This is a genomic window from Mycobacterium szulgai, from assembly GCF_002116635.1.
Lineage (GTDB): Bacteria > Actinomycetota > Actinomycetes > Mycobacteriales > Mycobacteriaceae > Mycobacterium > Mycobacterium szulgai.
Map to the genome: position 1 here is coordinate 57,672 of NZ_LQPW01000176.1, position 108,094 is coordinate 165,765.

Consider the following 108,094-nt stretch of genomic DNA (forward strand, 5'->3'; position numbering starts at 1 on the left):
CGCGTCCCGCTTTATGAGCTCGTCCGGTGCGGGCTCGAGGTGCCGCGAACACCCCCCGCTCCGCCCCGCGAGTGACCCCGCGCGAAAAATTTTCCGGCCGAATCGCAAATCGATTGCGCGCCGCGCTCGGCACGCGGGCCGGCCCAGACTGACAGCAACATCACATTTCATGCATTACCAGCGCGCACCGAACCGCAGGCACATGCGGAAACGCCGTTTCCAGCCGCGAATTCGCACCGGAAAAACCCGCCGAATCAGGGCCGGAAGGCGGCTTGCGCGCCGCTCTCGAGGAGAGCCGAGGCTCGAAGTTGTGGTTGACTACACGAGCACTGCGGCGTTCTGCGCCTGCAGTCTGACCCAGTTCGGGACGCGCCCACACCCAAGGATGCGCCTACAACGATGAGGATGAGGAAGCAAGGATGAAGCTTGTTGACAGGTTGCGTGGCGCCGTAACGGCTATGCCGCGACGACTCATGGTGGGTGCCGTTGGCGCGGCCCTGCTGTCGGGTCTGATCGGAGTCGTCGGCGGCTCGGCGACCGCGGGAGCGTTCTCGCGGCCGGGCCTGCCAGTGGAGTACCTGCAGGTGCCCTCCGCGGCGATGGGCCGCGACATCAAGATCCAGTTCCAGAGCGGTGGAGCCAACTCGCCCGCCGTGTACCTGCTCGACGGCCTGCGTGCGCAGGACGACTTCAACGGTTGGGACATCAACACCCCGGCCTTCGAGTGGTACTACCAGTCGGGTCTGTCGGTCGTTATGCCGGTTGGCGGCCAGTCCAGCTTCTACACCGACTGGTACCAGCCCGCCTGCGGCAAGGCCGGTTGCCAGACCTACAAGTGGGAGACGTTCCTGACCAGCGAGCTGCCCGCGTGGCTGAACGCCAACAAGAGCGTCAAGCCCACCGGCAGCGCCGCGATCGGTCTGTCGATGGCCGCTTCGTCCGCACTGACCCTGGCGATCTACCACCCCGCGCAGTTCGTTTACGTGGGTGCGATGTCGGGTCTGCTCGACCCGTCCCAGGCGATGGGCCCCTCGCTGATCGGCTTGGCGATGGGTGACGCGGGTGGCTTCAAGGCTTCCGACATGTGGGGCCCCTCGAGCGACCCGGCCTGGGCGCGCAACGACCCGTCGCTGCATATCCCGGAGCTGGTGTCGAACAACACCCGCCTGTGGGTATACTGCGGTAACGGCAAGCCGTCCGACCTGGGTGGCAACAACCTGCCCGCCAAGTTCCTCGAAGGCTTCGTGCGGACCAGCAACATCAAGTTCCAGGACGCCTACAACGCCGCCGGCGGTCACAACGCCGTGTTCAACTTCCCGGACAGCGGAACGCACAGCTGGGAGTACTGGGGCGCACAGCTCAACGCGATGAAGCCTGACCTTCAGCACGTGCTGGGTGCCACCCCGAACACCGGCAACGGCAACGGCAACGGCAACGGGACCACCCAAGGCACCTAGAGTCCTCTAGGCGTCGAAAAGTATCGACTAGCGGCGGCGACCCATTCGGGTCGCCGCCGTTAGCCGTTATCTCCCCTTTATCCGATCGCGCGGGGTGTGGTTAGCTACCTTGCGGGCCGGGCGCTGTGCGCACACAACACGAGCACGTCACATGGAGGTGGACATGAGGGGTCTGTCGGTGCTGCTACGGCTGCTCTGCGTTGCCGTACTGTCAATCGCTTTGGGTGGTGTGACGGCCACTGCCGCGAGCCCCGCAAAAGCCGCTCCGTACGAGACCCTGATGGTGCCCTCGGCGGCCATGGGCCGCGACATCCCGGTGGCATTCCTGGCCGGCGGCCCGCACGCGGTGTACCTGCTGGACGCCTTCGACGCCGCCCCAGACGTCAGCAACTGGGTCACCGCGGGCAATGCGATGAACACGCTGGCCGGCAAAGGCATCTCGGTAGCGGCACCCGCCGGTGGGGCCTACAGCATGTACACCAACTGGGAGCAGGACGGCAGCAAGCAGTGGGACACCTTCTTGTCTGCCGAGCTGCCCGACTGGCTGGCCGCGAACAAGGGCTTGGCGCCCGGCGGGCACGGAGCCGTAGGCGCGTCTCAAGGCGGTTATGCCGCGATGGCGCTGGCCGCCTTCCACCCCGACCGATTCGGCTTCGCCGGTTCGCTGTCGGGATTCCTGTATCCGTCCAACACCACCACCAACGGTGCGATCCTGGCCGGCCTGCAGCAATTCGGCGGTGTGGATGGCAACGGAATGTGGGGTGCCCCACAGCTGGGCCGCTGGAAGTGGCATGACCCGTGGGTGCACGCCGCGTTGCTGGCGCAGAACAACACCCGGGTGTGGGTGTGGAGCCCGACCAACCCCGGCGCCAGCAATCCCGCCGCAATGATCGGCCAGGCCGCCGAGGCGATGGGCAACAGCCGCATGTTCTACCAGCAGTATCGCAGCGTGGGCGGGCATAACGGCCACTTCGACTTCCCGGGCGGCGGCGACAACGGCTGGGGCTCCTGGTCGGCCCAGCTGGGCGCGATGTCCGGCGACATCGTCGGCGCGATTCGCTAGCCGGCCGGCGCCCATAGTTAGATCCACCCGGGTTGCGCGACCGGACGGCCTGTTCCGGCGAGCCGGTACCGTGTAGGCAGTGCAGCAGCAGAGGGCGGTGTGGCCACGTGCTCGCACCCAACCGACTCTGTTAGCAGGAGACCATGGCGAAGAACACCCGGCGTAGGCGACGCCAACGGATCCTCGCCTGGGTGGCTGCCGGTTCCATGGCGTTGGTCGTGGCGCTGGTCATCGTGGCGGTGGTGATGATGTTGCGCCGCAACGAAGTCCCGCCCAGCGCGGTCCCGCCCGGCGTCTTGACGCCCGGCCCCACCACTTCTCACCCGCACAAGCCGCGCCCCGCCTTCCAGTCCGCGTCGTGCCCAGACGTGCAGTTGATCGCGGTTCCGGGAACCTGGGAATCGTCGCCCACCGATAACCCGCTCAAACCGGTGGAATTTCCAAGGGCATTGCTGCTCAACGTGACCGGGCCGATTTCCCAGCGGTTCCCCGCATCGCGAGTGCAGACGTACACGGTTCCCTACACCGCGCAGTTCCACAATCCGCTCAGCGCCGACAACCAGATGTCGTACAACGACAGCCGCGCCGAAGGTACCCGCGCAATGGTCCAGGCCATGACGGACATGAACAACAAATGCCCGTTGACGAGCTACGTGATCGTCGGTTTCTCGCAGGGCGCGGTGATCGCCGGTGATGTCGCCAGCGACATCGGCAACGGCCGTGGACCCGTTGATGACGATCTGGTGCTCGGTGTGACATTGATCGCCGACGGCCGCCGCCAGATCGATGTGGGCAACGACGTCCCGCCCAGCCCGGCGGGTGAGGGTGCCGAGATCACGCTGCACGAGGTGCCGGTGCTGGCCGGGCTCGGCTTGACCATGACCGGGCCGCGGCCGGGTGGTTTCGGCGCCCTGGATGGCAAGACCGACGAGATCTGCGCGGAGGGCGACTTGATCTGCGCCGCCCCGAAAGAGGCGTTCAGCCCGGCTAATCTGCCGACCACGCTGAACACCCTGGCCGGTGGTGCCGGCCAGCCGATCCACGCGATGTACGGCACACCGGATTTCTGGAACTCCGACGGCCAGCCGGCGACTGTTTGGACGCTGAACTGGGCGCACGGGCTGATCGAAAACGCGCCCCATCCTAAACATGGGTAGACCCACCGTTTAGTGCTGCCTTAGAAAGCGCGATCAGCGGTACCTTGTGATTTGGTCTGCCGCGCACTGGCCCTTAACATTAAGAGAAACTTAAGAGCATGCGGTTGATCCGACCGGGTCGAAGCATGTCGAGAAGCGGACACAGACGAGCGCATGGACGCGTCGGTCGGTGCCGGTTCGTGCGTAGATCGAACGTTTGGCTTAGCCGGCACGACGTGTGTGCCGACAACGAAGTGTCGTAACAGGAGAGGTCGGAATGGCGTATCACAACCCGTTCATCTTGAACGGAAAGATCAGGTTCCCGGATAACACCAACCTGGTCCGACACGTCGAAAAGTGGGCGAAGGTTCGCGGCAACCAGCTGGCCTACCGCTTCCTGGACTACTCCACCGAACGCGACGGTGTCGAACGCGACATCATGTGGTCGGAGTTCTCGGCGCGCAACCGCGCCGTCGGCGCCCGTTTGCAGCAGGTCACCCAGCCCGGTGACCGCATCGCCATCCTGTGCCCGCAGAATTTGGACTACCTTGTCTCGTTCTTCGGCGCGCTGTACTCCGGCCGGATCGCGGTGCCGCTGTTCGACCCCGCCGAGCCGGGTCACGTCGGTCGCCTGCACGCGGTGCTCGACGACTGCACCCCGTCGACCATCCTGACCACCACCGACTCCGCCGAAGGCGTCCGCAAGTTCATTCGCGCCCGGTCGGCCAAAGAACGGCCCCGCGTCATCGCCGTCGACGCGGTGCCCACCGAGGTCGCTTCCACCTGGGAGCAGCCCGAAGCCGACGAGACCACCACGGCTTACCTGCAGTACACCTCCGGCTCCACCCGAGTGCCGTCCGGCGTCCAGATCACGCACCTCAACCTGCCCACCAACGTGGTGCAGGTGCTCAATGCCCTGGAAGGGCAGGAAGGCGACCGCGGGGTCAGCTGGCTGCCGTTCTTCCACGACATGGGCCTGATTACCGCGCTGTGCGCCCCGGTGGTCGGGGGCAGCTTCACCTTCATGACCCCGGCGGCGTTCGTGCGTCGGCCGGGCCGCTGGATCCGCGAACTCGCGCGCAAGCCGGGGGAGACCGGCGGCACGTTCTCGGCAGCGCCGAACTTCGCGTTCGAACACGCGGCGGTGCGCGGCCTGCCCCGCGACGACGAGCCCGAACTGGACCTCAGCAACGTCAAGGGGATCCTCAACGGCAGCGAGCCGGTATCGCCGGCGTCGATGCGCAAGTTCTTCAAGGCCTTCGAGCCGTACGGCTTCCCGGAGACCGCGGTCAAGCCGTCCTACGGCTTGGCCGAGGCGACGCTGTTCGTCTCGACCACGCCGATGGACGAGAAGCCGACGGTCATCCACGTCGACCGCGACGAGCTGAACAAGCAGCGCTTCGTCGAGGTCGCCCCCGATGCGCCGAACGCGGTCGCGCAGGTTTCGGCGGGCAAAGTGGGCGTCGACGAGTGGGCGGCCATCGTCGACGTCGACACGGCCAGCGAGCTGCCCGACGGTCAGATCGGCGAGATCTGGCTGCACGGCAAAAACCTCGGCATCGGCTACTGGGGCAAGGACGAAGAGACCACCGAAACGTTTAAGAACATTCTCAAGTCGCGGGTTCCCGAATCGCACGCCGAGGGAGCCGCCGACGACGCGCTGTGGGTGCGCACCGGCGACTACGGCACCTACTTCAACGGACACCTCTATATCGCGGGCCGGATCAAGGACCTGGTCATCATCGACGGCCGCAACCACTACCCGCAGGACCTCGAGTACACCGCGCAGGAGTCGAACAAGGCCTTGCGGGTGGGCTACGTGGCCGCCTTCTCGGTTCCGGCCAACCAGCTGCCCCAGAAAGTGTTCGACGACCCGCACGCCGGGCTGAAGTTCGACGCCGAGGACACCTCCGAGCAGTTGGTGATCGTCGCCGAGCGCGCCGCCGGTGCGCACAAGCTGGACTACCAGCCCATCGCCGACGACATCCGGGCGGCCATCGCCGTCGGGCACGGAGTGACCGTGCGTGATCTGCTGCTGGTCTCGGCCGGCACGATTCCCCGTACCTCGAGCGGCAAGATCGGGCGCCGCGCCTGCCGGACGGCCTACCTCGACGGCAGCCTGCGCAGCGGCGTCGGTTCCCCGACGGTCTTCGCCACCGAATCCTGAGTTAGGCACCTATGACTGAGATGGACGAATCGCAGGAGAAGCACCCGGCCAGCCAAACGGACATGACCGTTCCCGAGATGCGCCGGTGGCTGCGCGAATGGGTGGGCAGGGCGGTCGGAAAATCACCCGACGAGATCGACGAGTCGGTGCCGATGGTGGAGCTGGGCCTGGCCTCGCGTGATGCGGTGGCGATGGCCGCCGACATCGAAGACATGACCGGTGTGACGCTGTCGGTGGCCGTGGCGTTCCAGCATCCGACCATCGAGTCGCTGGCAACGCGGATCATCGAAGGCGAGCCCGAAACCGCCGATGACGGCATCGACGTCGTCGACTGGTCGCGGCCCGGTCCCGCCGAGCGGGTCGACATCGCGATCGTGGGTCTGTCCACCCGGTTGCCCGGGGACATGAACAGTCCCGAGGAGACCTGGCAGGCGCTGCTGGAAGGCCGCGACGCGATCACCGATCTGCCCGAGGGCCGCTGGTCGGAATTCCTCGAAGAGCCGCGGATCGCCGAGCGCGTGGCCAACGCGCGCACCCGCGGCGGCTACCTGAAGGACATCAAGGGCTTCGACTCCGAGTTCTTCGCGGTGGCCAAGACCGAAGCCGACAACATCGACCCGCAGCAGCGGATGGCGCTGGAGCTGACCTGGGAGGCGCTCGAACACGCCCGCATCCCGGCATCGAGCCTGCGTGGCGAGTCCGTCGGTGTGTACGTCGGCAGCTCCACCAACGACTACAGCTTCCTGGCGGTGTCCGACCCGACCGTCGCACACCCGTACGCCATCACCGGCACCAGCAGCTCGATCATCGCCAACCGGGTGTCGTACTTCTACGACTTCCGCGGGCCGTCCGTCACCATCGACACCGCATGCTCGAGTTCGCTGGTGGCGGTGCATCAGGGTGTGCAGGCGCTGCGTAACGGGGAAGCCGACGTGGTGGTCGCCGGCGGGGTGAACGCGCTGATCACCCCGATGGTGACCATCGGTTTCGACGAGATCGGCGCGGTGCTCGCACCGGACGGCCGGATCAAGTCGTTCTCCTCCGACGCCGACGGCTACACCCGCTCCGAGGGCGGCGGCATGCTGGTGCTCAAGCGGGTCGACGACGCCCGCCGCGACGGCGACCAGATCCTGGCCGTCATCGCCGGCAGCGCGGTCAACCACGACGGCCGGTCCAACGGCCTGATCGCACCTAACCAGGACGCGCAGGCAGACGTCCTGCGCCGGGCCTACAAGGACGCCGGCATCGACCCGCGCAACGTCGACTACATCGAGGCGCACGGCACCGGCACCATCCTGGGTGACCCGATCGAGGCCGAGGCGCTGGGCCGGGTAGTCGGCCGCGGGCGTCCCGCCGATCGGCCGGCACTGCTGGGCGCGGTGAAAACCAATGTCGGCCACCTGGAGTCGGCCGCGGGCGCGGCCAGCATGGCCAAGGTGGTGCTGGCGTTGCAGCACGACAAGCTGCCGCCATCGATCAACTTCGCCGGACCGAGCCCATACATCGACTTCGACGCGATGCGGCTGAAGTTCACCGACACCGCGACCGACTGGCCGCGCTACGGCGGCTACGCCCTGGCCGGGGTGTCCAGCTTCGGCTTCGGCGGCGCCAACGCGCACGTGGTGGTGCGCGAGGTCCTGCCTCGCGACGTCATCGAACGGGAGCCCGAGGTGCAGGCGCCTGTTGTGCCCGTCGTCTCCGCTGGCGAAGACGTGCTCGAAGGTGAAAGTCACGCGTTGCGGTTCGACGAATACGGCGAGATCATCACCGACGAGGCCCCGTCCGCATCGGAAGAAGAAGAGTACGAGCTGCCGGGCATCACCGAAGAGGCGCTGGCGCTCAAGGCGGCCGCGCTCGAAGAGCTTGCGGCCCAAGAAGGTTCGGCACCGGTGATCCCGTTGGCGGTGTCGGCGTTTTTGACCTCGCGCAAGAAGGCCGCGGCCGCCGAGCTGGCGGACTGGATGGAGTCGCCGGAGGGTCAGGCGGCGTCGCTGGAGTCGATCGGACGCGCATTGTCGCGACGCAACCACGGCCGCTCCCGCGCGGTGGTGCTGGCCCACGACCACGAGGAGGCTGTCAAGGGCCTGCGCGCGATCGCCGAGGGCAAGCAGCGGCCGGGCGTGTTCAGCGCCGACGGGCCGGTGACAAACGGCCCGGTGTGGGTGCTCGCCGGGTTCGGCGCGCAGCACCGCAAGATGGGCAAGAGCCTGTATCTGCGCGATCCTGTTTTCGCCGAGTGGATAGAGAAGGTCGACGCCCTGGTCCAGGACGAGCTGGGCTACTCGGTGCTCGAGCTGATCCTGGACGACTCGCAGGACTACGGCATCGAAACCACCCAGGTCACCATCTTCGCGATCCAGATCGCACTGGGCGAGCTGCTCAAGCACCACGGTGCCAAGCCGGCCGCGGTGGTCGGCCAGTCACTGGGCGAGGCCGCGTCGGCCTACTTCGCCGGCGGCTTGTCACTGCGCGACGCCACCCGGACGATCTGCTCGCGCTCGCATCTGATGGGTGAGGGCGAGGCGATGCTGTTCGGCGAATACATCCGGCTGATGGCGTTGGTGGAGTATTCCGCCGACGAGATCAAGACGGTGTTCTCCGACTTCCCCGACCTGGAAGTGTGCGTGTACGCCGCACCCACGCAGACCGTGATCGGCGGGCCGCCCGAGCAGGTGGACGCGATCATCGAGCGCGCGGAATCGGAGGGCAAGTTCGCCCGCAAGTTCCAGACCAAGGGCGCCAGCCACACCCAGCAGATGGACCCGCTGCTCGGTGAGCTGGCCGCGGAGCTGCAGGGCATCAAGCCGATGAGCCCGACGGCCGGCATCTATTCCACGGTGCACGAGGGCAGCTACATCAAGCCCGGCGCCGACCCGATCCACGATGTCGACTACTGGAAGAAGGGTCTGCGGCACAGCGTCTACTTCACCCACGGCATCCGTAACGCCGTCGACAGCGGGCACACCACGTTCCTGGAACTGGCGCCAAACCCGGTGGCGCTGATGCAGGTGGGGCTGACCACCGCTTCGGCCGGCTTGCACGATGCCCAGCTGATCCCGACGCTGGCGCGTAAGCAGGACGAGGTCGAGTCGATGGTCTCGACCATGGCGCAGCTGTATGTCTACGGTCACGACCTGGACATGCGCACGCTGTTCACCCGCGCCGCCGGTCCCGAGGACTACGCGGACATTCCACCGACCCGGTTCAAGCGCAAGGAGCACTGGCTGCCGGCGCACTTCTCCGGCGACGCATCGATGGTGATGCCCGGCAACCACGTCGCGCTGCCCGACGGCCGGCACGTGTGGGAGTTCGCGCCGCGCGACGCTGCGGACCTGGCCGCGCTGGTGAAATCGGCTGCGGCGCAAGTGCTGCCGGACGCCCGACTGACGGCATCCGAGCAACGCGCGGTGCCCGGTGAGGGTGCCCGGTTGGTGACCACGCTGACCCGGCACCCCGGCGGCGCCTCGGTTCAGGTGCACGCCCGCATCGACGAGTCGTTCACCTTGGTCTACGACGCACTGGTGGCGCGGGCCGGCGTGGAGTCGGTATTGCCGACGGCGGTGGGCGCCGGTACGGCGATTGCAGCTGCGGCCGAATCGGTTGCGGCGCAAGCTCCGGTCGAAGAACCCGAAGCCGAAACTCTCACCGACAGCCTGACCAACCGCTATCTGGGGTCCGACGTGGGCCGCTGGTCGCCGGATTCCGGTGAGACCATCGCCGAGCGGCTGGGCACCATCGTGGCGGCGGCCATGGGATATGAGCCCGAGGACCTGCCCTGGGAGGTGCCGCTGATCGAGCTGGGCCTGGACTCGCTGATGGCGGTGCGGATCAAGAACCGCGTCGAGTACGACTTCGACTTGCCGCCCATTCAGCTGCAGGCCGTGCGCGACGCCAACCTCTACAACGTGGAGAAGCTGATCGAGTACGCGATCGAGCACCGCGACGAGGTCCAGCAGCTGCACGACTACCAGAAGACGCAGACGGCCGAGGAGATCGCCAAGGCGCAGGCCGAAATGATCAGCGGCGCGACGCCTTCCACGCTGACCGCCCCGGCGCCGGATCCGCTGGGGGCACCTCCCGCTCGCGGGGGAGCCGAGCCGCAGACCCAAGCCGCGCCTGAGTCGGACGTCCCGCTACCCCCGCCGCCGACGGATCCGTCGGGTCCGTCAGGAAACGGCGCCAAGCCGAACCTCGCTCCGGATTTGAAGGGGGCCGCCGACGCGCTCAGCTCCGAAGCGGTGGCCAAGGCGCTCAACTCCGACGTGCCGCCACGTGACGCCGCCGAGCGGGTCACCTTCGCCACCTGGGCGGTCGTCACCGGCAAGTCGGCAGGCGGCATCTTCAACCCGCTGCCCAAGCTGGACGAGGACAAGGCGGCCAAGATGGCGCAGCGGCTTTCCGAGCGCGCCGAGGGTCCGATCACCACTGAGGACGTGCTGAGCTCGTCGAATATCGAGGAGTTGGCCGACAAGGTACGCGCCTACCTCGAGGCCGGGACGATCGATGGCTTCGTGCGCACTTTGCGGGCGCGTCCCGAGGGCAGCTCGAAAACACCGGTGTTCGTGTTCCATCCGGCGGGCGGTTCGACGGTGGTGTACGAGCCGCTGCTCAACCGGTTGCCGGCGGACACGCCGATGTACGGCTTCGAACGAGTCGAGGGGTCGATCGAAGAGCGTGCGGCGGCCTATGTGCCCAAGCTGGTCGAGATGCAGGGCGACGGGCCCTACATTCTGGTCGGCTGGTCGCTGGGCGGGGTGCTGGCCTACGCCTGCGCGATTGGGCTGAAGGAACTGGGCAAAGACGTGCAGTTCGTCGGTCTGATCGACGCGGTGCGCGCCGGCGAAGAGATCCCGCAGACCAAGGAGGAGATCCGCAAGCGCTGGGACCGCTACGCCAAGTTCGCCGAGAAAACGTTCAACGTCACGATCCCGGAGATCCCCTACGAACATCTCGAGCAACTCGACGACGAAGGTCAGGTCCGGTTCGTTCTGGACGCCGTCAGCCAAAGCGGTGTGCAGATCCCGGCCGGGATCATCGAACACCAGCGCACGTCCTACCTGGACAACCGCGCGATCGATACCGCCGAGATCCGGCCTTTCGATGGGCACGTCACGCTCTACATGGCCGATCGCTACCATGACGACGCGATCATGTTCGAGCCGCGGTACGCCGTTCGGCAACCCGACGGCGGCTGGGGCGAGTACGTCGCCGAACTCGAGGTCGTGCCGATCGGTGGCGAGCACATTCAGGCCATCGACGAGCCGATCATCGCCAAGGTGGGCGAACACATGAGCCGCGCGCTGGACGCCATCGACAGCCAGACGAGTGAGGTAGGCAAGTAGTGACTGAGGCAGCTTCGGGGCCGGTTCTGCACACGACAGCCGAGAAGCTGGCTGAGCTACACACTCGCCTCGAGCTGGCCAAGGAGCCGGGCGGAGAGAAGGCGGCCGCCAAGCGCGACAAGAAGGGCATTCCCAGTGCGCGCGCCCGCGTGCACGCGCTGGTCGACCCGGGCACCTTCTTCGAGATCGGCGCGCTGTGCAAGACCCCGGGTGACCCCAACGCGCTGTACGGCGACGGCGTGGTCACCGGGCATGCCCTGATCGACGGGCGCCCGGTCGGTGTGTTCTCGCACGACCAGACGGTGTTCCAGGGCACTGTCGGCGAGATGTTCGGCCGCAAGGTCGCCCGGCTGATGGAGTGGTGCGCGATGGTCGGCTGCCCGATCGTCGGCATCCAGGACTCCGGCGGAGCCCGCATCCAGGATGCGGTCACCTCGCTGGCGTGGTACGCCGAGCTGGGCCAACGTCACGAGGCGTTGTCCGGAGTGGTGCCGCAGATCTCGCTCATCTTCGGCAAATGTGCCGGCGGAGCGGTCTATTCGCCGATCCAGGACGACCTGCTCGTCTCGGTGCGCGACCAGGGCTACTTCTTCGTCACCGGACCCGACGTGATCCGGGAGGTCACCGGCGAGGACGTCACCCTCGACGAGCTCGGCGGCTCCGACGCGCAGGCCCGCTACGGCAACATCCACCAGGTGGTGAATTCCGAAGCCGAGGCTTTCCAGTACGTACGTGACTTCCTGTCCTTCCTGCCGTCCAACTGCTTCGGCAAGCCGCCGGTCGTCAATCCCGGACTGGAACCCGAGATCACCCCGACCGACCTCGAACTGGACTCGATCGTGCCGGACTCCGACAACGCGGCCTACGACATGCACGAGATCCTGCTGCGGATTTTCGACGACGGCGATTTCCTCGACGTCGCCGCGCAGCACGGACCGGCCATCATCACCGGCTACGCGCGGGTCGACGGGCGCCCGGTGGGCGTGATCGCCAATCAGCCCATGCACATGTCCGGCGCCATCGACAACGAGGCCTCCGACAAGGCGGCGCGCTTCATCAGGTTCTGCGATTCGTTCCAGATCCCGCTGGTGTTCGTGGTGGATACACCCGGCTTCCTGCCCGGTGCCGAGGAGGAGAAGCGGGGGATCATCAAGCGCGGCGGCCGGTTCCTGTACTCGGTGGTGGAAGCCGACGTACCCAAGGTGACGATCACGATCCGCAAGTCCTACGGCGGGGCGTATGCGGTGATGGGCTCACGGCAGCTGACCGCCGACTTCAATTTCGCCTGGCCCACCGCGCGCATCGCGGTGATCGGTGCCGAGGGGGCCGCGCAGCTGTTGATGAAGCGGTTCCCGGACCCGACGACGCCCGAGGCGCAGCAGATCAAGAAGGACTTCATCGAGGGTTACAACCTCAACATGGCGATTCCGTGGATCGCCGCCGAGCGCGGGTTCATCGATGCGGTGGTCGACCCACACCAAACCCGGCTGTTGCTGCGCAAGTCGATGCACCTGCTGAGGGACAAGCAAATGTGGACGCGCTTGGCGCGCAAGCATGGGTTGATCCCGGTCTAAAAAGTACCGCGAGCACTGCTCGCGGTCTACCGGCGCTATCGGGAGATCCCTGTCGAGCCGCGAACCACCAAAGCACCGAGCAGTCGCTCCATCTCGTCCTAATATGGACGGCAAGGAGATCGGCGGCGGCGGGTGGAGCCGCCGATGGCATATACGGCGGCGGTGGTGGCGGCGGCAGCGGCCTCGGCACAAATCCCCTCACCGGCGAAACTGGCAATGGCAGCAACGGCGGTACTGGCACCGTCCTCGACGGAGCGGGCGATCTCGGCAGTATCGGCGGTGGTGGCGCCGACAATCCGACCCCGTCCGGCCGTCCCGGTCCCCTCGGCAATGGGACCGATCTCGGCGGCGGGGCGGGCGGCTGGGGCTGAGCTGGCTTGCCGCCAAGGTCAGGGTCCCGGCGTAAAGGCCCCGTCGGCCAGCTCGTCGAAACGTTGGAGTGCTTCCTCGGAGTCGGCGTCGATTCCACGCAGCGGGCCGCGGTCGGCGAGATAGCGCTGCGCATACAGCCGGGCGACCAGCGCCTTGCGATCACTGCTGCGGGTTGCGCCCTCCCAGGCCGCCTGCTCGGTAAGCAGCGCACCGGCGTAGACGTCGCCCATGAACTGCGCCAGCGGGAACAGCCGCGCCTCTGCGGTGTCGCGGTCGAGTTTGGACCACGCGGTTATCGCCGCGTCGAGATCCTCGATGCGCTCGGCCACCAGCCGCGTCGTCTGATCGTCGTCGGACACCGACACCGCGTCGCGCAGCCGCGCCAGCAGCGTCTCGTGGGCGCGTGATTGCTCAATGCCCCGCCGCACGTCCAGGCACAGGATGTTGTCCGGGCCCTCCCAGATGGTGTTCACCTGCGCATCGCGCAAAAGCCTTGCCACCGGCCAGGTTTCGATGTAGCCGTTGCCGCCGTGGATCTCGATCGCGTCGGAGGCCGCGGTGATGCCGAGCCGGCACACCTTGAGCTTGGTCACCGGCACTGCGATGCGTTGCCGCATGCTTCTAGGCTGGCGGTGGTTGGTGGCGCCGGTGCCGTCGAACACCAGCGCCTGGGCGGCCTCGACGTCGACGATCAGCTCCGCCAGCTTGCGGCGCATCAGCGGCTTGTCGATCAGCGCCCCGCCGAACGCCCGCCGCTGCCTGGCGTAACACAGCGACTCGACCAACGCCCGGCGCGCATTACCGAGCGCGAACAGCGCGATACCCAGCCGGGCTGCGTTGGTGAGCTCCATCATGCGGCCCAGGCCCTTGCCGTCGGACGGTCCGGCTTGAACGTCAGCGGTCCCTGGCTCGCCGGACAGCAGGAAAGCTTCGGCGTCAACGAATTCGACCTCGCCGGAGGCGACTGAGCGGGTGCCGAGCTTGTCCTTGAGGCGACGGACGCGCACCCCATTGCGGGAGCCGTCGCGGCGGGTGCGCAACACCAGAAAATTGGCGATCCCGCGGCTCGAATCCGGCGCGCCCTCGGGTTTGGCCATTACGACGAAGGCCTCGCCGGCGCAGTTGGATGCGAACCATTTGAAGCCGTTCAGCAGCCACGCTTCGCCTGCGCGCCGAGCCGTTGTCTCCAGCGCGGCCAGGTCCGAGCCGCCGGTGCGTTCGGTCAATAGCTGCGCCGTCTCGCCGGCCCACTCCCCAGAGTCGAACTTGGCCAGCACGTGGTCGCGCACGTCGGCCGGCGCATAGGCGGCCACCAGCGACTGGACCATGCCGCCGCCGGTGCCCAGCGCGCAACCCATCCCGATGTCGGCCTGGTTGAGCAGGTAGTTGGACGCGAACATCGCCAGTGTGGATCGGTAACCCGCGCTGCGGGCCGCCTCGCGCAGTTCTCGCTGGGCAGCCAGGACCGCGCGCTTGGATTGGCTGAACGACTCCGGCATGACGACCCGGCTGATGTCGTGACCCCACCGGTCGTAGCGTTCCAGCCGGGGCGGGTTGCGGTCAGTCTCGTCGGCCCAGCGGGAAACCGGGCCGCCCATCAGCTCACCGATGCGGATCAACTCGGGTTCGACCAGCGCCAGCTCGTCGGGCGATAAGTAGTAGGCCATCGTGAGCTGCAGAGTGGGATCGGTGCGGTACCAATTGAGACCCGTTGCCCCGCCGTAGTTTTCGGTGCGGTAGCGCTCCGACTTCTCCGGTGTGGAGAAGGGTAGCCGGTCGACGGCCTCGGAGTCGTATTCGCTCATGCCGCGACCGTATTACAAATACGGCTACACGGGCGCGACAAACTCGGACGTGTAGAACTCGGCCGGATCCTGGGAATGCTCGTTCGGACGCTCGATAATGACCCAGACGCCCGTTGTGCCCTGCTGAATGGTGTCTTGAATGGTCACGCTTCCTCTGCCGGACCCGTCAATATCAAGGCCGGTGAAGGCGGTGCCCGGGGATCCGGGGCCACAGCCACTCGACGACGGTCGGGGCGCCTGGATGAGCCCGACGTCGAAGTGCATGCCCGGATCGGCGCTGTTCACCAGATTCACCTCTGCGACCACGGCGGACCCTGACCTGTGAATGATTGCCGAGCCGGTGCCCAGCGGCGGCTGGGGAACCATGGGTGCATAGTTGGTGCGGCTGAAATCGCATTGCCGCATGGCCGAACGCAACGCGACGATGGTGCCGCCGCTTGAACCGGGCGAAGCCGCGGCGAAATTTGCGCCGAGCATCGCCGAGGAAGTTGTCAGAGTGATTGCCGCCGCGGATACCCCTAAGCGTGTCAGAGCGCGCATTTGACCCACCATCTTTTACCTATTGGGTTAGCCCCGACCGACTTGAGTAATTGACGAAATTCGGAAATTTAAACCTGGCGGTCGGGCAATTGGCGCGGTTCAGCTGCGCGCGGCCGAGCGGGCCGGCGGCAGCCCGAAGTAGTCGGCCAGCGCATTGCCCACGGCGGCAGCGCCAAATGCGGTGGGATGCAAGGCAACTGCGGGCGCCCGCACCTCATAGCCCTCGGTGTACCGTTGCGCCGGCGGTGCGCACATATCGTGGCCCGTCGACATCGGCCTGGTGTCGAAGTAGTCGACCCCCTCGGCGGCCGCGACTTGGCGTTGGCGTTCGTCGAGCTCGTTCAACTTGGCCTGCAGGTAGTCGGAGTCACGGGCGAGTACCGGCTGCGCGGGAAAACATCCCCCGGGCCGGATGAGGGTCCCGTAACCAACCAGCACGATTCGGGCGCGGGGCGCTTTGGCGCGGACCTGGTCGATCATCGAGGCCCAGACCGGCACCTCGGCGGCGATCTGGGCGGATATGCGGTCGACGTCGCCGACGACGAATTGGGTGGTGCAGGGCTTGGCGTTGGCCGACTTGACTTCGCAGGCCGCTGCGTCCGAGGCCAGGCCGACATCGTTGGCGCCGATGGTGATCGTGATGAGATCGGTGGTGGGGCCGACGGCGTCGAGTTGGCGGTCGATCAAGCCGGTGCGGGTCTGCTGTTGGCGGCTGATGATGTCCAGGGTGTGCGCGCCGCTGCAGGTGGCGTCGACGAACCGAATCGGCTTGAGTCGTGCTGCCAGCACCGACGGATAGTTGTTGGTCGACTTGTGACACCCCTGGGGCGGGGCTTGCTCCGGTACGCCGGGTGCGGCGGCGACCGAGTCACCCATCGCTACATAGTTCAGCCGCGCGGCCCGTCCGGGCCCGGACGCCGGCGCGGCGCAGGCGAGCGCCACCGCACTCACCAGCGATGCGATAGCGGCCTGCTTCCAAACCATCCATCTAGTGTCCAGGTCGGTATGACAACCTTGCTGGGTGGTCGGCGAATCCGGAATATCGCGACGTCAATTGGGTGTGTCCGCGGCTGCTTTGGCGATCGGCCTGACCGCTTGTGGTTCAAGGGCGGGCAAGACCGGGTCCGCAGCCGATGCGGCCGATACCGAAGTCACGGCGGAGACGTTGGGCTACACCGTCAACGTCAACAAGGCCGGTGGCGGCCCCGGATACCTCTTCTTCGTCTCCGGTACCACGGCGGCCAATCCCGGCAACACCGCGCGGCCTGCCGTGCTGGTGATCGCCGACCGGGCCGGAAAAGTGGTGTGGCAACGGCAATTGCCAACCGGCCAGACCGCCGGCAACCTTCGGGTCCAAAGCTATCAAGGCAAACCGGTGCTCACCTGGTACCAGGGCCTCAAACAGGGCGGCCACGGCCTGGGCGTCAGCTACCTGGCCGACGCCCACTACAACGTGATCGCCACCCTGACGCCCGGCGGGGATCTGTCGTCGGACATCCACGAATTCCGGCTCACTCCGGCGGGGCACGCACTGGTGACGTCTTACCAGGAGGTGACGACCGACCTGACGGCCATCGGCGGACCCCGCGACGGCAAGATCTACAACTGCATCGCTTCGGTGCTGGACGTGGCCTCGGGCAGGACGCTGTTCCAATGGGACGCGCTCAGCCACGTGCCGATCACTGATTCGCCGGCCATCTACACCGCCGGGCAAACGCTGGATCCCTACCACATGAACTCGATCGCGCTGGATCCCGCGGGAAATCTGGTGATCAGCATGCGGGCGATGTCGACAGTGTTCAATGTCGATCCGCGCAGCGGTGCCGTCAATTGGCAACTGGGCGGCCGGCATTCGACGTTTGCCCTGGGTGCCGGTGTTGAGTTCGCCTACCAGCACGACGCCGAGATGCCCGAAGCCAACACGCTCACCTTGTTCGACAATCACTTCGAAGGCAACGACGGACAAACGAGCGGCGGCCCGGTGCCGACCAGCCTGAAATGGATCAACCTGGATTTCGCCGGCCGCCGGGCCAACTTGGTCCGGGCGCAGACCCATCCCGACAAGCTGAGCACCGGCGCCATGGGCAACCTGCAACAGTTGCCCGGCGGCAATACCTTCTCCGGTTGGGGGACCGCCGGACACATCGCCGAGTTCACCCCGGCCGGCGACATGGTCTACGACGCCACCCTTACCGGCGGCACCTATCGCGCCTTCCTCAATGAGTGGACCGGTGATCCCGTCGAACCACCTACCCTGAACTTCACCGACAATACCGCCCACGCGGTGTGGAACGGCGCCACCGAGGTGCGGCGGTGGCGGTTGCTCAATGGATCCGAAAGTCGCTCCATGACAACGCTTTCCACCGTCGAGTGGTCGGGTTACGACACTGCGATCCCGGTGCCTGCGGGCAAAGGCGGCTACTACCAGCTGCAGGCGCTGGACGCCGGCGGTGGCGTCATCGCCCAATCGGTGCCCGTCCCGCGCTGAGTGCGGGCTCGAGCACGCTACCCTACGGCCCGATTCGGATCTTGCCCGGCGACCACAATCCGCTGCGGGTCGCGGTACCCAATTCCAGTTGTGCCGGGGGCGCGTCGACCAGGGTGTCGAACTTGCGCAGTGATCCCCAGTCGCGGGCCCAGTCGCGCGACAGATAGGTGGCCATCACGTGGGCGCGTAACAGCAGGTCGGTGATTCCGAGCAGGCCGCCGTTGGTGCCGTCCTCCCAGGTGTCGGTGTCCAACTTCTTCGCGTTGTAGTCCGGCGTGATGCGGAACTTCGGTATCTCGGTGACGCCGTTGACGTGCAGCATCGGCTGCTGACACGGGAAGGCCAGCCCAACCGCCCAGTCCAGCAGGACCGGCTGCGTCGAGCCGACGTACTCCTGCAGCGACCGCAGCTCCGGCACCCGCGGCGGGGTCACCGCGATCCAGTCCTCCGGCGTCAGCGACAGGTCCTCGGCCACCACCCGGACGGCGACGGCGTCGGCGGGAATCCGGTCGCGGGCAAAGCGCAGGTTGCGCCACGCCTTGGGTTGCTCGCCGTACAGGTCGTCAGGCACCAGCCTGCCGCCCGGTACGAAATCCCCAGCGGGACCGGGCTTTCCGTATTCCAGCACCACGGTCTGGCCGGCGGTGTAGTGGTGCAGCACGCTGTTGCCGGCGATCTTGCCCGCCGCGGTGATGACCACCAGCGGATGCCCGTCGTCGGCCTTGGGCAGCAGATACCATGCCGAGGCGAGCCTGCTCTGCTGCTGCGCGCCGGTGGCATAGGTGCCCGCCAACGGCACCCGGGCCGGATCAAGCTGGTAGGGCAGCGGCACCGTGGAGCCGTTGATGCCTGGCGTCTTCAGCTTGGTGGGCGCGTCCCAGTCGTAGTCGGTGCCGGGCTGGTTGGGCTTCATCACCATCGCCTCGGCGACGGTGTGTTCCGGCACGCCGTCGGGGGTGAAGCCGACGGGGTTGACACCACCCAAGGGGCCCAGTGGCCCGTAATCGCCGGGTACCGGCGTCATGAAGCCCGCGTTGGGGTCCGGCTCGACGAGCACGTCGTCGGCCAGACCGCAACCGCCGGTGAATGCCCGCAGGTTGGACCAGCCGTTGGAGTAGGTGGGGTACTGCCGGACGATCCCGATTCCCATCGAGGCGACGAACACCAGCGCCATGAAGCCGGCTGCCAGAGACACCGGCGCTGTGGTCAAAGCTCGGGTCAGCCGGCCCTCGCCGCTGCCGCGGGGCGCAAAGTGCAACCAGGCCGCATACAAAGCCGCGAGCCCGAACAGAATGAAAAAGATTGTGCTGACCGTGATTCCGGCGATCTTGGGCATTGTGCTGTTGAAGGGCACGCCGTAGCTGGAGACATACCACCAGCCGTTGGTGGTGGCGAAACACAACGCCAGCATGAAGAACACCGCCGCCAAAAACGCCATCCGGTTGCGCGACCAGCGCAGCACCGATGGCGATACCAATACCGTCGTCAGCGCGGCCATCGCGGCCCCCACTGCGGCGAACAGCCCGAAGTGGTGCACCCACTTGGTGGGGGTGAACATCAAGAAGAACATGGTGCCGAAGATGACGCCGGCCAGCCGCCAGGCCGGCCCGCGGGCCACACCACGAATTCGCTTGCGCCGCAACATGATGAAGACGGCGGTGAACAGGCACAGCGCGGTGATCAGGAAGCCGAACCGGCGCGAGAGCGAGCCGTCGACGGTCGGCAGGATGAGGTAGTAGTAGCGCAGGTTCTCGGTGTACCAGGCCTGGCTGGGCCCGATCTTGCTGCGAACCCTGGTGGCCTCCAACACCGTTGACAGGGTCTGGTCGGCGAACACCACGGTCAGGATGATGGTGCCGGCGGCCAGCATCGGCGACAGCAGCGGCAGCGTGCCGACCAGCCGACGGCGTTTGGCCAGGATTCGCAGGATCGGTCGGCCACCGGCCACCAGCGCGGCCACCGCGATCAGGCCGGTGGGTTGCACGCCCAACGTGAAAGCCGCGGTGATGATGGCCAGCGCCGCCGGTGTGAGCCGGCTGTACCGCATGGACCGCTCGATCAGCACGTAGGTCACCAGCGAGCCGAGCGCGATGATGCCCTCCGGGCGCAGCCCGTTGTCGAACGGCATCCACGCGGTCAGTAGCACCATGGCCGCCGCCCAGTTGGCCGGTTTGCTGGCCGCCACCGCCGGGCCCAGCCGAGGCAATACTTCGCGCGAGAGCAGCAGCCAGCACACGAGCCCGGCGAACAGGTCCGGCAGCCGCATCCAGATGCTGGCGTCGCTGACGTGCGTCATCAGCGCGAGCAGGTTGTAGTACCAGCCGAACGGGTCTTCGGGGCTGCCGAACCAGCGGAAATAGTTGGACATGTAGCCCGCGTGGTCGGCTACGCGCGCCATGCCCAGGATGTAGCCGTCGTCGGAGGAGTTGGCGCCCATCACGTGCCAGAGCAGGAACGCGAATATCACCACGCCGTCCAGCAGAGTGAACGTACGCCAGTTAGCTGGCAGCAGCCGACGCATCCGGCGGCCGTCGAGCTGGTCGAGGCGCCACAGCGCGGCCAGCGCGACGACGGTGGCCACGATCGCTCCGACGATCGCCAACAGTTTCAGCGTTGTCGGCGTGGTGGAGAAGCGGGTGTCGATGGTCGCGGAGAGCTTCAGCCCGGGCGGCGCGGGTCCGGTCAGGTCGGTGAAGACTCCGACGATCTGCGGGCGCAGGTTCGGGTCTGGGAAGCCGCTGCGCAGCGGCGCACCCCGCGGATCGTTCAGCCCGACGAAGTGGGCGAAGGTGCCGGCGTGTGTGGAGGTGATGTCGATGTTTGAACATCCCGGCCCGTTTGCGCCGCCGACCACCAGATCGCGTGGCACCGACAGGATCACCACATTGCGGTCGGTGACGTCGACGCGCTGCTTGCTGACCACGACGAACAACGCCTGCAGGTTGGCGTCTTTGCCCTGCTTGGGCGCGGTGCCCAGAATTACCCCGCCGTCGGCGGGCATGCCGCGCACCATCTCGCACGGCACGGTGGCGGTGAAGTCGACCGGTGTCAGCGAAATCAACGGCGCCGTAACACTATTCAGCTGGCCCTGCTGCGGCCAGTTGAGCATCGCGGTGGTCTGTACGACGGGCAACAGCGGTGTCGCGACCGACAGCACAAAGCCGATCAAGCCGGCGATCGTGGCCACCCAGCGCGTCACTCGCACGTCGCGGGTCGCCTCGGTCTTGAGTGCGTCGGTCGTGACGGTCATGGCAGAGCCCTAATCGGTCCCTGCCGGCTCCAGCCGTGCACCGTGATCACGCCTTCCTGGATGACGGCCTCGGGCGCCTGATTGGGCGGCACCAGCGGGTAGTACTGCTCCACCGTTCCCCAGTCGCGGTACCAGTCGCCGCGCAGATAGGTAGCGATCGTCGAGGTGCGCAGCAACGCCTGGGTGAACATGAACGGTCCGCCGGTGGAGGCGGACTCCCACAGGTTCGACGACACCGCGGTCTGCTTGTGGTCGGGCATGATGCGGAACTGCGGAAGTTCGGCGACGCCAAGGTGTTCGGAGAACGGCCGTTGGCAGGGGAAGTTGGCGGCGGTCGCGATGTCCATCAACACCGGGGTTTGCGACCCGATCAGCTGCTGCAGCGTTTGCAGCACCGGCACTCGCGGCGGGGTGAACGCGAACCACTGCTCGGGGCTCAGGTTCGGGTCATAAGCGACGATGCGAGCCACATCGGCCTCCGGCGGGGCCCAGTTCAAGGGGAAGCGCAAGTTGCGCCACGCGGGTTGCGGCCCGAGGTCGATCGGGAAGACCTCGCCGAGCGGGGCGATGCTGCCGTCGGGCTTGCTTACGCCCCACTGCAGTTTCAGTGACTGGCCGTAGACGAAGTCGCCGTCTTCCTTGTATGACCAGATCGCCCCGGCAGCGGCGACGGCCACGATCGGCCGGTCGGGGGATCGCGGCGGCAACTGGTACCAGGCCGAAGTGGCCCGCGCGGCCAGCGTGTTCTCGCCGTAGCTGCCCATCACCGGGGTGCGCGCGGGATCCAGCCCGAACGGCAGCGCCGCGTGCGACCCGTTCACTCCGACCGGCCCTTTGCCGCCGGCGGTGCCCGCGGAGTCGGTGATGGCGGCGTTGGGTTTGTTGGGTGACGCGTCGGAATTGACCACGCCGGGCTTGCTCACCACCGGGTCGGATTTCAGGTCGTCGCCGACGCCTTCGGGTTTGAAGCCGAGCGGGTTGATGCCGCCGAGCGGGCCCCCGGGACCGAAGGTCTGGCCCGGGACCGGTTGCAGCATGCCGGCATTGGGGTCGGGTTCGGCCAGCACGTCGTCTGCCATGGCGCAGCTGGTGGGCGAAAGCCCGGATTCCAGCGCAGCCAGGTTGGCCTTGGCGGTGGTGTAGAGCGGGTAGCGGAACACCGCACCCTTGGCCATCGAACCGACTTCGCCCAGCACCATGATCACCGCGACCACGAGCAGCGGTGTGGAAGCCAGGACGCGGTTGCGCCGGTTGTCCTTGACCTCGGTGTGGCCGGCGTAGTCCATCCGGAAGTGGTACCAAGCTGCCAGCAATCCGGTCACGATCGACAGCATCAGGAACATCGTGGTCACCGGGTGGCTGGCGATGACCGGCTGGATGTCATACCACGGCACGCCGTAGTTGCCGACGTAGAACCACCCGTTGATCCCCGAGGTGGCCCAGGCCAGCACGAACAGCAGTGCGGTGACGTACAGCGCCAGATTGCGTCGGCTGTGCAGACCGATCCGGGCGACGGTGAACGCGGTGACGGCGCCCAGGGCACCGGCCAGCCCGGCGAAGGCGCCGAACTGAATCGCCCACTTGGTGGGGGTGAACGTCAACAGCAGCAGACCCAGCGCCGTGGTGCCGATCAGCCGCCAGGCCGGACCGCTGGCCAGCCCTGCAACCCCGCCCCGCCGCAGCAGCACGAAAAGCACCCCGAACATGCAGAGCAGCAGCACCAGCACGGCGAAGCGGCGGGCCATCGATCCGTCCGCATTGCTTTCGACGGTCAGGAAGTAATAGCGCAGGAAGTCCTGGTACCACGCGATCGTGGGCCCGACCTTGTATTTGATGCGCGCCGACTCGGCCACCGTGGCCAGCGTCTGGCTGCGGAAGACCACCACGGTGATCAACGCCAACGCGGCGGCCAGGACGGCCAGCGGTGCCAGTAAGCCGTCGGTGGCCCGCCGGCGCCGGATGATCTGGGCGATGGCCCGCGCCCCGGTCAGCAGCGCGGCGACGGCGATCAAACCTTGGGGTGCCAGCGTCGCAGTAAGCGTCGCGACGATGATGGCGACCGCCGCCGGAGCCAGCATGCCCTGCGCGATCGCCCGTTCCACCAGCATCCAGGTCACCAGCACGCCCAGGGCGATCAGCGGCTCGGGCCGCAAGCCGTTGTTGAACGGCAGCCAGGCCGCCACGAACACCGCCCCTGCGGTCAGCACCGACACCCGGTTGCCCGCCAGCCCGCCCTTGCCGGGGCCCAGCCGGCGCAGCACGCAGTGGCTGATCAGCAGCCAGCACGCGATCCCGGCCAGCGTGGCCGGTAGCCGCATCCACACGCCGGCGGTGCTGATCGAGGCCATCCGCGACAACACCGAGAAGTACCAATCGAAGGGCGCCTCGGTGGTCCCGAAGTAGCGGTAGTAGTTGGCGATGTAGCCGGCCTTCGGCGCCACCCGGGCGATGGTGAGGTTGTAGCCGTCGTCGGACGAGATCGCGCCGATCACGTGCCAGAGCAGCAGCATCGCGATCACCCCGGCGTCGGTAAGCCACGTGGCAAAGCCCACCCGTCTCAGCCAGGCCCCCAGACCAACACGCCAGGACGTCCGCCCCCGGCTGAGCCGGTCCAAGACGGCCAGGGCGACGATGGCGGTCAGGACCGCCAGCGTGCCCAGAATCATCGCGGTCTTCTTGACCAGGGTGGGCGCGGTGATGAAGCGGGTGTCGATGTCGATGCGGGCGGACAGCCCGGGTTGTGCGGGCACCTTGAGGTCGGTGAAGATCCCACCGATTTGCGGCTTCTTCTCCGGAGCCAGAGTGCCCCGGGCGCCGGGAATGCCGACGAAGTCCGCCCCCGCGCCCCCGGCGTCGGCCCACATGTGCAGCACACTGCAGCCGCGGGCGACCGCCGCCCGGGGCGCCACCGCGGCCACGGTGTCGCGGAAGGCGACGACAATCGTGTCTTTGTCGGCGCGGACGAACAGCCCGTGCTTGCCGGTGTCCACCCCGCCGGACGGCAGCGTGGACAGCACCAGGCCGCCATCGGCGGGCAGGGTCGCCATGGCCGAGCAGGGGATGGAGATGTCCAGCGCGCGCGGCGCCCCGGAGACCAGCGGAGCGGTGATCTGGCTGACGTTGGTGCCTGGCCCGGTAGTGCCCTGCGGCCACAGGATTGTCGCCGTGGTCTGCCGCACCGAGAGCAGCGGAACCAAGACGCACAGCAGCAGGCCGGCAATTCCTGAGACGACGGCTACCAACCGGGCGATCCGGTGGGATCGCTCATTACCGTCGTGGGGCACGAGGGTCGATGGTAGGCGACGCGGCTGTCGGCTTCTCGGATGCCGGGCCGCGCAGCGCTATCCCGCGAACGGCGGACGGGCCATGACGGTGGGCCGAAACCCGTAGCGAGGCCCGCTACCTGCCGTGCCCGCACCCGCACCGGACAACGGCATGCCACCCAACAAATTTCCCGCCGCAGCGGTGTCGGGGGCCTCGACGATCTGGTCGATCTGTCGTAGCGCCCCGGGTACAGCGGCGGGCGCCGGTGCCGAGGGGGCCCATGTCGGAGGTACCGACAGCTTGCCGATGGAGTTCGCGCTGGCCAGACTCGCCGCGACCGGTCCACCGCCGCCCAGCGCCCCCGCCGCGCTGGCGGCTGCCGGTGCGGCCCCGGCAGCGGCTCCGGCAACCGCTTCGGCGGCCTGCGGGCCGATCATGCCCAATGCCCGCGCCGAGCCAATCAGGCTGTTGCCGATACCGATGCCGAAATACGGCAGGCCGGTGGTGTTGTAGATCAGCTGCGACACCGGCACGTACCAGGTCAGGAACGCCTGCAGCCAACTCGGTATCGAGGACGCCCCTGCCGCATTGAACACTGACGAGATCGGCGTGGAAAGACCTTGCAACGCGCTGGGCAGCGCCGAGAGCAATTGCACCAGCGCGGTACCGGCAGCGGTGCCCGCGGCCTGGGTGACCGCGGCGGCCTGGCCGGCCGCGCCCGCCGGATTGGTGGTCTGTGGCGGCGGGGCGAATGGCGTGACCGCCGCGGCGCTGGCCGATGACCCGGCGTAGGCGTACATCGTCATGGCGGCCTGCGCCCACATCTCGCCGTACTGGGTTTGATTTGCCGCGATCGCGGGGGCGTTAAGGCCCAGCAGATTGGTCGAAACCAGCGAGGAGAGCTGGGCGCGATTGGCCGCGATAACCGGCGGGGGCACCATCGACGAGAACGCGGTCTCGAAGGCCGCCGCGGCCGCGGTTGCCTGTTTGGCCGCCTGCTGAGCCTGGTTCGCCGTCGCGCTCAGCCAGGCCACATAGGGAATCACCGCAGTGGCCATGGCCGCCGCGGCCGGGCCGAGCCACTCCTCGCCGCTGAGCGTCTTGATCACCGCGTCATACCCGGCAGCGGTCGCACCCAATTCGGTGGCCAGCCCGTTCCACGCCGACGCGGCGGCCATCATCGGCGCCGAGCCCGGACCGGCATACATGCGCGCGGCATTGACCTCCGGCGGAAGCGCTCCGAAATCCATTCGCTGACAACCCCTTACGACTATCCGGCAGCTACCGGGCGGTGCACGACCGTGGGACTGAAACCTTGCCGGCGCTGGCCGAAGTTGGTGGTGCGCCCGCGGCCGCTCACCGGCAGGCCGCGCAGCAGGCTCGCCGTTGTGCCCGTCGCCGCGGGACGAACAAAGCTGACCGGCGATGCCGCGGCGGCCACCGGGGGCGCGGACGGACTGGCCGGCGCCGGCGTCCACGTCGGCGGCACCGACAGGCGACCTACGCTGGCGGCCGCGCCGAACGTCGCCGACACTTCGATGGCAGCGCCATGCGCCAGTACCGGCGCGAGGGACCCGGCCCCAGCCTGCGCCACACCGTCCGCCGTCGCCAGCGTTGCGCCACTCGGCGCCACGATCAACATCTGCGCTATCTGTTCGATGTTCAGGGTGAAACCGGCCCCGTCGTAGATGAATCCTTCGGCAGTGGCCAACGAGGCGAGCAGCACGGCCCATTCGGTCGGCGAAAGGCCGGTGGCAGCCGCGAGTGCCGTCGCACCGACTAGGCCGGCGATAGTGGGTGGCGGCGTGAACGGCGTCAGCGCAGCGGCCATCGCCGCCGACTCCGCGTAACCGAACATGGCGGCGGCGTCCTGGGCCCACATCTCGGCGTAGTGAAATTCGGCGGCGGCGATCGCGCCTGCGTTCTGGCCGAAGAGGTTGGTCGCGATGAGCATCAGCAGCAAAGCGCGATTGGCCGCGATCGCCGGCGGCGGCAATGTCATCGCGAAGGCCGTTTCGTAAGCCACCGCGGCGGCTCGTGCCTGTGTGCTTGCCGTCTCGGCCTGTACGGCGGTGGTGCTCAACCAGGCCACATAAGGTGCGACGGCGGCGACCATGACGGCGGATGCAGGTCCGATCCACGCCGAGCTGGTGAGCTCCGAGATCACCGAGCCGTAGCCGGAGGCAGCAAACGCCAGGTCAGAGGCCAGCTCGTCCCAGGCGGACGCGGCGGCCAGCATCGGTCCCGAGCCGGGGCCGGCGTACATACGACCGGAGTTGATCTCAGGGGGCAAGGCCCCGAAATCCATCAGCATCGATTGTTAGTCCGCCTCAGGTAGTTGTTAGCCGCACCGACGTTTCAGACAAAGTTGCTGGCTGTGAGGCTAAAGTGCACATCGCCTTTGCGCTGAGCGAGAGACAAACGTCGATCGGGTCGATGGATGGCCGCGTGGAGGGCGCCGCGATGTCGGCCCCACATCACTTGGTGATTGCTCGGCGTGCGTGCCCATACGTGCTTTCACCTGCGCAGATGGTTCCGCCAGCCGCCAGGCGAGAGCAGCCGCCGCCATTCCGTCGGTATCCGGATGGTGCCCGCGTGGCGCAACCGAGACTTGCATTTCACACAAAAAATCAGGGCGAGCAAAAGATGTCTATCGCAATAGTCGCTTATGCATACACTCGCCATGCGGAGCGTTTGCTCGTGGGCTGCCGCCGTGCCGACACGACCAGTTCGCGGACTGGCCGCGCCGAGGGTGGGGCCGGGCTACTCTGCCATGAATGACGAGGACCGCGGTTTTGGCCGGTGCAAGCGGCGCCGTGGGCGGCGAGGTGCTTCGGGCGCTGCTCAAAGACCCTGACTGGGGACGGGTTCATTCATTGGTGCGCCGCCCGAGCGGGACCGAGGACCCGAAGTTGAGCGAGCACGTCGTCAACTTCGATGATCTCGACGCGCAGGGCGACTTGTTCGCCGACGCCGATGTTTTCTGCTGTCTGGGCACTACGGCCTCGCAGGCGGGTTCGAAGGAGGCGTTCCGCAGGGTCGACTACGGCTACGTCGTCAAGCTTGCCGAGCTGGCCGCCGACGCCAAGGCACGGCAGTTCCTGCTGGTGTCCGGCATCGGTACCAGCCCGAAATCGCCCTTCTACTACAGCCGGGTCAAAGCCGAGGCGGAGCAGGCGGTTTCGGCGTTGCCGCTGCCTGCGGTCCAGATCTTCCGGCCATCGCTGCTGCTGGCGTCCCGCCCGGACAACAGGCCCGCCGAAGACGCGTTCAAGAAGCTGACACCGCTGGCCAACCTGCTGCTGATCGGCCCGCTGGCCCGCTACCGTCCGGTCGCCACCGCTGAGGTTGCGCGCCACCTGATCGAGGTGGCCAAGGCGCAGAATCCCGGCGTGCACGTCCACTATTCGCACACCTGATCGACGCGATGAACAACGTAGACCTCCGCTTCGGCGTACTCGGGCCATTGCAGCTGGTTTCCAACGGCACCCCGGTTCCCTTGGGTCCTGCCAAGCAGCGGGCGGTGCTGGCCGTGCTGGCGATCAACCGCAACCGCCCGGTATCCGTCGATGCGCTGACGAACGCGGTGTGGGATGACGACCCGGTGCCGGCCGCCCGCACCAGCATCCAGTCGCACATCTCCAATCTGCGCCGGCTGCTGCGCACCACCGGAGTCGACCCCAACCAGGTGCTGGCGAGCGCACCGCCGGGCTACCAACTGAACATCCCCGACGCCGACTGCGACATCGGCCGCTTTCTCACCGAGAAAAGAGCCGGTGCCGCGGCCGCCGCGGCCGGGCGGTTCGAGGATGCCAGCAACCATCTGTCTGCCGCGCTGGCGCAGTGGCGCGGGCCGGTACTCGACGATCTGCGCGGGTACGCGTTTGTCGAGGCGTTCGCCACCTCGCTGGCCGAAGACAAGGTCGCCGCACACACCGCCCGCGCCGAAGCCGAAATCGCTTGTGGGCGGGCCGAAGCGGTGATCGCCGAGCTCGAGGCGCTGACCGCCGAACACCCGTTTCGGGAACCGCTGTGGGCGCAGCTGATCACCGCGTACTACGTCACCGAACGCCAGTCCGATGCGCTGGGTGCCTATCGGCGGCTTAAGACGGCGTTGGTGGAGGGGCTCGGCATCGACCCCGGTCCGACGCTCACTGCATTGCATGAGCGCATCCTGCGTCAGGAGCCCGTCGGCGGTCAGCGCGCCGCTCTGAAAACGCACCGGCGCGCTGCTTTCCGGGAGGACGAACAGCCGGCCGGGGCCCCGGCATCGGTTGTTGCGCAGCTGCGCGACAAGGCGGGACGGCGCCATCCGTTGCTGGGGGCCACCACCCGGATCGGCCGTTCGACCGATAACGACGTCGTCATCGACGACACCGACGTCAGTCGTCACCACGCCGTAATCCTCGATACGGGAACAGGTTTCATGATCACCGATCTACGCTCGACCAACGGTGTCGAGGTGCGCGGGCAGGCGATCCAGGGCAGCGCCCGGCTTACCGATGGCGACCACATCTGTATCTGTGGGCACGAGTTCACCTTCGAGGTCCGCCGCGGCTGAATCCCGCGCAAGAATTCTGCAAGAATCTCGCGACTGACGGGCAAGGGGCGCGCCGCAAGCTAACGGCGTCTCCCGAACGGGAGCTACCCATGCCGAACGTCAGGACCACTCATGAGCCCAATGACGAGACTTGCGGGCATCCCTGCCCCGCCCATAGTGCCGCTGCCAACGGCGGCCTATCTCCTTATCGCTCTGGGGCTGGCGAGTCTGCGGCTGGTCGACAGTAGCGAAAGGAATCAACTATGAACACCATCAACCGGATCCTCGCCGGCGCGGTGTTGTCCGGCGGCGTCGCGGTCGCTGGGTGGGGCCTGGCCGCCGCAACCGCGCACGCCACCCCCGCCCCGATGGTGTGCCAGGACGGCGGCACGGTACCTAGTCCGACAAACAGCTGCACCTATCAGTGGTGCCCTGGTTCGCCGGTAATGCGGCACATGCCCGACTGGGACAGAAGTGTCTGTCACCCTTGGTATTTCGATCCGAACAGTCCGGTAACCGACTCCACGATCATCGAGGGATTTCCGCCGCCGCGTCCGCCGTCGCCGCCGTGCATACCCTTTATCAACTGCCTGCCGGGTCTGTAGAAAGCTCTAACCCCGGCGCAGTGGTGCAGGATTCCACAACCCACTTCGGGTCACCGTTCCCAGTTCCAGGCGGACCGGTTGCGCGTCGGGGTAGTAGGGCGTTAAGCGCTGCAACGCGCCCCAGTCCCGGAACCAGTCACCTTTGAGGTAGCTGGCCACCGTCGTTGCGTGCACCAGCAGTTCGGTCACACCCAGCGGGCCACCGCCGTTGTTGTCCATCACCGGTGAGTTGGCCTCGGCGCCGAACCGGTCTGGCAGGATGCGCCACTTCGGGGTTTCGTCGACGCCGTTTTGATGGCCGAACGGTCGCTGGCACGGGAACGCCAGACCCACCAGCCAGTCCAGGAACACCGGATCCGTCGAGCCCACCACGTCTTGTAGCGTGCGCAGCTGCGGAATCCGGGGCGGGGTTAGCGCAATCCAGTGCTGGGGTGCCAGGTCGTTGTCGTCGGCGACCAGGCGAACCTGGGTCGCGGTGCTGGGGATGGCCGACAGCGGCGCGCGCAGGTTGCGCCAGGCCGGGACGGCGCCGACATCGGCGAATCCCATTGAGCCACTGTGGTGTCCGGCGGCGGCTTCCTCGTCGGTGGCCCACTGCACCTGGACCTCGCGCGGGTCGAACCGTCCGGCGGCCGATACCACCAGCAGCGGCGTCTTGGCGCGCTGATCCTTCGGCGGCAGCCGGTACCAGCCCGACCGCAGCATGGCGGGAACCTGGATGCCGGCCCGCCAGCTGCCCAGCACGGGCGTGCGGCCCGGATCGAGGTTGAACGGCAGCCGCGCCCGCGAACCGTTGATCCCGGCCGCGACGGTGGTGCCGCCCTCGGTGCCCGCTTCGGTGCCGGTGATCATGCCGTCGTCGTTGACGAAACTGCGGTCCCCTGGGCGTTCCATCACCGGGTCGGCGGAGACGTCGGCGGGAATACCGTTGGGCGTGAACGCTTCTGAGAGGCCCGCGCCCAGCGCGTCTGCCACTGAAGCGCTCACCGGCGGCAGCATCCCGTCGTTGGGGTCGAGTTCCACCAAGACGTCCTCGGCCAGGCCGCAGGTCTTACCGGTGAGCGCTTGCAGGTTGGACCGGCCCACCGTCCACGCCGGATACTGCGAGGTCATCGCCAGCGTCAGCGATACGACCTCGAAGGTGACCAGTAGCCACGTCGCAATTGCCAACGGAGACTGGACAATTCCGGCCAGCCGGGTCCCAAACCGAGTTCTCGGCGGTCCGTCCTGGGTGGCGATGAAGTGGAACCACGCCGCCAGCAGCAGTACCAGCACGGTCAGCGCCAGCAGCACGGTGGTAAAGCCGAAGCGCCACTGCGGGAACGAATTCGACCACGGCACACCGAAACTGGAGACATACCACCAGCCGTTGACGCTGGCGAAGGAGAGCGCCACCAAGAACAACACCACGGCGGCGAACATTGTTCGGTTGCGCCGCGAGCGCATGGCCGTGGCGGTCACCGCTACCGCGGCCAGTGCACCCAGTGATCCGGCCAGCCCGGCGAACACGCCGAAGTGGTGTGTCCACTTGGTGGGGGTGAACATCATCGCCAGGAACGAGATGATGGTGATCCCGACGATGCGACGGCTCGGTCCGGCGGCCGTGCCCGGAATTCGGCCCTTGCGCAACGACATCGCCACCGTGATGGCCAGCGCGAGAATCAATGCCAGCACCGCGAAGCGCCGGGCCACCGAACCGTCGGGGCTGGCCATGAACAGTCGCTCGTAGCGGATGTGCTCGTCGAACCAGCTCAGGCTGGGGCCCAGCGCGCGCTTGAGGGCGGTCGCCTGCATCTCGCCGGCCAGGGTCTGATCGCGGAAGATCAGGATGACGGTGACCGTCGTGGCCGCCACGATGGGCGCCAATAGCGCCAGCGCGCCGAACTGTTTGGACCGACGGTGCACGATGGTGCGCAACGGTCCGATCGCCACCAGCAGCGCCCCGATCGAGGCGATACCGGTCGGCCCGGAGAACAGCGTCAGAGCGCCGATGATGCAGGCGGTCGCCACCGGCAGCAGCCGGTTGGTGGCGACCGCCCGCTCCACCGAGCACCAGGTCAGCAGGATTCCCAGGGCGATGATCGGTTCGGGGCGCAGGCCGTTGTCCAGCGGCAACCAGACCGCCAGAAACATTCCGGCAGCCGTCCACGCCGCGGCCCGGCTCTGCTTGACGGCATGACCCAGCCGCGGGATGACTTCGCGGCTGATCGCCCACCAACAGGTCAGTGCCATCAACAGAGTGGGCAGCCGCATCCAGATGCTGGCGGTGCTGACATGCGCCCACAGCGCCAGCAGGTCGTAGTACCAGCCGAACGGAGCCTCGGGCGTGCCCAGCCAGCGGTAGTAATTCGCCATGTACCCGGCATGTTCGGACACCCGGGCCATGGTCAGGATGTAGCCGTCGTCAGAGGTGTTGGCGCCGACGAAATGCCACCACACCAGCACCGCGATCACCAGCGCGTCCAGCCCGCCGACCGACCACCAGCGCGCGGGCAGGAAGCGCCGGTGCCGGGTGCCGTCGGCAGTATCCAGGAGGTGCAGGGCGATCAGAGCGCCGGCGGTCAGCACCAGCCCCAGGATCATCGCCGCCATCTTCAGCGGGGTGGGGCTGCTGCTGTAGCGGGTATCGACGGTCGCCGAAAAGCTCAGGCCCGGCGGTACCGGTCCCGACAGGTCGGTGAAGATGCCGACGATCTGCGGGCGGAAGTCGTAGCCGCCCTTTTCACCACGCAGCGGCTCACCCGGATGCTCGGTGTTGGGTCCCTGCTTGAGCCCGACGAACTCGGCGACGACCTTGTCGGCGTGCGCGGTGAACGTCAAGCGTTGGCAGGCCGGACCGAGCACCTGGCTCAGGGGGGCGCTGACCACCGGGACGTTGCGCACGATCAGCACCAGGTCGTCGTTGGCGCGCTGCAGCAGCAGACCGCGGTCGATGGCCTTGGGGGCCTGCTTGGGCACAGTCGATAGCAGCACCGTCTTGTTGGTGTTCTCCGGTCCGGCCAGTCCGGCCGCGGCCTGACACGGCACGCTGATGTTCAGATCGGTGGCGACATAGCTGATCAGCGGCGCTTCGACGCTGCTGAAGGTGCCGTTCTGCGGCCAGTTCAGTTGGGCGGTGGTCTGCTTGACCGGCAGCAGGGGAGTGGCCAGCGCCAGCACCGTGCCCAGCAGACCGGCGACGACGGCGACGTACCGAGCGATCCGGTAATTTGCTCCCGCGTCGCTCACGGAGGTAGATGGTAATTGCTTGGCGGCAACCGGCGAGGTTTCGGTAGCCATCAGGCGCCCGCCACCGGCTTGCGGACGGCCAGTACGAACGGGCCGATGGTTTCCACGGCGAACCGCGGATCGGCGAACAGCGCCGACTTGAGGTCCACGGTGTAGCGCCGGACGTTGGGCTGGTTGGGGTAGACGTCTTCGGCCAGTCGCAACGTGTACGTATTGCCCGCGCCGCGGCGCATCAGGAAGACCGTCGGCGCCGGCCAGGGCAGCTGGTCCAGCGCGTGTACCAGCTCGTCAGCCGTCTTGAGCTTGGACCAGCTCTCGATCCGTGCGGCGCGTTGGTCGAATTGGGCCAGCGGGTTGGCGTAGTGCGACGTCAAGCCCTGAAAGCCCCAGTAGGGGTAGTAGGACAGGAAGCTGTAGTCGGCGGTCAGGACGACGGTCTGGTCGCGCGGTTTGCCGGTGACGCGCTGGATGGCCTGGTCGATGGCCGCGTAGTACTTCTCGCTGCTGGGTGGCCGGCGGTCGCCCCGCTGGCCGTTGCCGTCGGTGTCGGTATAGGCGATGGTCAGGTCGGGGCGCAGCACGTCGGGGATGTCCTGGCTGAACGCGATGGCGCCGGTGAGGCCGATCGCGGCGGCTACCGGAAGGGCGGCGCGGCTGCGCTTGGACAGTGCCTGCGCGGCCTCGACGAAGCCGAACGCGCCGGCGGCCACCAGCAGCACGCTCAGCGTCGGCTGCAGCCGGAAGGACAGCAGCGTGGTGCGCGCCAGCGTGGTCAACATCGACAGCAGCGACCACAGATAGATCGCCAGCACGGCGACGGCCAGACCGCCGGCCCTGACCGAGCTGCGTGCCCTGATGACCAGCCACAGTGTGCCGAGCATGCAGATCGCACCGAGCAGCGAGAACTGCAGCATGGGGAAGGTCAGTTCGGCGCCGTCGGCGGGCAGGTAGTGCTGGGCGCTGCCGCTGTCGCTGACCGGGTTGGTCGCTGCCTTGAGCAGGTAGGGGAGCCAGGTGGTGGCTCCGATGGCCGCCGAGATGACCGCGATGACGGCCAGCCTGCGCAGGGGATCGAGCGCCGCCTTCTTGTCGTGGCGCCACCGCGATGCGGCCAGCGAAAACGCCATGAGCGTGATGGTGAACGCGCTGTAGGCCAGTAGCAGCGTGTACCAGGTGGCCGCGAAGCCCAGGAAAATCCCGGCGCCCACGACCGCGGCCCATCCTCGCCTCGTCGTCGCCACGAGCGTGAAGCCAGCTTCGCGCTCGGCCTCGAGTGTGCAGCCAGCTTCACGTTCGCGGGCGCCGGCGCGTAGCCCCGACCACGTCAGCACCAGCATTGGAGGCAGCAGCACGGTAATCATCGCGGCGTAGGGCTCCGGTGAGCTGTAGGCCAGCGTCACCGCCGCGGTGGCGATAGTGACCAGCAGGGCGTACTCGAAGCGGATCAGTCGCCACCACAGCACCAGCGCGACGGCCACCGCGATGGTGATCGAGGTGATCGCCCACGGCTTGAACATCTCCCAGGCCGGCGTCCCGGTGAGGGCCGCCGCGCGCCCGCCGATCCAGAACCAGCCCGGCGGATAGAACGGCGGCAGCCCGAGGTAGGTCATGTCCTGCAGGGCCGCGCTGTCGGTGAGCCGGGTCAGGTATTCGGTGCGGAACTGCTGGTCGACTGAGATCCCGAACAGATAGAGCTTGGTGGCACCCAGCGGCATGCCCAGCGTCACCACGGTGAAGGCGGATACGAACACCAGCCCGCCGAGCTGGGCTAACGCCAGGAATCGCCCGCGCCGCCATGCCCACCCGGTCGCCACCAGCCCGGCCAGGCAACCGACCTGGCCGACGGTGGTCAACGCGTGCAGCTGGTTCGACGACGGAAAGGCCGGCCACTGCACTTGGGCGATGGCGACCAGGGCGACCACCGCGACCACGACGGCCACCAGGACCGCCACGACCATCTGGCCGAGCGTGGCCAGTGCATTGCGCATGCTCAGATTGGCAGCTTGCGGAAGATGGTCCGCGGGATGTGCCGCAACACCATCATCACGTAGCGGAACGCTGCTGGCGCCCAAACCAATTCCTTACCTTTTGCGGCCGCGGTCACCGCGAGGTTGGCGACGTACTCCTTGTCGACGGTCAGCGGGGCTTCCTTGATGTGCGCGCTCATCCGGGTTCGCACCTGGCCCGGCCGGATCACCAGCACGCGAACGCCATACTCGCGCAACGCCTCTGAGAGCCCGAGGTAAAAACCGTCCAGGCCGGCCTTGGTGGAGCCGTAGACGAAGTTCGACCGGCGCACCCGTTCACCGGCTACCGTGCTCATCGCGATGATCTGGCCGAAGCCTTGCGCGCGCATCTTCTCGCCGAGCAGAACCCCCACCGAAACCGCTGCGGTGTAATTGATTTCGGCGATCTGCACGGCCTTGTACTGGTTCTGCCACAACTCCTCGGCATCGCCGAGCAACCCGAACGCCACGATCGCGACATCCACGTCGCCGCCGTTGAAGCATTCGTCGATGACCTTCGGATGAGTGTCAGTCTGCAGCGCGTCGAAGTCGACCACCTCCACCGAGCGCGCGCCGGCGGCTTTCATCGCAGCGACCGCGTCGTCGCGGCCCGGGTCTTCGGGCATGCAGGCCAGCACTATTCGGGCCGGGGCGTCGCGCAGGTAGCGCGCGCAGATGGCCAGCCCGATCTCGGAGGTGCCGCCGAGCAGCAGCACCGTCTGGGGATTTCCAACCGCGTCAAGCACCATCTACAGCAGCTCCAAACGTCGGGCCATGTCAGAGGCGAACACCCGCAAAGGATCGACCTTGCGGCGCAGCGCGATCCATTCGTCGATACGCGGATACATGGCGTGGAAGGTTTCGGCGGTTGTGCGGGAATCTTTTGCGGTGTAGAGCCGGCCGCCGAATTCCATTACCCGCCGGTCGAGTTCGCTGACGAACTTGCCCAGCCCGGCTTTGATCGGGAAGTCGACGCAGATGTTCCAGCCCGGGATCGGGAAGCTCAGCGGGGCCTGGTTGCCCGGGCCGAACAACTTGAACACGTTGAGAAACGTGTAGTGGCCACTGGATTGGATGTCGGTGATGATGCGCTTGAACTCGTCGACCGCTTCGGGCGGAATGACGAACTGGTACTGCAGGAAGCCCGACGAACCGTAGGCGCGGTTCCACTCGCCGAACATGTCCAGCGGGTGGTAGAACTGCGTCAGGTTCTGGATCTTGCCGCGATACGTGCCGGATTTGCGGTACCAGAGTTCGCCGATGGGCCCGAAGGTGTATTTGTTGGCCAGCCCGTTGGGAAACACGTCGGGAAACGTGAACAGTTGCGGCGCATCGAATTTCAGTGGATTGCGGCGCAGCTTCTCGGGGAGCTGGTCCAGGGTGGCCAGCGAGCCGCGGGACACCGCCGCGCGGCCCAGCTTCGGCGGCGGGCTGATCGCGTCGAACCAGGCCGACGAGTAGGTGTAGTTGGCCTCGCTGCCATCGCTGTGCAGCGCGATGGTTTCGTCCAGGCTCGCGGTGACGTCGCCGTCGGCAATGAAATACGCCGTCTCGGTGGCCGTCATTTCGATGGTGGCCCGCAGGATGATGCCGGTCAGGCCGTTACCGCCGACGGTGGCCCAGAACAGTTCGGCGTCCTCGCCGGCGGGCTGCAAATGCCGGACCTCGCCGTTGGCGGTCAGTAGGTCGATGCTGCGGACGTGGTTGCCGAAGCTGCCCGCGCTGTGATGGTTCTTGCCGTGGATATCGCACGCGATGGCGCCGCCCACCGTGACTTGCCGGGTGCCCGGCAGTACCGGAACCCACAGCCCGAAGGGCAGCGCCGCCTTCATCAGCTGATCGAGGTTCACCCCGGCGTCGACGTCGGCCAGCTTGGTCTCGGCGCTGATGGAGTGGATGCGCGATAGCGGGGTCATGTCGATGACCAGGCCGCCGCCGTTCTGCGCGTTGTCGCCGTAGGAACGGCCCAGCCCGCGGGCAATGACGCCCCGGCCGCCTGCGTCAGCCACGCGCGCTACTGCTTTGGCGATCACCTCTGGATCCGGGGTGCGCAGCACCTCGGCCACCGAGGGCGCGGTGCGTCCCCACCCGGTCAGCCGGGTGGGGGTGGTGGGAAGGTCGGCGCTCGACATCGTCAAAGAGGGTACCGCCTGTTCTGCCGACGGCGCTGACGGCGCTCAGTGTGCAGCCACGGCTTCCAGTGAGCGCTCAGGGCGCAAATCCGGCTGATTTTGCGCCCAGGACGCACACGCAATGGCAAATCCGACGCGGTCTGGCCCCGTCAGCGGCCCCGTTAGCGGACCCGGAAGATCACCGTGCGCTGCACGATGAAATTGATCACCGTCGCGGTGCCCTGCGCGATCACGAACGCGACGGGTACCGCCCATGTGCGGTAGTGCAGCAGTGCCAGAGACAGATGGTTGAGTCCGACCTGCACGGCGAAGGTGATCGCGTAAAGCACCATGACCGCGACAAACCGGCGGGTGCTCGGTGCGGCCTGAAAGGTCCAGCGCCGGTTGATCAGGTATGCGGTGATGGTGCCGGCGATGAAGCTCAGCGATTTAGCCAGGTCAACCTGCAGGCCCACGGCCTTATAGAGCAGCACGTAGAGGCCGAAGTCGACGATCGCCGAAAAACCACCGGTGACGATGAAGCGCCACGCCTGCGTCGTCAGGCTCAACGGCTGCGACGGCGCTGCCTCCGGTAGTGGGTTGGCCATCGGGGGAGTTTAGCGGGCCGCATGGCTGGGCTAGCTGGGCAACTTCACCGAGAGTAGCTCGACCTGGTTGGGGCCCTGCGGGGTGGAGTAGGTCACGGTGTCGCCCGGTTGACGTCCCGCCAGGGCTTGCCCCAAGGGACTGCGCGCGGTCAACGTCTCGGCCTCGTGGCCCACCGGCGTCTCTTCGACGATGGAGATCACGTGCATCGTGACGACTTCACCGTCGGCAAACCGCAAGGTGACTTCGGTGCCGCCGGGCAGCGCCTCGGATCCGCTGGTGGGCGCGGGGCCACCCTTCAACCGCCGGTCGAGTTCGTTGATCCGGTCGGCGAGGACGACCAATTCGTCGGCGCGCTGGATGGCTTCGGCCGCGTCGCCGTGGTCGCCGACCATGCCGCGATCGTTTTTGACCTCAGTCTCGAGGCGGTCGTAGCGTTGCCGCAGCCGGTCGAGTTCGGCTGCGAGGTGTTCGCGCGCCGCTGCCGCCAGGTCCGTTGATTGGGCTTCCTCGCTCACGTCCGCCGACCTTTCGCCGCAGAGTTGCCTGTGTTCGTGGCCTATCAGTGATACACCACAAAAAGGCAGACGTCACCGGTATTCGTAAAGCGTTTGCGGAGCTATGCGCCGTCCTTCGGGATTCCGACGACCGGCGCGATCTCTTCTTCGTCGTAGTGGGCGACGCCGTTGCGCAGTGTGTCGAAAATCGCCAGTCCCTGAGATACCAGCCCGCTGGCCACCTGGCCCAGGCCGTCGGCGCCGTTGAGCACGGTGAGGTTTGCACTGGAAAGCCCCAGCGCCGCCTTCTCCACGATGTCGGGCAGCTGGTCGATGAGCATCCGGTCCAGGGCCACCCGATTGTGGGAGGCGGCCGCCTCAGCTTGAATCTTCATCTTCTCCGCGTCGGCGACGGCCAGGATCCGGACCCGTTCGGCCTCGGCCTCGGCGGGCTTGACCACTTCGGCGACCAGTTCCTGCTGGCGCAGTTCGGCGGCACGCTCGGCCAATTCGGTGCGCATCGCCAAGACCTCGCGCTGGGCCTGGGCTTCGGCCAGCGGCCCGGCCTGGGCGGCCTGAGCCTGCGCCTTATCGACTTCGGCCTTGTATTGCGCCTTGACGATCGCGGTTTGGCGGGCGAATTCGGCCTGCTTGCGCTGTGACTCCTGCTCGGCCTCCGCGGCTGCCTGGTTGGCCTGCGCCTGAGCGATCTGAGCCTGCTGCTGGATGGCCGCGTTGTGCGGTGCCGACATCGCATTGATGTAGCCCAGCCCGTCGTCGTCGATGGACTGGATCTGCAGGGCGTCGACGGACAGGCCGATCCGGGCCATCTCCTCCTTGGAACCGTCGAGCACCTCGGTGGCCAGCTTCTGACGTTCCCGGATGATCTGCTCGACGGTCATCGAGCCGATGATCGAACGCAGGTGGCCGGCGAAGATGCGGCCGGTCAGCACCGACATCTGGTCCTGCTCGGACAGGAATCGCTGGGCCGCGGCGGTGATGCTTTCGGTGTCGTTGCCCACCTTGAAGGCGATGACCGCGCGGACGTTGAGGGTGATGCCCTGCTGGGTGACGCACTTCTCGGCGACCTCGGCCTCACACATGGCCAGCGTCAGGAACGCGGCCTTGCGGAAGAAGGGGATGACGAAGGCGCCGTGGCCGGTGACGACCCGGAAGGGGGCGTTCCCCTTTGCTTTGCCGCCCGAGATGAGCATCGCCTCGTCGGGGGCGGGCACTCTATAACCGAGCATTGTCAAACTCCTTGCTGTTTCATGGTTTTCAAGGGATTTCGAGCCAAGGCTCGACGACGACGGTCCGTGGGCTGGAGGCTTCGACTACCAGCACCTTGGTGCCTTTCGGCAGCGGTTCGTCGGACCGTGCCAGGAAGGCCTCTTTGGATCCGCGCACGCTGAGCAGCACCTCGCCGGCACCGTGGCGGCCGCGGGTCGCCACGATCAACGTCCCCACGCAACCGATCAGCGAGACGTCAGTCACGTTGGCATACTGCTCCCTCGACGGGGCAACCGTCGAGTCCAGGGTCTTCAGCGGTCAATCCGCCGGTTCGGCGGTCAGGGTGATCACGTTGTTGCGGTTCTCCCGTGCCTCGATCCGCGATACCCAGACCCGGCCGTGGGTCGCGTTACCGACGATGCGGTCGACGGTGTCGAATACCCATGCCGCCGACCCCTCCATCCCGGTGCATTCCATGATCCGCAGATCGATGACGCCCTGGTCGGCCAGGAGCTCGAACAGGTCGCGCTGGGGGTCGTCGGCGGCGATCAGTGTGGTGTGGTCGAATTGCCGCCGCAGTGCCGCCCGCACGTCTTTGAGGGTACGGGTATCCAGCACCAGACCGGTGCCGGGATCCGGTTCGGCGCAGGCGAACTCGATCTCGAAGGTGCGCTCGTAGCCGTGCAGGAAGAACCGCTTGCCCTGACGGGACCACGAGCGATGACAGCAGGGCAGATCGCCGAAGCGCTTACGGAGATGAAACCGCGCCGTGCGGCCGATGGGGGCGTCGGGGCGGTGCATGGTAGCGATCTGCACCGCTTCGGCCAAGGCCATATCAGTCATTTCCGAACTTTCCCTTTCCGAGTTCTTTCCTTGCCAGCGTGAGGAATTCGCGTTGCTCGGTAGCGCTGTGGCGCAGCGAGCCGTGGAAGGCCAGGGTGGTTTTGGGCCCAGCGAAGCCGCCTCGGCCCGCCGCGCAGGTGTAGTCGCCCTCCACCAGCACGCCTAGCCCGCGTGCCCTGAGTTGGTGGTGCAACCACAGGCCTATCCGGGTGGTCATCCGTTGCTGATCCTGAATGCCGCCCGAACACGCCTCCACGATCCGGGCTAATTCTGTTGGCCCTAAGAGATTTTCACCGTGCAGATACCCGATGTGCACGACGCCGTTGTAGGGCAGCAGATGATGCTCGCACAGAGACTGGAACGCGACCTCAGGGACCACTACGAGGTCGGGGTCAGCGACGGCGGGTTCGTTGAGTGGGAAGTGCAGCAGGGATCCGCCGGCGAACGCGGAGAGGTCCGCTCGTATTGAGGCTGTTTGTGGCACGGCCTAAGCCTCTTGGCGACGCCTTGGCGGATTCTCAAAGGATTCTTGGCGGATCCTCAAAGCCACGGCTTTCGGGCTCCAAGAATTCGCCGAGTTTCCGAACAGGCCGCCGTCCGAGCCTCTTTACATGGGCATTCGCAAGCTTGGCGGCACAGCGCGCACGGCGGTCCGCAACGCCGGTTTGGCGGCCTTCGCCGCCGCACTTGCCGTGGGTCTGGCGACGGGATTGGCCCACGCGGCCGCACGATCGCATGACGACGCCACCAGGGCGAGGATGTACGGGGACCCGGCCGCCGCCGCCCCGTACTGGGCTCAACAATCGCTCGACGACTGCGGGCTGATGGCAGCCGCCGACGTGATCGGCCAGCTGACCCAGCGAGTGGTCTCCGAGCAGGAGATCATCGCCGTCGCGCACCGGATGCCCAGCCGGGTGCACCGCGGGCCGGTGTACACGCCGCCCACAGACGTCAACGACGTCAACCACACCGGCCAGGGCATCGAGCCTGCGGACCTGCCGGTGCTGCTGGCGCGCTACGGCATCAGTGCCGCGCTGGTCAACGGCGGCGGCCTGGATGCGCTCGAGGACTACCTAGCCGGCGGACACAAGGTGATCGCGGGCGTGAACGCCGAGCTCATCTGGGGCATCCCGGTCGAGACCAAGGACAACACCGGCAACCCGGCCGCCGACCACGCCGTCGTCGTCACCGGTGTGGACACCGCGAGCGGCAAAGTGCATCTGAACGACAGCGCAGTCCCGCAGGGCAGGGACGAGACGATAGCGATCGAACTCTTCGCAAAATCGTGGGCCACCAGCGGCCGCGCCATGATCGTCACCGCAGCGACGGCCTAGGCCCGCACCCTCGCGAGCCACCAATACCTGCCATCTTTTACTGAAGCAGCGCGCGAGCGCTGCTGCGGCGCAACTTGCCCGATGTGGTCTTGGGCAGGCTGCCGGGTGCGAGCAACCGCACCTCGCGCGGTGCGTGCCCGACGTGCGTGCTGACCCGCGCGGCGATGTCGCGGCGGAGCTGGGTGCGTGCCTGCTCGTCGTAGCGGTCGTAGACCTCGGCGAGCACCGCGAAGCCCTCGCGATCGGCATCCACCCGCAGGGCCACCACACACCCCTTGCGCACGCCTTCGACGCCGGCGGCGGCCCGCTCGATGTCGTGCGGGTAGAGGTTCCGCCCGGCCAGCACGATGAGATCCTTGCTGCGGCCGCAGATGTAGAGCCGCCCCTGTTCGTCCAGGTAGCCAAGGTCACCGGTGTCGAACCAACCGTCCTGCCCGGCCAGCGCCACGACGCCGGCGACCGTGCGGTAACTGCCGGCGACCGATGGTCCGCGCAGTTCGATGGTGCCGATTTCCCTGTGGCCCAGCACGTTGCGGTCCTTGGTGATACGCACCTCGGTGCCGCTGACGGGCAGTCCGACGCAGACGATGTGTTGTACATCCTGGGCTTGGGAGATGGCGGGTTCGGCACGGTGGGCCACCGTCAGCCGCCGGCGGGACACACGGTCGACTACAGCAGGCGCCAGGAAGGAGCCGGCCGTCACCGTCAACGTCGCTTCAGCCAATCCGTAGAACGGTGTGGGCACGCCGGGTCGCATGCCGAACCGCGCTCCCACAGTGGCGAAGTGCTCGAGGTCGCGGTGATCGATGGGTTCGGCGCCGTTGATCGCCACCCGCAGCGATGACAGGTCGATCGCGCGCGGATCGGCGCGCTCGAGTACCCGGGCGAGCACCGAGTAGCCGAAATTGGGACCGCCGGTCACTGTCGCCCGGAACTTGCTGATCATCTCGGCCCACACGATCGGCCGCCGCAGGAACTCATCGGTCCGGATCACGACCGCCTCGAGGCCCAATCGCATTGGTACACAGACAAACCCAACCATGCCCATGTCGTGGCAGAGTGGCAGCCAGCTGACGGTCACGCTGCGCCCGGCCACGAGGTCCACCGCCAGCCGGGTCGATTCGATGTTCGCGGCCAGGTTGCCGTGGCTGATCTCCACCGCCTTCGGGATTCCGGTTGAGCCCGAGGTGAGCTGGCGCATCGCGATGTCGCCGTCGTCGGTGGGCTCCAGCGCAAGGGGGCCGTCGCCGCGCAACGAGTCCACGGTGCATACCGTCAACCCCGCCTCGGTCAGCGCCGTTATCGCCATACCGAACGGCTCGCCCACGACGACGACGGATGCCCCGAGCATGCGCACCGCGCGCACCGTGTCGGAAACCCAGACCGCCAGATCAATACGCGGCGTCGGGTGTTGCAGCATGGTCAGTGCGGTGCCGCGAATCCACAGCGCCTGGGCCAGCGGTGCCACGTCGGATGCGTCCCCGGCCAACACCGCGACGGCGTCACCTCGGCCAATGCCGCTGGCGGCCAGGGCATTCGACATGCCGGCGGCGGTTCGGTGCACCTCGCTCCAGGTCATCCGCTTCGGCTCGGCGACGGGGCCGAAGTTCAGGCCGTGCGGCGTGGCCGCCGCGACGGCGACGATCTCGCGAATCAGGCTGCTCAACAGGCGGGTTCCTTTTGTCCGAGTGCATCGTCGGCGATGTCGGCGATCGCGGTTACCACGTCGGGATTGGCTCGCTGGAACAGAAAATGGCCGCCGTCGAAGAGCCGGACCGGTTGCGGCGCAATCGAGTAGTCCGCCCAGGCGGCCAACGCATCGACCGGCACCAACGGGTCGTGGTAGGCGCCCAAGATATGCAGCGGACAGGGCAGGGGCGAGCCGGACCGGCGATAGGACTGACAGATCCTCAGGTCGTCACGGATGGCCGGCATCAATGCCACCAGCCACTCCGGCTGTGACAGCAGACCGACCGGCAGTCCGCCGAAGCTGGCGAGCTCCAGAGCGAGGTCGTAATCGTCGATAGTGTCGAGATCGTAGGGGTTTTCGATCAGGTGGGGTGCGCAGGCGGCCGCCGCCACCACCGCCTCGGGCCGCCGCAGCCCCAGCGAAATCCGCTCTTGTGCAACCAGATACGCAAGCAACGCCCCCATGCTGTGGCCGAGCAGCACATGAGGAGCGCACAACAGGTCGCCAAGTTCGGCGGCGAGCGACCGGGCACACATCACCGCATCGACAAAGCGGGCCTCCTCGCGCCGGATACCCCGGCCCGGAAGCTCCACGGTGGTCACGTTGACGCCGGCACCGGCCGCCAACAGATCTCGGCGCAGCAGATTGAACGACATAGCGCCGCCCCCCGCGTACGGGAAACACACCAGCTCGATGGCGCTCACCTGAGGCCACCGGCCACACCGAGACGTTCCACCATCAAGTCGACCAAAGAGCCCACACTGTCAACGCTCGACGGCAGGTCTGCAACGCTTTTCAGCGCCAGTTGCGGATACTGGCGGCGTACCTGCTCGAAGAGACGTAGTTGCAGCAGCGAGTCGTACCCCAGATCCTCGCTGAGCCGGCTCGACCGCGTTATCTCGTCCACCGGGTAGCCGCCAACCCGCGCGATCAAGACGAGTACTTCGCCCGCCAGATCGGAGGGCGCCGTGCGCGCGTCAGCGGCGGGTTCTCTGCTCGATTCCGCCGGCGGCGCGGCGGCTTCGGTAAACCAGAATCGATTGGTGGCATCGAAGGTGTAGGGCGCGATGTGCTCCAGCGGATGCAGTGTCCGGCCGTAAACCTGTGACAAGTCAGGCGAATACCCGTCACGCATCAGCACCGCCGCGACCTCCAATAGCTCCGATCCAGTGGAGTCAGGACCGGTGCACAGCCGCAGCGAACGGGTCTGTGGCGGCAATCCACATCGGCGAGCCAAGCTGAGCAGGGTTGTGCGTGGGCCGGCCTCGGCGACGTAAGAGGTCCGCATCGCGCGCGTGGCGGCATCGAGCGCATCGGCGAACCGTATCGGCGAACAGATCTGTCGCGCCCAATACTCGGCATCCATGTCAGCCCCATCGACCTGTGTGCCGGTAACCGTCGAAAAGATGGGAAAGGCGGCCGCCTTCGGTGCCAGACCCGAGATCGCACGCCGGAAATCGGCGACAATGGGCCGCATCGACGGCGAGTGAAAAGCATGCGACACCGCAAGCTGCTGCACCCGTCCGCCACCGCGGCGGATGTCGGCACTGAGCGTGGCCAGCGATGCGGCCGGCCCGGAGATGACCACCGCGCGGGGGCCATTCACGGCAGCGATCGCACAGTCCGGGTCCGTGTCAACCAGCGGCTGCGCCTGCTCTAGCGGCACATCGACGGCGATCATGGCGCCGCCGGGATCCAGTGACCCCATCAGCTCGCCGCGAGTGGCCACCACCGCGGCGGCATCCGCTACCGAGAGGACACCGGCCAGCACCGCGACGGTGATCTCACCGATGCTGTGACCGATGCCGAACGCCGGGCGAAGTCCGTTATTCAGCAACGCTTTTCCCAATGAATAGCCGACTGCGAACAGTGCGGGCTGCGCGAGTCGGGTGTCATCGAGGCCGGGCTGCTCACCCAGTATCGTGGCCAACAGCTTCGTGGGCAGATGCCGATCGAGCACGGCGCACACCGATTCAAGTTGTTCCCGATAGGCCGGATGACTGTTGTAGAGCGATCGGGTCATGCCCGCATACTGGGTGCCCTGGCCCGAACAAAAGAGGCCGACGTCGGCCTCTCCCTTGCGAATCGGGGCCGACGAAACCAGTTCGGAGCCAGCGCCGTTGAGGTACCGTTTCAGGCTGGCCACCAAGCCGTCCCGATCACCATGGGCAACCAATCGGTGCCGATGCGACCGGTTGACCACGTTGGTGGTATGACACCAGGAGCCGATTCGCTGGCCATCGAGGTCACGCAGCGCGCACTGGTAAGTCTCGGCGTTGCGGCGCAACGCCCGTTCGTTCGGAGCCGAGAGCGTCAGGACGCCCAGGTCGCCGTTGCGCGCCGGCAGCGCAACAGGTGCCGACTCCAGCACGACATGAGCGTTACCGCCGCCGAGACCGAATGAGCTCACCGCACCCAGCGCGCCTTCGGGGGACAGGTCACCGGCGCCCTGCGCGAGCGTCAGACCCTGGGATTCCAGCCGTAGGCCCGGATTGGCTTGTCCGGCAACAATAGTGGGTGGCAGCACCCGATGATGCAGCGACAGGCACGCCTTGATGAACGACGCTATACCCGCGGCTCCCTCGGTGTGGCCGATGTTTCCCTTCACCGAGCCCAGCAGGCACGGCGCACCGGTCCGCGACCGGTGCAGATCGCCGAGTGCGTTGGCTTCGATCATGTCGCCGAGAACCGTTCCGGTGCCATGTGCTTCGACGAAATCCAACTGATCCGCGTCGACGTCGGCCAGGCGCAATGTGCGGCGCATCAATTCCGCTTGAGATCGGCGATTCGGGGCGGTGACGCCGTTACTGCGGCCATCGTGGTTGACCGCTGAGGCCTTCACCACCGCGTAGATCGGCTGGCCCGCGGCAATCGCGTCGTCGACCCGCCGCAGCACAACTGCCGCCACGCCCTCACCCCGGCCGATGCCATCGGCGTGCTGGCAGAACGGTTTACAACGTCCGTCCGGCGCCGATAATCCGGCTTGGGTATAGAACACCGAAAGCGCGGGAGTGAGCACCAGATTCGCCCCGCCGGCGATGGCGATGTCGACGTCGCGCGCACGCAACGCCGAACAGGCCTGATGCAGCGCGGTCAGCGACGATGAGCAGGCGGTGTCGATCGCCATGCTCGGACCGGTCAGGTTCAGGTGATAGGAGATTCGGTTGGCCAACATGAAATAGCCGCTGCCCGAACCGTGCAACGGGGTCAGCCGCGGGTAGTCGTACATCTGCCGACTGCCCCACTCGCCGGACATCACGCCGACGAATACGCCGGTTGGCGTGCCGGCGAGCGACTTCGGGTCGATGCCTGCGTCTTGGAGGGCTCGCCAGGACGCCTGGAGCAACAATCGCTGCTGCGGGTCCAGCACCCAGGCCTCGATTGGAGCGATGCCGAAGAATTCGTTGTCGAATGCGTCGACGTCGTCGAGGAAGTGGGCGCGGCGGGTATTCATCGAGCCGGCGACTCCGTCGGGATGGTAATAGCTGTCCACATCCCAGCGCTGCGTGGGTATTTCGGTGTCGGTGACCACGCCGTCCAGCAAGAGGCGCCAGAACGCGTCCTTATCCTGCGCGCCCGGGAACCGGCAGTCCATGCCGACTACGGCGATCGGCGTCATCAGCCGCCCTGCCCGCCAGCCAGATGCTCCGCGATCGCGTTGATGGTCGGGTAATCCCACACGATGGTCGTCTCAACCTCCAAGCCATGTTCGCACTGCAGGTCCGCGCACAGCGACAGGCTCATGGCAGAGTCAATGCCGCAGTCGGCCAACGGAAGATCGGCGTCGACCGCCGCGGGCGACACATTGAGGTATGCGGCGACCTTGCCGACGAGCCAGTCCGCCAACTCGGAGACGTCAGTGCTGATCATCGAGTTCACACCGCTGTCAGATGCGCGAAACCCGTGGAGAACCGCCCGCTTTCGGGAACGCCGCACAGGATCCGGTCGCCTTCTTTGACTCGCCCCGAGTGATACAGCTCCTCGAGCATGATCATGATCGATGCGGCCCCGGTGTTGCCCTTGTAGGTCAGGTTGGTGAACCACTTGCTCTGCTCGATGTTCAAGCCGATGCGCTCGAGGGCGTCGGCCGAGCGCTGGTGGAAGTACATCGATGAATAGTGGGGAAGCAGGTAGTCGATGTCTTCGCCCTTGAAGTCGTACTTCGCCATCAGCTTCACCAGCGGTTTCTCGAGCGTGTAGCGCACGATGTTCTTGTTCACCATCCGCACGTCCTGTTGGATAGCGAACACACCCTCCTCGATGCACTCGGTCGGCGTCAGCTGCGGCCAACCGGTCGTCCGCCCGTCGTCACCGACCTTGAGGCCGCGGTGCATGCACACCGGCATTTCGCCTGCGTAAGAGAAGGTTTCGATCCAGTCCACCCGAAAACTCAGTCGATCGGCGGCGGGCTCGGATGCCAGCCACATCGCGCCGGCGCCATCGGAGAGCATCCACCGCAAGAAGTCCTTCTCGAAGGCGATCGCCAAACCGATCTCCGGATCGACGGTTCTATGCGCTACCTCCACCGAGAACGTATTGGCAGCAATCAGCGGCGACAATAGGTCCGAGCCGCTGGCAACCGCATTGTCGTAACGGCCGCTTGCCACGCTTAGCCAGGCGTATTCCCAAGCCGTCAGTCCGCTGAGACAGATCCCGGCGGTGGTCACCGCCGGGATCTCGGTGATACCCAGCAGACCTTGCGTCATCAGGGCGTGACCGGGCATCAGCTGGTCGGGTGTGGAGGTGCCGCAGAACAGGGACTGCATATCGTCGACGTCGACCCCGTCGTGGTCGAGATTGCGGATGGCCTCGGCCGTCAGTTCGGCATTCGAATGCGTAAATTCATGTGTCACAGGGTCGATGGCGTAGTAGCGGGTATGTATGCCGTTGCTGTCCAGAATCCGGTTGCGCAGCGGCGACGGGCTGCCCCCGACGTACCCGAGCACCTGCTCCATCGAGTCGTTGTCGACCGGATTGTTGGGCATCGCCGCCGCGCATGCGGTGATGTAGACGTCTCTCACGGTGTCGTTTCCTCTCGTCGGCTGCGCGGTTAGAAGGTGTCGCCGGGTTGGCCGGCAGTGCCGCGGGTGCCTTGGCTGCCCTCGGCGCCACTGACGCCGATGCCCACTGCTCCTGGGGAGCTGAACAGGAGACCACCGGGCCCCGCGCTGCCCCCGTTACCCGCGGCACCTGCCGCGCCGCCCATGCCGCCGGCACCGGCGGCTCCGGCGTCGCCGGGCCCGTGCAGATGTGTGCCCCTGCTGTCGGTCATCCCGCCATTCCCGCCGTGGCCGCCCATACCCCCGCTGCCGCCGTCGCCCCCCAGACCGCCGGCGCCACCGTTACCGCCGATGCCGCTCAACAGTCCGGCCGCGCCGGCCTGCCCACCGGCGCCTCCGGCGCCACCCGCACCGCCGGCGCCGCCGGCGCCACCGGCCCCGCCGCTACCGCCATCGCCGACCGTCGCAGGCTCAAATGGTGGTGGCGGGTCTTGCCCGCTGTTGCTGGTGCCGACATAACCAGTGCCGCCGTTACCACCCGTGCCGCCCATCCCGCCGGTGTCGCCGGCACCGCCGTGGCCGCCCATCCCCCCGGCGCCGCCGTTGCCGCCGTTGCCGACCAGCCATCCGCCGTGCCCGCCGTTGCCCCCGCTCGCGCCTACCCCGCCGTTGCCGCCGACGGCGCCGGTGCCGCCGGCGCCTCCGGCGCCGCCGTTGCCGCCGCGCGCATTGGCGGCGATGAGTGTGTCGGAGGCGGTGGCGTCGCCGCCGATACCGCCGACACCGCCGGCGCCGCCCTGATCGCCGCCGCTTGCTCCCGCACCACCATTGCCTCCGGTGGCCGAGAGCGCTCCGGAGGCGTTGTTGACCAACACCGAAGCGTGGCCGCCGTTGCCGCCGCTGCCCCCGGTGCCGCCCGGACCCGTCGCACCGCCGTCCCCGCCATCGCCGCCCGTCGCCGAGACAGAGGTGGAGCCGGACGTGCCGCTCGCGAAGGCGGAGTCGCCGTTGCCGCCCGTGCCGCCGGTAGCACCGGGGCCCCCGGTCGTGCCCTGGGCGCCGGTGCTGCCATGCACCGCCACGGTGCCGCTGCCGCTGTCCTGGCCGGAGACGAATCCGCCGACGGCTCCCTGCTCAGGCGGGGAGCCGGTGTACTGCGCATTCACCCCGTTAGCGCCGGCCAGAGCCGCGCCCCCTTGACCGCCGTCGCCACCGTTGCCGAACAGCACGGCGTTGCCGCCGTGGCCTCCGGCCCCGGGGTCGCCGCCGTTGACCCCGGCCAGCGCGACCCCGCCGGCGCCACCCGCGCCGCCGTTGCCGTACAGCATCCCGCCGCTGCCGCCGGCGCCTCCGGCGGCGCCCGCTCCGCCGCCGCCGCCCGCCCCTCCGTGCCCGAACAGACCCGCGCTGCCGCCGGCGCCGCCGGCTTGACCGGCTGCCGTGCTGGCCCCGCCCGCTCCGCCGTTGCCGTACAACAGACCACCGGCGCGGCCGGCCTGCCCCACGCCGTCGACGGCGCCGCCGGCAGCGCCGTCACCGATCAGCGGCCGTCCCAGCAAAGCTTCGGTCGGAGCATTGACGGCAGTGAGCAAGGCCTGCAACGGATTGGCGCTGGCTGCCTCAGCCCAGGCATACGAACCGGCGCTGGTGCTCAGCAGCTGGATAAACCTCTGGTGAAACGCCTCTACTTGGCTGCTCAGCGCTCGATACTCCTGGGCGTACCCGGCAAATAGCGACGCGAGTGCCGTCGACACCTCATCGGCGCCGGCGGCAACCAAAGCGGTGGTGGGAGCAAATGCCGCGGTGTTGGCTGCACGCACCGCCGCGCCTACGCTCGCGATGTCTGTGGCCGCCGCGGCCAGTTGTTCGGGCGCAGCCATCACGAACGACATCGCGCCTGCCTCTCGCGGGGTGAAGCAACTGGTCTGTCGCCTGGAACGCGCGTACGCCGGCGACTAACAGACTGTAGCGGAGCGTCCGCTCCGGCGTCGAGGTTTTGCCCGATGTCAGCCGAATTCCAGCAGCGCATAGGCGCCGCGGAACGGCTTGATCGGAGGGCAGCGCCAGAACGCCGGGAACAGGGTTCCGAAGAACCAGCCACGTCCCCTGGGTATCGGCACATCGTGGACCGCCCGGACGCCGGGAACGGTGCTCGTCAGATGCGCCAGTTGCCGCACCGACAGACTGAACGGCATCGGGGGAACCCGGTAGTGCTTGGACGAGCGCATGCCTCTGGGCGCCAGCTTCTTCACGATGGTCGGCGGCACGTCGAAGAACATCTGCCCGCCGGGAAACCGCCGCGCGCACTCGCCGATGAGTCCCAGCGCCTCGTGCGGTTGCAGGTACATCAGCAATCCCTCGGCGGTGATGAATACGCCGTTGGTGCTGTCGATCTTGTCCATCCAGCTGTAGTCCAGCGCCGACTGCGCAAGTTCGGTGCTGCGCGGGGAGGGCGGCAGCAGGCGCCGCCGTAGTTCGATCACAGGTGGCAGATCAATTGATACCCACCGGAATTGGGCATCCGGCAGGGCGGTGTTCAGCCGCCAGAAGCTGGTTTGGAAGCCCTCGGCCAGGGCGACGACGGTGGCGTTGGGATGGCTGGCGAGGTACCTGATGGCGCACCGGTCGACAGCCAGGGACCGCAACGCCATCTCCTGGCCCTTACGGCCGAACTTTGCGAAATCGAAGTCAATGGATGCGACGAGCTTGATCGCCATCGGGTCGTCGATGATCGCATCTGGTAGTCCGGCTTGGTAGGCCCGGCCGTTCAGGGTTAGCAGGGCGGTTTCGGAGACACCGGTCAGCAGGGCGGCGTCGATCTTTTCGTGAGCTGGTTCGTGAGTTGGCACCGCCGGTTCCTCCGCCCACTAGACCCAGTACGGCACCCGGGCGCGGTATTGGCGCATGGCGAACGCCGCCATCACCCAGCCGACGACCGTCAGCACCACCACCACCGCCCAGTGCCGCAGCTCCTGGGGGGCGCCCAGCAACGGCGCCCGCACGATGTCGAGGTAGTGCAGCAGCGGGTTCAGTTCGACGATCTTCGACCAGCGCCCGGCGCCCTGCTGCTGCAGCGTGGTGTCGTTCCAAATGATCGGCGTCATGAAGAAGAGCAGCTGCACCACCGAGTTCAGCAGCGGCCCGATGTCGCGGTAACGGGTGGCCAGGATGCCGAAACACAGTGACACCCAGATGCAGTTGAGCATGATCAGCGCCAGCGCAGGCAGTACCGACAGGTCGGCCCACGACCACGGCTTGGGAAAGATGATCGCGATGACGACGTAGATCACGATGTTGTGGGCGAACAAGATCATCTGCCGCCACACCAGCCGGTAGACGTGCACGCTCAACGGCGTCGGGAGTTGCTTGATCAGGCCCTCGTTGTGGACGAAGACGTCCGCGCCTTCCAGGATGGAAGCGTTGATCAGGTTCCAGATGATCAGCCCGAGCGTGACGTAGGGCAGGTGCTCCGACAGTTCGAGGTGAAAGAGCTTGGAGTACAGACCGCCCATCGCCACGGCCGTCGTCCCGGTCGCGATGGTGATCCAGAACGGCCCCAGCACCGAGCGCCGGTAGCGTTGCTTGATGTCCTGCCAACCCAGGTGCAGCCACAGCTCGTGGCGACGGAACCCGGCTACGAGGTCGCCGCGGGCGCGGGCAAAGGTTTTGGATTGAGCAGCCGCGTCAACGAACGTCATGGCGAACCTCCTGGGCGTCCGAACTTCTCGCGACGTCCCAAGCGGCGCAACCGAAACCACTCGAGGAGGCCCTTGGGGTCGCGGCGAGTCACGAGGAAGAACCAGCCGAACCGCAGCCACTCCTGGGGCAGCAGTTTGCGCATGCCCGGCTGGGATAGCAGGTAGCCACGGTTGCGGTAGGTGAAGAACCGCTTGCCGGCGTCTTCGGGGTACTGGGTGTGCATGCGTCCGCCCAGGATCGGCTTGAACTCGTCAGATCCGCAGGGGTGTAGATAAACCGCGTCCAGGCAGGTGCCGAACCGCAGGCCGGACCGGACCAGCCGGCGGTGCATCTCCACCTCGTCGCCGCGGATGAACAGCCGGGTGTCCGGGATGCCGATCACCTCCAGCGCGGACGCCGCAAACAGCGCCCCGTTGAACAAGGAGGCGATCCCGGGTAGCAGGTCCTGTCCGGGCTCGGTGCGCAATTCGCTTGTGCGCCTGCGCCATACCAGACCGCGGCGCAGCGGAAAGGCCAGCCGCTCCGGATCGTCCATGTTGCACACCATCGGTGACACCTCGGCCAGCCCGTGCTTCTTGGCGCACGCCAGCAGGGTCGCAAGCACGCGGGTGTCTTGTGCGCGCCCGTCGTCGTCGGCAAGCCACACCCAGTCGGCGCCGTGCGCCAGCGCGAGCAGGATGCCGAGCGCGAAACCTCCTGCGCCGCCCAGGTTTCGGCGCGAATTGAGATAGATCGACGGGATATCTTGTGCGGCAACAACATAGTGCACCCGGCTGTCGCCGGAATCGTCATTGTCGATGACGATGACCTTTTCCGGCGGCACGGTTTGGGTGGTCAGCATCTCCAGCGATCGGGCGAGTTCCTCGGGGCGCCGGTGGGTGACCACGACGGCGATGACGGCGTCGCTCACCGGCGCTCATCGGAGGACGCCTGCGTCTCGGCAAGCACTTCGCGCACATGCCGGGCGGCGTCCTCGCCCTCATAGGCCCGCACCACGTCTTCGATGCCGCCGGTGAGCCTGATCACGCCATGGTCTATCCACATCGCCGTCTTGCACAGCCGGGCCAGGAATTCGTTGGAATGGCTTGCGAACACCAGGATTCCGGAACGTTCGACCAGGCTTTGCAGCCGCGACTGGGCCTTCTTCAGGAAGTCGGCGTCCACCGCGCCGATGCCTTCGTCGAGCAACAGGATCTCGGGGTCGATGCTGGTGACCACGCCCATCGCCAGCCGGACCCGCATGCCGGTGGAATAGGTGCGTAGCGGCATCGACAGGTATTCGCCCAACTCGGTGAACTCGGCGATCTCATCCACCTTGGCCATCATCTGTTTGCGGGTCTGACCCAAGAACAGGCCCCTGATGATGATGTTCTCGTAGCCGGAGATCTCGGGGTCCATGCCGATGCCCAGATCGAAGACCGGTGCCACCCGGCCGGTGACCTTGGCCGAGCCGCGGGTGGGCTCGTAGATACCCGAAAGTAGGCGCAGCAGAGTCGATTTCCCGGCCCCGTTGTGCCCCACCAGACCCACCCGGTCGCCCAGGTTCAGTTCCATGGTGATGTCGCGCAGCGCCTCGATGACGATGACGTTGGAGTTGTTGCGCCCGATCGTGCCACCGGCCTTGCCCAGGACGGCCTTCTTCAGCGAACGCGATTTCGCGTCGAAGATGGGAAATTCCACCCACGCCTCGCGGGTGACGATGTGCGGGCCGGTCGACACGGCTTTAGAGGTACTGTCCGGTGCCGTGGGGGCCGCCATGACCCGACTTGCCGATCCCCGGCGGCAGCGCCCCCTGCCGCATCTGCTCGAGCTGTGCGCGCGCGGCCATCTGCTGAGCGAACAGTGCCGTCTGAATACCGTGGAACAGTCCTTCCAGCCACCCGACCAATTGCGCCTGGGCTATGCGCAACTCGGCATCCGAGGGTGCGGAGTCCTCATTGAACGGCAGGGTCAGCCGGTCGAGCTCCTCACGCAATTCCGGTGCCAGGCCGTCTTCGAGTTCCCGGATGCTGGTGGCGTGGATATCGCGCAGCCGGGTGCGGCTGGCCTCGTCCAGCGGTGCCGCGCGGACCTCCTCGAGCAGTTGCTTGATCATGGTGCCGATCCGCATCACCTTGGCGGGCTGTTCGACGAGATCGGTCAGCGACCGCTCGTCGGAATCGTCGTCAGCGACCGCCATTACCCGCGGATCGATGCCGCCGATGATCTCGATGCCGTCATCTGAATCGTCGCTGCCGGTACTCAACCCAGTCACCATCCTCTTGCGTGCCTCTTAGCGGCGTGTCGTTGCGCCATTCCCGCGATATTCGAAAATCCGGGCGCCGCCGTTGTCGTAAATCATCGTCCAGTAGGGCGATTTCTCCAGAGAGACTAGCCCGTCGGGGACAGCGAACCCGCGAACCGTGGGGGTGCTGGTCAGGATGTAGCGGATGTTGAGCGCCTTGATCGACTCGACGACTCGTGGATCGCTGTCGCCTTTGCGGGCGTAGGCCCAGAAGATGAAACGGTGGTAGCCCGGGCCGGCCTGGACGGGGTAGTCGTAGTGCGTCCAGAGCGGATGTAGACCGGCCACCGCATACATCCAGGACGTGCCGTCGGTATTGGCGTTGCCGATCATGGTGTCGCGTGCCCCGGGTAGTTTCGCCAGGTACGCCATGGCTTTGAGGTCGAGGTCGTTGACCATCACCTGGTCGTACTTGTCGCCGAACAGAAATCGGTGCCGTGGGAAGTAATGCCAGTTACTGACCAGCGTGCAAACCAGCAGCAGCACCGCGGTAGCCGACGCCCAGAAGCGCGCCGGCATGGGTCTGAAACGGCCGGTAAGCACCTTCGTCACACCAACCACGAACACCACGATCGCGAACAGGCCCAGCCCAGCCCCGGCGGCCAACAGCAGGGTGGTGGCCGCGGCGATGCGTCGCGGGTCCTTGTAGAAGAACTCGCCGAAGCCGCCGGCCACCACGCCGATCGGACCGCCCAGTGGCGTGCCGGCGTCGACGTTCATCACGATCAGCAGCAGCCACACCGCCAGCGGCCACCAGATCTTCTTGACCAGCAGAATGAGCCCGCCAACGACGGCCAGCGCGGTCATCGCGTACTGGACCGGGAAATCGTTGAGGTGCCGGGAATGCTGGAAGACCGCGTCGAACAGGCCGCGCCGCTTGCTGAGGTAGGTGGGAAACGCATGCCCGGCGATGATGTCTTCCTGCTGGGTCACGCTGAGGAACTGCGGCAACAGAATCAGCCCGGCAAGCAGGGCGACACCGGCGAGGGTGAGCAGGTCGGAAAGTCGGTTGCGGACCGGACGCCACAGCACCTCCAGCGCCCACCACGCCGACGTCAGCATCACCACGATCATGCCGCCGGTGATGTGCACCGAGAACACCCCGACCAGCGCCAGCACCGCTATCGGGATGCGATCGCGGTGCTGCAGGGTCGAGGTCAGCAACGCCATGGTCGGCACGGCGACTCCGTAGGCCGCCAGATTGGGCATCGCGGCGGTGTCGAACTCGACATAGGGCACCGCGGTGAACGACGCCGACAGTGCCGCCGCGGTGGCCGCCGCGCCGGCGGTGCGCCACTCGGTGGTGTGGGAACGCAAGACGCGCCAGGTGAGCACTGCGGCGCTGACGGGAAACAACCAGATCGCGGCGGCCAGCGAGGTGAGGGTGTATCCGGTGGTCGCCGCGGCACCGGTCAGCTGGCACAGCACCGCGGCCAGCGCGTGAAACACCGACGGGTAGTAGAGCAACGCATGGGTCTCCACATTGCGCAGCTCACCCATGTGGGTCGACGACGCCTGGCCGGTGTCGAGGATCCAGCGCACCTCGTTGGCGTGCCAGACCGCGTCCCAGGTGCTGGGGACGGATTGCCAGTGTGGGATGCCGCTGAAGGCCGCCCAGCCGATGAGCACGACGCCGAGCAGTACCCCGGCAGCCACGGTCAATCCGGCCCAGGGGCTGACGGCGCGTGCCTCGGCTGCGGTGTCGCGAGAGCGGGAGAGTAATAGCTGCAAACCCGTTGCTATTAAGCAAACGATGGCGAGGGCGGCCAGCGCCGTCCACCCGTTCCAGGGGATGCCGAGCGCACCGTAGGGGATGATCGCCAAGGCCACGACGCCATAGGTCAGCGGAGGTCCCGCTGCGATGGCGATCGGCCAACTCACCTGCGCGATTCGCGCGACGATGGCTCCCGGTGCGATCAGCAAAATCAATGCGATCAGCGTTCCGAACAACAAGCTCACTCGACTAGTATGGCTGGCCGGGTGTCCTGGCTCGCGAAGCCCAAGTGGCTGGAGCGTCTGGCATAGCCTGGGGCACCCGCTACAACCGCCCTACAACCGCCCTACAACTGTCCTGTAACTGTCACCAAATTTGCGGAAATAGCGAGAGCCCTAAGGTGGCTGGCATGGCCTACGACGTCGCCCGGGTGCGAGGACTGCACCCGTCGCTGGGTGACGGATGGGTGCACTTCGATGCGCCGGCGGGCATGCTGATTCCGGATTCGGTCGCCACCACCGTGTCGACCGCCTTCCGACGGTCGGGCGCCAGCACGGTCGGTGCGCATCCGTCGGCGCGGCGCAGCGCGGCGGTGCTGGACGCGGCCCGCGAGGCGGTCGCCGATATGGTCAACGCCGACCCCCGTGGCGTAGTGCTGGGCGCCGATCGTGCGGTGTTGCTCGCGTCGTTGGCCGAAGCGTCTTCCTCGCGTGCCGGCCTGGGGTACGAGGTGATCGTCAGCCGCCTCGACGACGAGGCCAACATCGCCCCGTGGCTGCGCGCGGCGCACCGCTACGGCGCCAAGGTCAAGTGGGCCGAGGTCGACATCGAGACCGGTGACCTGCCGACCTGGCAATGGGAAAGTCTGATCAGCAAGTCGACCCGGCTGGTTGCCGTCGCGTCCGCATCGGGAACGCTGGGCGCGGTCACCGATCTGCGGGCGATGACCAAGCTCGTCCACGACGTGGGCGGGCTGGTGGTGGTCGATCATTCCGCCGCCGCGCCCTACCGGCTGATCGACATCAAAGAAACCGACGCCGACGTCGTGACGGTGAACGCGGTCGGGTGGGGCGGACCGCCCATCGGGGCGATGGTGTTCCGCGATCCCACACTGATGAATTCCTTTGCCTCGGTCTCGACGAACCCCTATGCCACCGGGCCGGCGCGCCTCGAGGTTGGCGTGCACCAGTTCGGTCTGCTGGCCGGAGTGGTCGCCAGTATCGAATACCTTGCGTCACTGGATGAGTCGGCGCGCGGCACCCGCCGCGAACGGCTGTCGGTGTCGATGCACTCCGCCACGGCGTATTTGAACCGGATCTTCGACTATCTGATGGCGTCGCTGCGGTCATTGCCGTTGGTGATTCTGCTCGGCCGGCCCGAGGCGCGTATCCCGGTGGTCAGCTTTGCCGTTCACGAGGTGCCCGCCGACCGGGTGGTACAGCGGTTGGCGGACAACGGAATTCTGGCCATTGCCAACGCCAGCTCACGGGTGCTCGATGTGCTGGGCGTCAACGACATCGGCGGAGCGGTGACCGTCGGGCTGGCGCATTATTCGACGATGGCCGAAGTCGATCAACTGGTGCGCGCGCTCGCGTCACTCGGCTAGACGGTAAGCAGGATCTTTCCGAAGCTGTTGCCCGACAACATAATTCGGTGCGCTTCTGACGCTTCTTGGATGGGTAGCCGGGTTCCGATAACCGGGCGTACCCGGTCGGCGGCGATCATCGGCCATACCGAGGCCGTAACCGCTTGGGTGATAGCGGTTTTGCTGTTCGGGCCGCTCACCGGCCGGGCTCTCAGCGTGGTGCCGATAACCCGCGCTCGTTTGGCCATCAGCTTGCCCAGATTCAGCTCGGCCTTCACCCCACCCTGCATGCCGATGATGACCAGTTGCCCGTCGCTGGCCAGCGCGTCGATGTTGCGGTCCAGATAGGCCGCTCCCATGATGTCGAGGATCACGTCGGCCCCGGCGCCGTCGGTCTCCTCCTTCAGCCGGGCGACGAAGTCCTCGTCCCGGTAGGAGATGGTGATCTGGGCACCGAGCTGGCGGCAGAGTTCCAGTTTCTCCGGTGATCCGGCGGTGACAGCCACCCGGGCGCCGAGTGCGCGCGCCACCTGAATCGCGTGACTGCCGATGCCGCTGGCCCCGCCGTGGATCAGCAGGAGCTGGCCCGGCGCCAGGTGCGCGGTCATCACCAGGTTCGACCACACGGTGCACGCCACTTCGGGTAGGGCCGCGGAGTCGAGCAGGTGGACCGTCGGCGGAACCGGCATCACCTGACCGACCGGGACTGCGACGTATTCGGCGTAGCCGCCCCCGGCCAGTAAGGCGCAAACCTCTTGTCCCGCAGCCCATTCCGTGACGCCAGGGCCCACGTCAGCGACGATGCCGCTGACCTCCATGCCGATGATTTCGCTGGCGCCCGGCGGGGGCGGATACTTGCCGGCGGCTTGCAGCACGTCGGCTCGGTTGACGCCGGCGGCGGCCACCTTGACGAGTACCTCGCCGGACCCGGCGGCGACGTCGGGGACTTCCTGCCAGACCAGCTTTTCGGGGGATTCGGCGACGATGGCGCGCATGATCGCCACGCTAGCCGAGCAAGACCGTCACCGCCGGACATCCACCAGACATCAACAATTCACCATGCATACATTATGTGTAATTTATAGTCCGTTGCGTGTGCAATTGGTGTCGCTGGTGACGCGGCGAATGCTCCTTCAGTGTCGGCTTTTTTCATCGCATCCGCCCTTGGCGGGTGGTCGGTTGTGACTGTGCCAATCTGGGTCGCCTCCCCGCCGGAGGTGCATTCAGCGTTGTTGAATGCCGGTCCCGGGCCAGGATCTCTGTTGGCGGGCGCGGCGGCGTGGACGGCGCTGAGTGCCGAATGCACTGCGGCGGCCGAAGAACTCACAGCTGTGCTCGCCGGCGTGCAGGCCGGGGTATGGCAGGGATTTAGCTCAGACAGCTATGCGGCTGCGCATCTGCCGTATGTGGCGTGGTTGGCCCAGACCAGTGCCGACAATGCGCAGATCGCCGCACAGCATGAGGCGGCGGCAGCAGCCTACGAAGGCGCGCTGGCGGCGATGCCCACCTTTGGAGAGTTAGCCGCTAACCATCTCGTTCATGGTGTGCTGGTGGCGACGAATTTCTTCGGGATCAACACGATCCCTATCGCGCTCAATGAGATTGACTATGGGCGAATGTGGATTCAGGCCGCGACCGCGATGAGTATTTACGAGACGGCCGCGGGTGCGGCGGTGGCGTCGGTGCCGCCGGCCACGCCGGCGCCCCGGTTGGTCAAGCCCGGCGTCGACCGGGCCGGTTACACCGCGGCCGAGATCGGCGTCCTCGCCGAGGCCGGCCACTCAGCAGCCCTCGGCATTGACTGGATCCTGCTGGAGCACTTGCTGTTCATATGGAACGTGTGGTCGGTGTTCGTTGACGCCGACACGTGGGGACTGCACGAGTCGGTGATGTTCGTGGTGCATCCCATTTTCGAGCTGGTCAACAAGATCAGTGCCCTTATCGATGATCCGTTCGGCACGCTGACTCAATGGAGTCCGGCGGTGTATGCCTTCGGCCTCAAGCTCTTTCAGCAATGGCCGATGTTGGGAGCTGCTTTGGTAGATCCAGTCGCTACGCTGAACTCGTTGCCATTCCCCTTGCCGGAGAACGTTGTTGACGCCGTCAGCTCCGCGGCGAGTGTGGGCATTCCGTCGGTGGCCGACCTTGTTCCGGCGGTAGCGACGCCGGCTAACCATGCTCCCGCAGTGATGGGGTTCGCCGGCAATGCCGGCAACGAAATCGTGGCGCAGCCGCGTGGGTTGACCACGGTGCGCGCCGGGGAATTCGGCGGTAGTCTCCCAGTGCCGATGTTGCCGACCCCGTGGTAATTGCCGGCCTTCGGGCCGCTTGTCACGTTGGCCACAGTGGCTTCTGCCGGGTAGAGGGTGTCATGTCCGAGAGAGGCTGCTGTGGCGGATGTGATCGTCGCGATGCCGGTGGTGCGACTCGCCCAGCCTGGCCCGCTACCCTTATCGGCGGTGGCGTGGCAGAGCGGCCTAATGCACTCGCCTTGAAAGCGAGAGACGGCTAAAACCGTCCGGGGGTTCAAATCCCTCCGCCACCGCTTTTCCCGCCCCGCTGCAACCGGCATTCTCCCGCGCTCGCGGCCCGATCTAGAGGGTGGGCGCGTACCGCAACACCGCGCAGATGCCGTCGGCCGGAGCGATCCGCTCGTCGGTACGCACCAGCGCCGCCCCGACCGATATCGCAAACAGCGGTAACGCCTCGTCGGCGCGCAAGGTCTTAGCGGGAGCGGCGCCCTGTTCGGAGAGCACGTCGGCGTTGGGGGCGACGGTGGTCAGGTCCTCGTCGGCGACCACGGTGGCATCCCCGATATCGCCGACGATCAAAGTGTCGACCGCGCCCTGGCGCAGCGCCGAACAAACCGCACCCAAACCCTCTGCGGCCCGCCCGCTTTGGCGGCCGATCTCAGCGCCGAAGCGCCCCGCTGCGTCGTCGATCGCGCTGAGACGGCGCCGCTGGAACCACATTTCGATGGCCTGCTGCACTTCGGTGAAGTCGTGCCCGCTGTGTCGTGCACCCACCTGCAGCGGCACCGCCTTGACCAGCACCCGTTCCGGCAGCTCGGCCAGCAGATCCGACCGTGACCGCACCTCGCCCACCACGAAGACCGCGTCGGCCCCGTTTTCGTCGACCAGTTCGGCGACGCGCTCGGCGACGGCGCGGACGTTCTTGCGGCCCGCCTCCTCGCTACGCGGTTGCGGGTCGCCGTAGCCGGCGGTCTCGGCTCCGGACGCCTTGTGTACGGGATAGCCGCCGCCGTCGACGGTTTCGGTGCGGAAGGTGCCATCGATATGGACGGTGATGTCGGCGCCGGTGTGGTCGACCACCACCAGCAGGTAATGGGGCGTCTCGAAGCCGTGCTCAACGATCGGGACGATGTAGGGCAGCTCGGAGACCCGTACCACCGTCGTCGCGGTGGGCCGCAGCAAGTGCTCATTGACCACCACGCCGTCGGCGCCGGCGACCACGGCACGCCCGCTCCAGCCGATCGGCGGCCGCAAATCCAGCACGGCACGCTCGATCTCGGCGGTCACCGAATCGTTGACCCCCTCGCGCTCGAGTTGCTCGCGTAGTGCCCGCCATTTGAGGTCGAGCTGCTCGGCGGCGTCATGTGTGTTGTGTGAGTCCTCGAAGTACACCGACACGAAGGGTCCAGGCGTCTCCAACAAATCGCGGAAGCGTTCGGAATCCATGGCCAATTGGGTTCCCACCCAAGCGAGGCACAAACGCCGTCAAAGTCGTGGGAACGCGTCGGTGATGGTGTTCATCAAGGCGCCGTGACGCCCAGCGTCGGGGTCGCGGCCGGGCTTGCCGCTGCTGATCAATCCCGCTGACAGGCCGCGTTCGGGGTCGGCCCACACCGCGATATTGACCAGCCCCAGATGGCCGAACGCGGCCGGGGCGTTGCGCCCGAACGGGCCGTATTTGGTCGAGCCCAGCATGAATCCCGTGCCCCACCGAAGTGGGACCAGCCCGGTCGCCAGATCCGGACGCAACCGCCGGGCTTCCTTGACCGCGCCGCGCACCGTCTCGGGGCTCATCACTCGCACCCCGTCGAGCTCACCGCCGCGGCGCAGGATCTCCATGAAACGGGACAGCTCGTTCGCGTTCGACACCGTGTTGGACGACGGGATCACCGTCGTCAGATAGAGCCGCTTGTTCGTGTACGGGATGATCTCGTGCATGGTTCCGGTGATGGCCCGGCGGAAGATCGCGGCGATCACCGGCGGCAGCGGACGGCCGGTCGCGTGGCTGGGCGCAACTAGCGGGACGTCTTCCGGGGCCACGCCGTAATTGGTCCACCGGAAGCCCAGCGGGTCCAGGATCTCGGTGGCCAGGATCTCCCGAATCTCCTTGCCGGTGGCCGCGTAGACGAGTTCGCGAACCAGCGGGCCCCAGGTCAGCGCATGGTAGATGTGCACCAGACCCGGTCGATACAGCGGCCGAAGCTCGCCGAGCTTCTGTTGGGCGTACTCGTGGTCATCGGCGCGCATCACATCCGGGCGCGGCCCGGTGGGAATCGGGACGCCGGCGCTATGGGTCATCACGTGCCGGATGGTGGTGCGGTGTTTGCCGTGGCTGGTGTAGCAGGGTATGTACTCGCATACCCGATCGTCGAGCGAGAAGACGCCTCGCTCGACCAGCATGTGGATGACGGTTGCGGTGATGGCCTTGGCCGCCGAGTAGGCGCAGAAGGGTGTGTCGGTGGTGACCGGAATCTTCTCCGCATCGGGCTCGTCGGTCGGGCCGTTGCCCCAGCCGTGTCCGATCGCGCGGTTGAGCACCACCCGCCCGTTCTGCCGGATGCACAACTGGATCGCCGGGTGCATGCCGGCCTGATACCAGTGCCGCGCGGCCTGCCAGATCCGTTCGACGGCGGCGCTGTCGATGCCGGAGTGGTCCTCGTCGCCGATCGCCGTCACGGCATCCAGGTCGGCCGGCACACGGATCTTGCCGTCGGGGGTCATAGTGGCCACCGGGCTCACTCTCCGGTGAATTGCGGCGGGCGCTTGGCAAAGGTCGCCGAGATGCCCTCGGTCAGGTCCTTGGACGGCAAGAACGCCGCATTCCAGGCGGCGACATAGCGCAGGTTCTCCGACACCGCCGACGTGCGCTGCTGGTCGAGTACGTCCTTGACGCCGTACACCGCCAGCGGTGGGTTGGCGGCGATTTCGGCGGCGGTGGCGTGCGCGGCGGCCAAGGTAGCCTCGGCGTCCGCATAGACGTCGTTGACCAAGCCGATCTTCTCGGCCCGGGCCGCGTCGATGTCCTTACCTGTCAACGCCAATTCCCGCAGGTGCCCGTCGTTCAAGATCAGCGGCAGGCGAGCCAGGCTGCCCATGTCGGCGACGATGGCCAGTTTGACTTCGCGCACCGAGAACTTGGCGTCGGCGCTGGCATAGCGGATGTCGACCGCCGAGATCAGGTCGACGGCGCCGCCGATGCACCAGCCCTGCACCGCCGCTATGGTCGGGGTGCGGCAGTCAGCGACGGCGTTGATCGCCTTCTGCATTCGCAGCACCTCGGCATGGAACTCGGTGCGCGGGCGGGCTAGCGCGCCCTCGGCCATCAGCGGGGCGAACGTGCCGCCCATCGCGGGTACGTCCAGCCCGTAGCTGAAGTTCTTGCCCGATCCGGTGATAACGATGGCCCGGACCTCGCGATCGGCGTCGAGCGCCGAGAACACTCCCGGCAGTTCCGACCAGAAGGCGGGCCCCATCGCGTTGCCCTTGCCCGGTCCGATCAACGTCACCTGCGCGACCTGGTCTTTGGTCTCGACGGTGACGGATTCGTATGTTTCGCCCATATCGAGACCGTAGCGTGAACCGTAGCGTGGCGAATATGCCGCCAGATTTGCGACCCGGACCAGATTCCCCGCCGACCGACGAGCTGCAAAGTGCCGAGGCCTGTCTAGGGGTATTGCAGCAAGTCCTGCACATCGTCGCCGGCGACGACAAGACCAAGCAGACGCCGTGCTCGGAGTACAACGTCAAGGAGCTGACCGGGCATCTGCTGAGTTCGATAACGGCGCTGGGCGGCATGGTCGGCGCGGAATTCTCCGTGCGCGACGACACCGACTCGGTAGAGAGCCTGGTGATCGCCACGGCGCGGCCGGCTTTGGATGCCTGGCACCGGCACGGTCTAGAGGGCGAGGTGTCATTGGGTGCCGGCTCGATGCCCGCCAGGGTCGCCGTTTCGGTGTTTTCGATCGAGTTCCTCGTCCACGCGTGGGATTACGCGGTGGCAGTGGGACATGACATCAACACCCCGGATTCGCTGAGTGAATACGTGCTGGCTCTGGCGCACACGATCATCAAGCCGCACGAGCGCGCGGCGGCCGGTTTCGATGCCCCGATCGACATGTCCGACAACGCCGGTCCGCTGGACCGGTTGGTCGCGTTCACCGGCCGCAACCCCGGTGACGCCTACAGCCGCCGCCCTTCGCCACGAACGTGAAGCTGGCCGCACGGCGAACGCCGAACGTGAGGCTGGCTTCACGTTCGACGCTCGGTCGACTCGCGTCCTCTCTCAGATCCAGGCGCGGGCGAACCGCAGCAGGGCGTCGTTTTCTTCCGGTGCGGCGGTGACGGTGACCCGGACCCCGTCGGTGCCGTAGGGGCGGACGATGATGCGGGCGTTGGCCGCCTGCTCGACGAAATCGTGGGTGCGCGGCCCCAGCGGCAGCCAGACGAAGTTGGCCTGTGACGGCGGCAGCGTGAAACCTGCGGCTCGCAGCGCCGCACCGACACGGTCGCGCTCGGCGACTACCGCGTCGGTGCGGGCCAGTAGCTCGTCGGCGGCCTCCAGGGACGCGATGGCCGCGGCCTGGGAGATGCTCGTGGCGGTGAAGGGCACGTAGACCTTGTCCAGCGCGACGATCACCTCGGGGTGGCCGATCGCATAGCCCACCCGCAGGCCCGCCAGCCCGTACGCCTTGGAGAACGTTCGCATCGCCACCACATTGCTGTGGCTGCGGACCAGGCCCAGGGTGTCGGGCACCATGCCGTCGCGAACGTACTCGACGTAGGCCTCGTCGACAACGATCAGTACGTGCGGCGGCACCGCTTCGACGAATCGGGTGAGGGCGTCGGGATCAACGACGGTCGACGTCGGATTGTTGGGATTGCACACGAAGATCAGCCGGGTGCGGTCGGTGACCGCGGCCAGCATCGCGTACAGGTCGAAGGTGTGGTCGGTCAACGGCACCCTGACCGGGATGGCGCCGGCGACCTGGACCTGCGGCGGGTACAGCTCGAAGCTGCGCCACCCGAAGATCACCTCGTCACCCGCCGAGGCCGTGATTTGCACCAGCTGCTGGCACAGGCTGACCGAACCGCAACCGACGGCGATGTTCTCGGGCGCGAAGCCCACATGCTTTGCCAACGCGGCCTTGAGTTGGACGCATCCGTTGTCGGGGTACCGGTTGATCACATCGGTAGCGCGTTCGATGGCCGCGCGAACGCTGGGCAGTGGGCCGAACACTGTTTCATTGCTGGCCAGTTTGATTGCGCCGGGCACGGTCTTACCGGGAACGTAAACTGGCAGCCCGGCCAACTCGGGCCGCAGGCGGGCAGTCACTTCGACAGCATATGTCGCGGCTGTGTACGCTATGCCTCCGGCGGCTGCTGCGGGATTCCGGAGTCCGGTACCCTCAGAAAGTCCACGGGAGGCGTGCCAGAGCGGCCGAATGGGGCTCACTGCTAATGAGTTGTCCCCCTCAAAGGGGACCGGAGGTTCAAATCCTCTCGCCTCCGCCACGTGATACCTGCTAGACAACTGAAGACCGGCGCCCGTAGCTCAACGGATAGAGCATCTGACTACGGATCAGAAGGTTAGGGGTTCGAATCCCTTCGGGCGCGCCATGTTGCGATCCGCAACCTGATATCGCGTGCGCTAGCGCGTTTGCGGATTGGGTATGCCCGCCTCTGGCGGCAAGCCAAAAGCCCCCGTCACATCGGTGTCCAGTCATCCCACCGCTTGCCGAAGTCGACCGGCACCTGGGAGAACAGCGCACTGCCGATGATCTCGCGGAAGTGATCCTGCCAGCCCCACCAGCCGCTGATCTGAAAGTCGTGCTGATACCAGCTGAGCTTGTAGTCGATGGGTACGGATTCGCCCTTGTTCTCCGGCGCAAACACCGCGATCGCCAGCAGGCCAAGCGCCGCCGCCGCGGGCAGCTGGATCTTTCCGTCCCGCCAGATGCTCACCTTTTCGTCGCGAGAGCCATGGCGGGTCAGCTCGAATCCCTTGGGTAGCTCGTCCTCATGGCCGTGGCCATAGCGGTAAATGCCCCACAAGACATCGGCAATGTCGGGCCGGCCGTCGGGCAGATCCGATTTCACCGCAATCGGGAAGCGGGTGGTCTCGAAGTCGACGCCCGGCGCCGCCATCACGTGAAAAATGTCGAGCGCATCTCGGATCGTGCGCCGGAACCGCGTCGCGATTCCTTGCTGTGGATACCGCTTCTTGGCGGTGCCGTTGACGGCGTCGCACGCATGAATAAGCGCTGCGTCCCAATCCTGTCTCGCCCAGTGGTCGAGTGATTGCCTGACGGAATTTCCCACGGTCACACCCAGAGGCTAACGATGGGGGACGGCGATCCCGTAGAGCGGTGCGCTTCGACTGAGAGTGTGTCGCCGCCGCCTCGGCGACGGCTCATCAGTCGCCGTCCCGGCGCAGATGTACGAGATAATCGCAAATCAAATGCCGGGGCCGGCCGGCAAAGGCATCTCAATGCACTTGACGGGGCCTGTATTTCTCCGCATCGCACCGCCCGCGCATCCTTCCGGCGAGCCATTTCCCAAGCCGTCGGCAGTCTCGGCCGAATTCGCAGGCATATGGGACCTGCGCTGCCGGCCCGCAGTGGTTGAGCACGCAGTATGCCGCACCTGGGGGCCGGGCAATGCCGTGTCAAAGCAATTGACACAGCAGGCAATGTGATTTGTAAAACACATTTACACAGCCAAGATCACTTATAACGAACGTATAACAGACTGCAATGAGTTTTTCCAATATTGGGGTTCTGCGAATAACATTCTGTTCTCTCCCCCGGATACCGCAATGAGCAAAGGTAGTGCCATGTCATATTTGTTTACACAGCCGCAGGCGTTGATGATGGCGGCGTCGGATTTGGCCGGTATCGGGTCGACCATCAATACCGCGACCGTGGCGGCGGCAATGCCTACGACAGGCGTGCTCGCCGCCGGCGCCGACGAAATTTCGGCCGCCATGGCGGCGATATTCGGGGCGCACGGGCAGCGGTATCAGGCGATGAGTGAGCAGGCGGCGGCCCTGCACAGCCAGATAGTGCAAAACCTGAATGCGGCCGGGGGAGCTTATGCCAGCGCCGAAGCCGCCAACGTTTCGCCGCTGCAGGCCCTCGAACAGGGAATTAACGGGTCCGCGCGGGCGGTGCTGGGTCGGCCGCTGTTCGGCAACGGTGCCGACGGCGCACCAGGAACCGGGCAGGCCGGCGGCGACGGCGGCCTGTTGTACGGCAGCGGCGGCAGAGGTGGTTCCGGCGGCCTCGGGCAAGCCGGCGGCAAAGGAGGTGCCGCGGGAATGTGGGGTAACGGCGGAGCCGGTGGTCTCGGTGGATCCGGCGCCGCCGGGGGCAATGGCGGCGCAGGCGGTTGGCTGCGCGGCAATGGTGGGGCGGGTGGCACCGGCGGGTTCAACGGTGGCAGCGGCGGTAACGGAGGCAACGCCGGACTGTGGGGAACCGGCGGTGCGGGCGGCAGCGGCGGTGGCGGCGTCACCGGTTCCAACGGCGTCAACGCGCTGGGGAATTACACGAAATCGCCCCTGCTCGACGGCAGTCCGGGTCAACCAGGCGCATTCAACGATCCCGGCGGCCCGGGGACCGACGGCCTGCCCGGAGCTGCCAACCAGGCGGGCGGCAACGGCGGTTCCGGAGGTGCGGGCAATCCGGCTGGCGGCCGCGGCGGCAACGGTGGCACCGGCGGCTTCGGAGCGCCCGGCGGCAACGGCGGCAATGGGGGAGATGTCCTCGGCGCCCCCTACACGCCGGGCGGTGCCGGAGGCGACGGCGGCGCCGGAGGTGCGGGTGCACCCGGTGGCAACGGGGGCAATGGCGGCCTGAACAACTATGCCAACATCCCCAACTACAACCCCCTGCTCGAAGGCCCCGCCGGTAAGGGTGGCAATGGAGGTGACGCCGCCGGACCGCTCAGCGCGGGGGGTAGCGGCACCGCGGGTGGTCACGGCGGCGCGGGCGGCCGCGGCGGGATGCTGTTCGGCGATGGCGGCGCAGGTGGAGTCGGCGGGATCGGCGGCATCGGGGGCATTGGTGCCGCTGGCGGCGCCGGCGGGGCCGGGGGCAACGGTTCCAACACGGTCAATCTCTTCAGCGGTCTCGGTGGCACCGGCGGTGACGGCGGCGCCGGCGCATCCGGCGGCGCAGGGGGAGTCGGCGGTGACGGCGGCGCGGGTGGTGGGGCCGGATTGTTCGGTCATGCGGGTGCCGCCGGCGCCGGCGGCCTCGGCGGTGTCGGTGGTGGCGGCGGCGCCGGTGGCGCGGCCGGTGCCGGTGGCTGGGGCGCGAACGGTCAGGGCCCGTCCGGCAATATCGGTGTAGCAGGCGGCAAGGGCGCCGACGGCGCCAACGGGCTCGCCGGTTAGAGCTGCTTCTCGATCAGGTTCAGCGCGCGCTCGAACAAGTGCACCGTGGCAGCGTGCAGTTGGTCACCGACTTCCTTCTCGGCCTTGCCCGCACAGGCCCTGGCCAGGGTTCCCTCGATGACGATGCCGAGCTTGAAACAGGCCAGCACCGTGTACCAGGTGATGTGCGACAAGTCGCGGGTGGTGTTCTGCGCGTACCGCTGCAAGAGATCGTCTGTGCTGGCCAAACCACTCTGTCCACCCAGCGCGTGGCTGAACACGCTGGATCCATCCGGCTGCCGCCAGGTGGCCAGCAGCCAGCCGAGGTCCAACAGCGGGTCGCCGATCGTGCACATCTCCCAGTCGACGATCGCCACGACTTCGGGTCCGGTGCGGGAGAACATCACGTTGGCCGCGTGGTAGTCGCCGTGCATGATCCCGGGTGTCCAGGCGGTGGGCCGGTGGCTCTCGAGCCAGCTGGACACCTCGTCGATGCCCGGAATCTCTGGCCCCGGGTAGCCCTCGTACTCCTGATAGGAGTCGAGCTCTGAAAGCCAGCGTGGCACTTGGCGTTCCAGGAACCCTTCCGGCTTACCGAAATCGGCCAGACCGACGGCCACGTGGTTGACGGCACCCAGCTTGGCCAAGGCATCAGCCATCGACAACCCCATGCCGAACCGCACCTTGGCATCGCCGGCGTGCAGCGGCGGCAGCCCTTCGCCGGCGTTGAACCCGTCGATCGGCTCCATCAAATAGAAGACGGCATCGCCCAGCACCCCCGGATCGTCACAGGTGGCGATCAGCCGCGGGTGTGGTACATCGGAGCCGGCCAGGGCGGCTAACACCCTGGTTTCGCGCAGTATCACGGTGTTGCTGCGCGGCCGCAGGTGCCGCGGTCCGCGGCGCAGTACATAGGTGCGCCCGGCCCGGGTGAATCGCAGCATGACGTTCTGCGTTCCACCGGTGACCGTGGCGACGTCCTCCAGCGGCCCTTCGCCCAGTCCCTGGTCGGACATCCACTTCGCGACGGGCGCCAAATCCACGAGCATCAGCCCTTGGCGTGTGGTGTGTATCGGACCGTCTGGGCCCAGATCGCGCCGTCGCGGAAGACGAAGGTGTCCACGCCGTCGTCAACCCGGTTGACCGCCGAATCGGCGGCCCATTCGAGCAGCAACACATCGCCGTCGAAAATCTGGGACTTCAAGTTCCAGGCCGCGTTTGGCAGATCCTCGAGCAACTTGACGAATACGCTGCGAACGCCGTCCTTGCCCCGCACCGCGCCCGCCGACGTGATGATGACGGAGTCGTCGGTGTAGTCGGCGACGATCTCGTCGAGGTCGCCCGCGGCCAGCGCCTTGCCGTGGTGGGCGAACACTTCCTGCGGCGTGCGTGTCATGGTGCTCCCTTGCGACCTGTCGACCCCTCGACCGTACTGCTGGAACAATAGTTGGCGAACCTGACTGCCCGGCTGGGGAGGACTGTCGATGGCGCGCACTGACGACGACTCTTGGGACATCACTCAGAGCGTGGGGGCCACCGCGCTCGGTGTGGCCGCAGCACGTGCCGCTGAGACCGAGAGCGAGAACCCGCTTATCAGCGATCCGTTCGCGCGAGTGTTCGTGGACGCCGCCGGCGCTGGGATGTGGAGTATCTACGCAGACCCGAAGCTGCTCGCCCAGGCGGGCGAACTCGATCCGGAGATAAAAGCACGGGCACAGCTGCTGATCGACTTCATGGCCACACGCACGGCATTCTTCGACGAGTACTTCCTCAACGCGGCCGACACGGGTGTGCGTCAGGTGGTGATCCTGGCTTCCGGCCTGGACTCGCGCGCGTGGCGATTGCCGTGGCCCGACGGCACGGTCGTCTACGAGCTGGACCAACCTAAGGTGCTCGAATTCAAGAACGCGACATTGCGCCGGCACGGTGCGAAACCGACGTCGCAATTGGTGAACATTCCGATAGACCTCCGGCAGGACTGGCCAAAGGCGTTGCAGGAAGCCGGGTTTGACGCGTCTGCGCCCACCGCATGGTCGGCCGAGGGGTTGGTGCGGTACCTGCCGGCGCAGGCGCAGGACCTGTTGTTCGAGCGGGTTCATGCGCTCAGCGCAACCGGCAGCTGGCTGGCTTCCAATGTGCCGGCCGACGGCTTCATCGACCCCGAGCTAGTGCAACGCCAGCGGGAAGAGATGCAGCGGATGCGCGCGGTGACCGCACAGCTGGTGGAAACCGAAATGCCGGCCGTCGAAGACCTTTGGTACGCCGAGGAGCGCACCGCCCTTCCGGACTGGCTTGACGAGCGCGGCTGGGAGGCCTCGGCCGCGACCTTCGCGGAGTTGATGGCCCGTTATGAGCGCGCCATACCGACCGGCACTGAGGATTCAATGCCGCCAACGCTTTTCGTATCCGCCCGCCGCCAGGTTGACGTACGGTAACGCTGGCGTCAATTCAACGGTCTCTTCAAATCTGAACAGGGGGCAACGGTGTCGTATCTGGTGGCGGCTCCGGAGCTGCTTGCTGTGGCAGCAGCGGATCTGGCTGGTGTGGGTTCGGCACTGCGTTCGGCCAATTTGCTGGCCGCGACACCCACCACAGCGCTGTTGGCGGCTGGGGCAGACGATGTGTCGGAGGCCGTCGTCTCGCTGTTTGCCGGCCACGCACAGGACTACCAAGCACTCAGCACCCGCGTTGCGGCGTTTCACGAGCAATTCGTGCAGGCGCTCTCGGGTGCAGGCAATCTGTATGCCAGTGCGGAAGCGGCTAGCGTGTCGCCGCTGCAGGACCTGCTCGGCGTGGTCAACGCCCCGACGCAGCTTTTGCTGGGACGCCCGCTGATCGGTAACGGCGCAAACGGTACGGCGCAGAATCCGAACGGCGGCGCCGGCGGCCTCTTGTACGGCAATGGCGGCGACGGCTTTTCGCAGACCACCGCCAACGTCGTCGGCGGAGCGGGTGGCGCGGCAGGGCTGATCGGTAACGGTGGGGCCGGTGGCGCGGGTGGCGCGAACGCCGCCGGCGGTGCCGGCGGACACGGGGGCTGGTGGTACGGCAACGGCGGTGCCGGTGGCACCGGCGGGGCCGGCATCACGGGGCCGATCGGGACTACGGGCTCAAACGGCGGAGCCGGCGGCGCCGGCGGCGCGGCCGGATTGTGGGGCTCCGGCGGTACCGGCGGAGCCGGCGGGTCGGGCGGTGCGTCCGGCGGAACCGGATTTACCCCCAAGTTCGAGCCCGTAATCGGGATAAACGGAGGTAGTGGCGGTGACGGCGGCAGCGGCGGCGCCGGTGGCTTGCTGTACGGCAATGCCGGTGCCGGCGGCCACGGCGGGACCGGCGGCGATGGAAACTGGGCTGGAATCGGGTTCGGCGGCGGCACCGGCGGTGCCGGTGGCGCCGGTGGCGCCGCGGGATTATTCGGTAGCGGTGGTTCCGGTGGGGCAGGCGGGGCCGGCGGCGCCACCGGAGGGTTCAGCGCCGGAGATGGCGGGATAGGAGGCGCCGGCGGACGCGGCGGCTGGCTGGTGGGCGACGGCGGCGCCGGCGGCCACGGCGGTGCCGGTGCCGCCGGAGGCTACGTCAACAACTCCGCGACCCCCGGAGGCTTCCATGGTGGCGCCGGTGGCGCCGGCGGTGCTGGTGGCGCCGCAGGTCTAATCGGTAAGGGCGGGGCGGGTGCCGCCGGCGGGGCAGGTGGCCTCGCCGGCTTCACGGACAGCGATCCTGACCCCGCCGTCGAATCTTTTGTCGGCATCGCCGGCGCGGGCGGCGATGGCGGCGGCGGCGGTCACGGCGGATGGCTCTACGGCGCTGCGGGACTCGGCGGCGCCGGCGGCGCGGGCGGCGACGGCAGACTCGTCACCAGCAGCGGCAACGTGTATTACGGCCTTTTAGCGGGCGCGGGGGGCGCGGGCGGCGCGGGCGGTAGCGCTGGGTTCTTTGGGAGCGGCGCGGCCGGCGGGGCCGGCGGCGACGGTGGTTTGAGCGGTGATGGGCTCGGCGGCAATGCGGGCGCAGGTGGTCGCGGCGGCAATGGCGGATCGCTCATCGGCGACGGCGGGACCGGTGGCCACGGTGGTGTCGGTGGTCGCGCCGTTGCCGACCTCGATGACCACTTCGGCAGCGGCGCTAACGGCGGCGCCGGTGGCGCCGGCGGCGCCAGCGGGTGGCTCTATGGCAACGGCGGCGCCGGTGGCGCCGGAGGTGCCGGCGGCTCCTCCTTCACCGAAGGCGGCGGCGGCGCCGCCGGCGCATCCGGCGGCGCCGGAGGCAATGGCGGGGCCGGCGGGGCATCTCGGTTGATCGGCAACGGCGGTGCCGGCGGTGCCGGGGCGCTCGGCGGAGCGGCCGCGCCGGGGCCGGGCAGCATCGGGCCAAATGGGCAAAACGGCACCGGCGGCGCCGGCGGGGTGTTGTTCGGTAATTCCGGAGCGACGGGATAGTCAACCCGCGCTGACGTATTTCAGCTCGACGTCCCGAGGTTCTCCACGTCGTCTTTGATCGCGGCTATGGCGTCGACGGGCGTGAGGTTGCGTCCCTGGCTGTCCTTGCCGAGTTGGGGCCAGCCGGTGCCGTCGGGCCCGCGCAACTGGTCCCAGATTTCGCGGACCTTGGTCAGCAATTCGGTTTGTTCCTCGTCAGTGAGCGCCATCAGCGGTCCTCCGTTAGTTGTGATGCCGCATGCGGCGGCAAATTGTTGCGCGGTGAGTCCGTCGGCGGAATTCATGTCGCACCGGCCGAACGGTGGGGCGCCCTGCGGGAGATTCGGGCTGTAACCCTGGCCGTCGGTGTATTGGTGTGCGACTTGGCCGGGGAGGTTTGGATTGTTCCCGTAACCCGCCGCGATGACGCGCAGGCCCGGCGGGCGCACCCGCCACATATTGAAGAAGTCATAAGCGTTGGCATAACCGATGATTCGTGCGGCGGAGCCGGCGTAATCGGCCAGATTCCAATACACCTGATTGATCCAGCTGGATCCGTCGCCCGGAGGATTGCCGCCGGATTCGACGTCGAGCATCAGTGCGACTCGCGGATGTAAGCCGCCTTCGGAGTCGATCATCGAACGCACGGTATCGGCGTTGGCCAACCAATTCGGGCGGACGTAGGTGTAAACGATTCCGAATGTCAAACGTCCGCTATCCAATGCCGAGCGCATCCAGGCGTAGTTGCGGGCAAAGTTGTGGTCACGATACGTGCCGTCGCAAACCCGAATAGAAAGCACCTGATAGGGATATGAGTTATCCACGGGCACTTGATATTCGGACACGTCTGCGAACAATGTGTCAACCACGGTGCTCAATCCCCCTTCACCGCAATGCTTATCGCCCATGCTACATAGCGCGGACAGTCGGTAATGTTGCCGCTGTGCCGAATCGAAAGGCAGACCGGCCCGCCCGTGTCGCCGACGTGCATCAGATCGCCGAGTCGATGCCGCACGTCAAGCGCCTTGAGGGGCCGAAGGGCAACTCTATCTACCAGGTGGGCGGGAAGTCGTTCGTGTTCTTTCGCACCCCCCAGCCCGACGCCGCCGATCCGGTGACCGGCGAACGCTACACCGACGTGATCATGCTGTGGGTGGAGTCGGAAAGCGACAAGCTGGCCTTGACCCAAGACCCCGCGTTGCCGTTTTTCACCACCGCCCACTTCGACGGCCACCCGTCGGTGCTGGTGCAGGCGCGCCGGCTGGCCGAGATCACCGTGACGGAATTGACCGAGCTCGTGCAAGACGCGTGGCTGTCGCGAGCATCGAAGCGGCGGGCCGACGTGTGGCTGGCCGGCCAACAGTCCTAGACAGGGACAAAACGCATTCAAAACGGTGTTCCCGTACCGGTGCGGGGTACCACTGGAAAATGTTTAGACATAGGTACAACGGGTATCTACGCAGCTACGGGAATTAGTCGGACACAACGGAGGTCACGATGCGCGGTAGCGGAATTCTCGGAGCCATTGTGCTGATCTGGCTGCTCATCGGAGTGTTCGCGGCATGGCAGCGTGGTTACTTCAAAGGTGAGCAAACAAGTTGCGCCTCAGCAGGAACCGTTGCTGTGACGGTGATTGCCGGCCCCCTTAACTACATGGGCGTCAACCCGAAAGTAAAGGACTGCCGTTTGCCGCAACCAAGCGCAATGCAAATTGACGTTATCCCGTCTATGTGAAGGAAGTCGCCATGATTGTCGTCGGTGCCATCTTATTGATCCTCGGATTTGTGTTCGGCATACATTTGTTGAGCGTTCTCGGTGTCATATTGCTTGTCATCGGCGCCGTGATGTGGGCCATGGGGTCCATGGGCCGCCCGGTCGCGGGCCGGCGGTACTGGTACTAGCCATCGGCACCCTCACAGCCCGGACATAGCTAAGGCATAGCGTCGGCCTAGACGGTCGCGGATACTGGAACACGTGACGGCCCCTCGAACCTCGGTTGAGCGGGTCGTCATGTGTCGTGCGGACGGCCAACCGGTCACCGTTCTGGTTGTCGACGACGAACCCGTTCTGGCCGAGATGGTGTCGATGGCATTGCGCTACGAGGGCTGGAACATCGCCACGGCCAGTGACGGGTCCTCGGCCATTGCAGCGGCCCGCGCCCAGCGTCCCGATGTCGTGGTTCTCGACGTGATGCTGCCCGACATGAGCGGCCTCGACGTACTGCACAAGTTGCGCAAGGAAAACCCCGGCCTGCCGGTGCTGCTGCTGACGGCAAAAGATGCCGTCGAAGATCGCATCGCCGGCCTGACCGCGGGCGGCGACGACTATGTCACCAAGCCGTTCAGCATCGAAGAAGTAGTCCTGCGGCTGCGCGCACTGCTGCGGCGCACCGGCGTCACGACGGTGGACAGCGGAGCACAGCTGGTCGTCGGCGATTTGGTGCTGGACGAAGACAGTCATGAAGTCACCCGTGCCGGCGAGCCGATCTCGTTGACCTCCACCGAGTTTGAGCTGCTCAGGTTCATGATGCGCAACGCCAAACGAGTGCTGAGCAAGGCGCAAATCCTGGACCGCGTGTGGAGTTACGACTTCGGCGGCCGGTCCAACATCGTCGAGCTCTATATCTCTTACCTGCGCAAGAAGATCGACAACGGTCGAGAACCCATGATTCACACGCTGCGCGGCGCAGGTTATGTCCTCAAGCCGGCCCGCTAAGGCGCCGCGAGTCTGGTCGCTTCGGCTCAGGCTTCTGGTCGGGCAGGTCGTCGTCCTCGCCATGGTGTGTGTGGGCATCATCTCGGCAACCGAACTCTCCCTGCATCACCACCTGATGGCTCAGCTCGACAGCCAACTGGGCGGCACCTCCTACCGCTCTTCGTTGATGTATCCCGAGCGCCACCGCGACACGCACGGTTTCGTAAGACTTGGTCCGGGCCCGAAATTTCTCGACGCCCCGGGGCAGCCGGCCGGCATGGTCGCCGCGGTGGTGAACAACGGCAAGACAGTCGACGCCGGTTACCTGACCAGCAGTGGCGCCCGGGCCGCGCTGACCCCGACCGCGCAGACCCAGCTGCAGCAGATTGCTGGCAGCCGCTCGCCAGTGACACTCGACCTGGATGGCCTGGGCCGCTATCGCGTGGTGGCGGCGCCGAGCCGAAACGGCGGCGACGTCATCGTCACCGGTCTGTCCATGGCAAACGTCGACGCCACCATGTTCCGGGTGCTGATCATCTTCGCGATCGTCACATTGATCGCACTGGTGGCTGCGACCACCGCCGGCATCGTGATCATCCGCCACGCGCTGGCGCCACTGCGCCGCGTCGCGCAAACCGCCGGCGAGGTTGTCGATTTGCCGTTGGACCGCGGCGAGGTTCAGCTGCCGGTCCGGGTGGCCGAAGCCGATGCCAATCCCAGCACCGAGGTCGGTCAGCTCGGATCGGCGCTGAACCGGATGCTCGACCACATCGCGGCCGCGTTGTCGACGCGGCAGGCCAGCGAGACCCGGGTACGCCAATTCGTTGCCGACGCCAGTCACGAACTGCGCACTCCGCTGGCCGCCATCCGCGGCTACACCGAACTCACGCAGCGCATGGGGGACGATCCCGAAGCGGTGGCGCACGCCATGAGCCGGGTGGCGTCCGAGACGGAGCGGATAACGCGCCTCGTCGAGGACTTGCTGTTGCTGGCCCGCCTGGACTCGGGCCGTCCGCTGGAACGCGAACCGGTGGACCTGACTCGCCTGGCGGTCGACGCCGTCAGCGACGCGCATGTCGCCGGACCCGATCACCAATGGGAACTGGACCTACCCCCCGAACCGGTAATGGTTCCCGGCGATGCCGCGCGGCTGCATCAGGTGTTGACCAATCTGTTGGCCAATGCCCGCGTCCACACCGGCGCCGGCACCGTCGTGACGACGCGGTTGAGTACCGAGCCGACACATACCTTGCTGCAGGTGATCGACAACGGTCCGGGCATTCCGAAAGCACTGCAGTCGGAGGTGTTCGAGCGGTTCGCCCGTGGTGACACCTCGCGTTCCCGCAAAGGTGGCAGCACCGGCCTGGGCCTGGCCATCGTCTCGGCCGTGGTCAAGGCACACAACGGAACGATCACGGTGAACAGCTCGCCCGGCTACACCGAGTTCGCGGTGCGGTTGCCACTCAGTGCCGCTTAGCAGAGTGGCAACCGCCCGCAAACCCGGACTAGGACCTGAGATCTAGGAGCAGGTGACGTCGATTTCGAACGGCTTGTTCACCGGTTGCATCGGGTTGGCCATGTCAACGCCGGTGGCGGTGCCGGTGATCTTGTAGGTGTTGCCGTTCTTGGTGGCAGAGGCGTTGCCCTGACCGGTCCCGGAGGTGTAACCGAGCGTTACGCCGTTGACGTTGCCCAGCCCGACGGACTTCACCTCGGGCGGGTTGCCGTCGGTGAGCACGGCGGCGATGCCGGTCGCTGCTCCGCCGATCGCGATGTTGACGTTGCCGGCCGCCGAGGTGCACACGACCGAGCCGGTCACGTTCTGGTCCTTGCCGTCAATGACTACCTTGGTCGACTTGGCCCCGCCGCCTCCGCCGCTGCTCACCGATGTGCCTGCGCTCGAGGTCCCGCTGCCGCTGGTATTCGACTTACTCGAACATCCGGAAAGACCTACGACCAAAATGGCCGCGCCGGCTACCACGACCGTCAGTCCACGCTTCACCCTTAGCTCCTTTGCCCTTGTAGTGGTCCGTCGACATTGAGGACCGCCTGCGCAGTATGCGGGTTAACTGGACGGAAGGTCTAGGTACCAAAGATATTTTTTTTCGGGTTGGTCGCCGCGGCGCCAGGCTACTAATGGCAATGTATTGCCGGTGGAATCCAAGCCTCCTACCGCTGTCATCGAGTCGGCCCACGGCAAACACCCGCTACCGCTGGATGACACAAGGGATTTCGACGATGCCGATCGCGGATTCATAGCGGCCCTGTCCCCGTGTGTCATTACGGCCGCTGACGGCCGGGTGGTGTGGGACAACGACGCATACGCATTCCTGGACGGGCCGGCGCCGACATCGGTGCATCCCAGTCTGTGGCGCCAGTCGACACTGGCGGCCAAACAAGGACTTTACGAAGTCGTACCTGGCATCTACCAGGTCCGCGGATTCGACATCTCCAACATCAGCTTCATCGAGGGCGACACCGGGATTATCGTCATCGATCCGCTGGTGTCCACCGAGGTGGCCGCCGCGGCGCTGGCGCTGTACCGCACCCACCGCGGCGGTGATCGTCCTGTCGTCGCGGTGATCTACACCCATAGCCATGTCGATCATTTCGGCGGCGTACTGGGTGTCACCACGCAGGCGGACGTGGATGCCGGAACGGTGGCGGTGCTGGCGCCGGAGGGTTTCACAGCCCATGCCGTGCAGGAGAACGTGTATGCGGGTCCGGCGATGCTGCGTCGGGCGACCTATATGTACGGTTCGCTGCTCGCCCGCGGACCACAGGAACAGGTGGGCTGCGGGCTTGGCCAGACCCCGTCCACCGGCGAGGTATCGATCATCGTGCCGACCATCGACATCCGGACGACCGGTGAGACGCACACCATCGACGGCGTGGAAATTGAGTTCCAGATGGCGCCGGGGACCGAGGCTCCGGCCGAAATGCACTTCTATTTCCCGCAATTCCGCGCGTTGTGCATGGCCGAGAACGCCACGCACAACCTGCACAACCTGCTGACGCTGCGCGGCGCTCTGGTGCGCGACCCACGGGCTTGGTCGGGCTATCTCACCGAAGCGATCGATGCGTTCGCCGATCGGGCCGAGGTGGTCTTCGCCTCCCACCACTGGCCGACGTGGGGGAAAGAGCGAATCGTCGAATTCCTTGCGCTGCAGCGAGACCTGTACGCCTATCTGCACGACCAGACGCTGCGATTGCTGAACCAGGGTTATACCGGCGTCGAGATCGCCGAAATGTTCCAACTGCCACCGGCATTGGAACGAGCCTGGCATGCCCGCGGTTACTACGGGTCGGTAAGCCACAACGTCAAGGCGGTCTACCAGCGTTATATGGGATGGTTCGACGGCAACCCGGCTCGGCTGTGGCCGCATCCTCCCGAAGCCCTGGCTCCGCGCTACGTCAAGGCCATCGGCGGAATCGACCGAGTGGTCGAACTGGCCAAAGCGGCCTTCGATAACGGTGACTTCCGTTGGGCGGCAACATTGCTCGATCATGCGATTTTCACCGACAGTAGCCACGCTGCAGCACGCGATCTCTACGCCGACACGCTGGAGCAGCTGGGCTACGGTGCCGAAAATGCCACCTGGCGCAACTTCTTCGTGAGCGGTGCTCGGGAATTGCGCGTGGGCAACTTCGGTACTGCGGGTCAAATCACTTCGCCGACAATGCTTTCCCAGCTGACTCCGGAGCAGATATTCGACAGTATCGCGATTCGGGTCAACGGACCGCGCAGCTGGGACCTCGACATCGCCGTCGACATCACGTTTGCCGATGTGGCGACGAACTATCGGCTCACGCTGCACAATGGTGTGCTGGTGCATCGCAAGGTAGCCGCCGATCCGGCCACCGCGGCCGTTACGGTAAAGTTGGCCAACAGTTTTCGGCTGCTGATGGCGGCCGGCGGCGATTTCACTTCGCCGGGGCTCGAACTGTCAGGGGACTCCGCAGCGTTGGCGTCACTGCTGGGCGCTCTGGATGAGCCGGACCCCAGCTTCAACATCGTCACGCCGTAGGGGCGTTCAACTTAAAAGCCGGGCGATCTCGATGTAGACCGGAATCCCGAGTGTGACGTTATAAGGAAAGGTCAAACCCAGCGACGCCGCCAACGGCAACGTTGGGCTCGCTTCGGGAATTGCCAACCGCTGCACGGCCGGTACGGCGATGTAGGAAGCCGCTGCGCACAAGATCGCGAAAAGGACGTAAGTGCCCGGCTTGAGGTGGGTAGCGGTGACGATAGCGAAGATGTGGGCGGCGGCGATCCCAAGCGTGGCAAAGAGGTTCGGCGCCAGCAGGCCGAAGAGGACGAAGCCGCGGCCCGCCGTGCGGAGGTCCTTCAACTTGCTGGCCGCAGTCATTCCCATGTCCAGCAGGTACAAACACAGCGCACCATGGAATGCCGACACGAAGAAGGAGTCGTCGTCGTGTACTGCCTGGGCGCCTTGCAGTCCACTGATGACGCCAATGATGATTCCGCCGAAAAGCAGTCCAAGCCCAGGGTTTAGGAATACCTCGCCGAAGAGCTCACGGGTGAGAACGCGCGGCTTGCCGCGCCGGCGCCGCGTCGGGTTCGGATCAAACGGCGGTTGCGTGGCCGCGCCGGGGCCGGCCTCCACCGGTGCGGTGTAACCGGGCTCGTCGGGCATCAGGCCCGTCGCGTCCATCCCGTTGCGTCGCAATCGGCCCACCAAGTACAGAGCGACCAGGCAGCCCGGAACCTCCATCACGGCCAGCATGACCGGCATGTAGGCGTCGTATGCCATACCGATGGTGCCCAGGACGCCCATGGCGGTCGCAAAACTGCCCGCGCCGTCCGAGGCGTAATAACTTGCCACCGTGGCTTTGTCGACGCGGCGCATGGTGGTCATTCGGTTGAGCAGGAAATAGGCGACCGCGCCGTTGACAAAGTTCCAGACGAAACCCGCGGCCACGAATTCGGCGATGTTGTCGATTTGCCATGGATCGACTTGAGCCAGTGCCTCGCCCCCGCGCCAGCCGATGGCCAGCAGTAGGTACATGGTCAGACCTTGGTAGATCACGGCGGGGAATTCGAACCGGACCCTCAGGACCGCCATCAGGAATCCGAGGTAGAAGAACAGCAACAGCGGCTTGAAGAGGTTGTGGGCGAAGTTCTGCCAGAGTTCGTGCAGCATCGACCCTCTCCTTGGACTCTGAGGGAGAGTACCTGCCGCGGCGTCAGGGCACGTCGATGACGACCTTGCCCAGCACTTTGCGGTCGGCTACGTGCCGCAGCGCCGCCGGGGTTTCGGCCAACGGGAAACGCGCACCGATGTAGGGCCGGACCAGGCCGGTGGCGAACATCTGCGCCAGCTCCGCCTGGTCGCGTTTGGCCTGATCAGGGTAGTCACTCATGAAGGTGCGGATCTCCATGCCGCGGATGGTGAGGTCCTTGAGCAGAACGAGGTTGAGCGGGATGGCCGGTATGGTGCCGGCGGCGTATCCCAGTGTGACGAACGTTCCGCCGCGCGCCAGACCGCGCAGCGCCGGCTCGGAATACGCGCCCCCGACGGGGTCGAGGACCACCCGGGCACTGTCGCCGGTGAGCTCACGGATGCGCGATTTCAGGTCTTCGGAGTCGTAGTCGACGACGGCAGCCGCGCCCCGCCGGCGGCACAGGTCGAGCTTTTCCGGGCTGGAGGCCGCGGCCAGGACGCGGGCCTGCATGGCCACGCCCAGATCGACGGCGGCCAGCCCAACACCGCCGGCGGCGCCGAGCACCACCACCCAGTCTCCGGCCGCGACCTGTGCGGTCGAGCGAAGTGCGTGATACGCCGTGCGATAGGTGACGCCGAATGCCGCGGCCGAGGCGAAATCGGAGTCTTCGGGGATCAGCATCGCCTGACCGGCTTCCAGCAGCGCCTGCTCGGCGAACGCGCCGAGCGTGGTTCCGGCCACCCGTTGACCCGGGCTGAAGGCCGCCCCGTCCCCGGCCGCGATCACTTCGCCGGCGATCTCGTTACCCGGTGTGAACGGCGGCGGGATCTTGACCTGATATTTGCCGGCGATGAACAGCACGTCGGGAAAGTTGACCGCGGCGGCGTGCACCCGTACCAGCAACTGGCCGGCCCCCGGCACCGGTTCGGGAACGTCCATCAGCACCAGGTCTTCCGGCGGACCGTAGGCCTGGCAGACGATCGCTCGCATCAACCGACCCCCAGCCCGCGCAGACAGAATTGCACGAGATGGTCGATGTCTGACTGGCTGGGCTGGTCGGTGGCACCCACATACCGCCGCATGGTCGCGGCGGTACAGCCGAACACGGCTTGGACGTCGCGGTCGACGTCGTCGCTGCCCAACTCGGTGATCGGCTCGATCAGCAGATCGCGCAGCGGCCCCATCATCTCCTGATCGGCTGCGCGCCAATGCGTTCCGGCCGTCAGCTGTCCGGCCGCCGCGCGGCTCATGCTGATCAGGTGCGGGTCGGCGACCTGGGCCAAAGTGCCTTCGATCCAGCGGGCGACCTGATCCCGCGGCGCGGTTTCCTTGGCCATCTGATGCTGCAGGTACGAGACGACGATCGCCACGCCCCGTTCCATGACGGCCAGGATGAGCTCGTCCTTTCCGGCGAAGTACCGGTAGAACGCCTTGTTCGACGAGCCGGCCTCGGCGACGATGTCGCTGACCCGGGGTGGCTCGGGTGCCACTCGCTCCATGACCCGCACTGCGGCGGCCAGGATGCGTTCGACTTCCTCGGTGGCCTCGCGTTGGCGATCGTCGAGTGCGCGCTCGACGGCCGCGGTCACCCTACTGGTCAACGAGCTCACCGTATTTGGCGCGGGCGGCCTGCCGCCGGACGCTGAGCATCTCACTCGGCCATTCGGCGTGCTCGGGTTCGTAATCCTTGAGCAGCATCCGGGCCAGGTTGACCTTGTGTGCCTCGGTCGGCCCGTCGGCCAGCCCGAGCGCAATCCCGCCGAGCAGCACATTGACCAGCGGCAGCTGATCGGTGAGGCCGAGTGCGCCGTGCACTTGAATTGCGCGCAGCGCAATGGATTTGAGCACCTGAGACGCGAGGATCTTGCAGGCGCCGATCTCGGCCCGGGCGGCGCGCTCGTCGCCGCTTTCGATCAGCCAGGCGGCGTGCAGCACGGTCAGCCGGAACGGTATCAACTCGGTGTAGGAGTCGGCGACGAACTCTTGTACCAACTGCTTGTCGGCCAGTGAACTGCCTTGGGTGAACCGGCTTTTCGCGCGCCGGGACATCATCTCGACGGCGCGCTGCGCCATGCCGATGGAACGCATTGCGTGATGCAGCCGGCCGCCGGCCAGCCTGGTCTGCAGGATAAGGAAGCCCTGACCCGCCTCACCAAGCAATGCGTCCGGGCCCACCCGCACCCCGTCATAGCGCACCAGGGAATGGCCCGGTTCGCGCGGGTCGGCTCCGACCAGGTGGTAGTTCTCCTCGACGGTCAGGCCCTCGGTTCCGGCCGGAATCAGGAACGTCGAGGCGCCGCGATGGACCGGTACGTTGGGATCGGTGACGGCGACGACGATGAAGAAGGATGCGACGGAGGCGTTGGAGGAGAAGAACTTACGTCCGGTGATCACCCAATCATCACCGTCGCGAACCGCACTGGTCTTGAAAACCCTGGGGTCGGCGCCGCCCTGCGGCTCAGTCATCGAAAAGCAGGAGAAGATCTCTCCGGACAGCAACCCGTCGAGGTAGCGGTCCTTTTGTTCCTGGGTCCCGAAGCGGGCCAGGATCTCTGCGTTGCCGGTGTCGGGGGCCTGTGTTCCGAACACGATCGGCGCCCACGGGCTGCGGCCCAGGATCTCGTTGATCAAGGTCAGCTTGACCGCGCCAAAACCCTGCCCACCCAGCTCGGGGCCCAGATGCGGCGCCCATAAGCCCTGGTCTCTAACCTGCTGTTTAAGCGGATCCACGATGCGGCGGCGCTCGTCGTTCAGCGGCAAAAACTCGCAACCCGGGAACAAGACCTCGAGCGGTTCTACCTCCTCACGCACGAACTCGCGGACCCAGGCGAGCTTCTTTTCGAACTCCGGTTCGGTGGAAAAGTCCCAAGACATTCGCATACTCCTGTTCTGGTCAGGGAATACCGCCGTCGGCCCGCAAGATCGAGCCAGTGGTGAAGCTGGAGGCATCAGACGCCAGAAATAGTGCGGCGCCGACGATTTCGCGCGGGTCGCCGGCGCGCTGCAGTGACAGGTGACCGAACCTGTTGGTCTTGTCCTGGTCGAGCCCCCATGCCTTGCTGACATCGGTCAGGTACGGCCCGGCCATCAGTGTGTTGACCCGTACGGTCGGTCCGAATGCGCGGGCCAGGCCTTCGGTCATCGCGTTGAGCCCGGCCTTGGCCGCCGCATAGGGAATGATGTCCGCACCCGGACGCAGCGACCCGGTGGAGCTCACATTGATGATGGAGCCACGACCGGCGGCTACCATCCGCTCCCCGACCAATGCCGAAAGCCGAAACGGCCCTTTGAGATTGAGGTTGACCACGGCGTCGAAGAGTTTTTCGGTGACGTTGCTCAGCTTGTCGTACAACGGTGACATGCCCGCGTTGTTGATCAACGTATCGACCTTGCCGAACCGGTCGTAGGTCGCGTCCGCCAACCCTTCGAGCTGATCCCAGCGGCCCACGTGCACTTGATAAGCCATGGCGGCGCGGCCGGTCTGCGCCTCGATCTCCTTGGCGACGGCCACACAGTTGTCCATGTTGCGGCTGGCGATCACCACGTCGGCGCCGCAGCGGGCGGCCGCGAACGCCATCTCGCGGCCCAGCCCGCGGCTGCCCCCGGTGATCAGCACGACGCGGTCGGTCAAATCGAAAAGGTCATCGGCATAACCCATTTCAGCGAACCTTACTGGGAAGGGAGCGAGCTAGTTCGGCCGCGGTGGCGATCAACTGCAGGATCATCGGCCCGAACGCGCCGGTGATCTTCGGGTCCACTTTTCCGGTGCGAACCCCTGCCGCATATGTCTTTTCCAGCACAATGCCCAGTTTCCAGTTCGCCAGCACCAGGTAGTAGTCGATGTTCTCAGTCGACAGCCCACTGACCGTCTCATAGTGGTCGAGAAGCTCACTGCGCGCCGGCATGCCCCGCATGTCCAGATAGAACCCCTCGGCGCGCGGCTCTTCGCCGTCGTAGCCCAACAGTGCCCACGCCAGATCCAGCAGCGGATCACCGACCGTGGTCATCTCCCAGTCCACGATCGCGGCCAGCCGGGCCGGCGCCGCGTGAGCGAACATCACGTTGGCGAACTGATAGTCGCCGTGCATGATGCCCGGCCGGTAGTGGGCAGGCCGATTGCGGCGTAGCCAATCGGCGGCATCGTCGAGCCCGGGCAACTCGCGCACCTGATAGGCCTGGAGAAACTTCAGCCAGCGATCAACCTGCCGCTCGTGGAACCCGTCGGGACGGCCGAAGCCGTCAAGACCCTGCGCACGCCAGTCCACCCGGCCCAACAGGGCGGCGCCCTCGACGAGCTGGAACGCCAGCTCGCGCCGGGCTGCCAGGTCGGTGTCGAACGGCGCGCGCCACCCGCCGTCCATCGGGCTCCAGCCGTCGATCGCCTGCATCACGTAGAACGGCATGCCCAGCACCGAACCGGTCTCGTCGGCCGCGATCAGCTCGGCGTGGGGGACATCGGTACCCGACAAGGCCCGTACCAGCCGGATCTCGCGCAGCAATCCATCGATCCGGGCCGCGTCGGCGCGGGGGCCCGGCATGCGCAGCACCATCCGGTGAGCGCCCCGCTGGATCAGGTACAGGGTGTTTTGCGAGCCGCCGCCGAGTTCGGTAAGAACCGGCTCTTCGCCTTCGCCGGACGCACCTTCGGTGTCGAGCCAGCGGCCAAGAACGCCTGAATCCATTGCGTAATGACACCCCACTCTCTGTGGGGAGAATAGCATTCTCCGCTAGCGTGGGAAGCCCGCGAAACCGACATGGAAGGCTTGGTCCATGCAGTTGCTTCTGGTCCGGCATGCGTTGCCGCTGCGTAGCGACCATGGTGAGGGCTCCGATCCGGACCTGTCCGAGGATGGACTTGCGCAGGTCGCACGCCTGCCCGAGGCGCTGGCCCGGTTTCCGATCTCGCGGGTGGTCAGCAGCCCGCAACGGCGCGCCATTCAGACCGCCGAACCTGTCGCGGCGGGCCGCGGGCTGTCCGTCGATGTCGATGAGCGGTTCGCCGAGTACGACCGCAACCTGCCCGCCTACATCCCTGTCGAGCAGATCCGGAACGAGTTCCCCGAGGAGTGGGCGCGCATGGCCCAGGGGCACCTGCCCAGCGCGGTCGACGAAGACGCGTTTCGGGCGCGGGTTCGCGCGGCGGTCGACGACGTGGTCGCCGCGGCCGATCCCGACGACACGGTTGCGGCGTTCAGCCACGGTGGGGTGATCAACGTGGTGCTGCACGAAATTCTAGGGACCGCGCGGCTGCTGTCGTTTCCCATCGACTACGCATCGGTGACGCGGCTGTTGTTCTCCCGAAGCGGGCAGGCGACAGTGGCGACGGTGAACTTCACCGAACACGTGTGGGACCTGCTGCCGAGAAATCAGCGGTAACGCGGAGTCGGCTGGTGCGACAGCCGCTACCAATGTGACACAACCGCACCTGCCCCTTTGCGCGCCTGAAGCGCTGGTAGAAAGTCGGCGGTGGTAAACAAGTTCGGTGACCTCGACTGACCGACTCAACGGGCTCGACCTGCCCGCACTGGACCGGTACCTGCGTTCGCTGGGCCTCGAGCGCGACGGCGAGCTACGCGGCGAGCTCATCTCCGGCGGCCGCTCGAACCTGACCTTCCGTGTCTACGACGACACCACCAGCTGGTTGGTGCGGCGTCCGCCGCTGCACGGGCTCACACCGTCGGCCCACGATATGGCGCGCGAATACAAGGTGGTGGCCGCGCTGCAGGACACCCCTGTGCCGGTCGCGCGCACGATCGCCCTGTGCGACGACGTCTCCGTACTGGGTGCACCGTTTCAAATCGTCGAATTCGTCGCCGGGCAAGTGGTGCGCCGGCGCGCCCAACTCGAAGCCTTCAGTCGCTCAGCCATCGACGGCTGCGTCAACTCGTTGATCCGCGTCCTCGTCGACTTGCACGGCATCGACCCGAATGCCGTCGGGCTGGGCGACTTCGGCAAACCCAGCGGCTACCTGGAACGCCAGGTGCGGCGGTGGGGTTCACAATGGGAGCTGGTGCGACTGCCCGACGATCACCGCGACGCCGACGTCGCCCGGCTGCATTCGGCTCTGCAGCAAGCCATTCCGCAACAGAGTCGCACCTCCATCGTGCACGGCGACTACCGGATCGATAACACGATCCTGGACGCCGATGACCCGACGAAGGTGCGCGCGGTCGTGGACTGGGAGCTCTCCACGCTGGGAGATCCGCTGTCCGACGCGGCCCTGATGTGCGTGTACCGCGACCCCGCGCTGGACCTGATCGTTAACGCGCAGGCGGCCTGGACCTCGCCGCTGTTGCCCAACGCCGACGAGCTGGCGGACCGCTACTCCCTGGTCTCCGGACATTCGCTGGGGCACTGGGAGTTCTACATGGCGCTGGCTTATTTCAAGCTCGCCATCATCGCCGCCGGCATTGACTTCCGCCGCCGCATGGAGTTGCAGGCCGACGGGAAAGACGACTATGACACCGAGCCCGAAGTCGTGGCGCCGTTGATCTCCCGTGGGCTCGCCGAGATCGCCAAGCCGGTCTCTTAGCTAATGCGGCGCCGTGGCTGCCAGGTTCTTCTTGGCCGCGCGGCGCAGTTGAACAATGCGTGCGGTGCCGACGGCCACCGTCAGCAGCCCGCCGCACACTGCCGCCAGCAAGATGGCGACCCCAAGGGGCAGGCTCCAGCGCCAGCCGAGGAAAGCGAACGGCGTCGACGCGGTGTTCTGCGCGATGAAGATCAGCAGCAGGATCAAGATCAGGAATCCGGCGATCAGGGCCGACCACAGCGCACCGGCGCGAGTGAACTTCGACGCCGAATCCTTCGTCGCGCGGGAGCGAGGACCGGTGGGCCGGGGCGGCGCCGGGGGTGGCTGAGCGGGTGGGCCAGGGGGAGTGCCGGTCATAGTGCCATCTTTGTCCCATCCCGCACGGATTCAAACCGAACCACGCGGGAAACTTGCGGGCGCGTCTCGGCCATTCTGCCGATACTGTCGACGGCATGGGGATGCCGCGGCGCACGGTACTCGCCGCGGCTGGGTCTTTCGCTGCGGCGTGCCTGCTTGCGGCGTGCGGGAGTGCCGATCCGCTCGGATCGGCAACAGGGAACGTCAAATCCATCGTGGTCGGATCGGGCGACTTCCCCGAATCGCAGATCGTCGCTGAAATCTACGCACAGGCTCTGCAGGCCAACGGGTTCGACGTAGGACGGCGGATGGGCATCGGCAGCCGCGAAACCTACATCCCGGCGCTCAAAGACCATTCCATCGACCTGGTTCCGGAATACATCGGAAATCTGCTGCTGTACTTTGAGCCCGACTCCAAGGCGACCTTGCTCGACGCGGTCGAATTGGAGCTCTACAAGAAACTGCCCGGCGACTTGTCAATCCTGACGCCGTCGCCGGCTTCTGACACCGACACCGTCACCGTCACCGCCGCGACCGCCGCCATGTGGAATCTGCGAACCATCGCCGACCTGGCGGCTCATTCCGCGGAGGTGCGGTTCGCCGCACCGTCGGCGTTCACGACCCGGCCGTCCGGGCTGCCCGGCCTGCGGCAGAAGTACGGACTTGAGGTGGGCGCCGCTAACTTCGTGACAATCAACGACGGCGGCGGCGCGGTCACCGTGCGAGCGCTGGTGGACGGAACGGTCACCGCCGCCAACATCTTCAGCACTTCGGCGGCCATCCCACAGAACCGTCTGGTGGTGCTCGATGATCCCGAACACAACTTTCTGGCCGGCAACATCGTGCCGCTGGTGAACTCTCAGAAGAAGTCGGACCGTCTTAAAGATGTGTTGGATGCGGTATCGGCAAAGCTCACCACCGCCGGTCTGGCCGAACTCAACGCCGCGGTGTCGGGCAACGGCGGCGTCGACCCCGATGAAGCCGCCCGAAAATGGGTGCGGGACAACGGCTTCGACCGACCCATTCAGCAGTAGGCGCCGCGGTGATCAGCTTCGACGATGTCGCCAAGGTGTACCCCGACGGCACCACAGCGGTGGACCGATTGAGCCTGGAAGTGCCCAACGGCATGTTGACGGTGTTCGTCGGGCCCTCTGGCTGCGGTAAGACGACCGCGCTGCGCATGATCAACCGGATGGTCGAGCCGACCTCCGGCACCATCACCGTCGACGGAATCGACGTGGCCGGTGTCAACCCGGTGCAATTGCGCCTCGGCATCGGATACGTCATCCAGAATGCGGGACTGATGCCGCATCAACGGGCGATCGACAACGTCGCGACGGTACCGGTACTGCGGGGCGAATCACGCCGCGCCGCCCGCAAAGCCGCCTATGAGGTGCTCGAGCGGGTCGGGCTCGATCCCAAGGTCGCCACCCGCTATCCCGCGCAACTTTCCGGCGGCGAACAACAACGCGTCGGCGTGGCCCGCGCGCTGGCCGCCGACCCCCCGATCTTGCTGATGGACGAGCCGTTTTCGGCCATCGACCCAGTGGTCCGTCACGAGCTGCAGAACGAAATCCTCAGGCTGCAAAGCGAACTGCATAAGACCATCGTTTTCGTCACGCACGACATCGACGAGGCATTCAAGCTCGCCGACTTGGTGGCGGTGTTCGCACCGGGCGGCCGGCTGCAGCAGTACGGCAAACCGACTCAACTGCTCTCGCGTCCGGCCAACGAATTCGTATCCAAGTTCATCGGCCTCGGGCGCGGCTATCGGTGGCTGCAACTCATCGACGGGGCCGGTCTGACGGTGCACGACATCGAGCGCATCTTCGTCGACAGTCTTGGCACGGCACAACTCAGCGGCGGCTGGGCGCTGGTGATCGACGCCGGGGGCGAGCCGCTGGGCTGGATCGACGCCGAGGGCCTGCGCCGCCACCAGCGTGGCGCGGCGTTGTCGCAGAGCATGACCGTTGTTGGCTCGGTGTTTCGCCCGAACGGGAACCTCAGCCAGGCCCTGGATGCCGCGTTGTCGTCGCCGTCGGCGGTCGGTGTCGCCGTCGACGGCGACGGCAAGGTGATCGGTGGCGTACTGGCGGCCGATGTGCTGGCCGCCGTCAACGGCCGACGGCAGGGCTGAGACGTGCACTACTTGATCACGCATCTCGGCTCGGCCTGGGCACTGACCGTGGTCCATCTGCGCCTGGCCCTGATCCCGGTGCTGATCGGGCTGGTGATCGCGGTGCCGCTGGGTGTGTTGGTGCAGCGCGCTCCGATCCTTCGGCGGTTGACGACGGCGACGGCCAGCATCGTGTTCACCATCCCGTCGCTGGCTCTGTTCGTGGTCCTGCCGCTGATCATCAAGACCCGGATCCTCGACGAGGCCAACGTCATCGTCGCGCTGGCGGCCTACACCACCGCGCTGCTGGTGCGCACCGTGCTGGAGGCGCTTGACGCGGTGCCACGGCAGGTGCGTGACGCGGCCATCGCGGTCGGCTACGGACGGGTCGGCCGAATGCTGAAAGTCGAGCTGCCACTGGCGATTCCGGTGTTGGTAGCCGGATTGCGGGTGGTGGTGGTGACCAATATCGCGATGGTCTCGGTGGGTTCGGTGATCGGTATCGGCGGCCTGGGTACCTGGTTCACCGCGGGCTACCAGATGAACAAGAGCGACCAGATCGTGGCCGGCATCATCGCGATGTTCGTGCTGGCGGTCGTCATCGATGTGCTGATCGTGCTGGGCGGCTGGCTGGCCACGCCGTGGGAACACGCCAGGCGCCGACCCAGACGTCGTCGCCGCCACGTTGCTGCCCCGATAGCCGGGGGAGCGCGATGAACTTCATCGGACAGGCACTGTCCTACTTGTCCACCGCGAGCAATTGGGCCGGCCCGGCCGGTCTGACGGCCCGCGTTGCAGAGCACCTGGAGTACACCGCGCTGGCGGTCGCGGCGTCGGCGTTGATCGCGGTCCCGGTCGGGCTGCTCATCGGGCATACCGGTCGAGGCCAACTGATGGTGGTGACGGCGGTCAACGGACTGCGCGCACTACCCACGCTGGGCGTGCTGCTGCTCGGGGTGCTGATCTACGGATTGGGCTTGGGACCGCCGATAGTGGCGCTGATGCTGTTGGGCGTGCCGCCGCTGCTGGCCGGTGCTTACTCGGGCGTAGCAAATGTCGATCCCGGTGTGGTCGACGCCGCCCGCGCGATGGGCATGACCGAGCCGCAGGTGCTGATGCGCGTCGAAGTACCCAACGCGCTGCCGCTGATCCTGGGCGGATTACGCAGCGCGACGCTGCAAGTGGTGGCCACCGCGACCGTCGCCGCCTACGCCAGCCTCGGTGGCCTGGGCCGCTATTTGATCGACGGGATCAAGGAGCGCGAATTTCACATCGCGCTGGTCGGCGCGCTGATGGTGGCCGCATTGGCGCTGATGCTCGATGGCCTGCTGGCATCAGCGGTGTGGGCTTCGGTGCCTGGCACCGGGCGGCTCAGCAAACCGCGCTGGATGTCTCACTCGGCCAATTGACGCAGCAGTTAGCGACAAACCTGCCGCGGGTGATGGACACGTCCTACGGTAGACGTGTGAACGCAGCCTCTTCTGATCCGACTCCACGCATGTGGCCTGCGATGTTAACCTGGCGTGCGCAGGACATCTCCCGCATGGAATCGGTACGAATCCACCTGTCCGGCAAGAAAATCAGGGCCACTGGCCGCATCGTGGCGGCGGCCACCGACAGCAACCCGCCGTTCGGCGCCTTCTATGAAGTACAGACCGACGAGACCGGGGCCACCAAGCGATTCGGGTTGACCGTCACGATGGCCGAGCGCGAACGCCAGCTCGCGATTGCCCGCGACGAGGAAAACATGTGGTTGGTCACTGACCACCAGGGCGAACGGCGGGCCGGCTACAACGGTGCGCTGGACATCGATGTGGTGTTCAGCCCGTTCTTCAACGCTTTGCCGATCCGCCGCCTCGGGTTACACGAACGAGCCGAATCGATCACGCTGCCGGTGGTCTATGTGAATGTGCCCGACATGTCGGTCGTCGCCGATACGGTGAGCTATACCAGCGAAGGTCGGCTCGATGCGATCAAGCTGCGGTCGCCGGTCGCCAACACAATCGTCACCGTCGACGCCGACGGATTCATCGTGGACTATCCAGGTTTGGCAGAGCTGATCTGATCACGCCGCCCGCCCGGCCGGCGGCCGCCAGCTGTTCGCGCCAGTTCGGCGCGCCGATGACGACGGTGACGATGTCGTAGCGCGGGAAGCTTTCATAACGCGTGCGTGCGGCGTGGCCTTCGTCGACGAGATCGGCTACCGAGCCGTTGCGGGCCAGTGAACCCCGGGCCCGGGTCAATAGATCGATCACCCGGTCGGTGACGGGCTGCAGCTGGACCGAGTTGCCTTCGCACATCGCCCGGACCAGGTCCGGGGCGGTGCCCGCGACCCGGGTGGCGTCCCGGAATGAGCCTGCGGCCAGGGCGAAAGCCAACGGCACCTCCGCGGCGGTGACCGCCAGGGCCTCGGCGAGCAGATGCGGCAGATGCGAAATCGCGGCCGCGGCGGCGTCGTGCTCGTCGGATTTGGCCGGCACCACCATTGCCCCGCAGTCCAGGGCCAGCGTCATCACCATCGACCACACTGCGGGGTCGACGTGGTCGTCCACGCTGATGACCCAAGGCGCCCGGTTGAACAGTCCGCCGTGTCCGGCCGCCCAACCCGAGTGGGCCGTGCCCGTCATCGGGTGTCCCCCCACGAAGCGAGTCTGCAGACCGGCCATGGTGACCTCGCCGAGGACGGCGCTTTTGACGCTGGTGACGTCGGTCAGGGGACAGTGGGGAGCCGTTTCGTGGATGTGGGCCAGCATGTTCGCCAGGGCCGGCATCGGGACGGCCAGCACAATCAGCGCTTCGGTATCGGCGGCTCGCTTCAACGTTTCGTTCAGGTCGGTGCTGGCGTCGAAGCCGTCAGCCCGGGCGCCCTGGGCGCCCTCCACCGACCGGTTGTAGCCGAAGACCTCACGACCGGTCGGGGCCAGGGCCCGCATTATCGAGCCGCCGATGAGTCCCAGTCCCAGCACACACACCGGTCTCCCCGTCACAGTCTTAAGGTTGGCACAGTTCGGCCGGTTCCGGTGGGTGCGGATTTCCGCTCGTCTGGTAAAGCGACCTGGTGGGGACTACCGTAGGCGCCCATGGGAGCACAACGCCCATCCGCAGGGGCCGCGTCGGGGCCGTCGGTGGACACGCCGGACGGTTTCGGAGTAGCGGTCGTGCGTGAAGACGGCCGATGGCGGTGTTCCCCGATGGGTCCCAAGGCGCTCACCAGCCTTTCTGCCGCCGAGACGGAGTTGCGTGAGCTGCGCAGCTCTGGCGCGGTCTTCGGCCTCCTCGACGTTGACGACGAGTTCTTCGTCATCGTGCGCCCGGCGCCGTCGGGGACCCGGCTGTTGCTCTCGGATGCCACGGCCGCGCTGGACTACGACATCGCGGCCGAAGTTCTGGACAATCTGGACGCCGAAATCGATCCCGATGACCTTGAGGATTCCGATCCCTTCGAAGAGGGGGATCTGGGCTTGCTGTCCGACATCGGGCTGTCCGAGGCGGTGCTGGGAGTCATCCTCGACGAGTCCGACCTCTACGCCGACGAGCAACTCGGCCGCATCGCCCGGGAGATGGGCTTTGCCGAGCAGCTGTCGGCCGTGATCGACCGCCTCGGGCGGTGATCGCAAGCGCGGCGCAGCCGGGCGCAGCGGGTCGCCGCCATCAGGACCCAGCGGTGATCGCAAGCGCGGCGGAGCCGGGCGCAGCGGGTCGCCGCCATCAGGACCCAGCGGTGATCGCAAGCGCGGCGGAGCCGGGCAAAGCGGGTGACGAAGAGCTGATTCGTGCCGCGTTGGCGGTGGCATTGACGGCCGGGGCGCGCGATGTGCCGATCGGCGCGGTAATCGTCGGGGCCGACGGCACCGAACTGGCCCGAGCGGTGAACGCCCGCGAGGCCCTCGGCGATCCCACCGCGCACGCGGAGATCCTGGCATTGCGTGCCGCGGCCCGCGTGCTGGGCGACGGTTGGCGACTCGAAGGCGCCACGCTGGCCGTAACCGTCGAGCCGTGCACGATGTGCGCTGGTGCGCTGGTGCTGGCCAGAATTGGGCGTCTGGTGTTCGGGGCGTGGGAACCCAAGACCGGGGCGGTGGGCTCGCTGTGGGATGTCGTCCGCGATCGTCGGCTCAACCATCGCCCTGAAGTCAGGGGCGGCGTCCTGGCTGCTCAGTGCGCCGCGCCGCTGGAGGAGTTCTTCGCCCGCCAGCGATTGGGGTGACGGGCCATTGGTTCGGTAAGCTGCTCGGCGGTGGCGTGTCCGAGCGGCCTAAGGAGCACGCCTCGAAAGCGTGTGACGGCTAACACCGTCCGAGGGTTCAAATCCCTCCGCCACCGCCAATTTTCGCGGCTTTGGGCGCCGAAATTGCCGCCATGGTCGTGGGTGGGCCCCGAATCGCGACCCTCACGGCAATCTTGGCGACGGCCGGCACGAGGAGCCGCTAGGTCAACCCGTTCTCGCCGTTTCGTCCCAGCAGCAGTCCACCTGTGCCACCGATTCCAGCGCCGGCTTTAGAACCGCCGTTGCCGCCGTTGCCGCCGTTGCCGCCGTCGCCGATCAGCACTGCGTTGCCGCCATTGCCACCGGCCCCGCCCGCAAATCCGCCTTGGCCGCCGGCTCCGCCGGCTCCGCCATTGCCCAACTGGCCAGACTTGCCACCTGTTCCACCCTCCCCGCCCGTGCCGGTGACGCTGAGCCCGCCGGCCCCGCCGATCCCGCCGACTCCGAGCAGATTGGCGTCACCGCCCATGCCGCCGGCACCCCCACCGCCAACGGCGCCTATTCCTCCGGTCCCGCCGACGCCGCCACCGGAGAACGCCGCGCCAGCGTGGCCACCGTTGCCCCCGGCGCCGCCGGTCCCATCGAAGGAGTAGCCGCCGTCGCCACCGGCGCCGCCAGCGCCGAACAACAGGCCGGCGTTGCCGCCGGCGCCGCCCGAAGCACCAATCGGCCCTACGGTGGTGGCCCCACCAATGCCCCCGGCGCCGCCGGGACCGGCGAGCATGCCGGCGTTGCCGCCGCTACCGCCGGTGCCACCTTGGGCGACGCCGATCCCGCCGGCTCCGCCGTTGCCGCCGCCGGCGCCGACCAACGCCCCGAGCAGCCCACCGGTCCCGCCCGTCCCGCCGTTGCCGCCCACGCTTGCGAGGCCAAGAGTGGTGCCGCCACCGGGCCCTCCGGGCCCGCCGCCGGTCAACAGGCCGCCGGGTCCGCCGGCACCTCCGTGCCCGCCGTTCCCGCCGCCAGATGCGAACCCTCCGGGACCGCCCACCCCGCCGGTGCCAGCCAGCAACCCACCGGGTCCGCCGGCCCCGCCGGCCCCGGCGTTGCCGGTCGATGAACTCCACCCTGCACCGCCGGCGCCGCCGGTGCCGATGATTGCGCCTGCCCCGCCGGCACCACCGTTTTGATCCGGCCCGCCGGACCCGCCGGCGCCGCCGTTGCCGAACAACCACCCGGCGGGCCCACCGTCTTGCCCGGTTCCCGGTGCCCCGTTGGCGCCATTGCCGACCAGCGGGCGTCCGGTCAGATCCTTGAAGGGTGCGTTGATCGCGTCCAGCACGGCCTGGTTCTTCAGCAGCCCGCCTGGCCCGTCGATGCCGTTGCTGCCGTTACTTGCCGAGGTGGGGCCGACCCCGCCGTTGCCGCCGGAGCCCCCGTCGCCGATCAGCACGGATGCGCCGCCGTTGCCGCCGTTACCGCCGGTCGTAGCGCCCTGCCCGCCGGCGCCGCCGGCGCCACCGCCACCGAACAGCAGGCCGCCTTTACCGCCGTCGCCGCCCATCCCGCCGGTAGTGGCCCCGCTGACCCCGCCGACCCCGCCGATTCCGCCACCACCGAGTAGTCCGGCGTTGCCGCCGGTTCCGCCCGTTCCGCCGGCGCCCGACATGCTCGATCCGCCGACGCCGCCGTCGCCGCCGTTGGAGAGCAACAGTCCGGCGTTGCCACCAGCACCGCCGTGTCCAGCGGTGCTACCACCGTATCCGCCCTCCCCGCCGACGCCGCCCTGCCCAAACAAGAAGCCGGCGTTGCCCCCGGTTCCGCCGGCGCCACCACCGCCTGACATCGAGACGCCGCCAGTCCCGCCCGAACCAGCCGTGCCTGCGAACATTCCGCCGTTACCGCCGGTTCCACCGGCACCCCCCAACTGCTGGCTCGTACCTCCGGCGCCACCGTTGCCGCCGCCGGCTCCGACGAATCCGCCGAGTAACCCGCCTGTTCCGCCGGCGCCGCCCACCCCGCCGGACGTGGGGCCAATACCGCCTGACCCGCCGTTGCCGCCGGCGCCCAACAGCCCGCCGGCGCCACCTGTCCCGCCGACTCCACCGGTCCCGAGGACGCCCAGCGACGCGCCCCCGGCGCCGCCGACTCCGCCGCTGCCGAGTAGCCATCCGCCGGCGCCGCCCGCGCCACCGGCTCCGGCGGTGCCGGTCGGTACGGCCCCACCGGCGCCTCCGGCGCCGCCACTACCGAACAACCCGGCGGCGCCGCCGGCCCCGCCGTTCTGGCCCGGTGCCCCGGATCCACCGGCCCCGCCGTCGCCGATCAACCACCCGCCGGGGGAGCCGTTGTGGCCGGTTCCCGGGGCGCCGTTGGCGCCGTTGCCGATCAGCGGACGCGTCGTCAGGGCCACGCTCGAGGCGTTGATCGCGTTGAGCGCATCTTGTTGGAGCACTTGCAGGGTTTGCAGTGGTGCGGCGGCTGCGGCATCGGCCGTGGCATAGGAGCCCGCGGCAGCGGCGAGGGCTCTCGTGAAATGGGCATGAAACTGCGTTGTCTGCGCACTGATCGCTTGGTAACCCTGGGCATGTTGGGAGAACAGCGCGGCAATCACCGCCGATATTTCATCTTCGGCGGCGGCGAGCATCCCAGTCGTCGGGGTAGCTGCCGCCGCGTTGGCCGTACTCAGGGTGGAGCCGATACGGGCCAAATCACCGGCCGCCGCATTCACTATCTCTGGTGCTACCTGCAAAAACGACATCGTGCTTCCTTCCGTGATGTCTGAACAAAGTGACGTCGCACCCGCCTCTCGCCGCGGGTCGAACACTGGCCTCGCCATTTAATAATGAGCATGCTAATCAGTGATTAGCTTGCTAAGCATATGACGGAGATACGCGTTCCGGAAGGGGTGCCTGGGTTGGGAGCGTTAGGGCGTCATCGCGCGGTGATCAGGTCAAGTAGCGAACCGAGTTCCTGCAGTTGTTCTGTGGTCAACCCGGCGCCAACCTCTTTGGCTGCGACGGCGACAACTTCTTGCAGTTGGCTGACCATGGCTTGTCCGCTTGGGGTGAGCTCGACCAGTGCCACGCGGCGATCGGAGTCAACTCGCCGGCGGGTGACCAGGCCTTGGCGTTCCAGTCGTTCTAGTTGGCGGGTGAGGGTGGGGCCTTCGATGTCGAGGCGTTGGGCAAGTTCGCGCTGCATGAGTGGTCCTTGCTGGTGGAGGGTGGCAAGGACTGACCAGCCGGCGTAGGTCGTGCCGGCTCTGGCTAGATGGGAATCGAGGGTTTGGCGTGCATTGCGGGCGGCCAGGGTGAGGCGGCGGCCAAAGCAATCGACGACGAATGCCGTCTCCGCATCCGGGGTTTGCACCTGCTGCCGCCACAACTCGTTCATTGCTGGCTACATAGTGGCGACGGGTTAGTCGGGGGGCGGGGCGAAATGGCGGGGTTAGACGCGTCCACCAGGTCTGACATCTTGGTTCCTTCCGCGACGCGCACCGCGGTGCCGAGCAGTTCATTGCTTAGCTTACTAAATAATGAGCTGATGGGATACGGCGGGAAGTCGGCAGGGACGCCACCCGTTTAGGGAAACGAGCGTCGGGCGGTGACCTGGTCGAGGAGCGCGCCCAATTGCTGCAGTTGTTCTGTGGTCAATCCCGAGCCAACCTCTTTGGCTGCGACGGCGACAACTTCTTGCAGTTGGCTGACCATGGTTTGTCCGCTTGGGGTGAGCTCGACCAGTGCCACGCGGCGATCGGAGTCCACCCGCCGGCGAGCGACCACGCCTTGGCGTTCCAGTCGTTCTAGTTGGCGGGTGAGGGTGGGGCCTTCGATGTCGAGGCGTTGGGCAAGTTCGCGCTGCATGAGTGGTCCTTGCTGGTGCAGGGTGGCAAGGACTGACCAGCCGGCGTAGGTCGTGCCGGCTCTGGCTAGATGGGAATCGAGGATCTGGCGTGCATTGCGGGCGGCCAGGGTGAGGCGGCGGCCGAGGCAATCGATCGCGGCTGCCGAGTGCTCATCCGGGGTCGTTGCCATAAGCGCCTCCGTATGTAACACTTAGCAAGCTAAGCAATGAACCGCTTATTACCTGCGGCTTTCCGTGGTGCGCTTTTCGACTAGCAAGCTCAGCACTGAAATTGATTCTAGCTAGTGGGTTCTTGAAGCCGTCCCCGCGCGACTAACGAAGAGCGTTCGGCTGACGCGACCCGAGATAGCCGGCTCCCGGTCACTGCGGGGCGGGGGCGACGGGGAACCACTAGTCGCGGGGCTCGGTCCATTACCCCGGACTGCGCGCCTTGGCGCCAATCGAATCGAAGTGTTCAGGCAGGCCGCCGGCGACGGCTTTCCTCGTTGCACGTAGCCGACCCAGTTTGCCCGATGCCGCCGGTATTCCCCGGCACCTCTTGCCATCGCACCGCGCCTGTGAATATAGTTAGCAAGCTAAGCACTGATTAGCTAGCTGAGTAGCTCGTAAGTCCGGGGACGTGCCCCGCGGCCTGTAGTGACCAACCGGCCAGTTCGACGGCCAACCTCAGTGGCGCGGTTAGGAAGGGAGCGCGGCGATGAATTTCTCGGTATTGCCGCCGGAGGTGAATTCTTCGCGGATGTTCGCGGGCGCAGGGTCGACACCGATGCTGGCCGCCGCAGCTGCATGGGACGGCCTGGCCGCCGAATTAGGCTCGGCTGCAGACTCTTTCGGCTCCGTGGTCTCGGGTCTTGCCGGCCAATTCTGGCAAGGTCCGGCATCGGACGCGATGGCCCGGGTGGCCGCGCCGTATGCGGGTTGGTTGAGCGCAGTCGCCGACCAGGCCGCGACGGCAGCTGGCCAGGCTCGAGCGGTGGCCGATGCGTTCGACAACGCCCAGGCGGCAGTGGTGCGGCCGATCCTCGTCGCGGCCAACCGTAATGACTTGGTGTCCTTGGTGGTTTCGAATCTGTTCGGTCAAAATGCCCCGGCGATAGCAGCCGCGGAGGCCCACTACGAGCAGATGTGGGCTCAGGATGTGGCCGTCATGTCGGGCTATCACGCCGGGGTGTCGGCGGCGGCCACGCAATTGCGGTCGTGGCCGCAATCGCTGCACCAGTTGCCAAGCCTGTCCAGCCTCGCCGCCAGTCTGGGCATAGGGAATATCGGTGACGGCAATCTGGGCAGCGGCAATATCGGCAACGCCAACCTTGGTAGCGGCAACGCCGGCGACGAAAACCTGGGCAGCGGCAACCACGGGAACGCCAATCTGGGCAATGGAAATACCGGCAATGCAAATCTGGGCAGCGGAAACTTCGGCAGCACGAATTTGGGTAGCGGTAATGGCAACCTGGTGTTCGGCGTGAAGTCCAACTTCAACATCGGCAGTGGAAACCTAGGCAACTACAACATCGGGTTTGGGAATGCGGGGCTCGAACACACTGCCGGCAATGGAAATATTGGCCTCGGGAATATCGGCAGCCAGAATTTTGGTAGCGGAAACAATGGCACTGGCAATGTGGGATCCGGCAACACCGGTAACCAGAACCTCGGTACCGGAAATAACGGTAGCGGCAACTGGGGGTGGGGGAACACGGGCAGCCATAACATCGGCTTCGGAAACTCCGGCAACAACAACATCGGTATCGGCCTCACTGGCGACAACCAAGTCGGATTCGGCCACCTGAACTCCGGCAGCGGCAATATCGGCTTCGGCAATTCGGGGACTGGCAACATCGGTTTCTTCAACTCGGGCAGCGGGAACTTCGGTATCGGTAACTCCGGCGTCAGCGCGACCGGTATCGCGAACTCAGGTCATGTCGCCACCGGCATCTGGAACTCCGGCGGTGGCGATACCGGCATCGGAAACGCAGGCTGGGACGCGCTGCCCGCTAATGGCGAGAATGTCGGCTTCGGCAATGGGGGAGTCAACAACTTCGGCTGGGGCAACGCGGGCGAGTTCAACTCGGGAAACTTCAACTCCGGCGTTTATAACGCGGGCGACTTCAACTCCGGCAGGGAAAATTTCGGCTCCTTCAACTCGGGCTTCTATAACTCGGGATACTTCAACGCGGGCAATACCAATACCGGCTTCGGTAACTCCGGGGCTAGCAACACCGGCGGGTTCAACTCGGGTGGTCTCAATACCGGATTGGGCAGTTCGGTCACCCAATCAGTGTCGAGTTCGGGTTACGGCAACACGGGTAGCGGCAGCTCCGGCTTCTACAACACTGGCAATGGCGATTCGGGGTTTGGGAACACCGGCGGTGACCATAACGTCGGCCTATTGAACTCGGCTAGCGGCGGCCAGACCACGGGCATTGAGAATTCAGGAAACGGCTTCAAGAACACCGGTGTTGGCAACGGGGGCGAGGGCCGCGGCAATACCGGCTGGTTCAACTCGAGCAGCGGCGGCGCCAACACGGGTTTCTTCATCTTCGGAGACGGCACCGAGAGTTCCGGCTTCTTCAATTCAGGCAGCGGCGGCTTCAACTCTGGCATCGGTAACACCGGCGGCTTCAATTCGGGTGGCTTCAACACAGGGACGGGACGCTCGGGTTTCTTCGGCCGTTGAGTCGAGCGCGCAAGAAAGGACACACGATGAACTACTCGGTACTACCGCCGGAGATCAATTCGTTGCGGATATTTTCCGGTCCGGGGTCGGCGCCGATGTGGGCGGCGGCGACGGCTTGGTCGGGGCTTGCTGGGGAGCTGAGTTCGGCGGCGGATTCCTTTGCGGCCCTTACTTCGGCGTTGGTGGGTCAAGCGTGGCAAGGTTCGGCGGCGGCGGCGATGTCAGCTGCCGCGGTGCCATATGCGGGGTGGCTAAGTGCCGCGGCGAATCAAGCTGCGGGGGCAGCCGGGCAAGCGAAGGCGGTGGCCGGGGCGTTTGAGGCCGCACGCGCTGTGACCGTTCACCCGCTTATGGTGGCGGCCAATCGGAATGCGTTTGTGCAGTTGGTGTTTTCGAATCTTTTCGGCCAGAATGCGCCGGCGATTGCGGCCGCAGAAGGTGCCTACGAAGAGATGTGGGCGCAAGACGTTGTGGCGATGGTGGGATACCACCTTGGTGCCTCGGAGGTGGCGGCGCAGCTGACGCCATGGCAGCAGATATCGGCTGCGGCAGCAACGGCTGCAACGAAGCTGGTCAATCTCCCGCCACTTAACACCGGTCTGGGGAATGTCGGCAACTACAACCTGGGCGGCGGGAACACCGGTGAGTTCAATCTCGGCAGCGGCAATACCGGCAGCGTCAACCTGGGCAGCGGAAACAATGGCAACGCGAACCTGGGCAGCGGGAACTTCGGCTTCGCAAACCTGGGTAGCGGCAACTTTGGCAGCATCAACTTCGGCTGGGGCAACAACGGAACCATCAACCTGGGCAGCGGAAACTTCGGCAATGGAAACCTTGGCTTTGGGAATCTGTCGAGCGGAAATCTGGGCAGCGGAAACACCGGGGGTTCGAATTTCGGCAGCGGGAACCTGGGCAATTTCAACTTGGGTTTCGGAAACACCGGCAACGCCAACGTCGGTTTTGGCAACCTCGGCACCAACAACCTGGGCTTCGGCAACCACGGCAGCAACAACATCGGGTTCGGCCTCAACGGCAACAACCAGGTTGGTATCGGCGCCCTGAATTCGGGAACTGACAACATTGGCTTCGGCAATTCCGGTAGCCACAATATCGGCTTCTTTAACTCCGGCAACAACAACGTGGGCTTCGGCAACTCGGGTTCCAACAACACCGGCTTTGCCAACTCCGGCAACGGCAACACGGGGTTCTGGAACGCGGCCACCGTCACCACGGGCTTCGGCAATTCGGGATACGAGAACTTCGGTTTCGGGAACTCGGGTAACCAGAACATGGGCATCGGCGATGCGGGTTCGAGCAACATGGGGATCGGGAACGCAGGCTTTGTCAACACCGGAAGTTTCAATGCGGGTGGATCTCCCGGCGGGCTAGGCACCAACACCGGCTGGTTCAACTCAGGCAGCGTGAACACGGGTTCCTTCAATTCGGGGGCCACCAACACCGGGCTTTTCAACGCGGGAGACCTGAACACCGGCATTGGCAGCTCGATCACCCCACCCGGTGTCACCAGCTCGGGGTTTGGCAACACGGTCAGTGGTAGTTCGGGCTTCTATAACTCGGGCGCCAATATTTCCTCTGGGTTCTTCAACATCAGCGATGGCTATCCAGGAGTGGTCTCGGGCTTCCATAACACGTCGATCGGCAGAGGCGTCGTCGCGGGTTTCAACAACACCGGCAACTTTGACACAGGCATCAACAACACCGGCAACTTCGGCGTCGGCATCGCAAACTCGTCCGTCAACGCCAACTTCACCGAGACCTCGGGGGTGGGCAACTCGGGCGACAACGACTCGGGAGCCTTCAATACCGGGACCAACCAATCCGGTTTCTTCAACTAGCGGGTGTGCGATGTCGTTCGTGATCACAAACCCGGAGGTATTAGGCTCGGCGGCAACGGATTTCGCGCGTATCGGATCGGCGATCAACGCGGCCGGAGCGGCCGCGGCTGCCCCGACCACGGGTGTGCTGGCGGCCGGCGCCGATGAGGTGTCGGCGGCCATCGCGACGTTGTTTGGGGCTCACGCCCAGGCGTATCAGGCTATGAGCGCGCAAGCCACAGCGTTTCATGACCAGTTTGTGCAGTCGTTGACGGCGGCTGGCGGTGCGTATGCGAGCGCCGAGGCGGTGGGCCAGGAGCTGCTTGATGTCGTCAATGCGCCCACCCAGGCGTGGTTGGGGCGTCCATTGATCGGCAACGGCGCCAATGGAGCGCCGGGACAGCCGGGCAAAGCCGGCGGACTCTTTTACGGCAACGGCGGCAATGGAGGCAACGGGCTACCCGGACAGGCTGGTGGTGCCGGCGGAGCCGCCGGATTGATCGGCAACGGCGGTAACGGTGGGGTCGGCGGGCCCGGCGCCACCGGGACGGCCGGCGGACCGGGTGGCGCCGGCGGCCTGCTTCTGGGCAATGGCGGCAACGGCGGCATCGGCGGAGTCGGCACCGGCATGAACGCCGAGCCCGGCGGGTCCGGCGGAGCGGGCGGCAATGCAGTTGGCCTGTTCGGTAACGGCGGTGCCGGGGGTGCCGGCGGGACCAGCAATCTCGGCCCGCAGGGGGTCGCCGGAAACGGCGGCGTCGGCGGGCTGATCGTCGGCAACGGCGGCCACGGCGGCAACAACCTGCTCGGTGCCGAAACGGGCAGCACCGGTGGCGACGCGCGCGGCATCGGCAACGGCGGCGACGGTGGGTTCAACGGCTTCAGCGACGGCGGCAATGGCGGCAATGGCGGGCTGATCGGTCACGGCGGTCACGGCGGCAATTCCGCCGGCAGCATCTACAACACCGGCGGAAAAGGCGGCCACGGCGGGCTGCTGTTCGGCGATGGTGGGGACGGGGGTGCCAACGAGTTCGGCCGCATTGGCAGTAAAGGCGGCGCCGGTGGCGATGCGGGGTTGTGGGGCAACGGTGGCAACGGCGGCTTCGACGCCTTTGGCAACGGCGGCAACGGCGGCAACGGCGGGATGCTGATCGGCAACGGTGGCAACGGCGGCAACGCCGTGGAGATGAAATTCGCCGGCTACGGCAACGGCGGCAATGGTGGCAACGCCGTCGGGCTGATCGGCAATGGCGGAACCGGAGGTACCGGCGGCGTCGGCTTTGGCGCGTTCCATGGCGGCAATGGCGGGAATGGCGGCAACGCCGCTCAACTGTTCGGCAATGGCGGGGCCGGCGGCGCCGGCGGTACTGGGGGCGTGGGGGCGACCGCCGGCTACGCCGGCGGCGCCGGCGGTCATGGCGGTACCGCCGCGCTGATCGGCGACGGCGGTACGGGTGGCGCCGCGGGCGTCAGCGCAAGTTCTACTACTGCGCCCGCTCCCGGCGGTGACGGCGGCGCCGCCCGGCTGATCGGCAACGGCGGCGACGGTGGGCCCGGTGACTCCGGTGGAGCGGGTGGCGCCGGCGGGACGGGTGGCAGCGTGTTCGGTCACAGCGGGGGACATGGGTCGCCATAGGACCGCCGCACGGGTTCTCCATCAACGAATAGAAAGGTTGCGTCGATGAGTACAAATAACAACCGGTCAGTCCGAGTATTGGCCGCGATACTGGCCGCTGCTCTGCTGTTGATGCCCACCGGCTGCGCAGCAAAGATCCCGCCGCCGCCCGTACCTGGGCAGGACGGGCTTAGACCGAACCCAATGGGCTAGCCGGCCATAGCGTCTGAATCGCGGCGAAATGAAAAAACAGCTCAATGGTCCGCAGACCACCGGACGTCAATACCGCAACCTCAGCGAGCCGCAATACGGGTTGCGCAGCGATATCGACATCCCGATCGAAATGCGCGACGGCACAAGGCTTTTGGCCGATGTTCATCGACCCGACCAGCAGGGCCGATTCCCGGCACTGCTGGCGGCATCGCCATACCCGCGCCAGATCCAGGACCTCGGCGCCCCGGCCGGCCTCATCGAGGCCGGCGTGACGAACTTCTGGGTGCCACGCGGCTATGTGCATGTCATCGCTAACCTGCGCGGCACCAACGGATCCGGCGGGACGTTCAACTTCTTCGACGGTCAGGAGCGCCAAGACGTCTATGACCTGGTGGAGTGGGTGGCCGCGCAGCCGTGGTGCGACGGCAACGTAGGCATGATCGGCATCAGCTACTTCGCGATGACCCAGCTCGAAGCGGCCGTCGAGCGACCGCCGCACCTCAAGGCGATCTTCCCCCTTGCCCTGACCGCAGATCTTTACGAGTTCGCCAACCACCACGGTCTGCTGAGTGCGTCGTTCGTCACCCCATTCCTGGCGATGCTGGGCCTGGCCGCCGAGCGCAGCAATAAAATGCTGCGCGGCAAGCTGATTGGGCTGGCACGGCGGGTGCTCAACATTCCACGGATACACAAGAAGTTCGAGACCTCGAACGGCGAGGCTGCGGTCACCATGCTGCGCCAGATGCTGCGGCTACCCCACAACCCGCATCCCTGGGACGAGCTGTGGCTGGACTTCGTCGTGAACCATCCCAACCGCGACGAGTGGTGGGAGCAGCGAAACCTGTTGCCCTTGCTGAAGGAAGTCGACATTCCGGTGTATCTGGGCTGCGACTGGGAGAATGTGCCATTGCATCTGCCCTCGACCTTTCGCACGTGGAAGGGATTGTCGGACAACGCGTGTGTGCGCATGGGCATGCTCGACAAGTTCGGACTTACCTGGCCCTGGGAAAGCATGCACATCGAAGCGCTGGCCTGGTATGACCACTGGCTCAAGGGCAAAGATACTGGGATCCTCGAGGGACCGCCGATCCGCTACTTCTTGCCCGGCGCCGACAAGTGGTGTACCGCCGAGTCCTGGCCGCCCTCGGATGCGCCGCATCAGCAGTACGCCCTGCGGGCCGATGGAACCCTGAGCCTCGACGAAGGTCAGCCTGGCAGTCGCGAATTCGTGATGTTGGGAACCGGGTGGGGGCGCGACAAGCGCAACGTAATCGACCTGCCGCCCCTGTTGACATGGACCAGCGCACCGCTGACCGAGGACACCGACATCGTCGGGGATATCGAGCTGCAGCTGGTGGCTTCGGCGACCGCGATCGACACCGCCTGGATGGCGACTTTGCGCGACGTGGCACCCGATGGGGAGACCACCGACGTGACCGCCGGCTGGTTGCGGGCCAGCATGCGTGAAGTCGACGAAGCCGCCAGCCGTCCAGGCGCACCGGTATTGCCGTGCCGCTACCCGCAGGCCGCTCCGATAGGCGAAGACGTGGTGTACCGAATTCCGTTGGTACCCAACGCTAGACGCTTCAAGCAGGGTCACCGTATCCAACTGGTACTCACCAGCGATGACCAAGACCCGGCAGTGCCGGCCATCATGAGCTTCCGGCATGCCAGTGTCGGAACCAGCAGCCTAAACACGGTCCGCTCGTCCTCACGGCTCCTGATTCCGGTCTTGCATTCTGCGGCGGTCGACGTGGCTGACGGCTGACCTGGAGCTCAGGGCAGTTCTGCGGAAGTCGGGACCGAAGGGTCGCCCCACCGTTACGCTTCTCATCACCGAATCGCTGTCGGCCGAGGGAGGCAGACTATGTCCTATGTGACGGTGGTGCCGGACTTTGTCGGCCAAGCGGCCGGCCAATTGGAGAACATCGGCTCGGCGTTGAATGCCGCCGGTGCGGCGGCCGCAGCGCCGACTACCGGGCTGCTGGCCGCTGGCGGTGACGAGGTATCGGCGGCGATCGCCTCGCTGTTTTCCAGTCATGCCCAGGAATTTCAGGCGATCAATGCGCAGGCGGCCGCCTTTCATTCCGAGTTCACGAACTTGCTGAACGCCGGCGCGGGTTCGTATCTGCGCACCGAAGTTGCCAACGCAGGTGCTGCTGCTGCGTCCGGCGACATATTCCAGTCCTTCGGCGGCGACTTCCTGTCTCTGCTGACCGGCGCCAATGCGCAGCAGCTTGAACTCCCGCTCGACGTGGCCGGCCCGGTGGTCGTCGCGGCGCGCGCGCTGGAACCGAGCGGGATAGCGTTTGTCAACGCGGTGCGGGCAGGGGACTCGGCGGCGGCCATGGCGGTACTCGGCAATGCCGGCCCTATCGCCGGTAACGCGTTCGTATACGGCCAAGACACGGTCTCAATACCGCTGCCGGGTTCGATATCGGGTCTGCAGGCAATCACGCTCGACATTCCCTTTGGCGGGCTGCTGGCTCCGCTACAGCAGATAACCGTGACCGTGGCGACACCCGGGAATCCGCCGATAGTCTTCCCGCTGGGGTTGGAGGTAGGCGGCCTCGTTACGAACGTGCAGGCAAATGGGCCCGAAGTGCTGCTTGCGCTGCTGCTTTTGGGTGGCGCGTTCTTGTAAGTCAGCCGTCAGGTTGCCGAGATTGCCGCCATGGTCGTGGTTGAGCCACAATAGCGACCCTCACGGCAATCTCGCTGACGGCCTAAGCCCGCAACTCCCGCAGAGTCAGCGCGGTGGCCAGGGCCGCCGAGGTTGCCTGGGCGCCCTTGTCCTCAGCCGACGTGGGCAGCCCCGCGCGATTGAGCGCCTGCTCTTCGGTGTTGGTGGTCAGTACGCCGTTGCCCACCGGCGTGGACTCGTCGAGGGAGACCCGGGTCAACCCCTGGGTCACCGCGTCGCAGACGTAGTCGAAATGCGGTGTCTCGCCCCGGATCACCACGCCGAGTGCGACGACGGCGTCGTGGTTGCGGGCCAATTCCTGCACCACCACTGGAATCTCGATGGCTCCCAGCACACGCACCACGGTTGGGCTGCCGATGCCCGAGTCGGCGGCTACCTTGAGGGCACCGTCGAGCAGGGCATCGCAAATCTGGGTGTGCCAGGTGCTGGCGACAATGGCCAGCCGGACACCGGAAGCATCGAGCACCGGGAAGTCCGGCACACCGGCGCCACCGCTCATTTGCGCCGCTCCTCAGCATCGCTGCGCTCTGCATCGTCGCCGGCGCCACCGCTCATTTGCGCCGCTCCTCAGCATCGCTGCGCTCTGCATCGTCGCCGGCGCCACCGCTCATTTGCGCCGCTCCTCAGCATCGCTGCGCTCTGCATCGTCGCCGGCGCCACCGCTCATTTGCGCCGCTCCTCAGCATCGCTGCGCTCTGCATCGTCGCCGGCGCCACCGCTCATTTGCGCCGCTCCTCAGCATCGCTGCGCTCTGCATCGTCGCCGGCGCCACCGCTCATTTGCGCCGCTCCTCAGCATCGCTGCGCTCTGCATCGTCGCCGGCGCCACCGCTCACAGTGCGCCACCGCTCACAGTGCGCCCGCTCATATGGCACCGCCCAGTTCGCCCGGCATCGCCACGGCCTCGTGGAACTCGTCCAGACCAGTGAGCTCGTGGCCCATCCGGTCGCGCTTGGTCATCAGGTACCGGATGTTGTCGGCGTTGGCGCGCACCGGCAGGGCCACTCGCTCGGTGATCTGCAGGCCGTAGCCGTCCAGACCCACCCGCTTGGCCGGGTTGTTGGTCAGTAGCCGCATCGAGTGCACTCCGAGGTCGACCAGTATCTGGGCGCCGATCCCGTAGTCGCGGGCGTCGGCGGGCAGGCCCAGCTTGAGGTTGGCGTCAACAGTGTCGTCCCCGGCGTCTTGGAGCTGGTAGGCCTGCAGCTTGTGCAGCAGACCGATGCCGCGGCCCTCATGACCGCGCATGTAGAGCACCACCCCGCGGCCCTCACGCGCCACCATCGCCATCGCGGCATCCAACTGCGGCCCGCAGTCACAGCGCCGGGACCCGAACACGTCGCCGGTCAGGCACTCCGAGTGCACCCGCACCAGCACGTCGGCGCCGTCGGAAATGTCGCCGCGCACCAGCGCCACGTGCTCGACGTCTTCGTAGATGCTGGTGTAGCCGATCGCGCGAAAGTCTCCGTGCAGCGTCGGGATGCGCGCCTCGGCGACGCGGACGATGTGCTTTTCGTGCTTGCGCCGCCAGGAGATCAAATCGGCGATGGTGATCATCGCCAGCCCGTGCTCGTCGGCAAAGACCCGCAACTCATCGGTCTGGGCCATCGACCCCTCGTC

90 protein-coding genes, 4 tRNA genes and 3 pseudogenes (1 of these 97 running past the window's edge) are annotated in these 108,094 nt (G+C 66.6%); 43 read left to right on the forward strand and 54 right to left on the reverse strand.

What is annotated here, in order from left to right; all coding sequences use genetic code 11:
- From aftB to AWC27_RS30695, 8 genes are all read left to right on the forward strand, one after another.
- Positions 1-75, forward strand: the 3' portion of a protein-coding gene (gene aftB / locus AWC27_RS28435; protein WP_372516867.1) for a terminal beta-(1->2)-arabinofuranosyltransferase. The gene continues 1,911 nt to the left of window position 1, outside the view; the window shows 75 of its 1,986 coding nt (coding positions 1,912-1,986); its start codon lies beyond the left edge, outside the window; it ends in the stop codon at positions 73-75.
- A gap of 344 nt (positions 76-419) precedes the next feature.
- Entirely contained in the window at positions 420-1,457 is a 1,038-nt protein-coding gene (gene ag85A / locus AWC27_RS28440; RefSeq protein WP_085674106.1) for a diacylglycerol acyltransferase/mycolyltransferase Ag85A, read from the forward strand.
- Positions 1,458-1,620: 163 nt separating this feature from the next.
- A complete protein-coding gene (locus tag AWC27_RS28445) occupies positions 1,621-2,520 on the forward strand; it encodes an esterase family protein (protein WP_085674250.1) in 900 nt (299 codons plus the stop codon).
- Positions 2,521-2,663: 143 nt separating this feature from the next.
- On the forward strand, positions 2,664-3,677 hold the full coding sequence (culp6, locus tag AWC27_RS28450) for a carboxylesterase Culp6 (protein ID WP_085674108.1): 1,014 nt from the start codon (positions 2,664-2,666) through the stop codon (positions 3,675-3,677).
- A 256-nt stretch (positions 3,678-3,933) separates the two neighbouring features.
- Positions 3,934-5,823: a long-chain-fatty-acid--AMP ligase FadD32 gene (gene fadD32, locus AWC27_RS28460; protein ID WP_085674110.1), complete on the forward strand. Its 1,890-nt coding sequence runs from the start codon at positions 3,934-3,936 to the stop codon at positions 5,821-5,823.
- Positions 5,824-5,834: 11 nt separating this feature from the next.
- Positions 5,835-11,165, forward strand: coding sequence for a polyketide synthase Pks13 (gene pks13 / locus AWC27_RS28465; protein WP_085674112.1), 5,331 nt, complete (start codon positions 5,835-5,837; stop codon positions 11,163-11,165).
- Positions 11,165-12,739, forward strand: coding sequence for an acyl-CoA carboxylase subunit beta (locus AWC27_RS28470; RefSeq protein WP_085674114.1), 1,575 nt, complete (start codon positions 11,165-11,167; stop codon positions 12,737-12,739). Before pks13 ends, AWC27_RS28470 begins: the two co-directional genes overlap by 1 nt.
- Entirely contained in the window at positions 12,697-13,110 is a 414-nt protein-coding gene (locus tag AWC27_RS30695) for a hypothetical protein (protein WP_139837282.1), read from the forward strand. The genes AWC27_RS28470 and AWC27_RS30695 overlap by 43 nt, the downstream gene beginning before the upstream one ends.
- An 18-nt stretch (positions 13,111-13,128) precedes the next feature.
- Here the strand turns inward: AWC27_RS30695 and AWC27_RS28475 are convergent, their stop codons facing one another.
- From AWC27_RS28475 to AWC27_RS28485, 3 genes are all read right to left on the reverse strand, one after another.
- Complete coding sequence (locus AWC27_RS28475) at positions 13,129-14,916, reverse strand: acyl-CoA dehydrogenase family protein (RefSeq protein WP_085674116.1); 1,788 nt, start codon at positions 14,914-14,916, stop codon at positions 13,129-13,131.
- A 24-nt stretch (positions 14,917-14,940) separates the two neighbouring features.
- A complete protein-coding gene (locus tag AWC27_RS28480; protein WP_085674252.1) occupies positions 14,941-15,456 on the reverse strand; it encodes a hypothetical protein in 516 nt (171 codons plus the stop codon).
- A gap of 99 nt (positions 15,457-15,555) precedes the next feature.
- Positions 15,556-16,440 carry an SGNH/GDSL hydrolase family protein gene (locus AWC27_RS28485; protein WP_085674118.1) on the reverse strand — a complete coding sequence of 295 codons (885 nt, stop codon included), beginning with the start codon at positions 16,438-16,440 and terminating at the stop codon, positions 15,556-15,558.
- A gap of 37 nt (positions 16,441-16,477) precedes the next feature.
- Between AWC27_RS28485 and AWC27_RS28490 the strand changes: the two genes are divergently transcribed.
- Entirely contained in the window at positions 16,478-17,944 is a 1,467-nt protein-coding gene (locus tag AWC27_RS28490; protein ID WP_245847568.1) for an arylsulfotransferase family protein, read from the forward strand.
- Positions 17,945-17,966: 22 nt separating this feature from the next.
- Here AWC27_RS28490 and embB read toward each other — a convergent pair whose 3' ends face one another.
- From embB to AWC27_RS28510, 4 genes are read right to left on the reverse strand one after another with little or no spacing between them, the layout of a single operon-like run.
- Positions 17,967-21,194 carry an arabinosyltransferase EmbB gene (gene embB, locus AWC27_RS28495; protein ID WP_085674120.1) on the reverse strand — a complete coding sequence of 1,076 codons (3,228 nt, stop codon included), beginning with the start codon at positions 21,192-21,194 and terminating at the stop codon, positions 17,967-17,969.
- A complete protein-coding gene (locus AWC27_RS28500) occupies positions 21,191-24,478 on the reverse strand; it encodes an arabinosyltransferase domain-containing protein (protein ID WP_085674122.1) in 3,288 nt (1,095 codons plus the stop codon). Before AWC27_RS28500 ends, embB begins: the two co-directional genes overlap by 4 nt.
- Before the next feature lie 57 nt (positions 24,479-24,535).
- Positions 24,536-25,708 (reverse strand): PPE family protein, encoded by a 1,173-nt coding sequence (locus AWC27_RS28505; protein ID WP_085674124.1) that lies wholly within the window; start codon positions 25,706-25,708, stop codon positions 24,536-24,538.
- 20 nt (positions 25,709-25,728) lie between these two features.
- Positions 25,729-26,766 carry a PPE family protein gene (locus AWC27_RS28510; RefSeq protein WP_085674126.1) on the reverse strand — a complete coding sequence of 346 codons (1,038 nt, stop codon included), beginning with the start codon at positions 26,764-26,766 and terminating at the stop codon, positions 25,729-25,731.
- A gap of 469 nt (positions 26,767-27,235) precedes the next feature.
- Between AWC27_RS28510 and AWC27_RS28515 the strand changes: the two genes are divergently transcribed.
- From AWC27_RS28515 to AWC27_RS28525, 3 genes are all read left to right on the forward strand, one after another.
- Complete coding sequence (locus tag AWC27_RS28515) at positions 27,236-27,877, forward strand: NAD(P)H-binding protein (protein ID WP_085674128.1); 642 nt, start codon at positions 27,236-27,238, stop codon at positions 27,875-27,877.
- Positions 27,878-27,885: 8 nt separating this feature from the next.
- Complete coding sequence (locus tag AWC27_RS28520) at positions 27,886-29,019, forward strand: BTAD domain-containing putative transcriptional regulator (RefSeq protein ID WP_085674129.1); 1,134 nt, start codon at positions 27,886-27,888, stop codon at positions 29,017-29,019.
- Between the two features lie 242 nt (positions 29,020-29,261).
- The gene (locus AWC27_RS28525) at positions 29,262-29,603 is read left to right on the forward strand and encodes a hypothetical protein (protein WP_085674130.1); all 342 of its coding nucleotides are present in this window, start codon (positions 29,262-29,264) and stop codon (positions 29,601-29,603) included.
- A gap of 6 nt (positions 29,604-29,609) precedes the next feature.
- Here AWC27_RS28525 and AWC27_RS28530 read toward each other — a convergent pair whose 3' ends face one another.
- The 10 genes from AWC27_RS28530 to AWC27_RS28575 all read right to left on the reverse strand — a co-directional run bounded on the left by AWC27_RS28530 (position 29,610) and on the right by AWC27_RS28575 (position 40,608).
- A complete protein-coding gene (locus AWC27_RS28530) occupies positions 29,610-32,882 on the reverse strand; it encodes an arabinosyltransferase domain-containing protein (protein WP_085674132.1) in 3,273 nt (1,090 codons plus the stop codon).
- A complete protein-coding gene (locus AWC27_RS28535) occupies positions 32,882-34,819 on the reverse strand; it encodes a galactan 5-O-arabinofuranosyltransferase (RefSeq protein WP_085674134.1) in 1,938 nt (645 codons plus the stop codon). The genes AWC27_RS28530 and AWC27_RS28535 overlap by 1 nt, the downstream gene beginning before the upstream one ends.
- 2 nt (positions 34,820-34,821) lie before the next feature.
- Entirely contained in the window at positions 34,822-35,586 is a 765-nt protein-coding gene (gene dprE2 / locus AWC27_RS28540) for a decaprenylphospho-beta-D-erythro-pentofuranosid-2-ulose 2-reductase (protein ID WP_085674136.1), read from the reverse strand.
- Positions 35,587-36,969: a decaprenylphosphoryl-beta-D-ribose oxidase gene (dprE1, locus tag AWC27_RS28545; RefSeq protein WP_085674138.1), complete on the reverse strand. Its 1,383-nt coding sequence runs from the start codon at positions 36,967-36,969 to the stop codon at positions 35,587-35,589.
- 161 nt (positions 36,970-37,130) lie between these two features.
- Positions 37,131-37,556: a GtrA family protein gene (locus AWC27_RS28550; RefSeq protein WP_085674140.1), complete on the reverse strand. Its 426-nt coding sequence runs from the start codon at positions 37,554-37,556 to the stop codon at positions 37,131-37,133.
- A 30-nt stretch (positions 37,557-37,586) separates the two neighbouring features.
- Positions 37,587-38,072 (reverse strand): GreA/GreB family elongation factor, encoded by a 486-nt coding sequence (locus AWC27_RS28555; protein ID WP_085674142.1) that lies wholly within the window; start codon positions 38,070-38,072, stop codon positions 37,587-37,589.
- Between the two features lie 101 nt (positions 38,073-38,173).
- Positions 38,174-39,301 carry an SPFH domain-containing protein gene (locus tag AWC27_RS28560; RefSeq protein ID WP_085674144.1) on the reverse strand — a complete coding sequence of 376 codons (1,128 nt, stop codon included), beginning with the start codon at positions 39,299-39,301 and terminating at the stop codon, positions 38,174-38,176.
- Positions 39,302-39,329: 28 nt separating this feature from the next.
- The gene (locus tag AWC27_RS28565; protein ID WP_085674146.1) at positions 39,330-39,545 is read right to left on the reverse strand and encodes a hypothetical protein; all 216 of its coding nucleotides are present in this window, start codon (positions 39,543-39,545) and stop codon (positions 39,330-39,332) included.
- 54 nt (positions 39,546-39,599) lie between these two features.
- Positions 39,600-40,124 carry a 6-carboxytetrahydropterin synthase gene (locus AWC27_RS28570; RefSeq protein ID WP_085674148.1) on the reverse strand — a complete coding sequence of 175 codons (525 nt, stop codon included), beginning with the start codon at positions 40,122-40,124 and terminating at the stop codon, positions 39,600-39,602.
- A complete protein-coding gene (locus AWC27_RS28575) occupies positions 40,117-40,608 on the reverse strand; it encodes a GTP cyclohydrolase I (protein WP_085674150.1) in 492 nt (163 codons plus the stop codon). The genes AWC27_RS28570 and AWC27_RS28575 overlap by 8 nt, the downstream gene beginning before the upstream one ends.
- Positions 40,609-40,735: 127 nt before the next feature.
- On the opposite strand from AWC27_RS28575, the gene AWC27_RS28580 reads away from it, so the two are divergent.
- Entirely contained in the window at positions 40,736-41,458 is a 723-nt protein-coding gene (locus AWC27_RS28580) for a C39 family peptidase (protein WP_085674152.1), read from the forward strand.
- A 37-nt stretch (positions 41,459-41,495) separates the two neighbouring features.
- Here AWC27_RS28580 and AWC27_RS28585 read toward each other — a convergent pair whose 3' ends face one another.
- The 12 genes from AWC27_RS28585 to AWC27_RS28640 form a co-directional block, all read right to left on the reverse strand.
- Positions 41,496-43,124 (reverse strand): fatty acyl-AMP ligase, encoded by a 1,629-nt coding sequence (locus tag AWC27_RS28585; RefSeq protein ID WP_245847571.1) that lies wholly within the window; start codon positions 43,122-43,124, stop codon positions 41,496-41,498.
- Positions 43,121-43,852 carry a thioesterase II family protein gene (locus AWC27_RS28590; protein ID WP_085674156.1) on the reverse strand — a complete coding sequence of 244 codons (732 nt, stop codon included), beginning with the start codon at positions 43,850-43,852 and terminating at the stop codon, positions 43,121-43,123. The genes AWC27_RS28585 and AWC27_RS28590 overlap by 4 nt, the downstream gene beginning before the upstream one ends.
- The gene (locus tag AWC27_RS28595) at positions 43,849-46,767 is read right to left on the reverse strand and encodes a type I polyketide synthase (RefSeq protein ID WP_085674158.1); all 2,919 of its coding nucleotides are present in this window, start codon (positions 46,765-46,767) and stop codon (positions 43,849-43,851) included. The genes AWC27_RS28590 and AWC27_RS28595 overlap by 4 nt, the downstream gene beginning before the upstream one ends.
- The gene (locus tag AWC27_RS28600; protein ID WP_085674256.1) at positions 46,767-47,018 is read right to left on the reverse strand and encodes an acyl carrier protein; all 252 of its coding nucleotides are present in this window, start codon (positions 47,016-47,018) and stop codon (positions 46,767-46,769) included. Before AWC27_RS28600 ends, AWC27_RS28595 begins: the two co-directional genes overlap by 1 nt.
- Positions 47,019-47,023: 5 nt before the next feature.
- Positions 47,024-48,169, reverse strand: coding sequence for a beta-ketoacyl-ACP synthase III (locus AWC27_RS28605; protein WP_085674160.1), 1,146 nt, complete (start codon positions 48,167-48,169; stop codon positions 47,024-47,026).
- 29 nt (positions 48,170-48,198) lie between these two features.
- Positions 48,199-50,040 carry a PE family protein gene (locus AWC27_RS28610; RefSeq protein WP_085674162.1) on the reverse strand — a complete coding sequence of 614 codons (1,842 nt, stop codon included), beginning with the start codon at positions 50,038-50,040 and terminating at the stop codon, positions 48,199-48,201.
- 114 nt (positions 50,041-50,154) lie between these two features.
- Complete coding sequence (locus AWC27_RS28615; protein WP_245847573.1) at positions 50,155-50,997, reverse strand: class I SAM-dependent methyltransferase; 843 nt, start codon at positions 50,995-50,997, stop codon at positions 50,155-50,157.
- An 18-nt stretch (positions 50,998-51,015) separates the two neighbouring features.
- Positions 51,016-51,846 carry a galactan export ABC transporter permease subunit Wzm/RfbD gene (gene wzm / locus AWC27_RS28620; RefSeq protein ID WP_085674164.1) on the reverse strand — a complete coding sequence of 277 codons (831 nt, stop codon included), beginning with the start codon at positions 51,844-51,846 and terminating at the stop codon, positions 51,016-51,018.
- Complete coding sequence (gene glfT1, locus AWC27_RS28625; protein WP_085674166.1) at positions 51,843-52,757, reverse strand: galactofuranosyltransferase GlfT1; 915 nt, start codon at positions 52,755-52,757, stop codon at positions 51,843-51,845. The genes wzm and glfT1 overlap by 4 nt, the downstream gene beginning before the upstream one ends.
- Positions 52,754-53,605 (reverse strand): galactan export ABC transporter ATP-binding subunit Wzt/RfbE, encoded by an 852-nt coding sequence (gene wzt, locus AWC27_RS28630; RefSeq protein ID WP_085674168.1) that lies wholly within the window; start codon positions 53,603-53,605, stop codon positions 52,754-52,756. Before wzt ends, glfT1 begins: the two co-directional genes overlap by 4 nt.
- Complete coding sequence (locus AWC27_RS28635; protein WP_139837283.1) at positions 53,571-54,104, reverse strand: bacterial proteasome activator family protein; 534 nt, start codon at positions 54,102-54,104, stop codon at positions 53,571-53,573. The genes wzt and AWC27_RS28635 overlap by 35 nt, the downstream gene beginning before the upstream one ends.
- A 15-nt stretch (positions 54,105-54,119) precedes the next feature.
- Positions 54,120-56,090, reverse strand: a complete 1,971-nt coding sequence (locus AWC27_RS28640) for a DUF6541 family protein (protein ID WP_085674169.1) — start codon at positions 56,088-56,090, stop codon at positions 54,120-54,122.
- 164 nt (positions 56,091-56,254) lie between these two features.
- Between AWC27_RS28640 and AWC27_RS28645 the strand changes: the two genes are divergently transcribed.
- Positions 56,255-57,451, forward strand: coding sequence for a cysteine desulfurase-like protein (locus tag AWC27_RS28645; RefSeq protein WP_085674171.1), 1,197 nt, complete (start codon positions 56,255-56,257; stop codon positions 57,449-57,451).
- Here the strand turns inward: AWC27_RS28645 and AWC27_RS28650 are convergent.
- A complete protein-coding gene (locus AWC27_RS28650; protein WP_211281726.1) occupies positions 57,448-58,425 on the reverse strand; it encodes an NAD(P)H-quinone oxidoreductase in 978 nt (325 codons plus the stop codon). The genes AWC27_RS28645 and AWC27_RS28650 overlap by 4 nt on opposite strands.
- Before the next feature lie 186 nt (positions 58,426-58,611).
- Between AWC27_RS28650 and AWC27_RS28655 the strand changes: the two genes are divergently transcribed.
- Both AWC27_RS28655 and AWC27_RS28660 read left to right on the forward strand, forming a co-directional pair.
- Positions 58,612-59,739 carry a PPE family protein gene (locus tag AWC27_RS28655; protein WP_085674262.1) on the forward strand — a complete coding sequence of 376 codons (1,128 nt, stop codon included), beginning with the start codon at positions 58,612-58,614 and terminating at the stop codon, positions 59,737-59,739.
- A gap of 149 nt (positions 59,740-59,888) precedes the next feature.
- Positions 59,889-59,975: transfer RNA gene (locus tag AWC27_RS28660), tRNA-Ser, on the forward strand.
- Positions 59,976-60,024: 49 nt separating this feature from the next.
- Here the strand turns inward: AWC27_RS28660 and AWC27_RS28665 are convergent.
- From AWC27_RS28665 to AWC27_RS28675, 3 genes are read right to left on the reverse strand one after another with little or no spacing between them, the layout of a single operon-like run.
- Positions 60,025-61,128: an Rv2629 family ribosome hibernation factor gene (locus AWC27_RS28665; RefSeq protein ID WP_085674264.1), complete on the reverse strand. Its 1,104-nt coding sequence runs from the start codon at positions 61,126-61,128 to the stop codon at positions 60,025-60,027.
- 39 nt (positions 61,129-61,167) lie between these two features.
- Entirely contained in the window at positions 61,168-62,403 is a 1,236-nt protein-coding gene (lipE, locus tag AWC27_RS28670; protein ID WP_085674266.1) for a lipase LipE, read from the reverse strand.
- A 14-nt stretch (positions 62,404-62,417) separates the two neighbouring features.
- Positions 62,418-63,242 (reverse strand): crotonase/enoyl-CoA hydratase family protein, encoded by an 825-nt coding sequence (locus AWC27_RS28675; protein WP_085674175.1) that lies wholly within the window; start codon positions 63,240-63,242, stop codon positions 62,418-62,420.
- A 35-nt stretch (positions 63,243-63,277) separates the two neighbouring features.
- Between AWC27_RS28675 and AWC27_RS28680 the strand changes: the two genes are divergently transcribed.
- Complete coding sequence (locus AWC27_RS28680; RefSeq protein WP_085674177.1) at positions 63,278-63,892, forward strand: TIGR03086 family metal-binding protein; 615 nt, start codon at positions 63,278-63,280, stop codon at positions 63,890-63,892.
- 72 nt (positions 63,893-63,964) lie between these two features.
- Here AWC27_RS28680 and AWC27_RS28685 read toward each other — a convergent pair whose 3' ends face one another.
- Positions 63,965-65,014, reverse strand: coding sequence for a pyridoxal phosphate-dependent aminotransferase (locus tag AWC27_RS28685; protein ID WP_085674179.1), 1,050 nt, complete (start codon positions 65,012-65,014; stop codon positions 63,965-63,967).
- An 87-nt stretch (positions 65,015-65,101) separates the two neighbouring features.
- Between AWC27_RS28685 and AWC27_RS28690 the strand changes: the two genes are divergently transcribed.
- Positions 65,102-65,193 (forward strand) — tRNA-Ser (locus tag AWC27_RS28690).
- 29 nt (positions 65,194-65,222) lie between these two features.
- Positions 65,223-65,298, forward strand: a tRNA-Arg gene (locus tag AWC27_RS28695).
- Between the two features lie 87 nt (positions 65,299-65,385).
- On the opposite strand, the gene AWC27_RS28700 is transcribed toward AWC27_RS28695, so the two are convergent.
- Entirely contained in the window at positions 65,386-66,012 is a 627-nt protein-coding gene (locus AWC27_RS28700) for a hypothetical protein (protein ID WP_139837284.1), read from the reverse strand.
- A 502-nt stretch (positions 66,013-66,514) separates the two neighbouring features.
- Between AWC27_RS28700 and AWC27_RS28705 the strand changes: the two genes are divergently transcribed.
- Positions 66,515-68,077, forward strand: a complete 1,563-nt coding sequence (locus AWC27_RS28705; RefSeq protein WP_085674268.1) for a PE family protein — start codon at positions 66,515-66,517, stop codon at positions 68,075-68,077.
- Here the strand turns inward: AWC27_RS28705 and AWC27_RS28710 are convergent.
- Both AWC27_RS28710 and AWC27_RS28715 read right to left on the reverse strand, forming a co-directional pair.
- Positions 68,074-69,105, reverse strand: a complete 1,032-nt coding sequence (locus AWC27_RS28710; protein WP_372516859.1) for a phosphotransferase family protein — start codon at positions 69,103-69,105, stop codon at positions 68,074-68,076. The two genes, AWC27_RS28705 and AWC27_RS28710, sit on opposite strands and share 4 nt — an antisense overlap.
- The gene (locus AWC27_RS28715) at positions 69,105-69,452 is read right to left on the reverse strand and encodes a nuclear transport factor 2 family protein (RefSeq protein ID WP_085674183.1); all 348 of its coding nucleotides are present in this window, start codon (positions 69,450-69,452) and stop codon (positions 69,105-69,107) included. Before AWC27_RS28715 ends, AWC27_RS28710 begins: the two co-directional genes overlap by 1 nt.
- 88 nt (positions 69,453-69,540) lie before the next feature.
- Between AWC27_RS28715 and AWC27_RS28720 the strand changes: the two genes are divergently transcribed.
- Both AWC27_RS28720 and AWC27_RS28725 read left to right on the forward strand, forming a co-directional pair.
- Positions 69,541-70,491, forward strand: coding sequence for a class I SAM-dependent methyltransferase (locus AWC27_RS28720; protein WP_085674185.1), 951 nt, complete (start codon positions 69,541-69,543; stop codon positions 70,489-70,491).
- Between the two features lie 48 nt (positions 70,492-70,539).
- A complete protein-coding gene (locus AWC27_RS28725) occupies positions 70,540-72,495 on the forward strand; it encodes a PE family protein (RefSeq protein ID WP_085674187.1) in 1,956 nt (651 codons plus the stop codon).
- Positions 72,496-72,515: 20 nt separating this feature from the next.
- Here AWC27_RS28725 and AWC27_RS28730 read toward each other — a convergent pair whose 3' ends face one another.
- Positions 72,516-73,343, reverse strand: a complete 828-nt coding sequence (locus tag AWC27_RS28730) for a hypothetical protein (protein ID WP_085674272.1) — start codon at positions 73,341-73,343, stop codon at positions 72,516-72,518.
- Positions 73,344-73,480: 137 nt separating this feature from the next.
- On the opposite strand from AWC27_RS28730, the gene AWC27_RS28735 reads away from it, so the two are divergent.
- The 5 genes from AWC27_RS28735 to AWC27_RS28750 all read left to right on the forward strand — a co-directional run bounded on the left by AWC27_RS28735 (position 73,481) and on the right by AWC27_RS28750 (position 76,645).
- Positions 73,481-73,843 (forward strand): MmcQ/YjbR family DNA-binding protein, encoded by a 363-nt coding sequence (locus tag AWC27_RS28735; RefSeq protein ID WP_085674274.1) that lies wholly within the window; start codon positions 73,481-73,483, stop codon positions 73,841-73,843.
- Between the two features lie 128 nt (positions 73,844-73,971).
- The gene (locus AWC27_RS28740; protein WP_083113617.1) at positions 73,972-74,208 is read left to right on the forward strand and encodes a hypothetical protein; all 237 of its coding nucleotides are present in this window, start codon (positions 73,972-73,974) and stop codon (positions 74,206-74,208) included.
- An 11-nt stretch (positions 74,209-74,219) separates the two neighbouring features.
- Positions 74,220-74,375: a DUF6131 family protein gene (locus AWC27_RS31425; protein WP_169726887.1), complete on the forward strand. Its 156-nt coding sequence runs from the start codon at positions 74,220-74,222 to the stop codon at positions 74,373-74,375.
- Positions 74,376-74,484: 109 nt separating this feature from the next.
- The gene (gene tcrX, locus AWC27_RS28745) at positions 74,485-75,189 is read left to right on the forward strand and encodes a two-component system response regulator TcrX (RefSeq protein ID WP_083113618.1); all 705 of its coding nucleotides are present in this window, start codon (positions 74,485-74,487) and stop codon (positions 75,187-75,189) included.
- Positions 75,167-76,645 (forward strand): sensor histidine kinase, encoded by a 1,479-nt coding sequence (locus AWC27_RS28750; protein ID WP_085674189.1) that lies wholly within the window; start codon positions 75,167-75,169, stop codon positions 76,643-76,645. Before tcrX ends, AWC27_RS28750 begins: the two co-directional genes overlap by 23 nt.
- A 42-nt stretch (positions 76,646-76,687) precedes the next feature.
- Here AWC27_RS28750 and AWC27_RS28755 read toward each other — a convergent pair whose 3' ends face one another.
- Positions 76,688-77,170, reverse strand: coding sequence for a lipoprotein LpqH (locus tag AWC27_RS28755; protein ID WP_083113620.1), 483 nt, complete (start codon positions 77,168-77,170; stop codon positions 76,688-76,690).
- Positions 77,171-77,315: 145 nt separating this feature from the next.
- Here AWC27_RS28755 and AWC27_RS28760 point away from each other — a divergent pair, with 145 nt between their 5' ends.
- Positions 77,316-79,196, forward strand: coding sequence for an alkyl/aryl-sulfatase (locus AWC27_RS28760; protein ID WP_169726888.1), 1,881 nt, complete (start codon positions 77,316-77,318; stop codon positions 79,194-79,196).
- Positions 79,197-79,202: 6 nt separating this feature from the next.
- Here the strand turns inward: AWC27_RS28760 and AWC27_RS28765 are convergent, their stop codons facing one another.
- Genes AWC27_RS28765 through AWC27_RS28790 form a run of 6 tightly spaced genes read right to left on the reverse strand, consistent with a single transcriptional unit; the run spans position 79,203 to position 85,076 of the window.
- A complete protein-coding gene (locus AWC27_RS28765; protein ID WP_083113622.1) occupies positions 79,203-80,333 on the reverse strand; it encodes a sodium-dependent bicarbonate transport family permease in 1,131 nt (376 codons plus the stop codon).
- A gap of 43 nt (positions 80,334-80,376) precedes the next feature.
- Complete coding sequence (locus tag AWC27_RS28770) at positions 80,377-81,345, reverse strand: NADPH:quinone oxidoreductase family protein (protein ID WP_085674193.1); 969 nt, start codon at positions 81,343-81,345, stop codon at positions 80,377-80,379.
- A complete protein-coding gene (locus AWC27_RS28775) occupies positions 81,345-81,965 on the reverse strand; it encodes a TetR/AcrR family transcriptional regulator (protein WP_083113624.1) in 621 nt (206 codons plus the stop codon). Before AWC27_RS28775 ends, AWC27_RS28770 begins: the two co-directional genes overlap by 1 nt.
- Positions 81,946-83,229 carry an acyl-CoA dehydrogenase family protein gene (locus AWC27_RS28780; protein WP_085674195.1) on the reverse strand — a complete coding sequence of 428 codons (1,284 nt, stop codon included), beginning with the start codon at positions 83,227-83,229 and terminating at the stop codon, positions 81,946-81,948. Before AWC27_RS28780 ends, AWC27_RS28775 begins: the two co-directional genes overlap by 20 nt.
- A 19-nt stretch (positions 83,230-83,248) precedes the next feature.
- Positions 83,249-84,013 carry an SDR family NAD(P)-dependent oxidoreductase gene (locus AWC27_RS28785; RefSeq protein ID WP_085674197.1) on the reverse strand — a complete coding sequence of 255 codons (765 nt, stop codon included), beginning with the start codon at positions 84,011-84,013 and terminating at the stop codon, positions 83,249-83,251.
- Position 84,014: 1 nt separating this feature from the next.
- On the reverse strand, positions 84,015-85,076 hold the full coding sequence (locus tag AWC27_RS28790; protein WP_085674199.1) for a phosphotransferase family protein: 1,062 nt from the start codon (positions 85,074-85,076) through the stop codon (positions 84,015-84,017).
- Positions 85,077-85,125: 49 nt separating this feature from the next.
- Here AWC27_RS28790 and AWC27_RS28795 point away from each other — a divergent pair, with 49 nt between their 5' ends.
- Together AWC27_RS28795 and AWC27_RS28800 are read left to right on the forward strand one after the other, a co-directional pair.
- Positions 85,126-85,731 carry a histidine phosphatase family protein gene (locus AWC27_RS28795; RefSeq protein ID WP_085674201.1) on the forward strand — a complete coding sequence of 202 codons (606 nt, stop codon included), beginning with the start codon at positions 85,126-85,128 and terminating at the stop codon, positions 85,729-85,731.
- A gap of 106 nt (positions 85,732-85,837) precedes the next feature.
- Entirely contained in the window at positions 85,838-86,887 is a 1,050-nt protein-coding gene (locus AWC27_RS28800) for a phosphotransferase family protein (RefSeq protein WP_085674203.1), read from the forward strand.
- Here AWC27_RS28800 and AWC27_RS28805 read toward each other — a convergent pair whose 3' ends face one another.
- Positions 86,888-87,244: a LapA family protein gene (locus AWC27_RS28805; RefSeq protein ID WP_085674205.1), complete on the reverse strand. Its 357-nt coding sequence runs from the start codon at positions 87,242-87,244 to the stop codon at positions 86,888-86,890.
- Between the two features lie 95 nt (positions 87,245-87,339).
- Between AWC27_RS28805 and AWC27_RS28810 the strand changes: the two genes are divergently transcribed.
- From AWC27_RS28810 to AWC27_RS28830, 5 genes and pseudogenes are all read left to right on the forward strand, one after another.
- Positions 87,340-88,278, forward strand: coding sequence for an ABC transporter substrate-binding protein (locus AWC27_RS28810; RefSeq protein WP_085674207.1), 939 nt, complete (start codon positions 87,340-87,342; stop codon positions 88,276-88,278).
- A gap of 8 nt (positions 88,279-88,286) precedes the next feature.
- Positions 88,287-89,381 (forward strand): ABC transporter ATP-binding protein, encoded by a 1,095-nt coding sequence (locus AWC27_RS28815; RefSeq protein WP_085674209.1) that lies wholly within the window; start codon positions 88,287-88,289, stop codon positions 89,379-89,381.
- Between the two features lie 3 nt (positions 89,382-89,384).
- Positions 89,385-90,077 carry an ABC transporter permease gene (locus AWC27_RS28820; RefSeq protein WP_085674211.1) on the forward strand — a complete coding sequence of 231 codons (693 nt, stop codon included), beginning with the start codon at positions 89,385-89,387 and terminating at the stop codon, positions 90,075-90,077.
- Positions 90,074-90,821: pseudogene (locus AWC27_RS28825) on the forward strand (ABC transporter permease). Before AWC27_RS28820 ends, AWC27_RS28825 begins: the two are co-directional and overlap by 4 nt.
- Before the next feature lie 4 nt (positions 90,822-90,825).
- Positions 90,826-91,425: a putative glycolipid-binding domain-containing protein gene (locus AWC27_RS28830; protein WP_139837286.1), complete on the forward strand. Its 600-nt coding sequence runs from the start codon at positions 90,826-90,828 to the stop codon at positions 91,423-91,425.
- Here the strand turns inward: AWC27_RS28830 and AWC27_RS28835 are convergent.
- Positions 91,388-92,392, reverse strand: coding sequence for a prephenate dehydrogenase (locus tag AWC27_RS28835; protein ID WP_139837287.1), 1,005 nt, complete (start codon positions 92,390-92,392; stop codon positions 91,388-91,390). The genes AWC27_RS28830 and AWC27_RS28835 overlap by 38 nt on opposite strands.
- Positions 92,393-92,440: 48 nt before the next feature.
- On the opposite strand from AWC27_RS28835, the gene AWC27_RS28840 reads away from it, so the two are divergent.
- The 3 genes from AWC27_RS28840 to AWC27_RS28850 all read left to right on the forward strand — a co-directional run bounded on the left by AWC27_RS28840 (position 92,441) and on the right by AWC27_RS28850 (position 93,686).
- The gene (locus tag AWC27_RS28840) at positions 92,441-92,971 is read left to right on the forward strand and encodes a tRNA adenosine deaminase-associated protein (protein WP_085674218.1); all 531 of its coding nucleotides are present in this window, start codon (positions 92,441-92,443) and stop codon (positions 92,969-92,971) included.
- A 113-nt stretch (positions 92,972-93,084) separates the two neighbouring features.
- Positions 93,085-93,567: a nucleoside deaminase gene (locus AWC27_RS28845; protein ID WP_085674276.1), complete on the forward strand. Its 483-nt coding sequence runs from the start codon at positions 93,085-93,087 to the stop codon at positions 93,565-93,567.
- 29 nt (positions 93,568-93,596) lie between these two features.
- A tRNA-Ser gene (locus AWC27_RS28850) sits at positions 93,597-93,686 on the forward strand.
- A gap of 101 nt (positions 93,687-93,787) precedes the next feature.
- On the opposite strand, the gene AWC27_RS28855 is transcribed toward AWC27_RS28850, so the two are convergent.
- The 3 genes from AWC27_RS28855 to AWC27_RS28865 all read right to left on the reverse strand — a co-directional run bounded on the left by AWC27_RS28855 (position 93,788) and on the right by AWC27_RS28865 (position 97,604).
- Positions 93,788-96,328: a PE family protein gene (locus AWC27_RS28855; RefSeq protein ID WP_085674220.1), complete on the reverse strand. Its 2,541-nt coding sequence runs from the start codon at positions 96,326-96,328 to the stop codon at positions 93,788-93,790.
- A 173-nt stretch (positions 96,329-96,501) separates the two neighbouring features.
- On the reverse strand, positions 96,502-96,963 hold the full coding sequence (locus tag AWC27_RS28860) for a MarR family winged helix-turn-helix transcriptional regulator (protein WP_085674222.1): 462 nt from the start codon (positions 96,961-96,963) through the stop codon (positions 96,502-96,504).
- Between the two features lie 188 nt (positions 96,964-97,151).
- Complete coding sequence (locus AWC27_RS28865; protein WP_085674224.1) at positions 97,152-97,604, reverse strand: MarR family winged helix-turn-helix transcriptional regulator; 453 nt, start codon at positions 97,602-97,604, stop codon at positions 97,152-97,154.
- A gap of 527 nt (positions 97,605-98,131) precedes the next feature.
- On the opposite strand from AWC27_RS28865, the gene AWC27_RS28870 reads away from it, so the two are divergent.
- The 5 genes from AWC27_RS28870 (at position 98,132) to AWC27_RS32950 (ending at position 106,415) form a co-directional block, all read left to right on the forward strand.
- Positions 98,132-100,108 carry a PPE domain-containing protein gene (locus AWC27_RS28870; RefSeq protein WP_085674226.1) on the forward strand — a complete coding sequence of 659 codons (1,977 nt, stop codon included), beginning with the start codon at positions 98,132-98,134 and terminating at the stop codon, positions 100,106-100,108.
- 26 nt (positions 100,109-100,134) lie between these two features.
- On the forward strand, positions 100,135-101,964 hold the full coding sequence (locus tag AWC27_RS28875; protein ID WP_085674228.1) for a PPE family protein: 1,830 nt from the start codon (positions 100,135-100,137) through the stop codon (positions 101,962-101,964).
- Between the two features lie 10 nt (positions 101,965-101,974).
- Positions 101,975-103,579: a PE family protein gene (locus AWC27_RS28880; RefSeq protein WP_085674230.1), complete on the forward strand. Its 1,605-nt coding sequence runs from the start codon at positions 101,975-101,977 to the stop codon at positions 103,577-103,579.
- 220 nt (positions 103,580-103,799) lie between these two features.
- On the forward strand, positions 103,800-105,539 hold the full coding sequence (locus AWC27_RS28885; protein WP_085674232.1) for a CocE/NonD family hydrolase: 1,740 nt from the start codon (positions 103,800-103,802) through the stop codon (positions 105,537-105,539).
- 99 nt (positions 105,540-105,638) lie between these two features.
- The gene (locus AWC27_RS32950; protein WP_085674234.1) at positions 105,639-106,415 is read left to right on the forward strand and encodes a PE family protein; all 777 of its coding nucleotides are present in this window, start codon (positions 105,639-105,641) and stop codon (positions 106,413-106,415) included.
- An 82-nt stretch (positions 106,416-106,497) separates the two neighbouring features.
- On the opposite strand, the gene ribH is transcribed toward AWC27_RS32950, so the two are convergent.
- From ribH to ribA, 4 genes and pseudogenes are all read right to left on the reverse strand, one after another.
- Positions 106,498-106,974 carry a 6,7-dimethyl-8-ribityllumazine synthase gene (gene ribH, locus AWC27_RS28895; protein ID WP_085674236.1) on the reverse strand — a complete coding sequence of 159 codons (477 nt, stop codon included), beginning with the start codon at positions 106,972-106,974 and terminating at the stop codon, positions 106,498-106,500.
- Positions 106,975-107,046: 72 nt separating this feature from the next.
- Positions 107,047-107,120 (reverse strand): annotated as a pseudogene (locus AWC27_RS33405) (hypothetical protein); the annotation flags it as partial.
- 94 nt (positions 107,121-107,214) lie between these two features.
- A pseudogene (locus AWC27_RS33410) lies at positions 107,215-107,288 on the reverse strand (hypothetical protein); the annotation flags it as partial.
- A 50-nt stretch (positions 107,289-107,338) separates the two neighbouring features.
- Positions 107,339-108,094, reverse strand: a 756-nt coding sequence (gene ribA, locus AWC27_RS28900; protein WP_139837288.1) for a GTP cyclohydrolase II, incomplete at its 5' end; no start/stop codon positions are given.

Bases quoted from the DNA above. Each gene is read 5' to 3' on its own strand.
- AWC27_RS28480 (WP_085674252.1), bottom strand. From the start codon at position 15,456: ATGCGCGCTCTGACACGCTTAGGGGTATCCGCGGCGGCAATCACTCTG.
- AWC27_RS28680 (WP_085674177.1), top strand. From the start codon at position 63,278: ATGCCGCCAGATTTGCGACCCGGACCAGATTCCCCGCCGACCGACGAG.
- AWC27_RS28860 (WP_085674222.1), bottom strand. From the start codon at position 96,963: ATGAACGAGTTGTGGCGGCAGCAGGTGCAAACCCCGGATGCGGAGACG.
- AWC27_RS28650 (WP_211281726.1), bottom strand. From the start codon at position 58,425: ATGCGCGCCATCGTCGCCGAATCCCCCGAAAAGCTGGTCTGGCAGGAA.
- AWC27_RS28735 (WP_085674274.1), top strand. From the start codon at position 73,481: ATGCCGCACGTCAAGCGCCTTGAGGGGCCGAAGGGCAACTCTATCTAC.
- fadD32 (WP_085674110.1), top strand. From the start codon at position 3,934: ATGGCGTATCACAACCCGTTCATCTTGAACGGAAAGATCAGGTTCCCG.
- AWC27_RS28580 (WP_085674152.1), top strand. From the start codon at position 40,736: ATGGGCATTCGCAAGCTTGGCGGCACAGCGCGCACGGCGGTCCGCAAC.
- AWC27_RS28705 (WP_085674268.1), top strand. From the start codon at position 66,515: ATGTCATATTTGTTTACACAGCCGCAGGCGTTGATGATGGCGGCGTCG.
- AWC27_RS28520 (WP_085674129.1), top strand. From the start codon at position 27,886: ATGAACAACGTAGACCTCCGCTTCGGCGTACTCGGGCCATTGCAGCTG.
- wzt (WP_085674168.1), bottom strand. From the start codon at position 53,605: ATGGCGGCCCCCACGGCACCGGACAGTACCTCTAAAGCCGTGTCGACC.
- AWC27_RS28855 (WP_085674220.1), bottom strand. From the start codon at position 96,328: ATGTCGTTTTTGCAGGTAGCACCAGAGATAGTGAATGCGGCGGCCGGT.
- AWC27_RS28780 (WP_085674195.1), bottom strand. From the start codon at position 83,229: ATGTCTTGGGACTTTTCCACCGAACCGGAGTTCGAAAAGAAGCTCGCC.
- AWC27_RS28635 (WP_139837283.1), bottom strand. From the start codon at position 54,104: ATGGTGACTGGGTTGAGTACCGGCAGCGACGATTCAGATGACGGCATC.
- pks13 (WP_085674112.1), top strand. From the start codon at position 5,835: ATGACTGAGATGGACGAATCGCAGGAGAAGCACCCGGCCAGCCAAACG.
- AWC27_RS28475 (WP_085674116.1), bottom strand. From the start codon at position 14,916: ATGAGCGAATACGACTCCGAGGCCGTCGACCGGCTACCCTTCTCCACA.
- AWC27_RS28870 (WP_085674226.1), top strand. From the start codon at position 98,132: ATGAATTTCTCGGTATTGCCGCCGGAGGTGAATTCTTCGCGGATGTTC.
- AWC27_RS28885 (WP_085674232.1), top strand. From the start codon at position 103,800: ATGAAAAAACAGCTCAATGGTCCGCAGACCACCGGACGTCAATACCGC.
- AWC27_RS28795 (WP_085674201.1), top strand. From the start codon at position 85,126: ATGCAGTTGCTTCTGGTCCGGCATGCGTTGCCGCTGCGTAGCGACCAT.
- AWC27_RS28515 (WP_085674128.1), top strand. From the start codon at position 27,236: ATGACGAGGACCGCGGTTTTGGCCGGTGCAAGCGGCGCCGTGGGCGGC.
- AWC27_RS28505 (WP_085674124.1), bottom strand. From the start codon at position 25,708: ATGGATTTCGGAGCGCTTCCGCCGGAGGTCAATGCCGCGCGCATGTAT.
- AWC27_RS28600 (WP_085674256.1), bottom strand. From the start codon at position 47,018: ATGATCAGCACTGACGTCTCCGAGTTGGCGGACTGGCTCGTCGGCAAG.
- AWC27_RS32950 (WP_085674234.1), top strand. From the start codon at position 105,639: ATGTCCTATGTGACGGTGGTGCCGGACTTTGTCGGCCAAGCGGCCGGC.
- AWC27_RS28570 (WP_085674148.1), bottom strand. From the start codon at position 40,124: ATGACTGATATGGCCTTGGCCGAAGCGGTGCAGATCGCTACCATGCAC.
- AWC27_RS28710 (WP_372516859.1), bottom strand. From the start codon at position 69,105: ATGCTCGTGGATTTGGCGCCCGTCGCGAAGTGGATGTCCGACCAGGGA.
- culp6 (WP_085674108.1), top strand. From the start codon at position 2,664: ATGGCGAAGAACACCCGGCGTAGGCGACGCCAACGGATCCTCGCCTGG.
- AWC27_RS28535 (WP_085674134.1), bottom strand. From the start codon at position 34,819: ATGCGCAATGCACTGGCCACGCTCGGCCAGATGGTCGTGGCGGTCCTG.
- AWC27_RS28770 (WP_085674193.1), bottom strand. From the start codon at position 81,345: ATGCGAGCGATCGTCTGCCAGGCCTACGGTCCGCCGGAAGACCTGGTG.
- AWC27_RS28875 (WP_085674228.1), top strand. From the start codon at position 100,135: ATGAACTACTCGGTACTACCGCCGGAGATCAATTCGTTGCGGATATTT.
- AWC27_RS28665 (WP_085674264.1), bottom strand. From the start codon at position 61,128: ATGGATTCCGAACGCTTCCGCGATTTGTTGGAGACGCCTGGACCCTTC.
- AWC27_RS28715 (WP_085674183.1), bottom strand. From the start codon at position 69,452: ATGACACGCACGCCGCAGGAAGTGTTCGCCCACCACGGCAAGGCGCTG.
- AWC27_RS28740 (WP_083113617.1), top strand. From the start codon at position 73,972: ATGCGCGGTAGCGGAATTCTCGGAGCCATTGTGCTGATCTGGCTGCTC.
- AWC27_RS28720 (WP_085674185.1), top strand. From the start codon at position 69,541: ATGGCGCGCACTGACGACGACTCTTGGGACATCACTCAGAGCGTGGGG.
- AWC27_RS28865 (WP_085674224.1), bottom strand. From the start codon at position 97,604: ATGGCAACGACCCCGGATGAGCACTCGGCAGCCGCGATCGATTGCCTC.
- lipE (WP_085674266.1), bottom strand. From the start codon at position 62,403: ATGACCCCCGACGGCAAGATCCGTGTGCCGGCCGACCTGGATGCCGTG.
- AWC27_RS28595 (WP_085674158.1), bottom strand. From the start codon at position 46,767: ATGACGCCGATCGCCGTAGTCGGCATGGACTGCCGGTTCCCGGGCGCG.
- AWC27_RS28880 (WP_085674230.1), top strand. From the start codon at position 101,975: ATGTCGTTCGTGATCACAAACCCGGAGGTATTAGGCTCGGCGGCAACG.
- AWC27_RS28445 (WP_085674250.1), top strand. From the start codon at position 1,621: ATGAGGGGTCTGTCGGTGCTGCTACGGCTGCTCTGCGTTGCCGTACTG.
- embB (WP_085674120.1), bottom strand. From the start codon at position 21,194: ATGACCGTCACGACCGACGCACTCAAGACCGAGGCGACCCGCGACGTG.
- AWC27_RS28610 (WP_085674162.1), bottom strand. From the start codon at position 50,040: ATGTCGTTCGTGATGGCTGCGCCCGAACAACTGGCCGCGGCGGCCACA.
- dprE2 (WP_085674136.1), bottom strand. From the start codon at position 35,586: ATGGTGCTTGACGCGGTTGGAAATCCCCAGACGGTGCTGCTGCTCGGC.
- AWC27_RS28510 (WP_085674126.1), bottom strand. From the start codon at position 26,766: ATGGATTTCGGGGCCTTGCCCCCTGAGATCAACTCCGGTCGTATGTAC.
- AWC27_RS28485 (WP_085674118.1), bottom strand. From the start codon at position 16,440: ATGGTTTGGAAGCAGGCCGCTATCGCATCGCTGGTGAGTGCGGTGGCG.
- AWC27_RS28785 (WP_085674197.1), bottom strand. From the start codon at position 84,013: ATGGGTTATGCCGATGACCTTTTCGATTTGACCGACCGCGTCGTGCTG.
- AWC27_RS28560 (WP_085674144.1), bottom strand. From the start codon at position 39,301: ATGCTCGGTTATAGAGTGCCCGCCCCCGACGAGGCGATGCTCATCTCG.
- ag85A (WP_085674106.1), top strand. From the start codon at position 420: ATGAAGCTTGTTGACAGGTTGCGTGGCGCCGTAACGGCTATGCCGCGA.
- wzm (WP_085674164.1), bottom strand. From the start codon at position 51,846: ATGACGTTCGTTGACGCGGCTGCTCAATCCAAAACCTTTGCCCGCGCC.
- AWC27_RS31425 (WP_169726887.1), top strand. From the start codon at position 74,220: ATGATTGTCGTCGGTGCCATCTTATTGATCCTCGGATTTGTGTTCGGC.
- AWC27_RS28530 (WP_085674132.1), bottom strand. From the start codon at position 32,882: ATGGCTACCGAAACCTCGCCGGTTGCCGCCAAGCAATTACCATCTACC.
- AWC27_RS28805 (WP_085674205.1), bottom strand. From the start codon at position 87,244: ATGACCGGCACTCCCCCTGGCCCACCCGCTCAGCCACCCCCGGCGCCG.
- AWC27_RS28840 (WP_085674218.1), top strand. From the start codon at position 92,441: ATGGGAGCACAACGCCCATCCGCAGGGGCCGCGTCGGGGCCGTCGGTG.
- ribH (WP_085674236.1), bottom strand. From the start codon at position 106,974: ATGAGCGGTGGCGCCGGTGTGCCGGACTTCCCGGTGCTCGATGCTTCC.
- AWC27_RS28765 (WP_083113622.1), bottom strand. From the start codon at position 80,333: ATGCTGCACGAACTCTGGCAGAACTTCGCCCACAACCTCTTCAAGCCG.
- tcrX (WP_083113618.1), top strand. From the start codon at position 74,485: ATGTGTCGTGCGGACGGCCAACCGGTCACCGTTCTGGTTGTCGACGAC.
- AWC27_RS28675 (WP_085674175.1), bottom strand. From the start codon at position 63,242: ATGGGCGAAACATACGAATCCGTCACCGTCGAGACCAAAGACCAGGTC.
- AWC27_RS28750 (WP_085674189.1), top strand. From the start codon at position 75,167: ATGTCCTCAAGCCGGCCCGCTAAGGCGCCGCGAGTCTGGTCGCTTCGG.
- dprE1 (WP_085674138.1), bottom strand. From the start codon at position 36,969: ATGTCGAGCGCCGACCTTCCCACCACCCCCACCCGGCTGACCGGGTGG.
- AWC27_RS28810 (WP_085674207.1), top strand. From the start codon at position 87,340: ATGGGGATGCCGCGGCGCACGGTACTCGCCGCGGCTGGGTCTTTCGCT.
- AWC27_RS28550 (WP_085674140.1), bottom strand. From the start codon at position 37,556: ATGGCCAACCCACTACCGGAGGCAGCGCCGTCGCAGCCGTTGAGCCTG.
- AWC27_RS28525 (WP_085674130.1), top strand. From the start codon at position 29,262: ATGAACACCATCAACCGGATCCTCGCCGGCGCGGTGTTGTCCGGCGGC.
- AWC27_RS28790 (WP_085674199.1), bottom strand. From the start codon at position 85,076: ATGCTATTCTCCCCACAGAGAGTGGGGTGTCATTACGCAATGGATTCA.
- AWC27_RS28645 (WP_085674171.1), top strand. From the start codon at position 56,255: ATGGCCTACGACGTCGCCCGGGTGCGAGGACTGCACCCGTCGCTGGGT.